This is a genomic window from Hymenobacter arcticus, from assembly GCF_054779975.1.
This window is the reverse complement of the sequence record NZ_BAAGXF010000010.1, coordinates 1-115,343: the sequence shown is the minus strand read 5'-3', so window position 1 is coordinate 115,343 and position 115,343 is coordinate 1. Positions and strand designations below refer to the sequence as shown.

The window sequence follows — 115,343 nt, the reverse complement described above, 5'->3', positions numbered from 1 at the left end:
TAGTGAGGCGGGCGGGGTCACGCCCAAGTATACCGCCCTGCGCGAGCTGCTAAAACGCTACGTGAAGTACCCCGTGCCGGCGGTGCCCGCCCCACTGCCGGTGCGCACGCTGCCGCCCATCGCGCTTGGCAAATCGGTGGACTTGTTTGACCTGAAGAAGGACCTCAAGCCCGTGACCAACGACACGCCGCTCTCGTTTGAGGAGCTGGGCCAGGGCCACGGCTACGTGCTGTACAGCAAGCGCTTCACCCAGCCGACCCAAGGCAAGCTGCAGGTAAAAGGCCTGCGCGACTACGCCACGGTGTATGTGAACGGCAAGCTGGTGGGCGAGCTAAACCGGCAGCAAAACAAGTACGAGTTGGATATCCAGATTCCCTTCAACGCCACCCTGGAGCTGCTGGTGGAAAACATGGGCCGCATCAACTACGGCGCTGATATTGTGCACAATACCAAAGGTATTATTTCGCCGGTCGTCATCAACGGCTTCGAAATAACGGGCGACTGGAACATGCACAAGCTGCCCTTCGAGCAAGCGCCCGACCTGACTAAGTACCCCGCCAAGAACAAGGAGGGCAAGCCCACGCTATACACCGCCACCTTCGAGGTGCCGCAGCCCGGCGACGTGTTTCTGGACATGCGTGGCTGGGGCAAGGGCATTGTCTTTGTGAACGGCCACCACCTGGGGCGTTACTGGAAAGTGGGCCCGCAACAAACGCTGTACTTGCCCGGCTGCTGGCTGAATAAAGGCAAGAATAATGTAGTCATCTTGGAGCAGCAGAACGACGTGCTGCACACCGAGTTGAAAACGACCGATAAGCCAATTTTGGAAGACGTACGGTAGGAGGCTCGTTCTGGCGGGGCGCCTCACCCCCCGACCCCCTCTCCGAGAAGGAGAGGGGGAGCCTAATCACTGCGAGCGTCCGCGCAAAACCGTTCTCCCCTCTCGGGGGGGCAGGGGATGAGGCGCACGTTTGAACGATTGGCAAATATTTGATAATTAATCTGATACATTTTCCCATGACGAAGTATCTCGCGCTTAGCCTAGCCCTGCTTAGTGCCACCGCCGCCAGTGCCCAGGTCACCAAGCCGCTCTATCAGAATAGCCAGGCTCCCACCGAAGCGCGGGTGCAGGACCTGCTGGGCCGCATGACCACGGCCGAGAAGGTGGGCCAGCTCTCGACGCTGCTCGGCTGGGAGATGTATGAGAAAGACGGCCAGCGGGTTACGGCCAGCGCGGCGTACCGCAAGGCCGTGGATGAGCGCCACATCGGCGCGCTGTGGGCCACGCTGCGTGCCGACCCCTGGACCAAGAAAACGCTGCTCACGGGCCTCAACCCGCAGCTGGCCGCCGAGGCGACCAATGCCTTGCAGAAGTACGCCGTAGAGCACACGCGGCTGCACATCCCCATGCTGCTGGCCGAAGAGTGCCCGCACGGCCACATGGCCATCGGCACCACGGTGTTTCCTACGTCCATCGGCCAGAGCAGCACCTGGGACCCGGCCTTGATTCGGCGCATGGCTACCGCCATTGCCACCGAGGCGCGGGTGCAGGGCGCGCACATCGGCTACGGCCCGGTGCTGGACTTGGCCCGTGAGCCGCGCTGGTCGCGGGTGGAGGAAACCTATGGCGAAGACCCCGTGCTCAACAGCCAGATGGGCGTAGCTATGGTGCAGGGCTTCCAGGGAAATAGCCTCAAGAGTGGCACTAACATAATCTCTACGCTCAAGCACTTTACGGCCTACGGCGTGCCCGAAGGCGGGCACAACGGCGGCAGCATTAGCACGGGTTACCGCGAGCTGTTTCAGAGCTTTTTGCCGCCGTTTCGGGCAGCCGTGAAGGCCGGAGCGCAGTCGGTGATGACGGCCTACAACTCCATCGATGGGGTACCGTGCTCGGCCAACCCGTTTTTGCTCACCGACGTACTGCGGCAGCAGTGGGGCTTCCAGGGCTTCACGGTGTCGGATTTGGGCAGTATTTCGGGCTTAGTCAATAACCACCACGTGGCCGCCACGCCGCCCGAAGCCGCGGCGTTGGCTCTTAACGCCGGCCTCGATGATGACCTGAGCGGTTACGGCTTCGACAAGGAGCTGCTGCAAGCCGTTGAGCAAAAGCTGGTTGCGCCGGCCACGCTGGACCGCGCCGTGGGCCGGGTGCTGCGCGTGAAGTTTGAGATGGGCCTATTTGAAAACCCCTACGTGGACCCGCGCAAGGCCGCCAAGCTGGTGCACAGCCCCGCCAATGTGCAGCTGGCCCGGCAGGTAGCCCAGGAGTCAGTGGTGCTGCTCAAGAACGACAAAGACCTGCTGCCGCTGGCCAAAACGGTGCAGCGCATCGCCGTCATCGGCCCCAATGCCGACAACAGCTACAACCAGCTGGGCGACTACACCGCCCCCCAGCCCGAAAGCAACGTGGTAACGGTGCTCGAAGGCATCCGGGCCAAGGTGCTAGCCACCACGCAGGTCACCTACGTGAAGGGCTGCGCCATCCGCGACACCGCCAGCACCAACATCGCCGCGGCCGTGGCCGCGGCGCGCAACGCGCAGGTAGCCATTGTGGTACTGGGCGGCTCCAGCGCCCGCGATTTCAAAACCGAGTACCAGAGCACGGGTGCGGCTACCGTCACGGCGGGCGGCCAGCAGGTGAGCGACATGGAAGCCGGCGAGGGCTACGACCGCGCCAGCCTCGACCTGCTCGGCAAGCAGCAGGCGCTGCTGCAAGCCGTGGTAGCTACCGGCACGCCGGTGGTGGTGGTCCTCATCAAGGGCCGCCCGCTGAACCTGAACTGGATGGCCGCCCACGTGCCCGCCCTGCTCGATGCCTGGTACCCCGGCCAGGAAGGTGGCCACGCCGTGGCCGACGTGCTGTTTGGCGACTACAACCCCGCTGGCCGCCTGCCCATATCGGTGCCCAAAAGCGTGGGCCAATTGCCGGTATACTACAACGCCAAGCGCCCCACCAAGCACGACTACGTCGAAACCGACTCGAAGCCGCTCTACAGCTTCGGCCACGGCCTGAGCTACAGTAAGTTCGAATACTCCGACTTACAAGTGAGCCCCGTCGAAACCGCCGGCGCGGTGCGCGTAACGGTGCGCTTTAAGGTGAAGAATACCAGCGCCCGGGCCGGCGACGAGGTAGCCCAACTCTACCTCAGCGACGATGTCAGCTCGGTAGTTACGCCCGTGAAGCAGCTCAAGAAATTCCAGCGCCTGACGCTGAAAGCCGGTGAGCAGCAATCCGTTGTCCTAGAACTAACCGCCGAAGACCTGATGCTGCTGAACGGCAGCCTGAAGTGGACCGTGGAGCCAGGCTCGTTCACGGTGCAGGTGGGCGCGTCGTCGGAGGATATTCGGGCGCAAGCGCAGTTCCGGGTGGGGCAGGCCATCGAGAATATTACGTGGTAGGGGAGGTACCCCGTCAGCATCTTTCCACTTGCCCCCGCCATGAAAAAGCGCCTGCTCCTCGCCGCCCTCGCCCTGCCCGCTCCCACGGTAGCCCAGCAAACCTGGTCCGTCGCTAAGCAAGAGCTGCTCTTCACGGCTCCGCCGTTCAAGCAATGCCACGCTTCCACGCTGGTCGAAGTAGCTAAAAACAACTTCCTGGTGGCGTGTTTTGGCGGGTCGAAGGAGAGCAAGCCCGACGTAGCTATCTGGCTCACTACCATTGCTAAAAAGGGTATCTCGGCTCCGCAGCGCGTGGCCGATGGCGTGGTGAGCGACACGCTACGCTACCCGGCCTGGAACCCGGTGCTGTTTCGGAGGCGCGGGGGTGACTTGCTGCTATTTTACAAAGTGGGGCCCAACCCCCGCGAATGGTGGGGCCTGGTCAAAACCTCGGCCGACAACGGCCGCACGTGGTCGGCGGCGCGGCGGCTGCCGCCGGGCGTGCTGGGGCCCATCAAAAACAAGCCGGTGCAGCTGGCCGATGGCACTATTCTGGCGCCGTCGAGCGTGGAGGAGGCCAGCGGGCACTGGACCATTCACCTCGAAAAATCGACTGATAAGGGCCAGACTTGGCAGGTGCAGCCAGTTGATAACGGGTCGGCGCTGGACGTGATTCAGCCCAGCATCCTCACGTATGCGGGCCACCGCTTGCAGCTGCTGTGCCGCAGCAAGCAGGGCCGCCTGGTGCAGGCGTGGTCGCCGGATGGCGGCGTGAGCTGGGGCCCGCTCTCGCAAACGACGCTGCTCAACCCTAACTCCGGCACCGATGCCGTGACGCTCAAAAACGGCACCCAATTGCTCGTGTACAACCCCGCCGTGCCGGGCAAAGACTGGTTCAACGGCCGCGCTCAACTGCGGGTGGCCCAGTCGGCCGATGGCCAGGCCTGGCACGACGTGGCCACGCTGGAAAACGGGACGACCGAAGAATACAGCTACCCAGCCATCATTCAGGCGCAGGATGGCCGGGTGCACATCACCTACACCTACAACCGGCAGAATATCAAGCACGTGGTGCTGCAAGCGCAGTAGCGCGCCAGGGTAAAGCAGCGCCTAGACGAGCAAAATGGCAGAACAGGCATAAGCTTTGTTCTGCCATTCTTTTTGCTTTCAGAAGGCACTTTTATAAAAAAATGATACAAGTCCTTTGACTTGCCGAAAAAAGTAACTTTATTTACAAAAAACTTAACAGCCCCCTCAGCATGAGTTCATTATTAGCGCTTGAGGAAACCTATCTGGCCCGGCTCAACAATGTGGAGCGGCGCAAGCATATTCAGAAGCTTAAGATAGTGAAGCACTTGTATGTGAAGGGGGCGAAAACCAACGCGGATATCTGCTCGCGGTTTGCCATCAGCTCGCCCACATCGATTGCCATTCTCAACGAGCTGGTGGCCGAGGGGCTAGTGGAAAAGCAGGGCCGTGGCAAGTCGCTGGGCGGGCGCAAGCCCGAGCTGTATGGCCTGTGCGACGGGTCGCTGTTTGTGCTAAGCATCCACATCGAGCAGTTTAAGACGCGGATGGCCATATTTGACAATAATAATCACATTGTCAGCGGCTTGCATAGCTTCAATATTGAGCTTACCAAAGACCTGAGCGCGCTGGCGCAGGTGCACGCGCACGCCCAGGCGCTGCTGCTGGCCTCGGGCATTGAGCTGAAAAAGCTGGTAGGCGTGGGTATGAGCATGCCGGGGCTGGTGGCTTCGAAGGAGGGTAACAACCACACGTATCTGCGCACGGCCGGCGAGCCCGAATCGTTGCAGCAGCTACTGGAAGCGCAGTTTGGTAAGCCGGTTTTCATTCAGAACGACGCCAAGAGCGCGGCCCTGGCCGAGTACCGTTTTGGGCTGGCGCACGGCCTGCGCGATGCGCTGGTGCTGTCGCTGGACTGGGGCATTGGCCTGGGCATCATTCTGGATGGCAAGCTGCGGAGCGGCGCGCTGGGTTTTGCCGGCGAGTTTGGCCATATTCCGCTGGTGGAGGGCGGCGCGCTGTGCCACTGCGGCAAGCGCGGCTGCCTCGAAACCGTGGCCTCGGGCAGCGCCATTGTGCGGCTGGCCAAGGCGGGCCTGGCGGCGGGGCAGCGCACGCTGCTCAGCCGGCTGTCGGCCCAGCAGCTAGAGCAGCTGGAGCCCGAGCAGGTGTACGCGGCGGCCCACGAGGGCGACCAGTTTGCCATCAACACGCTGGCCGAGGTGGGCACCAACCTGGGCAAGGGCATCGCCATCCTGATTCAGCTGTTCAACCCCGAGCTCATTGTGTTGGGGGGCAAAATAGCGCAGGCCAAGCAGTTTATTTTTCCGGCTATTCAGCAGGCTATCAACACGTACTGCATGGCGCAGCTGCGCGAAAAAACCACCGTTGTGGTGTCGGAGCTGGGTGATAATGCCGTGATTCTGGGCTCGGTGGCCACGGTGATGGAGAATATTTTTGAGAGTTACCTGGAGCTGGCTTAGCGCCGGCGCAGTCTGCATGATAACTAGCTGATTTACTTGAACTTGACTGTCTTAGCCTTTTCGCAACCCCACCTGGCTTCGCCCTTATGCACAACGTTACGCTACCCATTATGAACAGACTGAACCTCCTGGAGGAAACCCGTTTTGAAAAGCTTCCGGTGACCGTGTACCGCGACAAGGAAACGGCGTCCGTGCAAGTAGCCGCCCGCATTGCGGCCCTCATTCGGAGCAAGCAGGCGCGCGGCGAGCAGGCCGTGCTGGGTTTGGCCACCGGGGCCACGCCGGTGGGCGTGTACGAGGAGCTGGTGCGCCTGCACCGCGAGGAAGGCCTGAGCTTTCGCAACGTGGTGACCTTCAACCTCGACGAGTATTACCCCATGCAGCCCACGTCGGCGCAGAGCTACGTGACGTTCATGAACGAGAACCTGTTTGACCACCTCGACATCGAGCGGGCGAACATTCACATCCCTGACGGCACGCTGGCCCCCGATGAGGTGGCGGCTTTCTGCCTCAACTACGAGCGCCAGATTGAGGCGTGCGGCGGGCTCGACTTACAGCTGCTGGGCATCGGGCGCACCGGGCACGCGGGCTTCAACGAGCCCGGCTCGGCCCCCAACTCGGGCACGCGCCTGGTCACCTTGGACGACCTCACGCGCCGCGACGCCTCGCGCGACTTTGGCGGCAAGGAGTACGTGCCCACCAAGGCCATTACGATGGGCATGGGCACCATTTTCAAGGCCCACGAGATTATCCTGATGGCCTGGAGCGGCAAAAAAGCGCCCATCATCAAGAAGGCCGTGGAGGGCGAGGTATCGAGCGAAGTGCCGGCCACGTATTTGCAACTAGCTGATAACGTTGAGTTTATCGTGGATGAAGACGCCGCTGCCGAGCTCACGCGCTTCGACAAGCCCTGGCTGGTGAAAGACTGCGTGTGGGACGAGCGCCTCATCAAGAAAGCTGTTATCTGGCTCTCGAACACCCTGGATAAGCCAATTCTGAAGCTTACCGACGAGGACTACAACAGCAACGGCATGGCTCAGCTGGCCACCGAGCAGGGGCCAGCTTATAAAATTAACATTCACATTTTCAATAAGTTACAACATACTATTACGGGCTGGCCGGGCGGCAAGCCGGGCGCCGACGATTCGCAGCGCCCCGAGCGGGCCTTGCCGGCCACGAAGCGGGTGCTCATTTTCTCACCTCACCCCGACGACGACGTGATTTCGATGGGCGGCACCTTCATCCGCCTCATTGACCAGGGCCACGACGTGCACGTGGCCTACCAGACCTCGGGCAACACGGCCGTGTGGGACGACGACGTGCTGCGCTACATGGAGTTTGCCATCGACTTCGAGGCCAGCTTGGGCAAGGACGCCAGCGAGCTGCGCACGGTGTACGACGGCATGCGCGCGTTCATTCAGCAAAAGCAGGCCAACCAGGTTGATACCCAGGAGATTCGCAACGTTAAGGGGTTCATTCGTAAAAGCGAGGCCATTGCGGGCGCCCGCTACGCCGGCCTGTCCGACGACCACATTCACTTCCAAGCGCTGCCGTTTTATGAATCGGGCCGCACCGCGAAGTTTTCGGTAACGGACCGTGATATTGAGCTCACGATGAAGCTGTTGCAGCAGGTGCAGCCCAACCAGCTCTTTGTGGCTGGCGACTTTGCCGACCCCAACGGCACGCATATCATCTGCTTCAACATTGTGACGGAGGCGTTGCGCCGCCTGCGCCCCACCGAAACCTGGGTGGAAGAATGCTGGGTGTGGATGTACCGCGGCGCGTGGCACGAGTTTGCACCCTACGAGATTGAAATGGCCGTGCCGCTGTCGCCGCAGGAGGTGGTTCGCAAGCGCAATGCCATTTTCAAGCACCAGAGCCAGAAGGATACGCCGGTGTTTCCGGGCGACGACGCCCGCGAGTTTTGGGTGCGCGCCGAACACCGCAACCGCGAAACCGCCCAGCAATACGACCGCCTCGGCATGGCCAATTATGAGGCCATGGAAGCGTTTGTGCGCTGGCAGTTTTAGGGCGTTCACCCCACCCCCGGCCCCTCCCTTTCGGGAGAGGGGAGCCTGACTACTTTCAACGACTGCTTGCGGTTGGCTCCCCTCTCCCGAAGGGGAGGGGCCGGGGGTGGGGTTTCGCATCAGGGCTGACTACCAAGTAATTGATAACCAAATGACCAGTAGCAAATACATCGGCGTAGATATCGGCGGCACGAAGGTGCACGTCGGCATTGTGCAGCACGGCGAGCTGCTGCAGGAGGTGAAGTTTGAAACTTCGGCCAATGCGCCGAAGGAGCAAATTTTAGCTGAGCTGACGCAGCAGTTGGCGCCGCTGGTGACGGCCGAGGTGGCGGGCATCGGCATTGGGGTGCCGGGGCTGGTAGACGAAGAAAACGGCATTGTGCACAACGTGCAGAATATTCCGGCCTGGCGCGAGGTGCATCTTAAGCAGCACCTGGCCAGCCACTTCGCCCAGCCGGTATATATTACCAACGACGCCAACGCCTTTGCCATTGGCGAGAAAATGTACGGCCAGGGCCAGCCCTACGCCAACTTGGTGGGGTTGGCGCTCGGCACCGGGCTGGGGGCGGGCATCATCATCAACCACCAAGTGTATTCGGGAACGCTTTCGAGCGCCGGCGAATTTGGGATGATTCCTTACCTCGACCATACCATCGAAGACTATTGCAGCGGCAAGTTCTTTACGCAGCGCACCGGGCAGTCGGGGGCGGCGTGGCACGCGCTGGCCCGGCAGGGCGATGCCGAGGCGCTAGCCGTGTTCGCTGAGTTTGGCCGGCACCTGGGCCGCGCTATCCACATCATTCTCTACGCGCTGGCGCCCGAAGCCATTTTTCTAGGCGGTTCGGTAAGCGGCGGCTTCGAGTATTTCCGCGGCGGCCTGGCGGAGAGCCTGGCGGCGTTTCCATTTAAGCAAGTAACTGAGCGATTGGTTGTTGCGCCCTCCGCGCTGGGCAACGCGGCCGTGCTGGGCGCGGCGGCGCTCTGCCACATGAAGCAGGAGGACCCTACTTCCCACCCCCACCACGAGCTAACCCTATGAATAAGAACGTATTAGTAGTACTAGTGGCGGTGCTGAGCCTGGGCGGCCTGGCCCCGGCCCACGGCCAGCAAGCCACTGCAAGCCCGGCCGGCATAGCCGTTATTCCGCAGCCGGTGCGGCTGGTGCCCGGCACGGGCCGCTTCGCCATTACCCCGGAAACCAAGATTTACGTGGGCCCCAAAAATGACGAATTGCGCCGCATTGGCCAAAGCCTGAGCGCGGAAATAGCCCGCGCCACCGGCGTAACGCCGCCCGTGGTGGCGGCTGCGCCCGGCAAGCAGCAGGCGAGCGCCATCTACCTCACGCTCACGCAACCCGTTGATACCCTGGGCACGGAGGGCTACACCCTGAGCGTGCAACCCGCACGGGTGGTACTGGCGGCCCGCCAGCCGCAGGGCCTGTACCTGGGCACCCAAACCATTCGGCAGCTGCTGCCGGCCCAGCGCACGGCGGGCGCGAGCCTGCCCGCCGTGGAGGTGGCCGACAAGCCGCGCTACAGCTGGCGCGGCATGCACCTCGACGTGAGCCGCCACTTCTTCCCGGTCGAGTTTGTAAAGCAGTACATCGACTACCTGGCGCTGCACAAGATGAACACCTTTCACTGGCACCTCACGGATGACCAGGGCTGGCGCATCGAAATCAAGAAATACCCCAAGCTGACCACTGTGGGCGGCTTCCGCGAGGGCACGCTCATCGGCCACTACGGCGCGAAAGTGCCCGAGTACGACAACGTGCGCTACGGCGGCTTCTACACGCAAGAGCAAGTAAAAGAGGTAGTTAAGTACGCGCAGGACCGCTACATCACGGTGGTGCCCGAAATTGAGATGCCCGGCCACGCGCTGGCGGCGCTCACGGCCTACCCCGAGCTCTCGTGCACCGGCGGCCCCTTCAAAGTGGGGCAGACCTGGGGCGTGTACGACGATATTTTTTGCGCCGGCAACGAGCAGACGTTCGCGTTTTTGCAAGACGTGCTGACGGAAGTAATGCCGCTGTTCCCCAGCAAAATTGTGCACATCGGGGGCGACGAAGCGCCCAAAACCCGCTGGAAAGTCTGCCCTAAGTGCCAGGCCCGCATCAAGACCGAGCACCTGAAAGACGAGCACGAATTGCAGAGCTACTTCGTGCAGCGCATGGAGAAATTCGTGAACACCAAGGGCAAAACCATCATCGGCTGGGATGAAATCCTGGAGGGTGGCCTGGCCCCCAATGCCGCCGTAATGTCGTGGCGCGGCATGGAGGGCGGCACAGCCGCCGCCAAGCAAAAGCACCAGGTGGTGATGACGCCTGGCGAGTTTGTGTACTTTGACCATTACCAGGGCGACCCCAGCCAGGAGCCGCTCAGCATTGGCGGTTACCTGCCGCTGGCCAAGGTGTATGCCTTCGAGCCCACGCCCCCCGAGCTGAACGCCGAGGAGCGCAAGTACATCCTGGGCGCGCAGGCCAACCTCTGGACCGAGTACATCCCTACCACGCAGTACGTCGAGTACATGGTGCTGCCGCGCATGTCGGCGCTGGCCGAAGTGCTTTGGACCCCGGCCAGCCAGAAAAACTGGGAGAGCTTCAAGGTGCGGATGCAGCCGCAGTACCAGCGCTTTGCCGCGCTGGGAGCCAACTACGCCAAAAGCGCCTTCAACGTGCGCGAACAATTCGTGACCGATACCACCAAGGGCGGCGACGTGGTAAGCCTACTACTGGACGCCACCGGCCCGCAGATTACCTACACCCTCGACGGCACCGCGCCTACCAGCGCCTCCACGGCCTACAACGGGCCCTTCACGCTCACCAAATCGGCCACGGTGAAGGCCGCTTCCTTTGAGAACGGGCAGCCAGCCGGCAAGCTGACCTCTACTGATGTGATGGCGCACAAAGCCTTCGCTACGCCCGTAAAGCTGGCCACTGCGCCCAATAAAGCCTACCGCGGCAACGGCGCGCTCACCCTGGTCGATGGCCTCAAAGGCTCCCTTAGCCACGGCGACGGCCACTGGCTGGGCTTTGAGAACGACGATATGGTAGCCACGCTCGACCTGCGCAAGGCTATGGAAATCAGCAGCGTGCGCAGCACGTTCCTGCAAAAGCCAGAGGATGAGATTCTGCTGCCGACCGCGCTGGAAGTGGCCATCTCGACGGATGGCCGCACCTACAAAACGGTGTACTCGGCACCCGTGCCGGCGGCCCCGGCCGGCGGCTCCATTGGCGAGGTGAAGGCCGACTGGAAAAAAACCAAGGCCCGCTACGTGCGCGTCACGGCCAAAAACGCGCGGCCCAAAACGGCCGCCGCGGGAGCTAAGGAGGCCACCGCCTGGCTGTTTGCCGACGAGCTGGTGGTGCAATAGGCCGCCCCGGCCGCGTAGCTTACGGGCTCATTTTCTTCAACCGATTTCTTCACCCGCTATCCTATGCCTCAAGTAGCTACCGCGGCCGGCGCGCCGGCCCTGCCGGCCACCAGCCAGTCCAACAAGCCAATCATCATCATTGGGTCGCTGTTCTTCATTTTCGGCTTCGTCACCTGGCTTAATTCGGTGCTGATTCCGTACCTGAAAATATCCTGCGAGCTCACCAACTTTGAGGCCTACCTGGTCGCGTTTGCCTTCTACATCTCGTATTTGGTGATGGCCATCCCGTCGGCCTGGGTGCTGAAGGCCACCGGGTTTAAAAAGGGTATGTCGCTGGGGCTGCTGGTAATGGGAGTGGGGGCGCTGCTGTTTGTGCCGGCCGCCCTCACGCGCACTTACGGGCTGTTTTTGCTGGGCTTGTTTGTGCAGGGCACCGGCCTGGCCGTGCTCCAAACGGCGGCCAACCCCTACATCACCATTCTTGGCCCGCGCGAAAGTGCCGCCAAGCGCATCAGCATCATGGGCATCTGCAACAAGGTGGCCGGCGCGCTGGCCCCCATTGCCCTGGGGGCCGTGGCCCTCAAGGATGCCGATGCGCTGGTACTGCGTCTCAAAACCATGAGCCTGGCCGATAAGGCCGCCGAGCTCGATGCCCTGGCCGCTCGCGTGGTGACGCCCTACCTGCTGATGCTGGCCGTGCTGGTGGTGCTGGCCGTGCTCATCTATTTCTCGTCATTGCCCGAAATCGACACCGACCACGAGGATGACGCCGTGGCTGCCGCTAACACCAACAAGTCGAGCGTTTTCCACTTCCCGCACCTGATACTCGGGGCGCTGGCCATGTTCTTTTACGTGGGCGTGGAGGTAATTGCCGGTGACACCATCATCAGCTATGGCGCATCGCAGGGCATCGCCCTGGCTACGGCTAAGTTCTTCACTACCTGCACGTTGATAGCCATGATTGTAGGCTACGGCATTGGCATTATCGCCATTCCGCGGTTCATTTCGCAGGAGCGGGCCTTGCAGGTTTCGGCGGTTACGGGGGTGCTGTTTGCGCTGGGCGCGCTCTTCACGCACGGCTATACCTCGGTGCTGTTCATCTCGCTGCTGGGTTTGGCCAACTCGTTGATTTTCCCAGCTATCTGGCCGCTGGCCATTGAGGGGCTGGGGCGCTTCACCAAGCTGGGCTCATCGCTGCTCATCATGGCCATTGCTGGGGGCGCGGTGCTGCCGCCCCTCTACGGTCTGCTGGCTGACTATTCGTCGCCTCAACACGCTTACTGGCTGGTGATTCCGTGCTACTTGTTTTTGCTGTTTTACGGCGTGGCCGGGCACAAGGCCCGCCGCTGAGGTAGCGTGGACTCTGCGAGTCCGTGCTTGGGTTGGTTGCGCAACGCGCGGACTCGCAGAGTCCACGCTACATACAGTTGTTTATCCTAGTTACCCGCCTCAGTACCTGACTGCGGCGTTTTTCCGAATGACAAAATTTCGCTTCCTGCTTCTCCTCCTAAGCCTAATCAGCGCCTACCCGCTGGCGGCGCAGCGCTACGAGCTGAATGCCGGCTGGCGGGGCATGCCCATCGGCAAGGTTTCGGCGGCGGGGCCGCAGCTTTCGCAGCCGGGCTACGCACTCACGGGCTGGCTGCCGGCCGTGGTGCCGGGCACGGTGCTTACCACGCAGCTCGAAAACAAGCAGGTGCCCGACCCCTTTTTCGGGATGAACAACGACCGCATCCCGGACATCTACCGCACTGGGCGCGACTACTACACCTACTGGTTTGTCAAGGACTTTCAGGAGGCGCCCGCTACCGGCGATGGCCAGGTGTGGCTGCACTTCCGGGGCGTGAATTACAGCTGTGAGGTGTTTCTTAATGGGCAGAAGCTCAACGAGAAAACCCACCACGGCATGTTTCTGCGCCAAGCCTACAACATCACGCCCTACCTGGCCAAGGACGGCCGCAACCGCCTCGCCGTAGTGGTATATCCGCCCGACCCCGTGGGCAACCCCAACGGTGGCCAGGGCGGCGACGGCACCATTGCCCGCAACGTGGCCATCCAGTACACGGCAGGCTGGGACTGGATTCGGCCCATCCGCGACCGTAACACGGGCATCTGGGACAAGGTGACGATTGAGAAGACGCAGGCCATCAATATCAAAAACCCCCACGTGGTGACCCGCTTGCCCGGCGTGCGCCTGCCCGACGGCCCCCAGGCCCCAGCCAACCTCGACGTGACGGCCGAGTTGGAAAACCCGACCGGTAAAAAAGTCTCGGGTGTGTTGCAATACACCATGGCCGGCCAGCTGGTGAAGCAGGCCGTGAGTGTGCCCGCGCACGCCACCCAAGTGGTGCGCCTGCCCGCCCTAACCCTGCAAAACCCCAAGCTGTGGTGGCCCAACGGCTACGGCGCGCAAAACCTCTACCCGCTGCAAATGCAGTTTTTGGTGGGCGGCAAAACGGTGTCGGACGAGGAAAACCTGCAAGTGGGCGTGCGCGAAATCGGGCATGTGTGGAACGCCAAAACTCAGAGCATGCAGGTGCTGCTCAACGGCCAGAAAATATTCATCAAGGGTGGCAACTGGATTATCTCCGATGCCATGCTGCGCTTCACGGATGCGCGCTACGACGCCGAAATCCGGTTTCACCGCGACATGAACCTTAACCTGATTCGGGTGTGGGGCGGCGCGCTCGTCGAGCGGCCCGAGTTTTACCAGGCCTGCGACAAATATGGGATGCTGGTGATGCAGGACTTCTGGGTATCGGGCGACGCCAACGGCCGCTGGGTGGACCCCATGAAGCTGGAGGACCAGTGGACCCGCCGCCAGTATCCTAATGACCATCAGTTGTTTATCAATTCGGCGGCCGACCAGGTGAAGCTGGTGCGTAACTATGCTTCGCTGGCCATCTGGTGCGGCGGCAACGAAATCACCCCGCCCCGGGATATTCTCACGGCGCTGCAAGATTCCATCCTGCCCAAGCTCGATGGTACGCGGTGGTTTGTGCCGTACTCCAACGCCGACAGCATGTCGTTCAACAACCAGGGCGGCAACGGCGATGGGCCGTATGGCATTCAGCTAATTAGCAAATTTTGGGCGCACCAAACTTATCCGTTTAACTCGGAAGTGGGCTCGGTGGGCGTGGGCGACGTGGAGTCGCTGGAGCGCTTCCTGGCCCCGGCCAACCTGGTGCCGCCGCGCTACCTGGGCGCTACCAGCAAGCCCACCGAGCAGGTCGATTCGGTGTGGACCTACCACACCTACATCAGCTACGAGCAGTCGCTGCTGCCCTACGGCGCGCCCAAAAATATCAAGGATTTTGGCGTGAAAGCGCAGCTTGTGAACTACGACCAGTACCGCGCGCTCATGGAGGGCTTCAACTCGCATATGTGGGACTGGTACACGGGCAGCATTATCTGGAAAACGCAGAACCCCTGGACCTCCCTGCGCGGGCAGATGTACGACTACTACCTCGACCCCAACGCCTGCCTCTACGGCCTGCGCACGGGCAGCGAGCCGCTGCACGTGATGTACAACCCCGTGGATAGTATGGTGATGATTACCAATAACTTATTCCAGGTAAAGCGCGACCTCATGCTGGTGGTCGATGCCTACGACATGGCCGGCAAAAAAACCAGCATCACGCAGGTGGTGCTAGAGGCCGGGCCATCGATGTCGAAGAAAATTCTGCCCGTTAACGCAGTGGTAAAGCAGCTTGGCAAGCAAAAAGGCCTGTTCCTGTCGCTGCAATTGCAGGGCCTCGATAAGCAGGTCATTAGCAATAACTTCTACTGGCTACCCGACGCCAAGGGCGAATATTCGGGCCTGAAAAGCATGGCGAAAGCGGCCGTTAACACTACCGTTAAGCCGATGGCACCGGGCAAAATTGCCGTCACGCTCACCAACCCGGCCGACGCGCCGGTAGCCTTTTTTAACCGCATTTCGCTGCTGAACCCCGGTACGCAAAAGCGCATTTTACCGGTGTTCTACACCGATAACTATGTGTCGGTGCTGCCCGGCGAAAGCCGAACCGTGGAGCTGGAATACACGCCCTCGGCCAGCGTACCCGCGCCCGTGGTGTCGGTCGAAGGCTGGAACGTGGACAAGCAGTTTCTACCCGTGGGGGTTAAGTAGTAAAATTAATGCAAGTACTTAAAATATAAATAGTTGACGGTATTTAATTTCCAGCTTATAAGCATTATGAAGCATCCTCTGCAGCGGTTCGTAGCGCCGGTAATCGTGCTGGCTGGTGGGCTAACGGCCCTGGCCGTGGGCGCCGCGCCGCCCGCGGGCCCCGGCCCCAAGCCGCCGGTGGCCGGCCTCACGCAGTACGTGGACCCCTACATCGGCACCGGGTTTCACGGCCACGTTTTTCTGGGGGCCAACGTACCGTTCGGCGCGGTGCAGCTGGGGCCGGTCAACCTGTCGGAGGGTTGGGACTGGTGCTCGGGCTACCACTATTCCGACTCCACCATCGTGGGCTTTTCGCACACCCACCTCAGCGGCACCGGCATCGGCGACCTGGGCGACGTGGCCATCATGCCCACCACCGGCGCGGTGCGGGTGCGCAAGGGCACGCTCAAAAACCCCGAGCAAGGCTTCGTATCGCTGTTTTCGCACAAAGAGGAGCGCGTGCGCCCCGGCTACTACGCCGTGCGCCTCAAGCGCTACGACATCAAGGCCGAGCTGACAGCCACCGAACGGGTTGGTTTTCAGCAGTATACCTTCCCTAAGTCTGACGCGGCCCACTTGGTTATCGACTTGCAGCAGGGCATTGGCTGGGATTTGGCCACCGATACTCACATCGAGCAGCTCAACGATAGCACGCTGGTAGGCTACCGCTTTTCCAAGGGCTGGGCCGTGAAGCAGCGGCTCTACTTCGCGGCGGTTTTCTCGAAGCCCATCCGGCAGTTTACAAGCCTGCAAGTAACTGATTCGCTGGGTAATACTACCCCGGCGGCCACCGGCAATCGCATCAAGGGCGTGGTAACCTTTACCACCAAAGCTGGCGAAGTGGTAAAGTTGAAAGTGGGCATTTCGCCCGTGAGCACCGCCAACGCGCAGGCTAATATCCGGGCCGAGATTCCGGGCTGGAACTTTGGCAAAGTAGTGGCCGCCGCCGATGCCGCCTGGAACCGGGAGCTGCAAAAAGCGCGCATTCAGGCCAGCGAGGCCCGCAAAAAGACGTTCTACACCGCGCTCTACCACACCATGGTGGCGCCGTCCATCTTCAACGACCACAACGGCGACTACTGGGGCACCGACGAGCAGGTGCACAAAGGGGCCACCTTCACCAACCTCACCACGTTTTCGCTCTGGGACACGTACCGGGCGGCGCACCCGCTGTTTACGCTGTTGCAGCCGCAGCGCGTGAATGACATGGTGAGCTCGATGCTGGCCATTTACCAGCAGCAGGGCAAGCTGCCCGTGTGGCACCTCATGGCCAACGAAACCAACTGCATGGTAGGCTACAGCGCCGTGCCGGTGGTGGCCGATGCCTACCTGAAGGGCTACAAAGGCTTCGACGCCAACCTGGCCTACGAGGCCGTGAAAGCCACCGCCATGCGCGACGACTGGGGCCTGAAAGACGTGAAAGCCCTGGGCTTCATCCCGGCCAACAACGAAGTAGAGAGCGTGTCGAAAGGCATGGAATACGCCATCGACGACTGGTGTATTGCCCAGATGGCCAAGAAGATGGGCAAAGCCGACGACTACGCCTACTTCAGCAAGCGGGCCAAAAACTACCAGAATTACTTCGACAAGCAGGTGGTTTTCATGCGCGGCCGGGTGTCGGCCACCGAGTGGCGCGCACCGTTCAACCCGTTTTCGTCGGTGCACATGAAAAGCGACTTCACCGAGGGCAACGCCTGGCAGTACACCTGGCTGGTGCCGCAGGATGTGGAAGGCCTGGTAACCCTGCTCGGCGGCGAAAAACGCTTCAGCCAGAAGCTGGATTCGCTGTTTACCGTGAAGGGCAACATGGGCGCGGAGGCCTCGCCCGATATTTCGGGGCTCATCGGGATGTATGCCCACGGCAACGAGCCGGGCCACCACATCACCTACCTCTACAGCTACGTGGGCCAGCCCTGGAAAACGGCCGAGAAAGTCCGCTTCATCACCGAGAATTTTTACACCACCAAGCCCAATGGTATCATCGGCAACGAGGACGTGGGGCAGATGTCGGCCTGGCACGTGTTTTCGACGCTAGGCTTCTACCCGCTCAACCCCGCCAACGGGGCCTACGTGTTTGGCAGCCCGTCGGTAAACCAGGCCATTCTCACCTTGGCCGGCGGCAAAACCCTGACGATTGAAGCGAAGAATAATACCCTCACCAACAAGTATATCCAGCGCGTAACGCGTAATGGCCAGCCGTATTCCAAGTCCTACATCACCCACCAGGATTTGCTCCGGGGCGGCCAGCTGGTGTTCGAGATGGGACCCCGGCCCAGCCCCACCTGGGGCGTGGCTCCGGCCGACCGGCCCCGGTCGGTGATGCAGTAGCTGCGCGGGCCCAGCGGCCGGGTGAAGCAGGCGTTGAAAACAAGGTAGCCTGGCGCGCAAAACAGCGGTTTTTCGTTCTCAACCGGCTGTTTTTAAGGTAACCGAAGCAATAATTTAGCTGAGTTAGCCGCTCGATATTTATTGTGGCAAAAGAAATAAGGTGGCGCACCACTAAAAATTACCTAATTATTGCGCTTTAAAGCCCAATTTTTACGCGAATATGATTAACGTTATTTGGTTTGTGATAATCAACCAATTACCTTTAGGTCACATCATTGGAAAGTATCTTTCAGATAAGATAAACAACTTAAACAGGCCGGGGTAGTAGGCCCCACCTAAGTTGAAAAACCAAGTAAATACAAGTAAATAGAGGCGGTAGCTGCCAGCCAATGCAAGGGCTTTGGCAAAGCACAAAGCGGTAAGATTAGGTCGGTAGTGCTTACTTTTGTCCCTTATTTCCCCAGAATAATTTAAGAGAATTGCCAAGGAGTTCATTGGTAAAAACAGGCTTTCTGCGGCCTGCTCTTCAAAAATAATTTTCTGTTTCACATTACTGTTCCGGTTGTCTGCTCTAAAAAGTAAGAATAATATTTCTGCAGTATTGTTAAAACCTTTTAGCACCAGTTTGCCAAGTAGTTGCTGTCCCCGTCAGGCTGCTTTTCCGAGGTCCTGTTGGCATTAGTAAAGGATTGATTGTAAAAGCTTTGCATTTAGTAGTCAGTACTCGATTTTCATTTTTTAGCCCACCCAATCTCTTTCGTCACCTCACTCACTTCCCCATGAGAAGAAACCTACAATTACTTGTCTTACTCCTGCTGCTGGGCCACGGTTACAGCTATGCCCAGGCGAGTAAAATATCTGGTAAAATCACCAGTACCACCAACGAAACCCTCATTGGGGTGAGCGTGGTAGTGAGCGGCACCACCCAGGGCACCACCTCCGACGTGGATGGCAACTATACCCTCACGGCGGCCGACGATGCCACGCTAGTGTTCTCCTACGTGGGCTACGTGAGCCAGACGGTAGCCGTGAAGGGTCGCTCGTCCCTCAACGTCATTATGGCCGTTGATAGCAAGGAGCTGGGCGAGGTAGTCGTGACGGCCCTCGGCATCAAAAAGGACGAGCGCAAAGTGGGCTACGCCGTAACCAAAGTGGACGGCGGCGTGCTCAACGTGGCGCGTGAAACCAACGTGGCCAACTCGCTGCAAGGCCGCGTGGCCGGCCTGAACGTGGCGGGCGCCAGCGGCGGCCCCGGCTCGTCGGTACGCCTGAACATTCGGGGCGTAACGTCGTTTTCGGGCACCTCTTCGCCGCTTATTGTTATCAACGGCGTGCCCATGGACAACACTGTGCGCGGCAGCGCCGGTGAGTGGGGCGGTGCCGACTTGGGCGACGGTATCAGCAACATCAACCCCGATGATATTGAGAACGTGACGGTGCTGAAAGGCTCAACTGCTTCGGCCCTCTATGGCGCCCGGGCGGCCAACGGCGTGGTGCAAATCACGACCAAGAGCGGCTCGCGCACCAAGACTACGATTGAGTACAACACCAACTTCCAGGTGGACCGGGCCGTTGACAACACCAACTTCCAGGACCAGTACGGGCAGGGTAGCCAGGGCTTGCGCCCCACCGACAAGGCCTCGGCCATTGTGTCGGGCAACACGGCCTGGGGCCAGCGCCTCGATGGCACGCCCACCATTGGCATTGATGGCCAGGAGCACGCCTACTCTAAGGTGAAGGGCAACATCAATAACTTCTACCGCGCGGCACCTTCCTGGACCAACACGGTAGCCATTTCGGGTGGCGGCGACAAAGGCACCTACCGCCTGTCGCTTTCGAACCTGGATGGCCAGTCCATCCTGCGCAACAGTGGCCTCACGCGCCGCACAGTCAACTTCAACACGGCCTACGACCTGACCAAGAAGCTGAGCTTCAACCTAACGGCCAGCTACATTGACCAGAACGACAAGAACCGCGCCCAGCTCAGCGACTCGCCCCTGAACGCCAACAACATCCTGTTCCTGGCCCCCAACATCGACCAGGCTACCCTAGCCCCCGGCTTCGACCCCAACAACAACGGCCTCGAAACCGCTTGGAACGTGGATAGCTACGCCACCAACCCCTGGTTTGTGGTGAATCAGTTTGTGAACAACGTGTCGCGCAAGCGCCTCATCAGCTCGCTCTCGGGCCGCTACCAGTTCACCGACTATCTCTCGCTGCTGGCCCGCGTGGGCTACGACTACTCTAGCGACCGCCGCTTTGGCGTGACGCCCTACGGCACGCTGTACTCGAGCGCCGGCGAAGGTGGCTTGGATAACCTGACCCTGGGCAGCCGCCTGGAAATGAACAGCGACGCCTTGCTGTCGTTCAACAAGAGCCTCAACCAGGATATCTCCATCAGCGCCAGCCTGGGGGCTAACTACCGCCGCAACCGGTTTGAGAGCAGCCGCCTGTACGGTGGGCAGTTCATTGTGCCTTACCTGTACACGCCTACCAACCTGCGCAACCGCAACCTCGAATATCAGTTCACGGAACTGGTGACGCCTTCGGTGTACTACACCGCCGACTTCACGTACAAGTTCCTGACCTTGAGCACCACCGGCCGCTACGACCGCTTCTCGTCGCTGCCCAACGGCAACCGCAGCATCTTCACGCCGTCGGTAGCCGGTAGCTTCATCTTCTCCGACCTGCTCGACTCGCCGGTGCTGAGCTACGGTAAGCTGCGTGCTTCTTATGCCAAGACCAGCGGCGAGGCCGCCAACCCCTACCTGACGCAACAATACTACAGCATCGGCAACCCTATCAACGGCGTGCCGCGCGCTAACTACAGCTCGACCTTGCCCAATGCCAACCTGCGCCCCTACAACCTGCGGGAGTTTGAAGTGGGCACGGAGCTGAAGTTCCTCAGCAACCGCATTAGCATTGACCTGGCGTACTTCAACCGCAAAACCACCGGCGAGATTGTAAACGCGGCCCTCTCGGTTGCTACTGGCTACGAGGGTACCACGGTAAACCTGGGCTCGACCCTGAACCGCGGCATCGAGCTGGGCCTGACGGTGGTGCCCGTGAAGCGCGGTGCCTTCACCTGGACCTCGTCGTTCAACTTCACCAAGCTGCACAACGAAGTGCTGGACATTGACGGCGGCGCCAACAACCCGCTGCAAACCGGTACCTACCGCCCCATGAACGGCAACATCGGCATCGTGAAGGGCCTGCCCATTGCGCAGGTACGTGCCTACGACTACAAGCGCGATGCCAGCGGCAACGTAATTATCGGCGCGGATGGCGTGCCCGTGCGCGGCGACCTGACGCCGATGGGCTCGGGCATTGCCAACCTGTACGGCGGCTGGAACAACGACTTCAACTTCGGCAACTTCAACCTGTCGGCCCTCATTGACTACAAATTCAACAACAAGATTTTGTCGGCCACCGAGTACTACTCCTACGGCCGGGGCCTCAACCAGGCTACCCTGGCTGGCCGCGACGGTGGCGTAGTGGCGCAGGGCGTTACGGAAGGCGGCGCCGTGAACACCACGGTGGTGCCAGCCTACGAGTACTACCCGAAGCTGGCTACCAACATTTCGGCCCTGTCGGTGCTGGATGGCAGCTTCATCAAGTTCCGCCAGCTCACGTTTGGCTACACCCTCAACCAGACGCTGCTGGCGCGCACGCCATTCCAGGCCATTACCTTGTCGCTGGTGGGGCGCAACCTGTTCACCATCATGAAGCACACCGACAACATCGACCCGGAGAACACCATTTCGCCCCTGGTTGCCTACGCTGGGGTAGAAGGCGGCTCGCTGCCCTTCGCCCGCACCTATGGCGTTACCCTCAATGTTAAATTCAAATAAGCTAGGGCTATGAAAAAGGCACTTATCTACGCGGCTTTATCGGCCACCCTGTTCAGCACTTCCTGCTCGGAGAAGTACCTGGACGAAATCAATACCAACCCAACCGCGGCCGGGGCTAATAACCTCAACCCCAACTACTTGCTGACCGATGGCCAGCTGACGTTTGCCAACGCTGGCTACGCGCAGCTGTTGTACCCGGCCCCCTCTATTCAGGCGCTGGCCAGCACGTTCAACTACTACGGCAACGGTGACAAGTACACCAACTCCGGCGGCTTCACGGGCTACCAGGCGCTCATCTTCGGCCAGGGCTACACGGCGCTGAGCCGCTTGCAGCAGGCCATTGACGTGGCCAATAGCCAGGGCCAGGGCACCTCGCGCTACACCAACGTGATTGCCATTAGCAATATCATGAAAATCATGATATTCCAGCGCATCACCGATACCTACGGCGACGTGCCGTACTCGCAGGCTTTGCAGGCGACGCAGGGCATCAACACGCCCCAGTACGATAAGCAGGAGAACATTTACCCCGCCATGCTGACGGACCTCGACAAGGCCATTGCCAGCCTCGACGCGGCCGGTGCCAAGGCCTCGGGCGACCTGCTCTACGGCGGCGACGTAACGCAGTGGAAGAAGCTGGGCTACTCGCTGATGGTGCGCGTGGCCATGCGCATGACCAAGGTGAACCCCACCCTGGCCAAAACCTACACCGAAAAAGCTGCTGCCGCCGGCACCATGGCGAGCTACACCGACAACGCCCTGGTGCGCGGTGACATCGCCTTCGGCGACACGCAGAACGCTTCGGCCAACGCCTTGCTCACCACCGATGACTTCCGGGAAGTGAAGTGGAGCAAAACCCTGATTGACTACCTGCGCACCACCAACGACCCCCGCCTGGGGGCCATCGCCGAGATTGCGCAGGCCGGTGCTACCGCCAACGCCGACCAGACGCTGGCCGGCAACAGCGACCCGGCCGTGCAGCGCGGCCTGCCCAATGGCTACGACCTCACGGGCGGCACCTTCGACATTCGCAAGCGCACCGACTACCCCGGCGGCACCGGCACGGCGGCCGACCTGGCGCCCCTCGGCAACTACTCGCGGCCCCGCTTGGCCGTGTACATTCAGCGCAACGCCCCCAACTTTTTGCTGACCTACGCCGAAACCGAGTTGCTGCTGGCCGAAGCTGCTAACCGCGGCTGGAGCGTGGGCGCCAACGCCGCCACCCACTACGCCAACGGCGTGCGCGGGGCCATGCTGTCGCTATCGCAGTTGAGCACTGCCGCTACCATCAGCTCCACGGCCATCGAGGCCTACGTAGCCGCCAACCCCCTAGCCGCTACCAATCAGCTCAAGCAAATTAATGAGCAGTACTGGGTGGAAGCGTCCACCACGTTCGACTTTATTGAGGGCTGGAACAACTGGCGCCGCTCGGGCTTCCCGCAGCTGACGCCCGTGAACTACCCCGGCAACGTGACTGGCGGCACCATTCCGCGCCGTCTGATTTACCCGGTAACGGAGGTTTCTAACAACCCCGCCGGCTACCAGATGGGCGTGGCCAGCCTGAGCGGCGGCGACCTGCTGACCTCGCGGGTGTGGTGGGATAAATAACCCCCTACGCGCTTCGTAGTAGGTGAGGCTTTACTCCGGGCAAGGCTGGGGTAAAGCCTCACTTTTTTTATAAGGAATTGCCAGTCAGCTCACTTGCTCACATGAACATACCGGTTGCTTTTTTTCCACAACTATTACCTAAGCTTTGGTCAGCCCGCTGGCTGAGTGTGGCCCTTGGCCTGGGACTCACCCTGCCCACGCACGCCCAAACGCCTTTTAAGGGCCTCGAACACCTCTTTACGCCGCCCAAGGGCTACGTGGTGCAGCACACCAGCCAGCCCCTGACCCTGGATGGCAACCTGCGGGAAAGCGACTGGCAAAAAGCCCCCTGGACCACCGACTTCGTGGACATTGAGGGGGCGGCCAAGCCCCTGCCCACGTTCCAAACGCGCGTGAAAATGCTCTGGAACGACTCCACGCTCTTCATTGCCGCCACGTTGCAGGAGCCGCAAATCTGGGCTACTCAAACCCACCACGACGATATTATTTACAAAGACAATGATTTTGAGGTCTTTATCGACCCCGATAACAACGCCCACCAGTACTTTGAGGTCGAGGTAAATGCCATCAACCAGATTTTCGACCTCTACCTACCCAAGCCCTACCGCGACAAAGGCGACGCCCTCATTAGCTGGGACGTGGCCGGGCTGCGCTCGGGTGTGGCCATCAACGGTACCCTCAACCAGCCCCAGGACCAGGATAAAAGCTGGACCGTGGAAATGGCCATTCCACTAAAGGCCGTGCGCATGGGCTTTCCGTGGCAGCCGCCCACCGAGGGCACGCAGTGGCGCATCAACTTCTCGCACGTGGAGTGGGATACCAAGGTGGCGGGCCTCAAAAATCCCAAGCTCCAAAACGCCGCCGGCAAAGACTTGCCCGAGCGCAACTGGGTGTGGTCGCCGCAGGGCGTAATCAACATGCACTACCCCGAGCGCTGGGGCTACTTGCAGTTTACGCGCCAGGCCGGTACGGCCTGGCAGCTGCCCGCGGCCGAGCTGCGCAAGCAGTATTTATGGTTGGTATATTACCGCCAGCAGCAGTTTCGGGAGAAAACTGGCCACTACGCCGCCACCTTAGCCGAGCTGAAGATTACGCCTCAGGCGCAGGTTGATAAGCAGGCGAATCAGCTGGCGCTAGCGGCCACGCCCTACCAGTTTACCGCCACTATTACGGCGGCCGGCAGTGCCGCCATCCGCATCAACGACGAAGGACTAGTTGAAACCCTGAAACCCTAGCCATGACCAACCGCCGCAAATTTGTTCAGAATAGCCTCTTGATGGGCTTGGCCGCGCCGCTTTTGCCGGCCACCGTGGCCCAGGCTGCCCTGCCCACCGCGCCCCCCAAAGCCGGCTGGAAGCACTGGGTGTGGACCAATCCCAACCAAAAAGACACCGACGCCCAGCTCACCGAGCGCTACCGCAAGTACTACGAAGCGGGCGTGCGCGGCATCTTCTTTGAGGCCGACAGCGAGCGGCATTTCCGCGCCGCCAAAACCCAGAAGCTAGAGGCCCACCGCTGGATTTGGACCATGAACCGCGGCGAAAAAACGCTGCTGGCCGCCCATCCCGAGTGGTATGCCGTGAGCCGCAAGGGCGAGTCGTGCGCCACCCACCCGCCCTACGTGGACTATTACCGCTGGCTGTGCCCCTCGCGCGAGGAGGTGAAGCAGTACCTGGAGCAGGACTACGCCGCCGCCCTCAAAAAGGACTACATCGACGGCATTCACCTTGATTACGTGCGGTTTTGCGACGTGATTCTACCCGTCAACCTCTGGGATAACTACAAGATTGTGCAAACCAGCGAACTGCCCGAATACGACTTCTGCTACTGCGCGGTGTGCAAGGCCGCCTATAAAGCTGCATATGGCGTGGACATCGACAAAGTGCAGTATCCGGAGGCCAGCCCCTCGTGGCGGGCGTTTCGCTACGAGCGCGTGAACGAGGTGGTGCGCCGCCTTACCGCCGTGGCCAAGCAGTACCGCAAGCCTATCACCGCCGCCGTGTTCCCCACCCCCGACATTGCCCACCGCAACGTGAAGCAGGACTGGGTAAACTGGAACATCAGCGCGGTGTGCCCCATGATTTACCACGGCTTCTACAAGGAGCCCGTAGCCTGGATTGGCCAAGCCGTGAAGGAAGGCGTAACGGCCCTGAATGGCAAGTTTCCGCTCTACGCCGGCCTGTACTTGCCCGATTTCAACAACAACAACGCCGACCTGCAACAGGGTATTGAAAACGCCCTGCGCAATGGCGCGGCCGGCGTGTCGCTCTTCGGCGACGTGACGGATGCGGCGCTGGCGGCGTTGCAGGCGGCTTCAATGAAGGCGCGGGGGTAGCCCGCTAGAATGCTCCGTATCTTTAAAAAGCCCCAGCTGTAATTTATACCCGTATGCGTTGCCTAAGAGTTCGTTGTCAACTTATCCTCACGCTGCTCCTGCTAGCTGCCGCCAGCCGCGCCCAGGCGCCGCAGCCGCTGTTTAGCCTGCTCAGCGCCCAGGAAACGGGCATCAGCTTCAACAACGCTGTGAGCGAAAACGAGGCGCTCAACATCCTATCGTACGAATATTTCTACAATGGGGGCGGCGTAGCCGTGGGCGACATTAACAACGATGGCCTGCCCGACTTGATGTTCACCGGCAACATGCGGCCCAATAAGCTGTACCTCAACCAGGGCGGCTTCAAGTTCAAGGACATTACCGACCAGGCTTCGCCAGCGTTGAGCGGGCGCAAAGACGGTTGGAAAACCGGCGTGACGATGGCCGACGTTAACGGCGACGGTCGGCTGGATATCTACGTCTGCTACTCGGGCAAAAAGGCCGATGATGTGCGCCGCAATCAACTATTTATCAATCAAGGAGATAACAAATTTCAGGAACAAGCCAGCCAATACGGTTTGGATGACCCCGGGTACAGCACGCAGGCCGCTTTTTTCGACTATGATAATGACGGCGACCTCGACATGTTCCTGCTCAATCACAACATCAAGAAGATTGACAACATGGAGTTTGCTCGCTACAAGGGCGAGGTAGATGCGCTGGCGGGCAACAAGCTTTTCAAAAACGACGGCGGCCATTTCACCGACATTTCCCAAACCGCCGGCATCGTGCAGAGCCCGCTCACGTTCGGCCTGGGCATTGCGGTGGCCGATATCAACAAGGACGGTTGGCAGGATATCTACGTCACCAACGACTACAACGAGCCCGACTACCTGTATATCAACAACCACAACGGCACCTTTACCAACCGTTCGCAGGAGATGCTGCGGCACCACTCGCAGTTTTCGATGGGCGTGGATATCGCTGATTTCAACAACGATACGCAGCCCGATATCTTCACCCTCGACATGCTGCCGGCCGACAACCACCGCCAGAAGTCGCTGCAATTGCAGGAGAACTACGAGGTGTTTGAGTTGCAGCAGCAGCAAGGATTATATCCGCAGTACATGCGCAACATGCTGCACCTTAACAACGGTGATGGCACGTTCAGCGAGATTGGGCAGTTGGCCGGCGTATCGAAAACCGACTGGAGCTGGTGCCCGCTGATTGCCGATTTCGACAACGACGGCTACAAGGACATCTACATCAGCAACGGCTACCTGCGCGACTACACCAATAAGGATTTTCTGCGCTACTGGGGCGATTACAAAATCAAAAAGGCAATGGCCAAGGAGCCGTTCCTACTGATGGATTTGGTGACGGCCATGCCCGCCACGGCGGTGCCCGACTACATTTTCCGCAACGAACACAACCTGGCATTCTCCAACAAGCAGCAGGAGTGGGGGCTGAACCAAACCAACATGTCGAACGGTGCCATTTACGCCGACCTCGACAACGACGGCGATTTGGATTTAGTCGTGAACACCCTTAACCAGGCCGCCAGCATTTACCGCAACCACAGCACCGATGCAAACCACACGGCCTACCTGGCTTTGAAGCTAAAAGGCCCCGGCCAAAACACCCAGGCCGTGGGGGCCAAAGTGTACGTGTACACGCCCGGCCAGGCGCAGTACCAGGAAGTAAACCCCAACCGCGGCTACCTCTCGTGCGTGTCCACGACCCTGAATTTCGGGCTGGGCACCAACCAGCGCGCCGACTCGGTGCGCATCGTTTGGCCCAACCAAACTACGCAGCTGCTCACCAACGTGAAGGCCAACCAGCTGCTTCAGCTCAGCGGGCAGCCCAAGGACAAGCCGGTGGCCCAGGCCGTTGTTGCCACCAAGCCGGTGTTCAAGCCGGTGCCGGCGCTGTTCGATTTCAAGCCTGAAGAAATGACGCTGAACGACTTTAAGCGCCAGGTGCTCATGCTGTTCATGTATTCCAAAACTGCGCCAGTGCTGGTGAAGGCCGACGTAAACAAGGACGGCCGGGAAGACCTGTTTGTGAGCGGGGCCAAAGACGAAGTAGGCAAGCTGTACCTGCAACAGCCAGGCGGTAAATTCATGGAAGCACCCTTGGCGCGCAGTACCAACCGCCCGGCCGGCACGGTGGCAGCGGCCACGTTTTTCGACGCCAACGGCGATGGCTACCCCGACCTCTACGTGGCCAAAGGCGGCTACGCGCTGTATGAGGCCGGGCAGGACGACTTGCAGGATGAGTTGTACCTCAACGATGGCAAAGGGCACCTGACCCTAGCCACCAGTGGGCTGCCTACCCTCAACGCGGGCAGCAAAAGCTGCGTTCGCCCCGCCGACGTGGACAACGACGGCGATTTGGATATTTTCGTGGGGGGCCGCGTGATACCGGGTCGCTACCCGCAGGCTCCGCCCAGCTACCTACTGCTCAACGATGGCCGGGGCACCTTTACGGCCGCCGAGATGCCGTTTGCCCACACCGGCATGGTGACTGATGCGCAGTGGGTGGACCTGAACAAGGACGGCCGCAAAGACCTGGTACTGTGCGGCGAAATGATGCCGATAACCGTGTGGGTCAACACCCCGCAAGGCTTCAAAAACCAGACTGCCGACTATTTCGCCACGCCCCAGCCGGGCCTGTGGTTTAGCCTGCACATGGCCGACGTGAACGCCGACGGGCAGCCCGACCTGGTGGCCGGCAACCTCGGCCTCAACAGCCCGCTGCGGGCCACCGCCCAGGAGCCGGCCGCGCTGTACTACGCTGATTTTGACGGCAATGGCTCTATCGACCCGTTCTTCAATTTCTACGTGGATGGCAAAAGCTACCCCTTCGTGAGCCGCGACGAGCTCAACGACCTGATATACCCTATGCGCCGCCGCTTCACCTCCTACAAAGCCTACGCCGACGCCACGATGACGGAGATTTTCCCCGGCGAGGAACTGGGCAAGGCCAGTAAGCTGGAAGCCACCGAGCTGCGCACCATGCTGTATATCAACAACAAAGGCAAATTCGCGCCCGCTGAGCTGCCGATAGAAGCGCAGTTTTCGGTGGTGAGTCAAATTACCAGCGGCGACTACAACCACGACGGCCACCCCGACTTGCTGCTGCTCGGCAACCATACCGATAACCGTCTGAAAATGGGCAGTATAGATGCCAGCTACGGCTGCCTGCTGCAAGGCGACGGCCGTGGTCACTTTAGCTACGTGAAGCAGCCGGCGGCGGGCATTTGCGTGGTGGGCGACGTGAAGTCGGTAAGCGAAATCATGGTCAACAAGCAGCCCTACCTGGTGGTGGGGGTGAGCAACGGGCCCGTGCAGTTTTACAAGGAATAATGAGTGTAGGAAAACCCATGCAGTACCAGATTACGTTGGCCGGGCTGGCGCTTACCGTGCTGACGCACACCAGCGTAGCGGTTCATACCCCACCGGCTGCCGAGCAGCTTAACCCCAGTAAGGCGCTCGATAGCATTAACATGGTGATGGTGCACGACGTTATCAGCCCGCCGGCCGCGTCGCGCTTCTATGCCTACAGCATGCTGGGGTCATACAGCATTGTGGCGGCGCGCAACAAGAGCTTGCCCACGGCGCAGCACTTGGTAAAAGGCTTCACAACTGACCTGCGGCTGGACACGGTAAAGGCTGCTTACGACTACCAGATAGCTGCTTATTACAGCATGCTGGAAACGGCCCGCCGACTGCTGCCTTCTGGCGAAAACCTGGCCGAGGAAGAAGCCAGCTTCCTGCAAGGCCTGGAGAAGCAAGGGGTGAAGCCCGCCGTGCTGAGCCAGTCGGTTAAAGTAGCTAAGCTGGCCGCCGATGCGGTGGTGAAATTCTCAAAATCAGACCACTACGCGCAGCTGAGCACCCTCAAGCGCTACACGCCCGTGCGCGCCGAAGGCAACTGGTATCCCACGCCGCCCGCTTACCTGGAGGCCGTGGAGCCCAACTGGAAGACCATCCGGCCGCTGGTTATCGACTCGGCCAGCGGCTTTCGGGCCGTGCTGCCGTGCGCCTTTAGCAAGGACACTACGTCGGCTTTTTACCACCAGGCGCAGGCTGTGTACAAGGCCGGTAAGAAGCTGACGGAGGACCAGATACAGATAGCCCAGTTTTGGGATTGCAACCCGTTTGCCGTCAACACATCGGGCCACATGTCCATCGGCTTCAAAAAAATCAGCCCCGGCGGGCACTGGATGAATATTGCGGCCCTGGTGGCCAAGCAGCAGAAAATAGGGTTCGACAAAACGGCATATATACTTTGTGTAGAAGGTATTACCCTGATGGATTCGTTTATCAGTACCTGGGACATGAAGTACCTGACCAACCGCATTCGCCCCGAAACCTACATCAACAAGTACATGGATGTGAAGTGGCAGCCCTTCCTGCAAACGCCGCCCTTCCCGGAGTACACCAGCGGCCACGCCGTGGTGTCCAACGCCTCGGCTGAGGTACTTACCTACCTGCTGGGCGACAAAATTGCCTACGTCGATGACACGGAAATCCCGTTTGGCAGCGGCAGGCGGGCGTTCACCTCGTTTCGGCAAGCGGCAGCTGAAGCCTCCATCTCCCGCTTCTACGGCGGCATTCACTACCTGGACAGCGCCACGAACGGCAACATCCAGGGGCAAAAAATCGGGCGCTACATTGTGGCTAAAGTACTGATGCCCAACAGTAAGCCGAAGGCTGGCAAAAGCCAGGCTATGCTTAGTAAATAACTCAGTAGGACCACCAGGACGCGGCTATTGTAGCTGAGCCACCAGCTCCGCCACGATAGCCGCATCCGTTTCCCAGCGTGGCGCGTCAAACTCCGTGGTGGGGGTAGGGGCCTCCACTAGCCGCTTGGCGCTGGCATGAAACTCCGGCGCGCCCGTGGCCCGCACCAGCGCCGGCAGGGTGGCGGGCGTGATGCCTGCCCCCGGCATAATGCGGATGCGCCCCGCTGCCTGCCGCACCAGCGCCGCCAGCTGCGCCTGGCCGGCCGGCGCGCTCGCCTGGCCGCCGGAGGTGAGCACGCGGTGGCAGCCCAGGCCGATAATCTCTTCCAGGGCCTGCGCCTGATTTTGGCCCATGTCAAAAGCCCGGTGAAAGGTAATTTGCAGTGCACCAGCGGCTTCTATGAGGGTGCGGCAGCTGGCTAGGTCCACGCGGCCGGCCTCGTCCAGGGCACCGATAACCACGCCAGCGCAGCCCAGTGCCCGGCACTGGGCCACGTCGGCAACCATGATGGCTAGCTCGTCGGCATTGTAACAGAAGTTGCCCGGCCGCGGCCGAATCAGCACGAAAACCGGGATGGTGAGTTGGCTGAGTACCTGCTTAATTAGACCGAAGGAAGGCGTAGTGCCGCCTTGCGCCAGGTTTTGGCATAGTTCGATGCGGTGCGCCCCCCCGGCCTGCGCCGCCAGGGCTGATTGCATGGAACCAGCGCAGATTTCGAGCAGGTGGCCGGGGGTGGAGTTTGTCGATTCTTGCATAGCATGGGAAGTAGCGTAAGCTTTAGCTTGCGAGCGAGCGCAGCGAGCATCTAGCGGCCGGGTCGTCCAGTCCCGCCTGCTCGCTACGCTCGCTCGCAAGCTAAAGCTTACGTTACTAGCTTAATAGCGCTGGCTTTTCCTGATACACTTTCCAAAGGAATTCGCCGAAGATTGTGTTGGCCCAGGCAAACCAGGCGCGGGTGAATTTCTTGGGGTCGTCTTTGTTAAACGACTCGTGCATGTAGCCGGTGCCGGCGTGGGTGGTTTTGAGGGCCTGGATGCAGGCCCGGATTTCGGTGTCGTCCTGACTGGTGAGGCCGCGGGTGGTGATGGCGATGGGCCAAATCATGTCCATGCCCACGTGCGGGCCGCCGATGCCCTCGGCCGCCGTGCCTTTGAAGAAAAATGGGTTGGCTTCGGACAGCAAAAACTTGCGCGTGTTTTGGTAGATGGGGTCGGTGAGGGGCACCGCGCCCAGGTAGGGCAGCGTGACGAGGCTGGGCACGTTGGCATCGTCCATGAGAATTTGGCTGCCGAAACCGTCGATTTCGTAGGCGTAGATTTTGCCGTGCTGCGGGTGGTTTACCACGGCGTGTTGGCGCAGGGCGACTTCTACCTCATCGGCCAGGGCGCGGCAGTCGGCGGCGGTGGCGGCTTCGGCGGGGGCCAGGGCCGTGAGCATTTCGGTGGCTTGGCGCAGGCTTATCACGGCGAAGAAATTGCTGGGCACCAGGAAGGGGTAGAGTGTGGCGTCGTCGCTGGGCCGGAAGGCCGAAGCGATGAGGCCCACCGGCCGCACCGGGTAGCCGTAGCCGCCCATGGGCTGGGTATCGGTGGCCTTCTCGGTCACGCGCTGAAACTTGTAGGGCCCTGGCCCGTCCTTGCGCTGCTGCGCCCGGAAGGTGCGCAGCGTGGCGCGGATGGCCTGCTGCCACTGCGCGTCAAAGGGCTGGTTATCACCGGTTTTCTTCCAGTAGTGGTAAGCCAGCCGGATGGGGTAACAGAGCGAGTCGATTTCCCACTTGCGCTCGTGCACGCCGGGCTGCATGGCGGTGTGGTCGGTGGCCCACTCGCCCACCTTGGTATCGTCGCCGTAAAACGCGTTGGCGTAGGGGTCTTTGTTGACGTAGCGCGTCTGGCGGTTTATCACGCCGGCTATCAACTGTTTAAGCTGGGGGTCGCGGTCAATGAGCTGCAAATAGGGCCACACCTGGGCCGAACTGTCGCGCAGCCACATGGCGTCGATGTCGCCGGTGATAACGTAGGTATCGGGCCGGCCCTGGCGCTCGGCGTAGGTTACGGTGGTGTCGAGGGTGCTCGGAAAGCAGTTCTCAAACAGCCAGCCTAGCTCGGGGTCCTTCACCTTTTTCTTAAACTCGGTGATGGCGGCCTCCACGGCCTTGCTGCGAAACCGGCGCTTACCGGCCGCCGGCCGCAACACCGGAAAAGCGGGGGCCGCCGCGGCCAAAAGGGTGGAAGGCAGGGCGAGGCTGGCGGTAAGCAGGGAGGCGTTGCCGACGAATGTTCTACGGTTCATGGGTGGGTGGGGGATGTAGCGTGGGCTTTTAGCCTGCGAACGAGCGCAGCGAGTAGTCACGTGAGGCAGCAAGCGGCGCGAGCGCACCTACTCGCTGCGCTCGTTCGCAGGCTAAAGCCTACGCTACTTGGATTTAGAAAAAGAATATGGGGCGGCGGCTGGCGCGGTGCCGCGCGTTTTATTTGGGGTGGCGCTCATCTCAAAATCGAGGGTAGCGCCTTGCTTGAGCGTTTCGAAGTCGAGGTAGTTTTTATCGTAGGGCTTGCCGTTGAGTGTCAATTGGTTGACGTACCGATTGGCGGCCGAGTTTTGGGGCGCGTTCAGCACCACGTCTTTGCCGCCGGGCAGGTGCAGGGTGGCTTTGGGGAAGAGGGGCGCGCCGAGTACGTACTGGTTCACGGCGGGGCACACGGGGTAGAAGCCCAGGGCCGAAAACACGTACCAGGCTGAGGTCTGGCCGTTGTCCTCGTCGCCGCAGTAGCCGTCGGCGGTGGGCAGGTAGAGGCGATTCAGCACCTCGCGTACCCAGTACTGCGCTTTCCAGGGCTGGCCGGCGTAGTTATAGAGGTAAATCATGTGCTGGATGGGCTGGTTGCCATGGGCGTAGTTGCCCATGCCCGCAATCTGCATCTCCCTGATTTCGTGGATGGTACTGCCGTAGTACGAGTCGTCGAACACGGGCGGCAAGGTAAATACGGTGTCGAGCGTGGCCACGAACTTTTGCCGGCCGCCCATCAAGTCCATGAGCCCCTGCACGTCATGAAACACCGACCAGGTGTAGTGCAGGCTGTTGCCCTCCGTGAAGGCATCGCCCCACTTAAAAGGGCTGAACGGCTTCTGAAACGTGCCGTTCTGGTTGCGGCCGCGCATCAGCCCGCTTTCCTTGTCGAACAGCTTGCGGTAGTTCTGGCTGCGCTGGGCGTAGAGGTTGATTTCCTTCTTGGGCTTGCCTAATGCCTTGGCTAGCTGGTAGATAGCAAAGTCGTCGTAGGAATACTCCAGGGTGCGGGCCGCGTTCTCGTTGATTTTGACATCGTAGGGCACGTAGCCGAGCTTGTTGTAGTACTGCACGCCGGCGCGGCCCACGGCCTCCAGCGGGCCGGCGTTGTTGGCGCCGTGCGTGAGGGCTTCGTAGAGCACGTTCATGTCCTGCCCGCGCACGCCCTTGAGGTAAGCATCGGCCACCACGGAGGCTGAGTTGTTGCCCACCATCACGTTGCGCAGGCCGGGGCTGCCCCACTCGGGCAGCCAGCCGCTCTCTTTGTAATCGTTGGCCAGGCCCTGCTGAATCTCGGTGTTAATCTCGGGGTACACCAGGTTCAGGAAGGGAAACAGGGCCCGGAACGTATCCCAAAAACCGGTGTCGGTGTACATGTAGCCCGGCAGCACCTGCCCGTTGAAGGGGCTGTAGTGCATCACTTTGCCGCTGGCATCGAGCTCATACAGCTTGCGCGGAAACAGCAGCGCCCGGTACAGGCACGAGTAGAAGGTGCGCTGCTGGTCGGGCGTGCCGCCCGCCACGTCGATGCGGCCCAGCACCTGGTTCCAGGCGGCGCGGCCCTGCTGGCGCACGGTTTCCAGGTCCTTATTGCCGATTTCCTGCAAGTTGAGCAGGGCCTGCTCGGGGCTGATAAACGACGAGGCCACCCGGGCATTTACGCGCTCGCCCTTGCGGGTGTGGAAGCCCACGATGGCCCCGGCGTGGTTGGCCGTTACGTCGAGCACGCCGGCCGCGGCGGGCTTTTGGTCCTGGTAAAGGGTGGTGCTGGTGAAGTCGTGGTCGAACTCCAGCACGAAGTAATTCTTGAAATTTTGGGGCACGCCGCCGCTGTTGCGCGTGGTGTAGCCCACCACACGGCGCTGCTGGGGCAGCACCTGCACGTGCGAGCCTTTGTCGAGCGCGTCAATCACCACGTAGGCGCTGTCGGTTTGCGGGAAGGTGAAGCGGAAGCTGGCGGCGCGCTCGGTGGGCGCCAGCTCGGCGGTTACGTCGTGGTCGGCCAGGTACACGCGGTAGTAGTTGGGCTCGGCCACCTCGGCCTTGTGCGAGTACCAGCTGGCCCGCGCATCCTGGTCAAATACCGGCTTGCCGGTAATCGGCATTATCGCAAACTGCCCGTAGTCGTTCATCCAGGGTGAGGGCTGGTGCGTTTGCTTGAAGCCCCGGATTTTATCGGCCCCGTATTGGTAGGCCCAGCCATCACCCATTTTGCCGGTCTGCGGCATCCAAAAATTCATGCCCCACGGCCGCGCAATGGCCGGGTAGGTATTGCCGTTGGACAGGCTGGGCTTCGAATCGGTGCCGATGAGCGGGTTCACCCACTGGGCGGGGTCGGCGGTGGGGGCGGCCGGCGTTTGGGCCAGGGCCGGCGAGCCGGCCAGCAGGGCGAGCGCCGCCAGACCAGGGAAGAATTTGAGCATCGGGAGAGAAGAACAGGAAGCCAAGCAGCTTAAACGACGCTGAAAAGGTAATACTTTTCGCGTAGTTGCAGCGCAAAAAGTGCCTAATTTGCTCAAACGTTTTAGCAACGTTTTTTTTAGCCCATATTTGTTGTCTGCTTCTGCGCCGGTTGCCGCGGCTGTTGTGCGCCTTATCGCCTGGTTGAGGCCGCCGCGCCCGGCCGTAGCCTTCGCCCCTTCACTTTATTCCCGCCCCGCCCATGCCCAACGTCTTTCTGCGCCGCCCGCGCCCCGCAACTACCTGGCTGGCAACCTGCCTGGCGGCCGCTGGCTTGCTCCTCAGCGCCGCCCCGGCGCAGGCGCAGCAGTTGACTTCGTACGTGGACCCGCGCATTGGTACGGGCGGGCACGGCCACGTATTTATCGGGGCCAACGTGCCGTTTGGGGCGGTGCAGCTGGGGCCGCAGAACATTTTTAAGGGCTGGGACTGGTGCTCGGGCTACCACTATTCCGATAGCCTGCTCACGGGCTTCTCGCACACGCACCTCAGCGGTACGGGCGGCTCCGACCTCGGCGACGTACTCATCATGCCCTACACCGGCGCCCTCCAAACGGACAAGGGCCAGCAAAAAGCGCCCCACCAGGGCTACCTGTCGCGCTACTCGCACCAGCGCGAGGTGGCCGAGCCGGGCTACTACGCCGTCACGCTCGACACCTACGGCGTGCGGGCCGAGCTGACCAGCACCGAGCGGGTGGGCATGCACCGCTACACGTTTCCCAAGGATGGCAAGCCCGCCCGCGTCATCATCGACCTCAAGGAAGGAATTGACGACAAGGCCACTGATACGTACCTAGAACAGGTTGACCCCCAGACGTTTATTGGCTACCGGTTTTCGAGTGGCTGGGCCAAAAACCAGAAGCTATACTTCGCTATCAAAACCTCGGCTCCCGTACCAGCCTTTGCCTTGTATAATGAGGCCCAGGCCCTTACGGGCAAAAGCGGCAAGGGCGTGGCCGTGAAAGGCGTGCTCACGTTTGCCAAGTCGTCGGGCACGTTGCAGCTGAAAGTCGGCATTTCGCCGGTCAGCTCGCAAAACGCGCTGGCTAACATCGCGGCCGAGCTGCCGGGCTGGGATTTTGCCAAAGCCAAGCAAGCCGCTCAGGGGAAATGGGAGCAGCAACTAGGCAAAGTCACCATCGAAACCAAAGACCCGGTGGTGCGGCGCATCTTCTACACCGCGCTCTACCACGCCTGGTTTGCTCCCGCGCTATTCAACGACACCAACGGCGACTACCGCGGCACCGACGACAAAGTGTACCCCAAGGCCGCGTTTGCCAACTACACCATTTTCTCGCTCTGGGATACGTATCGTACTGAGCAATCGCTCTTTACGCTGGCCCAGCCCGAGCGCGTGAACGATATGATGCAGACGATGCTGGCCATTGGCCGGCAGCAGGGCAAGCTGCCCATCTGGCACCTCATGGGCAACGAAACCAACACCATGGTGGGCTACAGCGCCGTGCCGGCCCTGGCCGAAGCCTACCTCAAAGGCACGCCCGGCCTCGACGGCCGCCAGGTGCTGGCCGCCCTCAAAGCCGCCAGCACCCGCGACGACCAGGGCGTGAACTACGTGAAAAGCATCGGCTTCATTCCGGCTGACAAGGAAAGCGAATCGGTGGCCAAGGCCATGGAATACGCCATTGACGACTGGAGCATTGCGCAGGTAGCCAAGCAGTTGGGCGAGCAGGCCGATTACCAGGAGTACAGCAAGCGCGCCAAGTACTACCAAAAGTATTTTGACCCGCACACCCGCTTTATGCGCGGCCTCACCACCGACGGCAAGTTCCAGCTGCCGTTCGACCCTATCCAGTCCATTCACCGCCAAAACAACTACACCGAGGGCAACGCCTGGCAGTACACCTGGCTGGTGCCGCACGACGTGCCGGGCCTTATCAAGCTATTCGGCAGTGATGCCGCGTTTACGCAAAAGCTTGATAGCCTGTTTGTTATAAAAGGTGACCTGGGGGCCAGCGCCTCGCCCGACATTTCGGGCCTCATCGGCATGTATGCCCACGGCAACGAGCCCAGCCACGCCACCACCTACCTCTACAGCTACGCCGGCCAGCAGTGGAAAACCGCCGAAAAGGTGCGCCAGGTGCTGCACGAAATGTACCTCGATAAGCCCGACGGCATCAGCGGCAACGAAGACTGCGGCCAGATGAGCGCCTGGTACATCCTCTCGGCGCTGGGTTTTTACCCCGTTAGCCCCAGCAGCGGGGCCTACGTGCTGGGCAGCCCGGTGGTCGACAAAGCCACCATTCGCCTGCCCAAGGGTAAGTCGTTCACGGTGAACGTGCAGGGCAATAGCCCGCAAAACATTTACATTCAGTCGGCTACGCTCAACGGCCAGCCCTACGCCAATAGCTACCTGCTGCACCGCGACATTGTGGCCGGCGGCACCTTGCAACTGGTAATGGGCCCGCAGCCTAACCGCGCCTTCGGTACTGCCCCGGCTAACCGGCCCAAGGAGGTATACTAGGCTGTGTGGATGCTTTTGGTAAGGTAAAAGAACGTCATGCTGAGCTTGTCGAAGCCTCTCTACCACGCCATTTGCATCATTCAACGAGGCGGTAGAGATGCTTCGGCAAGCTCAGCATGACGTTCTGCTTATTTAATTATCAATCAATTGCTTATATCATAAAAAACAGTGGCAACTATCGAAGAGAAGTTTAACGCACAGCAAAACCTCTGGGGCATCGACCTGGGGGGCACCAAGATGGAGGGCGTGATTTTGCGCTCGGCTCAGGAGCCGGAGGTGTTGTTTCGGCACCGCGTGCCCACCGGGGCTGACCAGGGCTACGCGCACATACTAGGGCAGCTGGCGCTGCTGGTGCAGCACATGGCCACGGCCGCCGGCTACCGCGCCGCCCGGGTGGGCATCGGCACGCCCGGCACCACCATCCCGAAGACCGGGCTGATGAAGAACTGTAACGCTACCGTGCTCAACGGCAAGCCTTTGCGCGCCGACCTGACGCAGCTACTGGGTATGGAAGTGACCCTGGCCAACGATGCCAACTGCTTTGCCCTGGCCGAAACCCGGCTGGGCGTGGTGCGGCAGCAGTTTCCGGACGCCAAGGTGGTGTTCGGCGTTATTTTGGGCACGGGGGTAGGCGGGGGGCTGGTGGTGAATGGCCACGTTATCGAGGGCTTTCACGGCATTGCTGGCGAGTGGGGCCACAACTACCTGAGCGAGGCCGAGGGCTACCGCTGCTTCTGTGGCAAAAAGGGCTGCAACGAAAGCATTTTGGCCGGCCCGGCCCTGGAGCGCTACTACGCCGAGCACAGCGGCCAGAAGCTTGATTTGCAAGAGATTGTAGCCCGCGCCCAGGCCGGCACCGATGCTGTAGCCACTCAAACCATGCGCCGGCTCACCGGTTTTTTTGGCCGGGCGCTGAGCGCCGTGGTCAACGTGCTCGACCCTGACGTGATTGTTATTGGCGGCGGCGTGGGTAATATTGACGGTATCTACCAGGAAGGGGTGGCCAGCATTGGCAAATACGTGTTCGACCACCAGTTTGAGGCGCCGGTTGTGAAGCCCCTGCTCGGCGATAGTGCCGGGGTATTCGGCGCGGCCTACTTGGTGGCGTAGCCGTTTCCCAACCCAGTTAATTTGAAAAAGCGTACCCTCATCTACGACATTGCCAAGCACTTAGAGGTTTCTATTGCCACGGTTTCTTTGGTGCTCAACGGCAAGGCCAAGGAGCACCGCATCAGCGATGCCTTGGCCAAGCGCGTGCTCGCCTACGTGGAGGAAGTGGGCTACAAGCCCAACCAGCTGGCCAAAAGCCTGCGCACCGGCAAAACCCACGTTATCGGGCTGATAATCGAGGATATATCCAACCCGTTTTTTGCCACCGTGGCTTGGCTTATCGAGCGGCACGCCTTTGCGCGCGGCTACCGCATTGTGTATTGCAGCACCGACAACGACACGGCCAAGGCCCGCGACCTGCTGGCCATGTTTCAGGACCAACACATTGACGGCTACATCATTGCCCCGCCCGCCGGCGTAGAAAAAGAGATTGAGGCGCTGCTGCTCAACAACCTGCCCGTGGTGCTTTTTGACCGCTACCTGCCGGGCCTCGCCACCGACTACATCGTGGTCGATGGCGAGGCCGGCGTGTACCAGGCCACCCGGCACCTGCTCGACCAGGGCCTGACCCGGGTGGCGTTTCTCACCACCGAGTCGGAGCAGACCCAGATGACCGCCCGCCTCCAGGGCTACCACCGCGCCCTGCACGAGCAAGGGCTGCCGCCCAGCGTGCAGCGCATTTCGCTGGCCTTTGCGGGCGATAAGGAGCAGAGCATCAAGGCCATCTACCAGTTTTTGCAGGCGCATGCCGATTGCGAGGCCATCATTTTTGCCAATAACCCGCTCACCATTTTCGGGCTCGAAGCCATTGCCCGGCTCGGGCGGCGCATCCCGAAGGAGCTAGCCGTTATCTCCTTCGACGACAACGACTTATTCCGGCTGCACACGCCCACCATCACGGCCATTGCCCAGCCCGTAGAAGCGCTGGCCGAAGCCCTGATAAACGTGCTGCTCGAAAAGCTAACTGCCGACCGTTCCGAATCCCCCGCCATGCAGCAGCTCATGCTGCCCTTATCGCTGGTAGTGCGGCAGTCGTCGGTACGGGCCGGCGGTAGCGCTAGCTAGGCAAACTTGACCGCCTTGCGGGGCGCCTCACCCCCTGACCCCCTCTCCGAAAAGGAGAGGGGGCACCGGCTTTGCTGGGACGTTTGCGGTCGGCCGGCTGCCCCTCTCCTTTTCGGAGAAGGGGCTTGGGGGGAGGCGCCCCGCGTGCGCCACATTGGGTTAATTACATCTGATAATCAGTATTTTGCGAATGGTGCGCAAAGGCAAAAGTGCTCAGCCAGAGCAGAGGAGGGGTCGAACGACACGAGCGGGCGTGGCAATGCCAACAATGAGCTGATAATGCGATAAGCAGGAAACTTTTTCTAAAAAAATTAGCTTATGAAAAGCTTGCCAATCTCATTGGCCAGCGCTACTTTTACCCCCGCTAACACCCTTCGCATAGATGAACGAGCGCATTCAGGAAAAGCTAAGCATCTTAGCCGACGCCGCCAAGTACGACGTGTCGTGCAGCAGCAGCGGCGGCAAGCGCAAAAATGAGCAGAAGGGCCTCGGCAACGCCGAGGGCATGGGCATCTGCCACAGCTTTACCGAAGACGGCCGCTGCGTGAGCTTGCTGAAAATACTGCTCACCAACCACTGCATTTTCGACTGCGCCTACTGCGTGTCGCGCCGCTCGAACGACGTGAAGCGCGCCGCCTTCACGGTGGAGGAAGTGGTGGACCTTACCATCAATTTCTACCGCCGCAACTACATCGAAGGGCTGTTTTTGAGCAGCGGCATTTTTAGCAGCCCCGACTACACCATGGAGCGGCTGGTGCGCATTGCGAAAACGCTGCGCACCGAGCACAATTTTAACGGTTACATCCACGTCAAAACCATCCCCGGCGCGTCGCCCGAGCTGATACACGAGGCCGGCCTATACGCCGACCGCCTGAGCGTGAACATCGAGCTGCCTTCCGAGCTGGCCTTGCAAAACCTAGCCCCGGAGAAAAACTACGCCGAAATTCTGACCCCGATGGGCCAGATTCGGGACGGCATCATCCAGAACAAGGAGGAGAAGGCGCTCTTCAAGAAGGTGCCGCAGTTTGCCACCGCCGGCCAAAGCACCCAGCTCATCGTGGGTGCTTCGGATGAGAATGATTTACAGATAATTAAGCTTTCGGACAGTCTTTACCAAGGCTATGGCCTGAAGCGGGTGTACTACTCGGGCTACGTGCCCATTACCGACGATGCGCGCCTGCCCCAGGTGACCCAGCCGCCCATGGTGCGCGAGCACCGGCTGTACCAGACCGACTGGCTGATGCGCTTCTACGGCTTCGAAGCCGACGAAATTCTCGACCCCGCGCACCCCTACCTCGACCTCGAAATCGACCCCAAGCTGGCGTGGGCGCTGCGCAACCGCCACCTCTTTCCGGTGGATGTGAACGTGGCCGACCGGGCCATGATTCTGCGCATCCCGGGTGTGGGCGCGCGCTCGGCCGAGCGCATTGTGCAGGCCCGGCGCTTCACCTCGCTCACGGCTGAGCACCTCACCCAGTTTGGGGTGGTGATGAAGCGGGCGCGGCACTTTCTGACGGCGCGGGGCATGGCCCCGGCGGTCCTCGGCGAGCTTGATGCCCAGCAGGTGCGCCGCCAGATTTTGTTCGGGGGCAAGTCGGTGCGCTCGGCGCTGGTGACCCAGCAATTGGATTTATTTGCCCAGGTGAGTTAGGGCGCGGGTGGGCGGCGGGTGGCCCGGCAACAAGTAAATTTGGCCCAGCCAATCATTTACCAGCTACCGGAGCCAACCCTTTTGCCCCGCCCCGCCTCTTGCCTTTATGAAGTATTACTTGTTTGCCGCCCTTGCCTTTAGCTCCTTCAGCCTCACCAGCTGCGTCGAATCACAAACCGATACCTGCGAGTTTATCCTGACTACGCCCATTGTGAAAGCCGTGGGCCCCAAAACCGTTGCCGTGAATCAGCCCGCTACCTACCTGCTCGACTACCTGCCCGGTACTGGCTGTGGCGTGTTCGACGCGCTTTCGGAGCAGGGCCAGAGCCCCACCAATACCAACACCCGCACCATCAACGTGACCGTGCGCTACAGCACCTGCACCTGCAACCAGCCCGCCGCGCCGATGCAAACCACCTACAATTTCGTGCCCACCCAAGCGGGGACTTACTACCTAAAGTTTGTGGCCAACAACGGCTACCTCGTTGATACGCTGGTGGCTAAGTAGCCGCCCGCGCTTACCCCGGCTGCCCCGGCGGCCAGGTTCACCCGGTCCATTTTCACCCATGAAAATTACCCATCGCGCACCCGCCGACGCGTCGGCCCCCGTTCCGTTCGTAGCCGACCCCGCCCGTAGCCTGGCCGCCCTCGTCGGCAGCCCTTTAGGCAAGGCCCCGCGCCTGTCGTGCTGCTGCCGCATTTCTGAATTGATGCCGCTGGTGCGCCAGCTGCACGATGCCGCCCGCGCCGCCCAGCAGCCGGGGCAGCAGCCTGGCGTGGCCGCGTAACCCTGGGGTGGGCTAGCGGGGTACAAGGGGCATGGAGTATGCCCTCGAACCCCACGATGTGCCCACCAATGGCCTGCGGCTGCACGTGGTGCAGTGCGGCCCGCCCGCCGGCCCGCTGGTAGTGCTGCTGCACGGCTTTCCGGAGTGCTGGTTTAGCTGGCGGGCCCAGCTTACGGCGCTGGCTGCGGCCGGCTACCGCGTGTGGGCCCCCGACCAGCGCGGCTACAACCTGAGTGATAAACCGCTCGGAATCAGCGATTATGCCTTGCCCGTGCTCGCGGCTGATATCGTGGGTCTGCTCGATGCCGCGGGATGCCGCCAGGCACATATTGTGGGGCACGACTGGGGCGGCATCGTAGCCTGGTATCTGGCCGCCCACTACCCCCAACGTGTGGCGAGTACCACCATTATCAACGTGCCGCATCCGGCGGTGCTGGTGCCCAACCTCTGGCGCGTGCCCGACCAGCTGGCGCGCAGCTGGTACATCTTGTTCTTTCAATTACCGGGCTTGCCCGAGCGCCTCATCCGGCGGCGCAACTGGCACGCTGGGGCGCAGTCGTTGCTGGGCAGCAGTCGGCCCGGCACCTTCAGCGCGGCCGAGCTGGCGCGCTACAAGGTGGCCTGGGCGCAGCCGGGCGCGCTCACAGCCATGCTCAATTGGTACCGGGCGCTCCGGCTGCTCGCAGGCTCGGCTTGGCCGCGCATCGAAGGCGCAGTGCAAGTTATTTGGGGCCAGCAGGATGCGTTTTTGAATGCGAAGCTGGCCGAGCTTAGCCTGTCGCAGTGTGCGCGGGGCGAAGTGCACTACTTTCCGCAGGCCACGCACTGGGTGCAGCTGGAAGAAGCGGAGGCTGTTAATGCCTTGTTGTTGAAGTTTATAGCTGCTAATTCGTTGTCTTCTAACTTGACTTTGCCCGCGTGAGTGAGCTTACTCCCCTTCGCCCCACCGCCAGTACGGCCGTAGGCCCGGTGGCCGCCCGCCGGCCCGCCCCCGAGCTGCGCAACCCGCCTGCCGACTACACCTACGATGGCTCGTTTGATGGCCTGCTCACGGTGCTGTTTCGGGTATACGACCGCAAGTCGGCCCCCAGCAGTATCCAGCCCGAGGCGGCCGCGCAGGGCGGGCTGTTTGCCCAAGCCGTGCCCGTAGCTACTGACGAAACCCTGGCTACTCGCACCTGGGACGGCCTGTTGCGCTTCATGCCCGAGCCAGCGCGGGCGCGGCTCTACCACGTTTTTTTGAGCGAAGACCCCGAGCGCGAGCTGCTCATTTTTCGCTATGCCGACACAGCCCTGCGCGCGGGCCGCGACATTTCCGACAACTACGCCGACGCTACCGTGCGCCGCTGCCAGCGCCTGGCCCAGCAGCTGTTTCGCGAGAAGCACCGTATGGAGGCGTTCGTGCGCTTCGAGAAGGCGCAGGACGGCCTGTTTCACGCCGTTATCGAGCCTGACTTCGACGTGTTACCGCTCATTATCACCCACTTCACCAAGCGCTACGCCGACCAGCGCTGGCTGATATTTGACAAGAAGCGCCGCTACGGCCTGCACTACGACCTGGTGCAAACGACAATCGTGGAGTTTGAAACCGGCGGCGGAGTCCCGCGCCGGGGCGAGCTGTCGGCCACCGTGCTGGATGAGCGCGAGCCGTTGTTCAAAATTCTGTGGCAGGCGTATTTCGACCACGTTAACATTCCGGAGCGCAAAAACCTGAAGCTGCAACACCGCCAGCTGCCCAAGCGCTACTGGAAGTACCTGAGTGAGAAGCAGCCCCGCGAGCGCCGCTTCGAGCCCATTAAAAACAAGCGCGGGCCGGTAACGGAGCAGTAAGGGAGGGGCGTTAGGCTGCCTGGGTTTTCGCCGATTAGTATCAGAATATAACGGCTTTATTGCTTTGTATGAAGCAACCTCGTTCCGCCCGCGCTGCCTTTGGGGAAGAATAAACTTCTATGCGCCCCCAATTTATTGCTGCTAGCCTATTGCTAATCACTACATTAAGCAGTAGTATGCCTGGCTACGCCCAGGCCCCCGCCCGCGCGGCGGGCCGCCTCACCGGCACCGTCACGGACGGGGCTACGGCCCAACCCATTGGCTATGCTTCGGTGGCCGTGCTGGCCGACGATGGCGCGCCCGTAGCGGGTGGTGGGTGCGGCGGCGATGGGCAGTTTGTGCTGCCCGGCATTCCGGCCGGCACGTACACGCTGCTCGTGCGCTTTTTGGGGTACCAAGACGAGCGGCGGTTGGGGGTAATAGTACCAGCCAATGCCACGGTGGCCCTGGGCAATGTGCCCCTAACCGCAGCCACCCAAAAGCTGGGCGAAGTAGTGATAACGGCCGCCAAGCCGCTCATCGAGGAGCAAGCCGACCGCACTATCTACAATGCCGACCAGGACAAAACCACGGCCGGCGGCGACGCCGTGGACGTGCTCCGGCGCGCGCCGCTGCTGAGCGTAGACCTGGATGGCAACGTGAGCTTGCGCGGCAACCAGAATATTAAGGTACTGATTAACAACAAGCCCTCAACCCTCACGGCCAACGGTGTGGCCGACGGCCTGCGCCAGCTGCCGGCCGACCAGATTCTACGGGTAGAGGTAATCACGTCGCCCTCAGCGAAGTATGATGCGGAGGGTTCGGGTGGTATCATCAACATCGTGACTAAAACCAATGACCTGCGCGGCGGCCAGTTGAGCCTCGATGGCAGCGGCGGCACCCGCTCGGGTACCCTCAACCTGAACGGCGGCTACCGCACCGGCCGCATGGGGTTTGCGCTCGGCGGCTTTGGGCGGGCGGGCTACAACACGCCGGGCAGCTTCACCAACGACCAGCTGACCACCAACCCCGCCACCAACCTGCCAACCCGCACCACCCAAACCGCCGACACGCGCCAGAATCAGCTGTTTGGCCGCTACACCTTCGGCTGGGACTACGATATCAATAAGCGCAACGCCCTGGCCGCCGCCCTCACCTACGGCACCCGCAACGCCACCACCTACCAGAACGCGTTGGCTACCAGCACGATACGCCCCGGCGGCGCGGTCGATAGCTCGCTGCGCAACGTGAAAACCACCGATGACTCGGGTACCATCGACGCCAGCCTCACCTACACCCACCTCTACGACGCGCCGCAGCGCGAGCTGAGCGTGCTAGCGCTGCTGAGCCACAACAGCCGCACCTACGCCTTCGGCAACGACACCTACGCCGCCACCGACGCGGCCAGCCGGGGGCCCGCCGGCAACGACAACCCCAGCACCAACCAGGAGCTAACCGCCCAGCTCGACTACCAGACGCCCACTGCCAAAAACCACCTGCTGGAAATGGGCGTGAAGGACATCCGGCGCACCGTGCGCAGCGACTATACCTACTACGGCCAGCTGGCCAACGCGCAGGCCAGCAACTCGTTCACGTATCAGCAAAACGTGGTGGCCGGCTACCTGGCCTACACGCTGCCCTTGCCCCAGGGCTTCGTTTTGAAGCCCGGCGTGCGCTACGAGTACACAGCTATCGAGGCTGGGTTTGGCCGCGGCGCAGTGAGCGCTATTGCCGTGCCGAGCTACGGCGTACTGGTGCCCAGCGTGAGTGTGCTGCGCAAGCTAGCCAATGGCAACGTGCTGAAGCTGGCCTACAACCGCCGCTTGCAACGCCCGGCCCTCCAGTTTCTCAACCCCAACCTGCAAGCCGCCAACCCGCTCATTCAAACCCAGGGCAACCCGCTGCTCAGCCCCGAATACACCAGTAACTATGAGCTGGGCTACAGCACGTTGCTACGGCAGGCCAACCTCAGCTTCTCGGCGTTTGCACGCAATACCAGTGGTTCCATCCAGTCGGTGCGCACGCCGTTGGGCGATGCGCAGTACCCCGGCGCGGTGCGCATTGATTTTCTGAACATCGGCCGCGAAAACGCCTACGGCGGCAGTGCCTTCGGTAGCCTCAACGTCGGCAGCACATTCAGCGTCAGCGGCGGGCTCGACACCTACTACGCCGTGCTCAACAACCGTGTGGCCGACCCCCTGTACGCCGCCCGCAACGCCGGCCTGGTGCTGAGCGGCCGCCTCTACGGCAGCTACGCCCTGCCCAAGAACTGGGGTTTGCAGCTGTTTGGCTTCTACCGTGGGCAACAAGTGCAGCTGCAAGGCACGCAGAGCAGCTTTGTGGTGTACAGCATGAGTTTGAAGCACGAGTTTGCCGACAAAAAGGGCAGCCTGGGCTTTGGGGCCGAAAACTTCTTCTCGCCCCGCAACACCGTGCGCAATGACATCGCCAGCCCGCTGCTCACCCAAACCACCCGCACCACGCAGCACCTCACCAGCTTCAAGGTGTACTTCAGCTACCGCATTGGCAAACTCACCGCCGACTTACCCACCCGCAAAACCGTACGCAACGACGACCTCAAACTGGACGAAAACGGCGGCGGCAGCCAGGGCAGCGGCGGCCCACCCGCGGCTAGTCGCCCGGTGCCGGTTCCTGCCGCGCCTGCGCTTGCCAGCCCCAAGTAGGCGCGGAGGGCGACCCAAACAATCACCCGCATCCCGCGGTCTTGGAGAACGCAGCGGCGCGCAGCCGCTGCCCACCACTCGTTAACCTCACAATAAATATGAACATCGGAATTATTGGCGCCGGCCACATCGGCAGCGCGCTGGCCGTGCGGCTCGTCAGCCTCGGCCATTCGGTACTGATTGCCAACTCGCGCGGCCCCGAAACGCTGGGCGACGTAGCCCAAAAAACCGGCGCTACCCCCGCCACGGCCCGTGAAGCCGCCCAGCATGGCGAAATCATCGTGGTTACCATTCCGCTGATAAACATCCCCGACCTACCCAAAGACCTGTTTGAGGGCGTGCCCGCCGACGTGCCGGTTATTGACACCAGCAACTACTACCCCCTGCTGCGCGATGGTCAAATTCGGGAGCTGGAAACCGGCTCCCTCACCGAGAGCGAGTGGGTGCAGCAGCACCTGGGCCGCCCGGTGGTGAAGGTGTTCAACAACATCTACGCCGAGCACCTCGAAAAAAAGGGTACGCCCGTGGGCACGCCCGACCGCATTGCCCTGCCCGTAGCCGGTGACGACGAGGCCGCCAAGCGCAAAGTGATGGCCCTGGTGGAGGAGCTGGGCTTCGACGCCGTAGAAGATGGTACCCTGCACGAGTCGTGGCGCCAGCAGCCCGGCACCCCGTCGTACGGCGCCGACTGGCCCGAGCACAAGCTGCGCGAGCACCTGCGCAGCCTGGGCCACGAGCGCACCGAGGAGCAGCACGCGCAGTACTTGGCCAACCACGCCGAGCAGGAAAAGCAAATGGCCGCGCAAGGCATTAAGCTGAAGTAGCCCAGTGCCAGAGTTGGGGGCTAAACCGCCAGCCTACCTGAATCCAAAGACAAAAGAGCCGCGGCAGCTGCCGCGGCTCTTTTGTTTAGGGTAACTCTCCTGTGCTAACTGCTACAGTCCTTGCGCAGAAAACGGTTGTCATTGCCGCGCTCCACTGCGTTGCGCTCGCAATGACAACCGTTTTTCGTAAGTCCTAATTTGAAATTCCGGAACAAGTATATTTCGACTATAGTACTACTCCTGAATGCATGCTGCATCGGTTAAAGGCGACACCCCAGGTTAGAAACCGCGTTAAATTGCTATGCACGACCCCCATCTATATCGGTCCTACTTAGCTGAGGCCAATACTGACGCTTCGGTGGCCGTGCGGCGGGTATTCGGCGTTTATGCCACCGCGCCGGGGCCAGAATGGTACCGGCTGGTACTCCAGTTCAACCACACGTATTGCCTGGCAAAAGCGCTGGATAAAGGGGCCCGCTGGCACCCCTTGCTGCTGGGTTACTACCAGTTGCTGGGCCCGCAAGTCGAGCTGCTGTTGCCCGCCACCCAGCGTGGCCGTGCGTACGCTTGGTGCGCCAGCTTGCTGCTGCGCCACGGCCCTGGTGGGGCAAGCCAGCTGCTACCTGCGCCCGCAGTAGGAGCGCACCAATCGGCTGATTATGTATTTCATAAACAGCACTTTCCGAAGCTGCTGCGGTGCATTAGCCAGCAATTCAGTAGCCATGCGTTTGCGGGTAGCCTCACGGTTGGGAACATTTACGTTGCCCTTGGGCCCGCCTCCAAAGCAGATTTCGTGGAAGTCATCAATGATAACCGGCGAGTGCGCAGCTACCCCTTTGCTAATTTTCGGGCCGAAGAATAAGCAGCCTGTTCGGGGCTGGAACTAGGGCCATGCGCATGGTCGGCAGTACCTTCGGCGGGGCTAAGCGGTGGCTAAGTGGCCGCCGCTACCCGTTTGAAATAAGCCGCATAAAAGGTAAAATGAATACGACACTGGTTTTTGGGGCCTCGGGCCAATTGGGGCAGTGCCTGGCGCACGTAGCACAGCAGCAAGGCATGACTGGCCTGGTTTTTCCGCCCGAAGACCAGGCTAATATTCTAAATATAAGCGGTTTGCAAGAGTTGTTCGCGCAGCACCGCCCGGCCTACGCCATCAACTGCGCCGCCTACACCGCCGTGGATAAAGCCGAGGACGAGCTGGACCTGGCCCGCCGAGTGAACCGCGACGGCGTGGAGAACCTGGCCCGCCTCTGCGGCGAGTTCGGCACCACGCTCATCCAGATTTCGACCGATTTCGTGTTTGCCGGCAGTGGCAACCAGCCGCTGCTCGAAACCGACGAAACCGCGCCCATCAGCGTCTACGGCCTCACCAAGCTAGAGGGCGAGCAGGTTATTCCGGCGCTCACCAGCCAGTATTTCATTTTGCGCACCAGTTGGCTCTACTCCGAGTTTGCGGGCAACTTCGTGAAAACCATGCTCAAGCTGGGCCGCGAGCGCGACGAGCTGCGCGTTATCTGGGACCAGGCCGGTACGCCCACCTACGCCATCGACCTGGCCGGTTGCATCCTGCATATTATTGCCAGCCAGAGCACTGCCTACGGCCTCTACCACTACAGCAACGAGGGCGTGACTTCGTGGTACGACTTCGCCACCGCCATCTTCGAGCTCAGCAACACCACGGTGCGCACCGTGCCCATCCGCACCGCCGAGTACCCCACCAAGGCCACCCGCCCGCCTTATTCAGTAATGGATAAGAGTAAGGTAAAGAAGGAGTTAGGCGTGGCTATTCCGCACTGGCGCACGAGCTTGCGGGCGTGCTTGGGGCGGCTGGAAAAGCAATAGTAGCTGGCTCTTTTTTATGGCAACCGAAGGCCAGCTAAACTGTGCGCAACACACGCTGCCGCTCACCGCGTGGGTGGAGGAAGTCATTGAAAATCAGCTTTGGGAAAAGTCTGTTGACTTGCACATTGATATGCTCGATGCGCAGTTTAAGCGGCCGGGACGCTGGGTGGCAGTAAGCCTTCTTTTACTGTCCTGTCTTCAGGATATAGTCGATAGGAACAGGTACGAAATCTTACTGTCTATTCCCTTAGAATTATCAGAGAGTCCAACCGATATCAGGATACTGCATCCTGATTTGTTGGAGGAAATCGTTGATACTACACCGCCCTCTTTTTACTTGTTTCCGGTTTATTTCCCAGCTCTCGTCCAAACTATTGACTCCTCCCTGCACCTCTCGTCGCTTAGCAGCATCATGGACCGCGAGGTTTATTTTAAGGAGTGGGAAGACGCCGATGGATACAATAGAACGTTGTTCGTGAAGTAAATAAACGCTGGTAGATGTTCATCCTACCGCCCATAACTCCGGTGCAGCGCCAACGCCAGCGCCACAAACGCGCCGCCCACGGCGCACACGCCCAGCCAGCCGAAGTGCATCCAGGCCACGCCGCCGACCACCGAGCCGATGGAGCCGCCCGTGAAATAACCCGTCATGTACACGGTGTTGAGGCGACTGCGGGCCTCGGGGCGCAGCGAAAACACGAGCGTTTGGTTGGAAATGTGGGCCGATTGCACGCCCACATCGAGCAGAATCACGCCCAGCACCAGCCCAATGAGGTAGCCGCCGCCCAGGCCCAGCACCAGGTACGCGGCCAGCGCCAGCACCAGGCCCGCCGTGATGGCGTAGCGCGGCCCGCGCGTATCGGCCAGGCGGCCGGCCAGGGGTGCGGCCAGTGCCCCCAGCGCCCCAATGAGTCCGAAAAAGCCCGCCACGGCGCTGCCGTAGTGGTAAGTGGGGCTGGCCAAGTAAAAAACCAGCGTGGTCCAGAACACGCTGAAGGCGGCAAACACGCTGGCGCCCACCAGCGCCGAGCGCCGTAGTGCCGGTAATTCGCGGGTGAGGGTGAGCAGCGACTGCATCAGCGAAGCGTAGGTGCCCTGGAAGTTGGGCTGGTCGCGGGGCAGGCGCCAAGCTAGCAGCGCCGCCAGTGCCACCATCAGGCCGGCCGCGCCTTCAAACACCATGCGCCAACCTAGGTGCGCGCCCACAAAGCCGCTCACCGTGCGCGAGAGCAAAATGCCAATGAGTAGCCCGCTCATTACGCGGCCCACAATGCGGCCGCGGTCGGCCTCGGGGGCCAGGTGGGCCGCCATGGGCAGCAGCAGCTGCGGCACCGCCGAGCAAATGCCGATGAGCACGCTTGCCGCCGCGAGCAGTAAAAATGTGGGGGCCAGGGCCGCCGCCGCCAGGCAAATAGCCGCGCCGCCCAGCATCCAGAGCATCAGGCGCTTGCGCTCCAGCATGTCGCCCAGCGGCACTACCAGCACCATGCCCAGCGTGTAGCCCACCTGGGTGGCCGTGGCCAGCAGGCTGGCCCGGCTGTCCGAAATGCCGAAGGTGTGGCCGATGGCCGCCAGCAGCGGCTGGTTGTAGTAAATATTGGCCACCACCAGGCCGCAGGTGAGGGCCATGAGCCAGACCAGGGCATTGTCGAGGCGACGGGGGGTAACTAGGGTAGCAGTAGGCGTAGCAAGTAACTCAGGCATGGAATAGCGCGAACGAATCGGGATAGCAGTAGCGGCGAAATAGCGTGGGTTAACTCCCAAATGGCCGCCAGGGTTATGCTTGAGCTTCGCAACCCCCCCCGCCGGGTCTGCGTTTGCCCGGTATGAGTCGAGGATTTGTAAAGGAAGATGATGCCCAAACGCCGCCCATTGTGCCGCCCCGCGCCGCCCTGCCGCCCGGCTCACCCAACTACGTAACCAACAATGGATTAAACCAGCTCCGCCACGAGCTAGCCGAGCTGGAAGCCGAGCGCGCCCGCGCCGAAGCCGACCACACCAACGACACCGACCGCACGCACCGCCTGTCGCTGCTGCACGGCCGCCTCGCGCTGCTCACCGAGCGCCTAGCCAGCGCCCGCCTCGTGGACCCCGCCACCCAGCCCGCGCAGGAAGTGCGCTTCGGCGCCAGCGTGGTGCTGCGCACCCTGCGCGGCGGCAAGGCGGGCCTGGAGCGCCGCTTCACCATCGTGGGTGTGGATGAGGCCGATGTGGCAGCGGGCAAGGTGAGCTTCGTAGCCCCGTTGGCGCGGGCCGTGGCGGGCGCGCAGCTAGGCAGCGAAGTAGCACTGCACCTGGGGCCAAGCGAAGAAGTAGTGCAGGTAACTGCTATTACCTACGCCTGATAGATGAAGGAAAACGTTTGTCATTACGAGCGCCACGCAGTGGAGCGCGGCAATCGCACCGGCACGATACCCACGCCAGTCGTTCGGCAATCGTGCCGGTGCGATTGCCACGCTCCACTGCATGGCGCTCGTAATGACAAACGTTAACTAACTAATTTATAAAGCGTTATAAGTTAGTTGGTTAACTGCTTCTTATACGCGCCCGGCGTGATGCCCTCGTGCTTTTTGAAGAGCGCCTGGAAGTACGACAAATTATTGAAGCCTGCCCGCAGGCATACCTCGGCCACGCTGGCCAGCGGCTGGCGCAGCAGGCGCTTGGCCTCGGCCAGCCGCTCGCGCACGATGTACTCGACCGGCGTGAGGCCAAACTCGCGCTTAAACACTCGAAAGAAGGTGGCCTTGCTCATGCACGCCAGTGCGCTGAGCTTCTCAACCGACAGGTTATCAGCCAGATGCTCCTTAATGTGGTGCACTACCGCCGCGAAGCGGTGCGTGGTGAGGTGCCGGGCATAGTCGTTGAAAATCAGCTCCCTGGCCTGGGTTTGCATCAGGCGCACCAGCAGCTCTTGCAGGGTGAAGCTGGCCAGCACGTCCTTGGCCGCGTCGGTGGTGCGCGACACGGCCACCAGGCGCTCCAGGGTGCCAGTGAGCTCGGGCGTGTTGGTGAGGTGCGCGTACTCGGGGCCGGCCAGCGCCCAGGGTGCGTGGGCTTCGGCGCGCGGGTAGCGTTCGTTCAGTAAATCAATGGTTTGCCGAATGCTGTCGGGCGCAATGGCCACGGCCAAGCACTGCGTGGGCTGGCAGAGGCAAGCTTCGGGGAAGTCGATTTCCATGAGCTCGTCTTCGCCCACCACCACCGTTTCGCCGGGCAGGTAGTCGAAGGCCGGGCGGTCGGGCAGGTGCATTACTTTCTTGCCCCGCAACATAGTGGTGAGGGCCAGCCCATCGAGCCGCAGCGGCACGCGATGGGCCGCTTGGTGCGTCTCAAAAATGTTCAGCTCAAAGGCATCCAGCGCGAAAACCGTGCGGTTTTCGACCAGGGTATTCAACTGCCCCAGCGCAAGCGGCGGCACGGCGGCGGGCAAATGAACGCGGGTGGGCATGGGAAAGAATTAGGAATTAACTGAACGTCGTGCTGACGACAGGAAGCATCTCGCGTGGGATAGCAAAATCAATCGTTCAACAATGCGAGCGAAATGCTTCCTGTCGTCAGCATGACGATTAGACTGGTGAGTGATGACTTACTAAGGTTGCGGCAATTTCGACATTTATTGCGACAATACCACAACCTCAGCAGTAAGATAATAAGTCACCTTTGCCTTGTTCCTCACTTCTTTCTAATTCCCACGCAATCATGGTCGAAACCCTCGAACAAGCCACTACCGTGGTGGCCCGCCCGCAGTTCAAGTCGCACTACGACAACTTTATCGGCGGCAAATGGGTGGCCCCGGTGAAGGGTCAGTACTTCGATAACCCGTCGCCCATCGACGGCAAGGTCTTCTGTAAAGTAGCCCGTAGCACCAAGGAAGACATCGAGCTAGCCCTCGACGCCGCCCACGAAGCCTTCAAAAGCTGGAGCAAAGCCTCAGCCGCCGTTCGTAGCAATGTGCTGCTCAAAATCGCCGATATTATGGAGGCCAACCTGCCCTACCTGGCCGCCGCCGAAACGGTGGAAAACGGCAAGGCCATCCGCGAAACAATGGCGGCCGACCTGCCGCTCTGCATCGACCACTTCCGCTATTTTGCGGGCGTTATTAGGGCTGAAGAAGGCTCCGCTACTGAACTGAACGAGAATACGTTGTCGCTGGTCATTCAGGAGCCGCTGGGCGTTATCGGCCAGATTATCCCCTGGAATTTCCCGCTGCTGATGGCCACCTGGAAGCTGGCCCCCGCCATTGCGGCCGGCTGCTGCGTGGTAATGAAACCCGCCGAGCAAACGCCCGCCAGCATCATGATGCTCATGGAGCTGATTCAGGACGTGGTACCCGCCGGCGTTATCAACGTGGTCAACGGCTTCGGCCTGGAAGCTGGCAAGCCGCTGGCCAGCAACAAGCGCGTGCAAAAGGTGTCGTTTACGGGCGAAACCACCACGGGCCGCCTCATTCTGCAATACGCCGCCGAAAACATCATTCCCGTGACGATGGAGCTGGGCGGCAAGTCGCCCAACATCTTCTGCAAGAGCGTGATGGACCACGACGACGATTTCCTCGATAAGTGCATTGAGGGCGCCGTGATGTTTGCCCTCAACCAGGGCGAAATCTGCACCTGCCCCTCGCGCCTGCTGGTGCACGAGGATATTTACGACGAGTTTATTGCCCGCGTAATCGCCCGCGTGAAGGCAATCAAGCTGGGTAACCCCATGGATACCACCACGATGATGGGTGCCCAGGCCAGCAACGACCAGTTTGAGAAAATCCTGAGCTACCTCGAAATCGGCAAAGCCGAAGGGGCCGAAGTGCTGGTAGGCGGCGAAGCTTATACCCAAGAAGATGGCGCGCTCGGGGAGGGCTACTACATCCAGCCCACTATCTTCCGGGGGCACAACAAAATGCGGATTTTCCAGGAGGAAATATTCGGCCCCGTGCTGTCGGTAACGACCTTCAAGGACAACGAGGAAGCCCTGGAAATTGCCAACGACACGCTCTACGGTCTCGGGGCCGGCCTCTGGAGCCGCGATGCGCACGAACTGTACCAGATGCCCCGCGCCATTCAGGCCGGCCGTGTGTGGGTGAACTGCTACCACGATTACCCCGCCGGCGCGCCCTTCGGCGGTTACAAGGCCTCGGGTTTTGGCCGCGAAAATCACAAGATGATGCTCGGCCACTACCGCCAGACCAAGAACATGCTCATCAGCTATAGCCAGCAGAAACTGGGTTTCTTTTAAGAGGCTGCGCACTAAAAGAACGTCATGCTGAGCCTGCGAAGCATCTCGCCAGCGCCGTTGGGATTAGTTATCCAACGAAGCGAGCGAGATGCTTCAGCAAGCTCAGTATGACGTTCTGTTTGTATTTATAAACAATTAAATAATAACGAGTTATGCCCACTCCCCGCGTACTGGCCACCCTGGTGGCCGAAGCCACCATCGACTTGCTGCGTGATGAGCACGGCCCGCTCATGTTTCACCAAAGCGGCGGCTGTTGCGACGGCTCGTCGCCGATGTGCTTTACCAAGGGCGAGTTTCGGATTGGCGGCAACGACGTGTGGCTGGGTCAGATTCACGGCTGCGATTTTTTCATGAGCACCAGCCAGTTTGAGTACTGGCAGCATACCCAGCTGACCATCGACGTGACCAAGGGACGGGGGGCAAGCTTTTCGCTGGAAATCCCGCTCGGCGTGCGTTTTCTCATCCGCTCGCGCCTCTTCACCGAAGAAGAATCAAAGGCCATGGAGCCGGTGCTCAATGGCGAAGAATACTTGGAGCAAGCCTAATGCGCTAGTGCTTCAGCAACTCACCAGAAAGCCCCGGCAATAAAGTTGCCGGGGCTTTCTGGTATCTAATATAACTTATTGATAATAAATAACTTATATCTAACCAACTCGAAAAAGACTGGCGGCGTTGCGAGTATAATCACGATAAAAACCAAAGCTGGACTCGGTAGTCAAACTAGTGCTGGTGGCGCTGCCGGCAAAGCCGTCGCGGCAATCAACGCGGAAGCTGATTTTCAGCAAATCCCCGTTTTTGTCGAACTCCAACGCTTGGTATTCCAGCTCAGTACCGTCTTTCTACAAGTCCTGCCGGATGGCCGCCAGCTGCGCAAAAGACGTGTTTTTGCTAAATAGAACGGCAATCTTGGTGGCCGGGCTGGCCACCACGGTTGGGTGCGCTGTGAGCGGAGTAACTGCTGCTACCGAAGAGGCCAGTAGTAAGCCGCTAAAGAGTAATGACTTCATAGAAAAGCAGGGGTTATAGGCAAGCAGCCAGCATTTTATACTCGGTTGTTGTGGGCAAGGTTTACCCGGGCTAGGCTACAACTCCCTCACCAGCACGCGTACTTCCACGGTGCGGCCGTGGTCGTCGGCGCACGATATTCTGACCTCGCCCGGCGGCGGCCGGAAAAACACGCGCCCGGTGGCCGGCGCGGCTTGCAGAAACCGGTCGTTCACGTACCAATACACCTGGCGCACCTCGCCGGCCGCCGCGCAACTGAGCAGCAGTTGTTGCTTCTCAGCGGCATTGAGCACGTATTCGGCGTGGGCAGCCGGCGACGTAATGGCTAGCAGCGGTGCCGCATCGGGCTCGTACCCGGTAGCGCCGGCCGAGCCCGCCGCGTCGGTGCCGCGTACCAGGCGGCAAGCGGGGTTGTGGGGCGGTAGGCGGCGCGCCGGTAGCCCCTGCACCTCCCGAAAAGCCAGCACCTCGGGCCGCACATTGGGGAATAGCTCGCGCCGGTAGCCGCTGGCCGGGGCGCAGGCGCGGCAGTAGCTATACTGGCCATCGGCCGAGAGCAGCACCTCGCGCAGGTGCTGGCAGCGCGTGCTGCCCGATACGCCGGGCAGGTAATAATCGAGGAGCTGGTTGGGGCAGTTCTCACCGGGTACCAGGCCGGTTTCGGCGCACACCAACCGGAAGTCGAGGCTGGCGGGCGGCGCAAACCACTCGCTCTTCCCATTGTAAGCCAGCGCGTTGAATAAGTTGAAAAGGAGCGGGGAAGCCACGTCGGCCCCCGTGAGGGCGGGGCTGCCCTGGCCGTTAAAATTGCCCACCCACACCCCAATGGTGTACTGCTGGTTGTAGCCTATGCTCCAGGCGTCGCGGCGGCCGTAGCTGGTGCCGGTTTTCCAGGCAATGCGCGGCAGGTGCCGGCTGGCGGCCGCATCGAGCGGGAGGTCGGGCCGGGTGCGCTGCGCCAGGATGTCGGTGAGCAGGTAGGCGGCGGCAGGCGATACGAGTTGCTTGCCTTGAGGCACCTCGCTTTCTTTTTTCAGACTTCGGGCATCAAGCGCACCGGGGCTAGGGGGGGAGGTGAGCGTAAGCGTAGCATATTTCCCCCCGTTGGCCAGCGTCGAGTAAAGGCCGGTCAATTCTTCCAGCGTGGCCCCGCAGCCACCCAAGATGGTGCTGAGGCCCAGCCGCGGCGCATCGCGCGCCACCTGCCGGAAATCGGCCTGCCGCAGCGTGTTTGTGAGTTTATCGACGCCCACCTCCGATAAAACCCGCACGGCCGGAATGTTGAGCGAGTAGGTCAGCGCCCGCTCCATGGTCACCTCGCCTTGGCAGTGCTTATCAAAATTCTCGGGCCGAAAACCCTGGAAGTTGGTAGGCACGTCGGGCAGCACGGTTTTAGGCGTAATCAAGCCGCGGTCGAAGGCCAGGCCATAAAGCAGTGGCTTGAGCGTGCTGCCTGGCGAGCGCACGGCCCGCACCCCATCAACCTGGCCCAGCGCGCCGGCATCCTGAAAGTCGATGGAGCCCACGTAGGCTTCTACGGTGTGGGTGCGGTTATTCACTACTAGCACCGCGGCCTGCGAAATGCCCAGCGTAGCCAGCCGGCGCACGTAGTTGCGGGCCAGGTCCTCGGCCTTAGCCTGGGTGGCGAGCCGCAAGCTACTGTGAATGAGTGCGGTGCCGGGCTGCGCCAGCACCAGCCGGCGCGCCAGGTGCGGGGCTAGGGTAGGGGCGGGGTGGCGCTGGGCAGTGAGGGGCTCCAGTAGCGCATCGGCAATATCCTGGGCCGGAAAGAGCTTTTCGCGCCCGAAGTACCGCAGCCAGCGATTGCGCTCGCGCGTAATCTCCGCGTTGTGGCGGCCCAGCACCAGCCCGCCCGGCCGGTTGGGGATGATGGCCAGCGTAACCGTTTGGGCCAGGGATAGATAATCGGGCGGCTGCTGGAAATACAGCAGCGCCGCCGACTTCACGCCCTCAATGTTGCCGCCGTAGGGCACCAGGTTGAGGTAGAGTTGCAAAATCTCGGCCTTGCTATAATGCGCCTCCAGCTGCAAGGCGCGCAGCATTTCGCGCAGCTTGTTACTGAAGGTGCGCTCCTTGGGCTCCAGCAGCCGGGCCACCTGCATGGTGATGGTGCTGGCCCCCGTGGTGCGGCCGTGCCCAAACAGGTTGCGCCCCGCCGCCTGCACCATCGCCAAGGGGTTGATACCCAGGTGGTAGCGAAAATAGCGGTCCTCCTTCTCAATGATGGCCGTTTGCAAAGCCGGCGTTATCTCGGGCAACTCTGTTTTCATCCGCCACTTTTGGGTGGGGTTGAGGTAAGCGTGCAGCACAGTGCCATCGGCGGCCAGTACCAGCGGCGAATACTGCGGCGCAGGCGGCAGCGGAAACAGGCGGTCGGCCCCAAGGGCCAGCACCAGCAGCGCGATCAGCGCCAGAGCGGTACGAAAAAGCGGGCGGCGCATATGGCGAATGTAGCGCGAAGCTTCCGCTTCGTGCGCGAGCGCAGCGAGCATCGTCATCCAAGCGGTGCGAACGACGATGCTCGCTGCGCTCGCGCACGAATGCGGAAGCTTCGCGCTACTTACACATACTTAATCTCTTGCAAGGCAAAGCGTTGCACTGCGCCGGCTATTTCCACGGCCAGGCGGCCGTCGGGCTCTACGCCTACTATTTGGCCCCGCACGCGGCGGCCGGCTACCTCGTAGTCGTGCCACTCCTGGTAGCGGTAGAGGGCGGCCAGGTAGGCGCGGCGCAGCTCCCCCACCTGGCCGGCGCGCAGCTGCAGGTAGCGCCGCTCCAGGCATTCGAGCAGGCGGGCAGCCAGCACCTCACGCTGGAAATAGTGGCCCGTGAGCGCCCCCAGCGAGGTGGCCGTGGGCATGGCAAAGTGCCGTTGGTTCACGTTGAGCCCAATGCCTACCACGCTCGACTGAATTCTGGTACCGCTCAGGCTGTTCTCAATGAGAATTCCCCCAAATTTTTGGGTGCCAAAATACAGGTCGTTGGGCCACTTCAGCCGCAGCTGCGGCGAAGGTTGCAGCAGCGTTTCGGCCCAGTCGTACACGCCTAGCGCCACGGCCTGGCTCAGCAAAAATTGTTGGCCAGCATCCAAGAACGTGGGTAGCCAGATGATGGAGAGCGTCAGGTTTTCGCCCGGCGCAGCCTGCCACTGGTTGCCACGTTGGCCGCGGCCGGCCGTTTGGTCGTCCGTTATGACGGTACAGCCTTCGCTGGCCCGGTTTTCGCGCAACAGTTGTTGCGCTTCCGAGTTAGTGGAGGGGCAGGCGGGCAGCCAAAGTAGCTGCTGGCCAGTAAATAAGGTAGTGGGGCTGATGACCACGGGGGTTAGCAGTCGTACATTAGCTAGATAAACAACGCAAACTTACTCTATGAAGAGCACCTTGGTTCGACAGGATTCGGACACATTGGCAGAAGTAGCCGTACGCGGCCTCCAAGACCGCAAAGGAATGGACATTGTGGTTCTCAACTTAAAAGAGTTGAAGAACGCCGTGGCCGATTATTTCATCATCTGCTCGGCTTCCTCCGACACCCAGCTCGACGCGCTGGCCCGCTCGGTAGAAGAAGAAGTGGAAAAAGTAACTGGCCAGGCCCCCTGGCAGAGCGAAGGCCGCACCAATCGGGAGTGGGTTTTGTTGGACTATGTAGACGTGGTAGTACACGTTTTCCTGCGTGACCGCCGCAAGTTCTACGCCCTTGAAGAGCTGTGGGGCGATGCCGAAATTACGCACATCGAAGACACTGCCGACGTGGTTCAGCGCTAAAGTATTGGGCCGTCGGCTGCGTCTACCGGGTTACGTTACCAACATCGCCCGCCCGGCGCGGTTGCTCTAGAGTTCATTAAAAATAAGCAATTTTTATGTCTGATACGACGCCCACTAAACGCCGCAAGCCGACGCTGCCCAATCCCACGCCCCGGCCGGGTGTGCAGCTTTGGGTGATGGCGGGGCTCTTGGTCCTATTCATTGGCATGTTCTGGTTCAACAACCAGAATGCCGCTATCAAAATCAACCAGCAAAAGTTCGAGCAGATGCTAGCTGCTGGCGACGTGCATGACGTGTCGCTGGTTAATAAACAAACCGTGGAAGTGGGCCTCACGCCCGCGGCCCTGCAAAAAGCTGAGTACCAGAAGGACCTGACGGCCCACCGCGGTCCGTTTACCGAGCGTGGTGCGCAGTACTACTTTCCCATTGTAGACGCCAAGTATTTCCAGGAGCAGCTCGAGAAACTGCAAGCCAACCAGCCTCGCGAGCAGCGTTTGCAGCTCGACCCGGTAGACCGCGTGGGTTTGTTTGACATTATCAGCAGCTACGGCCTCATCATTCTCAGCATTGTGCTGTTCGTGTTCCTCATGCGTCGCATGAGCAGCGCGGGCGGCCCCGGCGGGCAGATTTTCAACATCGGCAAGAGCCGCGCTGCCCTTTTTGAAGGTGGTGACAAAGTGAAAATCACCTTCAAAGACGTAGCCGGTCTCGAAGAAGCCAAAGAGGAAGTGCAGGAGATTGTGGAGTTCCTCAAAAACCCCAGCAAATTCACCATCTTGGGCGGCAAAATCCCCAAGGGTGCCCTGCTGGTAGGTCCTCCCGGCACCGGCAAAACTTTGCTAGCCAAGGCAGTAGCTGGTGAAGCCGACGTGCCCTTCTTCTCACTTTCGGGCTCCGACTTTGTCGAGATGTTCGTGGGCGTGGGTGCTGCTCGGGTACGGGACTTGTTCAAGCAAGCCAAAGCCAAAGCGCCCTGCATCATCTTCATTGACGAGATTGATGCCGTGGGCCGTTCGCGCAGCAAGGGCTCCATGCCCGGCGGCAACGACGAGCGCGAAAACACGCTCAACTCGCTGCTGGTGGAGATGGACGGCTTTGGTACCGACTCGGGGGTTATCATCCTAGCCGCTACCAACCGGCCCGATACCCTGGACTCGGCCCTGCTGCGTCCCGGTCGTTTCGACCGTCAGATTAGCATCGACAAGCCCGATATAAACGGCCGCACCGAGATTTTCGCGGTGCACCTAAAGCCGCTGACCCTCGGTCCCGACGTGGACGCCCGCAAGCTGTCGGCCCAAACGCCCGGTTTTGCCGGTGCCGAAATCGCCAACGTCTGCAATGAGGCGGCCCTTATTGCCGCCCGCCGCGATAAGAAGTTCATCACCAACCAGGACTTCACCGACGCTATCGACCGCGTAATCGGTGGCTTAGAGAAGAAGAACAAAATCATCAGCCCCGGCGAAAAGCGCATTGTGGCCTACCACGAAGCTGGTCACGCCATCACCGGCTGGTTCTTGGAGCATTGCGACCCATTGGTGAAGGTGTCTATCGTGCCGCGCGGTGTAGCTGCGCTCGGTTACGCCCAGTACTTGCCCAAGGAGCAATTCTTGTACAACACTGAACAGTTGATAGATGAGATGTGCATGGCCCTCGGTGGCCGCGCCGCCGAAGAGTTGGTGTTCGGTAAAATATCGACCGGCGCGCTGAGCGACTTGGAGCGCATCACCAAGATGGCTTACTCCATCGTGACGATGTACGGCATGAATAGCAAGCTCGGCAACGTATCGTTCTACGATTCTAAGGGTCAGAACGAATACGGTTTCTCGAAGCCTTATTCGGAAGCCACTGCGCAGATGATTGACGAGGAAGTTCGCACCATCATCGAGCAAGCCTACATCCGCACCAAGGAGCTGCTGACCGAGCGCCGCCACGAGTTGGAGGTAATTGCTAAGGAGTTGCTGGAGAAGGAAGTACTGCTGCAAGACGACTTGGAGCGCCTCGTTGGCAAGCGCCCCTTCGGCGGCCAGACCAACTACCAAGCCCACATGGCCGGTACCGACCGCTCCGAAACTGCCAGCGAGGTGAAAACCGAGCACCCCGGAATTCCGCTGGGTGGCGACCTGCCCGAGTTGCACCTGCCCGGCCAGCCCGAGACGGTATAAAAAGCTATCAATAGCTCTTTTATAGGGCCGTAATAACGCGAAAAGGCCAGCCATAAGGCTGGCCTTTTTTATGTCCATTACCTTTGCCGCATGTCTTCCTCCCGCGATACTATGCTGGCGCGCATCCGCACGGCGCTGGCTACTGGCCCGGCCCCGCTGCCGCCGGTGCCCGACTGGACCGCGCCGGTGCACCCGGCCCTGCCAGTTGCCGACTTGGCCGTGACGTTTGCCGAAAGCTTCCGGCGCGTGGGAGGGGAATTTTTTTACGCCGAAAACCCGGCACAGCTGGGTACCGAGCTGCGCGCCTGGCTGGCCGAGCGCCTGCCCGCCGGCCAGCAGTTCTACGTGTGGGAGCCGGCTATACAGGCGTTGCTAACGGCCGCAGAAGTGCCATTCCAGCCTATGGAGGCTGCCTTCCGCACGCAGGCTGCCGCTGGCCTCACCAGTTGCGAAGCGCTGGTGGCCCGCACCGGTAGCATTGTAGTTGCGCCGGCCACGCCCAGCGGGCGGCGGCTTAGCATCTACCCCGACCAGCACTTGGTGCTGGCTCGGCCCAGCCAAGTGGTAGCCGAAATTGGCGATGCGTTGCGCGTAGTGCAGGCCCGTTACGGCGCGCAGCTGCCCTCCATGCTGTCGCTCACCACTGGGCCGAGCCGTACCGCCGATATCGAAAAGACCCTCGTGCTGGGTGCCCACGGCCCGCGCCGGCTCAGCTTATTTTTATTGGAAGATGACGCCGAAGACTTTGCCTGAGTTGCCCCCGCAGGCGTTGGCCCCCGGCCAGCGCGTGTATTTTGCCTCTGATTTTCACCTGGGCGCGCCCGACGCTGCCACCTCCCGCGAGCGCGAGCGCCGCATTGTGCGCTGGCTCGACGAGGTGGCTAAGGATGCGGCCGCCATTTATTTGCTAGGCGACGTGTTCGACTTTTGGTTTGAATACAAGCACGCTATCCCACGGGGTTTCAGTCGGTTGCAGGGAAAATTGGCGGAGCTAACCGACGCCGGCTTGCCTATTACGCTCTTCACTGGCAACCACGACATGTGGATGTTTGGCTACTTCACCCAGGAAATGGGAATTCCGGTGCTGCGCGACCCTATTTCACAACGTATTGGTAATCAATATTTTAATATTGGACACGGCGATGGGCTAGGGCCGGGCGACTTTGCCTACAAGCACGTGCTGCGGCCCGTGTTTAACTCACCCGTGACGCAGTGGCTGTTTGCGCGGCTGCACCCCAACCTGGGCATCGGCCTGGCCAGTCGTTGGAGCCGCCACTCGCGCCTCCAGAACGGCGCGGCCGATGCCACGTACTTTGGCGAAGATGAGTGGCTGCTGCAATACTGCCGCGAGCTGGAAAAGCGCCAACACCATGACTACTACGTATTTGGCCACCGCCACCTGCCGCTCGACGTGGCCGTGGCCCCCGGCAGCCGCTACATCAACCTGGGCGAGTGGGTCAATTATTGCACCTACGGCGTGTATGACGGTAACGAGCTGGTTCTGCGGGAGTTTAAGGGGTGAATTGGGAATGAGGAAGGAGGAATTAAGAATTGTTGCCAAGCAAGGTCAACTCAAAAATTGGCAGTGGTTGGTACTGATTTATTCCTCATTCTTCCTTCTAAATTCTCCATCCGCGCAAGCGCAAGCCGTGCCCAGCGCCGCTTCGGTGGCGCCCGCTGCCCGCGTGGCTCCGGTGGAGGCCGCCCCCACGGGCAAGGTCGATAACCCCAATGCGCCCGCGCCGGCCGCGGGTACGTGGGTACTTGTTAAAACCCTGACGCTGCCCAGCATCGGCGCGGCCTCGCTCGACCGGCGCGGCATGCTTTACCTGGCCGACCAGGATAATAACCTGCGCCAGCTGACCCGCGATGGCCAGCCGCTCAATACGTACTCGCCCACTCAGCCCGGCCACGTGGCCGTAGTCGAAGCCTGGAACCAGAACAGCCTGCTCGTTTTTTACGACGACCGGCAGCAGGTACTGCTGCTTGACCGCTTTTTGGCCCCGCTGAGCGAAATCAGGCTGGCCGACTACGTCGATGGCACGGTGCGCACCGCAACCCTGGCTCCCGACGGCCTGCTGTGGCTGCTTGATGAGAGCGCCCTCACCCTGCGTGAGTTTGACCCCCAAGCCCTGCGCATGGTGCAAAACACGCCCCTCGACCTCATTATCGGGCGCAGCCGGCCCGACTTCCGCTTTCTGCGCCAGTACCAGAACAACCTCTACCTAGTAGACCATACCAGCGGCATTTTCGTGTTTGACAACCTGGGCAATTATCGTAAAAAAATACCCTTTACCGGTCTGGATTTCATCACGTTCCGGGGCGATGAGTTGGCGTATATCAGCGGCGGGCAGCTGCATTTTTTTCATCTCTACAACCTCACCGAGCGTACGCGGCCCCTGCCGCCCGGCCTCGATGCAACCACCGTGCGCCAAGTGCTGCTCGACGACCAGCGGGCTTATTTCATCACGACAAAGGGCGTAAGCATCTACCAGCTTTAATCCAGGCATGATTGCCTGAAAATGAAGGTTTGGCTTTTAGGTATAGTGCAGCCTAAGTAGGTAGTATGGCGTGTAACTTACTAACTGTAACTACGTTGCGCAAATGGGAAAAGAGTGCTTGAGCGGCAACCAGCTGCCGGGCGGGCCGTTAGAAAAGGCCTGTTCTCCCAACCCTTTTCCCTTATTCCATGAAAGCATTGATGTTTCACGGCCCGCGCAATGTAAGCGTCGATACCGTTGACGACCCCATCCTGAAGGACTCGCGCGACGCCATCATCCGCGTGACGAGCACGGCCATTTGCGGCTCCGACCTGCACATTTACAACGGCTCGCTGCCCACCAAGCCCATGGTGCTCGGGCACGAGTTTATGGGCATTGTGGAGGAAGTTGGCCGCGGCGTGGGCAACCTCAAGCGCGGCGACCGCGTGGTGGTGCCCTTCCCGGTAGCCTGCGGCACGTGCTTCTTCTGCAACCACGAGCTGCCCGGCCACTGCGAAAATTCCAACCCCGACCACTATGGCCCCGAGGGTGGCCTGCTAACTGAAAAAGGCGGCGCGCTTTTCGGCTATACCGACCTCTACGGCGGCTACGACGGCGGTCAGGCCGAGTTTGTGCGTGTGCCCTACGCTGATTTTGGCCCGCGCAAAGTGCCTGATTTCCTGAGTGATGAGCAGGTCCTATTCCTGACCGACATCTTCCCCACTGGTTACTCGGGCATTGATTGGGCCGAGGTAAAGGGCGGCGAGTTTATCGCCATTTTTGGGGCCGGCCCGGTGGGTATTATGGCCGCCAAAAGCGCTTGGCTCCGCGGCGCGGCCCGCGTGGTTATCATCGACACCCAGAAATACCGCCTCAATAAGGCCAAAGAAACGACCCGCTGCGAAACCATCCTGTGGGAAAGCCACGACCAAGTGGTAGCGCAAATTCGCGACATGAGCGAGGGCCGCGGGGCCGACGTGTGCGTCGATTGCGTAGGCTTTGAGCCCGACCGCAACCTGCTTGACCGCGCCAAGGCCGTAATCAACCTCGAAAAAGGCTCGCCCAAAGTAATCGAAACCTGTATGAGCGCCGTGCGCCGCGGTGGCGTGGTATCGGTGCTGGGCGTGTATGCGACCACCAACGATAACTTCCCGGTGGGCCAGTTTTTCGACAAAGGCATCAAGCTTGTGGGTGGCCAGGCCCCGGCTCATAAGCACATCGACAAGCTGTTGCAGCACATCATTAAGGGCGAAGTGGTACTGGATGACATCATCTCGCACCGCTTGCCGCTGAGCCAGGCGGCCCACGGCTACGATATTTTCCGCCATAAAAAGGATAATTGCTTGAAAGTGGTGCTGCGCCCTGGCGAATAAATAGCCTCTCTACCTGCCCGAAAGCCCGGCTGCCGGCCCTGAAAAGGGGCGTGCAGCCGGGCTTTTTTAGCGGCTACCTATCTTGCTTACTTTAGTTGTGCGTACACAGGGTCAAGTAAAAATTATAGAAGTCGATGCTAAAAAATTACTGCTGGAATGTGCAAGCTAAAATGCTGCTGGTGATTGGGTTGACGCTAGTTGGCGGTGGGCCAGTACGGGCGCAAACGGGTGCCTCGAAATGGGCTCCTGGGGTAGGGCAGGAGCTGCGGCGCGGCACCGGCCGCCAGGCAGTGCGGCTGCGAGTGCGCGATGCGGTGGCGTTGCGGCAGTGGGCCAGCCAGCAAGTGCCAGTACTACAAGTAGTTACTTCGGCGGCTAGTGCAAATATAGTCCTGGTTAAAGGTCTGTCAAGCAAGCAGTTGAGTGCATTAGCTGCTTTGCCTTTCGTGGAGTTTGTGGATGTGCCCAACCGCCCCGCTCATGACGAGCGCCTGCTCAGCGGGGCCGACCTCACGGCCAATGGCCTGCGCGCGGTGCAGCGCCGCTACCCCGCCCTCATGGGCCAAGGCCTGGCCGTGAACATCAAGGAAAACCCACTCGACGCGGCCGACCTCGACTTGCGGGGGCGGCTGCTGAACACACCGGCCGGTACGGTTATCGAGTCGGTACACGCCAGCATTATGGCCACGCTCATTGCGGGTGGCGGCAACTCGGGGCCGGCGGCCGAAGGCGCGGCGCGGCAGGCGGGCATCGCCTCTTCATCTTATGCCAACCTGCTGCCCGATGCCAACGCTGACCTCACCCGGCTGGGTGTGAGCGTACAAAACCATTCCTACGGTACTGGTATTGAGAATTATTACGGCCTCGAAGCCCAAGGCTACGACCAGCAAGCGCGGCAGCTGCCGTATTTGCTGCACGTGTTTTCGTCGGGCAATGCGGGCACTTCGCCCAGCACCAGCGGCCCTTACCAAGGGCTGGCTAACGTGGCCAACCTCACCGGCCAGTTCAAAATGTCGAAAAACTCGCTGGCCGTGGGCGCCACCGATGTGCTCGGCCAGGTGGCGGCGCTCAGCTCGCGCGGCCCCGCCTACGATGGCCGGGTGAAGCCCGAGCTGGTAGCCTACGGCGACGCCGGCTCGTCCGATGCCTCGGCGCTGGGCTCGGGCGCGGCGCTACTGGTGCAGCAGGCCTACCGCGACAGCCAGGGCGGCGCATTGCCGCCCGCCTCGCTGGTGAAAGCCGCCCTTATTAATAGTGCCGACGACGTAGGCCGTCCCGAGGTCGATTTTGTAAGCGGCTTCGGCCAGCTCAATACCCTGGGCGCGGTGCGCACCGTGCTGGAGGGCCGCTTCCGCACCGGCTCCGTGGCGCAGGCACAGGAGCAAATTGTGAGCCTGCCCGTGCCCACCGGCACCCGGCAGCTAAAAATAACCCTAACTTGGACCGACCCCGAAGCCGCCGCCAATGCCGCGCAGGCGCTCGTCAACGACCTCGACTTGGAAATACTGGGGCCCGGTAGCACCCGCTGGTTGCCCTGGGTATTGAGTGCTGCCCCCAACCTCGATTCGCTGGCGCAACCGGCCCGCCGCCGCGCCGACCACCTCAATAATGTGGAGCAGGTGACCATCGGCCTGCCCGCCGCCGGCACCTACCAGCTGCGGATACGGGGCACAGCGGTGCCCAGTGGCCCGCAGGCGTTCAGCCTGGCCTATGAGGTAGTGGTCCCTGGCTTTGAGTGGCTGTCGCCCAATGCGTTGCGCAATGTACGGCCGGGCCAGGCCACGCTATTACGCTGGCGCTACGCCGGGGCAGCTACTACCGCCCGCCTTGAGTACCGGCCCATCGGCCGCACCACCTGGCGCACTATTACGGCTGCTACCAACCCGGCGCAACGCACCTATAGCTGGGCCGCCCCCGACACGACTACATTGGCGCAGGTGCGCCTGGTGGTTGATAATCAAGTCTTTGTATCCGATACATTTGCCTTAGCCCGGCCACTGCCACTGCGCGTGGGCTACGTCTGTACCGATGAAACCCTGCTGACCTGGCCCGCTACCCCTGGCGCTACGCAGTACCAGCTCTATCGCCTGGGTGCCAACTACCTGGAGCCTTTTCAGCTGGTAGCCGATACGCTGCTGCGCGTGCTGCCCGCCCAAAATGCGGGCCAGTACTTCGCCGTAGCCCCCGTGCTGGGCGGCAAGCTGGCCGAGCGCGGCGCTACCATCAACCTGGCCGAGGCGGGGGTGGGCTGCTACGTGCGGTCGCTACTAGCCCAGCAGCCCATTGCTGATACTGTGCGCCTGATTTTGTCGCTTGGCACCCTCTACCGCTTGCAGGCCGTGCAGCTGCAACGCCTCGGGCCGGCTGGCTTTCAAACCATTCAAACCCTGAATCCCGTTACCCAGCTGACTACTTTATTCACCGACCTCACGGCCACCACCGGCCTCAACCAGTACCGGATTATGGGGCAGGACGCGGCTGGCCGCACCTTTTACAGTGAGGTGGTGGCCGTGCAGCTGGTGCGCCGGGGCGAGCTACTGGTATTTCCGGTGCCCGTGGTAGTGGGCCAGGACTTGCAGGTGGCCGGCGAGCCGGGGGCCATCCTGCAAATAGACCTCTACGACGCCCTGGGCCGCCACGCGCGCACGGCGCAGGTCGAGGGGGCACTCAACCTAGTGAGCACCAGTGGCCTGCGGCCGGGTGTATACCTGCTGCGCGCCACCCCCACCACCGGGGGCGGCCCCGCCCGCACCCGCCGCGTAGTGCTGGTAGAGTAGCTTACTAGTCAGCAAAAAGCCCCCGGCCTGCTTAGCAGACCGGGGGCTTTTTGCTTGACTCTCCGTGCGTTAGTACACGTAGTTGAGGGCCGTTACGTCGTTGGTGTTGAACGGGCGGTTTACGCCGTTGCCCACGCAAGCCAGCATCCACGAGTTGGGGTCGCCGCCCGAAGGCGTGCCGGGAATGAGGATGGCCCCTACGTTGCTGGCCCCTTCGTTGCTGGCGCTACCGCCGCAGCTATACGCCCGGTTGAAGTAGTCGGTGTGGCGGAAGCCGATGCAGTGACCCATCTCGTGGGCCATGATGGTGGCGATGTAGTTGGAATTCGTGCTGTTGATTACGCTGGGTACCAGCGTGAAGCCCGGCGCGGGGTTGCCATTGCTGGGGAAACCGCCTGACTGGCCGAGCACGCCAGCACCGAGGCTAGCCGAGTACTTCACGGGCAGGTCGGCGGTGCCTGACGAGATGCGCGTGAACTTCAGTTGGATGTTGGCGGCGTTGTAGCGGCGGATGGCCTCGTCGATTGCCGTCACGTAAGCGGCCGGAAACTGGCTCGACAGGCTTACGGTGAGCGTGCGGGGCAGGCGGGTTACCAGGTTGGTGGTGCGGTACTGCTCATCGCTGCCCACACGCAGCATGGAGGGGCTGGTAGCGTTGGCCAATGCCTCCGGCGAGAGAAAAATGTCGCCTTCTACTACGTAGCCACCGTCCACGGCTTTGAGGTCGCTGGTGCCAAAGCCCATGGCCTTCACCTGCGCAGTTACGTCTTGCGAAATGGCGGCCGGCTGCGTAGCCGAATCCTGCGATTTCTGGCAGCCAGCCAGCGAGATAGTGGCGAGGGCCCCGAGGGTCAAAAGGGAAGAAAACTTGAACATTGGTTTGGTTTGGAAAAGGGTGAAGAGTGTGTGAAACTTGTTCCCAAATGTGTGGCGGATTTTCTGACTGGCAATTCGAAGTAAGCTAAATGCCTAAATGTTACACGTTTGTGTAACTATGTTGCCTTGATATTATCGCAATATTAAATGTGGTTATTTTGAGTCTTATCTAGTCCTGTGACCGTCTCTTTCCACACAGCTGGTAGCGATAGACAAGTTGGTTACCCTACTTCCAGAAGTGGCTGCACTTGTGCAGCATGTACTTTTACCAAAAGCCCCGACTTATGGAAAACGCCATCAAAACGCTGCGCATTCAGAACTTCAAGTCCATCAAAGACGTGACGATGACCCCGCGCCGGGTCAACATCATTATCGGTGAGCCCAACGTGGGCAAGTCGAATATTCTGGAGGCGATGAGCTTGCTTGGGGGGATGTTTTTTGATGGGGGAAAATTCATGGATGGCCAGATAAGGTATGAGGCCATTCGTAATTTATTCTATGATAATGACTGGACGAAGGAGGTTATCGTAACTGGAAAGGGTATTGGGGCCACACGATTGCGCAAACATTCGGATGCGATAGAGGTGGCGTTTGGGGATGGGCAGATAAGGCAACAGTCAGGAGGAGGACCCTTAATAGGGCAGCCTATGATTGAACAACGGAGAGCGGAACTGAATAAGCAGCAAAAAGATAAACATAAGCTAGTAAATTTTGAAGATAGAAATAATTTTTATGAATTAATGCAGAAAAATGGTGAACTTTTAAATATTGAGTTAAGTAGCCCACAACCTGCCCTGCAAGTGAAAAAATACACTTTCCACAAGCAGACGCCGCATGGTAAGTCCTATAATAATTTTTTTCTCCGACCGCCCTTTGGGGATAACCTGATGGAGGTCATTCAGACGGGTACCTCGGCTTTTCGCAAGGAAGTAGGAGCCTTTTTTACTCAGAATGGCTATAATCTGACGTTGCGCACCGAGGAGCAGAGACTGGAAATCACTAAAACTTTGGATGGCCTTACTACTGCTATTCCCTACTCGCTGATAGCCGATACCCTCCAACGTCTCATTTTCTACCTGGCCGCCATCGAGAGCAACGACGACGCGGTGCTGCTATTTGAAGAGCCCGAGGCTCACTCGTACCCCGTGTATGTCTCACAGCTGGCGCGGCGCATCGTAGCGAGCCGCAACAACCAGTTTTTTGTGGTCACGCACAGCCCGTACCTCATCACAGAGGTGCTGGAGGAAATGGTAACCAATGACGAGTTGGCGCTTGAGCTGGCGCTATTCGTGGCGTATTACGAAGACTACCAGACCAAAGTGCGGCAGTTGAGCGATGAGGAAGTACGCAACATTCGGCGCGATGGCCTAGATGTATTTTACAATATGGCGCGCTTCGTGCCCCAACGCTAAACGGTCGGTTGTATGCCCCAGCCGCCGCTGTTCGTGCCTGAGTGCCACATTGATACGGCCCTCACCCGCGCCCTCGTAGTTTATCGTCGCGACTTCGACGACTTCATTAACCACAAACATGGGGCTTCACACGTGGCCAATGAGATGGAGCGCCAATGGCGGCTATTTGGACCTGAGCGCCAGGTAGTAGGCATTGTGGACCGGGACAAGCGCTTGGAGGAAATACCGTACCTAGCCGAGTTTACCCATCTGGTGTACGGTAGCCTGGCGACTGATGCCCCGCATAGTATTCGCCGCCATCGGGTGCGGGCCACGCAGCACCTCATTGTGCTCAACCCAGCCTGTGATACCTGGGTGTGGCAAGCCGCTGCTGCAGCAAACGTGCTCTTACCAACCCACGGCTTGCCTGATGACCGATGGGATTTTATTGCCTATTGCAAGGCTGGCAATTCCGAAAATCAGCCCGAGTTAAAAGCCTTGCTACAAGCTGTGAGTCGGGCGCGCCCAGCCATGTATGCTGAGCTAGCCGACTTTGTGGCGCAGGTGATGGATGTAGTGCGCACGCTATACTAATGCTTGCCCGAGCGGGTATTTAGCCCTCTACCTTTTGCCTTGCCTAATCGGTTATCTTTGCTAGGTTCCCCTTTCGTGCGGCCCTTTTGTGCGGCTGCCTCATTTATATAGCTTTCAGCCTCATGGCTTGTACTTCTTGTTCGTCCGGCGGCGGCTGCTCTACCAGTAAGGTAGGCGGCTGCGGCTCCAAGGGTGGCTGCTCCTCGGGCGGCTGCACCCGACTTAATGTGTTCGACTGGCTGGCCGACGTCGACATGCCCAGCGACTTTCGCGGGTTCGACTGCGTAGAAATTCGCTTCAAAGGCGGCCGCAAAGAGTTTTTTCGCAACGAGCAGCGCCTGCCGCTCGTCACCGGCGATGCCGTAGTAGTGGAGGCCGCCGGCTCGGGCTGGCACCTGGGCCACGTTTCGCTCAAGGGTGAGCTGGTGCGCCTGCAAATGCGCAAAAAGAAAGTCCCTACCGACTCGCGCGAAATTCGTCCCATTCTACGCGTGGCCACCCCCGACGATGAGGAGCGCTGGCAGGCCGTGCGCGACCTCGAAAACGGCACTATGTTCCGGGCCCGCGCCGTGGTCGATGAGCTGCGCCTCAAAATGAAGCTCTCCGACGTGGAGTACCAGGCCGACCGCACGCGGGCGCTCTTCTACTACTCGGCTGAGGACCGGGTTGATTTTCGGGAGCTCATCCGGCGGCTGGCCGACGAGTTTCGGGTGCGCGTGGAGATGCGCCAGATTTCGCTGCGCCAGGAAGCCGGCCGCATCGGCGGCATCGGCGTGTGCGGCCGCGAGCTGTGCTGCTCCACCTGGCTCACCGACTTTAAGGCCGTGAGCACCACCGCCGCTCGCTACCAAAACCTGAGCCTCAACCCCCAAAAGCTGGCTGGCCAGTGCGGACGCCTCAAGTGCTGCCTCAACTACGAGCTCGATGCCTACCTCGACGCCCTCAAGGATATTCCGCAGGTGCAACGCCCCTTGCAAGTAGCTGGTGGGGAGGCATTTCTGCAAAAAACGGACATCTTCCGCAAGCGCATGTGGTTTGCCTTCAAAGGCGACAACAACTGGGTGATGCTGAGCGCCGAGCGCGTGCGCGAAGTGCTGGAAATGAACAAGAAAGGCGAAAAGCCCGACGCCCTGCTGGCCCCCCGCCAGGAAGAGGAAATTGTGCCCGCCGTTTCGACCCTCATGGAAGGCGACCTCGACCGCCTCGACGACCAGATAAAGGGCGGCAGCAAGCGCAGCAAGCGCAAGCGCAAAGACCGCCCCGAGGGCAGCCCAGTCGGCTCGGCCAGCCCCAGCCCCGAAGTGCGCGAGCCCCGTGAACCCCGGGAGCCCCGCCGCCGCGAGCGCATTGAGCGCCCCGCCAGCCAGGTCCCCGAGGGTGGCCGCCCCCCTCGCCCCACCGGCCAAGGCCCCGACGCCGGCACGCGCCCGCCCCGATTTACTGGGCAAGGTGCTGATAATCAGTCTAATGATTCCCGTCCTGACACGGATGCCCCCAATGCCGCCACGCCGCCCACCGAAGGCCAGCCCGAGCAGCGCGGCCGGCGCGGGGCGGCCGCCCGGCCCCTCAACCGCCGCAACGGCCGCGGCCGCGACGCTGGCGACGGCAGCGCCCCTCGCGCCACCGGCGACGGCCCCGCCCAGGAGCCCCGGCCGCGCCGCAACGAGCCAGCGGCCGGCAATTCCGCGCCTAACCCGCCCCGTGAAGGCGGCGACCAACCCCGGCCCGATGGTACCACCGGCCGCAACCGGGGCCGGCGCGGCGGCAGTGGCCGCCGGGGTGGCGAAGGCAATTCGGCGCCCACTACGCCGCCCAGCGCTTCTTAGTATATGCCTGATTTTCTAGCTTTTGCCCGGCCGCTGGCACGCCGCGGCTGGCGGGCGCTGCTGCCGCTGGCCGGGGCCGCCAGCCTCAGTGCCTGCGACCCCAGCCGCGTGTATGAGGACAACGTGGACCTGAAGTCGCCCTCCGGCGATGCCTACGTGTGGGACGTGCAGCAGCGCCCCAGCTTCACCTTCGCCATTGCCGACACGGCGGCGCGCTACGATGTGTACTTCAACGTGCGCAACGCCTCGGGCTACGGGTTTTATAACCTTTTTCTCAAGCACACGCTCACCGGTCCCGATAGCCGGCCTGCCGGCCCCGCCCTGCTACACCAGATGGTGCTGATGGACCCCAAAACCGGCGAGCCCCGCGGCGCGGGCGCGGGCGACATCTTCGACCACCAGTTTCTGGCCCTGCCCCGCCAGCACTTCGCCAAGGCCGGCACCTACAAGCTGACCCTGGAGCAGTACATGCGCCAAAACCAGCTCCCCGGCATCATGGCCGTGGGCGTGCGCGTGGCGAAGGTGGGTGGTAAGTAGTTATGGATTAGGTTGTTGACAAAAAGAACGTCATGCTGAGCTTGTCGAAGCATCTCTACCACGCCGTTAGGATTATTAATCCAATGGCGTGATAGAGATGCTTCGACAAGCTCAGCATGACGTTCTTTTTTATTACCCTCTTATTAACTGCTACTTATCCAGCTCTTTCCAGACCACGTTCAACCCCTCAGCCCACACAGGGTGGGCAATTACCATATCCTGAAGCTGCTGGTAGCATAGGCGGCCCGCCATGGCTACTTGCAGAATGGTCATGATATCACCCGCTTCGGGCCCAAGAATGGCCGCCCCGAGAATGCGGTCGTCGGCACCCACGAGCACCTTCCAGAAGCCGGTTTCCTGGCTCGTGTGCTGGGCGCGACTCAGGTTGCGTACCGGTATTTTCGACATGCGGTAGGCCACGCCTTCCTGCTTGGCCTGGGTTTCGCTGAGGCCGATGCGGCCCAGTTGGGGGGCGGTGAACACGCAGTAGGGCAGGGGGCGCTGCTTGGCTGAGCGGCGGCCGCGGTGCAGCAGGTTGTCGCGCACCACCCGGAAGTCGTCGTAGCTGATGTGCGTAAACTGCGGCCCGCCGTGCACATCGCCCAGGGCAAAAATGTGCTTTGCATTGGTCTGCAACTTGCTGTTTACCTGAATAAAACCTTTCTCATCCACCTTCACGCCGGCGGCTTCCAGGTTCAGCTTGTCGGAGTTGGGCTGGCGGCCGGTAGCTACCAGCAGGTGGCTGCCGTGCAGGCGGCGCTCGCCCGTGGGCGTGTCGAGCGTGATGGTGAATTGGCCCGCGTCGTTGCGCGATACGCGCCGGGCTTGGGCATTGAGCACCAGCTCAATACCTTCGTCGGTGAGGGCGTCTTGCAGGCACTCGCACACGTCGTCGTCCTCACGCTCCAACAGTTGCGAGCCGGTTTCGATGATACTCACGCGGCTGCCAAAGCGCCGGAACATTTGCCCGAATTCCAGCCCGATATAACCGCCGCCCAGAATGAGGAGGTGTTCGGGTAGTTCTTGAATGTCAAGCAGTTGGTCGGTAGTTAAAAACCCAGTGTCAGCTAGGCCTGGCACGTCGGGCACCGTGGGGCGGGTGCCGGTATTGATGAATACCTGCTTGGCCTTGATGGTACTGGCGCGCTCCTGCGTTTCCTGCACCTGCAGCGTGTGCGGACCCGTGAAGGCGGCGTGGCCGCGCAGCACGGTAATATTATCGTGGTCTTCGTCAAACGACTTAGCCAGGTTGCGGCGCGATTTAGCCAGCAGGGCATCCTTGCGGGCCATCACGGCGGGCATATCCACCCGGGCCTCACCGCCCAGCCTAATACCAAACGCCTCGGCCGTCCGAATCTGGTGCATACGCTCGGCCGACGCCAAAATGGTTTTGGTGGGCACGCAGCCGTAGTTGACGCAAGAGCCGCCAAGCTGGGCTTCTTCGACCAGGATAACGGTGCGGCCCGCGTCGGCCAGGGCTTTGGCCAGTGGGTTGCCGGCCTGGCCGGAACCAATAATGAGGGCATCGCAGGAATAATCGGGCATAAACTAGGGGAAGGCCGCGGCTAAGGGGCAGCTACCAGTAATACGAGAAAGCTGGACCGGTGACCGGCCTTTTCAACGGCTAAATCGGCTAAGCAGAACGCTAGCGCCGGGTAGCTAAAGTCCCGGCGCACTTGCTGAATAATTAGCTATAAAATTGATTTTCAAGATGTAGGGAGTGAATACCAGATGAAAAAATAACTCGCTAGCGTCAGAAGAAATCACTTATCGATTTGTGCATTGGCCTGCGGGAGTAGCAAGTTTGGGTAAGCAAACTGATTCTGCGGCTTGAGGGGCGCAACTACTGGTTGCCCTTGGTGCTCTTGCTTTTAACCCACTCGTTTATTCGTATGAAAACACTGTTTTACGCCAGCTATTTCCTGGCCGCCAGCCTTGCGCTGCTCGGCGGCTGCGCCGTGTACGTGCCCACCATTCCGAGCACGCCGCTGGTAGAGGCGGGGCAGGTGGAAATAACGGCCGGCCTGCGCGGCCTCAACTCGCTGGAGGCCGGCGCGGCCTGGTCGCCGGTGCCGCACCTGCTGCTCAGCACTGAAGCTGCCTGGCAGCCCAATTCGCGGTCGACCACCGTTAATAACGTGACTACCACCTACAACGACTCGCACCGGCAGGTGGGGTTTGGGGTGGGGGCCTACCGCGCCCCCACCGCGCGGCTGCCCCTGTACCTAGCCGCCGTGGGCGGCCTGGGTTTCGCCAGCATGGACTTGCACAGCGTAGACGTAGGCGTGTTGTACATTTTGCCCGTGCCGGTGCAGGGTGCCTACTACCAGGCCAGCTACCGGCGCTACTACGGCCAGCTCTACGCGGCCTACAAAACGGAGGGTATCAGCGGGGGCGTGTCGGTGCGCGGCACCTGGGTCGACTACACTCGCCTGCTAGCCGATGGCCTGCCCATTGCGCCCGCAGCCCGCTTTTTCCTGGAGCCCACGCTTTTCCTGCGCACCCAGCCGAATGTAGTGCAAGTGCAAGGCACGCTGGGTATTTCGGCTCCCACCGGCCGCCAGTCCACCGAGTTGCAAGCCCCGCGCACGGCCCCGGTATCGCTGCTGATTGGGGTGGGCATCGTGTTTCGGCCCGATATGCTGGGGCACCGGGAGTAACCATGTGCGCACAGGCGGTACTACCTAAGCGGCCGCAGGCAAAGTAGAATAAGTTCGTTCTACTGCCAAAAAGCGCGGGGTAGCCTAGCTTAGAAAGGGTTCTATATATTTGGGTGTTGCTTTACTTGGCAGTTGGCGCAATGGGTACCGATTTGATTCCTATTCTCAACCACAGCCTGCCCTTTGAAGGCCGAAGCTCGGCGGAAATTGTGGCTGATATCCAGCCCAGGCTAGATGCGCTGGAGTTGAATAAGCCGGGCGGCATACTCGCGCTCTTAGCGAACAGCCTACTAGTGGGCCGCTGCCGCTAGCGCTACCGAGTGGCGATATCCGCTGGCACCCCGTTGCTGACTATCTATCCGCACCTGACTTTGATACGGATGATAACCCGCAAAAATGGATTAAATTCGATGGCCCCGGCGGCCTGAGTCTACTGTTTGATAAATACCGCATAGAATCGCTATACCCGCCCTACCGCTACCAGAGGTGGTTCGGCGCGCGCTACCTAGATGGCACGGATGCTAAGGCGCTGCGCAACCATTGGCGCCGCTACCTGCGGCAAGTAGCCCAGGCATTTGGGGACAACCGTGTGCTCTACCTGGCCGACAATGCCCACCCCCTCACGCCGTACTGGCTCAATGAAAAATCGGTGGCGGCAACTGAGCAGCAAATGCGGCTGGAACTAGGGGAGCCTCGGCGCACCTTCGAGGAAGTGTACGAAGCCGAAGAAAACGAAGTAGTAACCAGCTACTTTGTGGATTACTTTCTTGACCTTGATTAAAGAATTGTAAATTAATAAGAAAGTCCTCCCCGCCAACTTGGCTAGGAGGACTTTCTTATTGGCTGCGGAGCCAGTTGATTTCTACTTGCTGCCCAGCACGCGCAGCATGGTATCGCCAATCTCGGCGGGCGAATCCACTACGTGGATGCCGCACTCGCGCATGATGGCCATTTTGGCGGCGGCCGTGTCGTCGGCCCCGCCTACAATGGCACCGGCGTGGCCCATGCGGCGGCCGGGAGGCGCGGTTTGGCCAGCAATGAAGCCGACTACGGGCTTCTTATTGCCGGTTTCCTTAATCCAGCGGGCGGCTTCGGCCTCCATGCCGCCGCCGATTTCGCCAATCATTACGATGCCTTCCGTCTCGGGGTCGTTCATCAAGAGCTCTACCGCCTGCTTGGTGGTGGTGCCGATGATGGGGTCGCCGCCGATGCCGATGGCCGTGGTTTGGCCCAGGCCGGCTTTGGTGAGCTGGTCAACGGCCTCGTAGGTCAGGGTGCCCGACTTCGACACGATGCCCACGCGGCCTTTGGTGAAGATAAAGCCGGGCATGATGCCCACTTTGCACTCGCCGGCCGTCATCACGCCGGGGCAGTTCGGCCCAATCATCGTGACGTCGGGGCGGTCCTTGAGGTAGTGCTTCACGGCAATCATGTCCTTGGTAGGAATGCCTTCCGTGATGGTCACGATAACCTTAATGCCGGCCTGGGCAGCCTCCAAAATGGCGTCGGCAGCGAAAGCTGGGGGCACGAAAATGATGCTGGTATCGGCCTGAGTAGCGGCTACGGCATCGGCCACAGTGTTGAACACGGGCCGGCCGAGGTGCTCGGTGCCGCCCTTGCCGGGCGTGACGCCGCCCACTACTTGGGTGCCGTAATCCATCATTTGCTGCGCGTGGAACGAGCCTTCGGAGCCGGTGAAGCCCTGCACGATGACCTTGGAATCTTTGTTGACGAGAACGCTCATGGGCGGCTAACTTGTTGGGGAGAGTGAATTGGGGCAAAAGTAGGGCCGCCGGGCGCAATGCGCACGCGCCGGCCCCCGCCCGGCGGCCTCCGTACCTTTGTTGTCCCATTTGCCCTTCATCCCCTCCCACTGGCACGCATGTATTTCAACCATATTATTGACACGCTCGGCAACACGCCGCTCGTGAAGCTCAACAAAGTTACCGACGGCATTAAAGGCACTATTCTCGCTAAGGTTGAGTACTTTAACCCCGGCAACTCGGTGAAAGACCGCATGGCCCTGCGCATGCTGGAAGACGCCGAAAAGGCCGGCCTCATCCAGCCCGGCGGCACCATTATCGAAGGCACCAGCGGCAACACCGGCATGGGCCTGGCCCTGGCCGCCATTGCCAAAGGCTACCAAACCATCTTCGTGATGAGCGATAAGCAGAGCAAGGAAAAGCAGGATATCTTGCGGGCCGTGGGTGCGCAGGTGGTCGTGTGCCCCGTTGATGTGGCCCCCGACGACCCGCGTTCGTACTACTCGGTGGCCCGCCGCCTCAGTCAGGAAACGCCCAACTCGTTCTACCCCAACCAGTACGACAATATGTCGAACACGGCGGCGCACTACGAATCCACGGGCCCCGAAATCTGGGCGGGCACCGACGGCAAAATCACGCACCTGGCGGCCGGCGTGGGCACGGGCGGCACCATTTGCGGCAGCAGCAAGTACCTGAAAGAGCAGAACCCCAACGTGTTTGCGCTGGGCCTGGATACCTACGGCTCGGTGTTTAAGAAATACAAGGAAACGGGTATTTTTGACGAAAACGAAATTTACCCCTATAAAACGGAGGGCATCGGTGAGGATATTCTGCCCAAAAACGTCGATTTCAGCGTTATCGACCAGTTTATTAAGGTGACCGATAAAGATGCTGCCCTTATGACGCGCCGCCTGGCCCGGGAGGAAGGCTTGTTTGTGGGCTGGAGCTGCGGCTCGGCCGTGTTTGGTGCGTTGGAATACGCGCGGGAACACCTCAAAGAAGATGATACCATGGTTATCGTGCTGCCCGACCACGGCACCCGCTACCTCGGCAAAATCTACAACGACGACTGGATGCGCGAGCAGGGCTGGTTGTAAGCGAACTGCCGGGCTTGCCAGAATAACGCGGCTTCGCTATCTTCGTTGGCTCAATACGATTACTGCATTATGACGGATATGACGGACGCGCTCAACCATATCGTGTTGATAGAGGATAACGAAACGACCAGCTTCCTGAACAACCGGCTGCTAAGCCGTTTAGGCGTGGCCAAGCAGGTCAGCTCGTTCTCGAAAGCTGAGGAGGCCATGAAATTCTTGTGGAGTGGCGAGTCCGCCGCCGCCGAGGCGGCCCCCGCCCCCGACCTGATATTCGTGGACCTGAAAATGCCCGGCATGAGCGGCTTCGATTTTTTGGAGCGCTACAGCCAGCTGCCCACCGTGGCCCAGCAGCGCACCGTGGTGGCCGTGCTCACCACCTCCATGCACGGCGCCGATACGGCCCGCGTGGCCCAATACCCCAACGTAGAATACCTCACCAAGCCTCTTACCGAAGAAAAAATGCAGCGCCTACTTACTAAACGTTTCGCGTTCAGTAAATGAGGTGATGGGGTAAGGAGGTAAAAAGTGAGGGGGCAAGGAGGATACAATTGCCTCCTTGCCCCCTTACTTTTTACTTCAAATTTTAATATTGCTAAAATTAACTCAAAATATGTCGTAGAATTAGCAGCAGAAAATAATTTCACTGTCTTAATGCTTATGACTGTTTCATCTACTATTATAAGAAGCTTACTATACGCGCTTTTTCTAATGGGCATTTAAGCCTGTAACCGCGACACACCAGAACCAAATAGTCCTTCCCTAGTAACAGGGATACGAAATGAAGCGACGCTCATAACCACTCAGAAGTGGTTTGAGCAAGTTTATCAATCAAATCCCGTTGCTATCAACTGGCAACAAGCTCGCCTTGCGAACAATTGGGTAATCGCCCCTTTTACGAATACTAATAATCCTTTCGCAAAAAGTCAAAAATACGGCTCCCGCTTCTTGGTAGCGCAAGTATTAACCGGTGGGGTATGCACAGGTCGTCTGGTCGAACTGGTAGTAGATGCCCACTCATTGACAACCGAGCAATTGGCCCAAATGGTGCTAGCTGCTGTGCAGCCAATCATGGAGGCGAAAGCGCCTGTTCCACTAGCAGGTCTGACTGGTTGGGTAATAGTATATTCCCCAACATATCATTTTCAAGCTGGTTTGGTATACAAAAACGGTGCAGTAGAGCCGCAACAGGTGAGTTTAAAGACTGTTAAGGTCCCTAAAAAGACACTTGATACCAAAGTAGACGATACCAATACGACAAATCTTACTGCTCAGCCAACATGCATCAGTGTAACTACTTGCGGTTATGTAGGGCCTTATCTGTCAAATTGTATCACAGACGTTTACTGTGTAGAGGGCGGCGGAGGTGATGGCGGCGGCGGTGGCGGTGATGGCGGCGGCTGGGGAGGCGGAGGGGGCCAATCATCTATACCTAACATGCCATTGACAATGCCCAAACAAACTGGTGCAGGCGGATGTGTACCAGCTTCTTTAGCACAAAAAAAACTGGCATTGTGCAGTAATGGCAAGAATGCATCTCAAATAGAAGGGGACATGTTCTTATATGGAGTACAATAATATGGCCCAAACTTTTTCAATGATGGGGTGCCGTTAACCGGTATGTCTGACTTTATAAATCATTTTTTCGACACAACCATACTCTACCCAGTTGGCAATTTTCAAGGAGCTATAAATGCTGGATATCCTATAATGATTGATATGTTTTCTTATATGGATGGACCTAATACAGCAGTCTATCATAGTGTCGTCATAACAGGGTATGATCCAACTAATCCAAAAATAGTATATTATCTAGACCCTGGTTCAGGTATGACGCAAGCAGCTAACGCTACTAATCTATTTTCTGGCTCGCATTATGCAATACCAATAATAGGTTGTAAATAATTCTTCATAATTTTACTACGATTCATCATACGCGCCCCCCTACTCCACCTTTTGTTTGTGGTTACTCTAAATGCTTATTTCATCATAAGCTATGGACAAAGCCCAGGTTACAAGACGATGAGCAATGCATCAGAACCTTTATATATAATAAATGGTAATATAATTGGAAATTCTATTATATCATCCCTTAATTCTGCTAATTTTAAGGGAGTTATCGTCTACAAAAACCAAGATGGTCCAGGCATACTAAAAAATTTAAGTTCGACAGGGATTATTGCTATAACTTATGATGGACAAATCAGCAGCAAATCATTTGCTGAAATAGGGAATCAGCTTGGCTTACATGGCTCTCTCTCTTTTATAGTCAATGGACATAAACTGGACGCTACACAACTAACTGGCTTGCGTATTGTACCTGAAGCAATAGGGACGCCACATATTACGAAAGCAACGCTCGAAGTCCCAGAAACAACAGTGAATATTCAGACTGTTGAATCTAAATCATCTGCCCAAAGAAGTGCTCCTGGCACTATAATGATTAGGTAGTTGGGTGTTCCCTATTTGTTTAACAACACCCTTCCTCCTCTTGTGCCCCCCACTACTTCGTTTCTGTAGGGGGCGCTGGCACGTAAGCTGGGAAGGAAAATTGGTTCGTCTTCCGCGCTTCTTTATCGGTACTCATGTCCTTCCAGAACCGCTGAATCTGTCCTTGGTAGTAGTCGCGCTCCCGACCCACCTCCTGCGCGACGCCTAGCAGATGGTCATACTTCGTCTGAGGCACCTGCGAGAACAAGCTCATGAAGGCCTGCGTCAGCAGCACGAGCACCAAGGGCACCACGGCCACTAGGCCGGCGGCTTTCCAATTGGTAAAGCCCACTACCTCACCCCATTACACAAACTCAAACCGCTCGCCGTCGAACAAGCCTTTATCGCTGAGCTTGAGGCTGGGGATAACGAGCAAGGCCATAAACGAGAGCGTCATAAAGGGCGCTTGCAGGCCCGAGCCCAGCTGGGCTTTGGCAAAGTGGTCGAGGGCCGAGTAGGCGGCCGCCACGGCCGGGCCGGGCTGGTTGGACATGAGGCCCGCCACGGGCAGCGGCAGCACGTGGGTGGCCTGGGCCGCATCTACGGCGGCCAGGCCGCCCTGGGCGGCCACCACCAGGTTGATGGCGCGGGCCAGGCTGGCATCGTCGCAGCCCACGGCCGTGATGTTGTGCGAGTCATGGCCCACGCTGCTGGCCAGCGCGCCTTGCTTCAAGCCAAAGCCCTTGATAAAGGCCACGGCCGGGGCCGCGCCGGGCGCGTAGCGGTTGAGCACCACCAGCTTGAGAATATCCTGTGCCGGGTCGGGTAGCAGGTAGCCGCCAACTACCGGCAGAAACAAGTTGCGACGAGCCGTGATGAGCTGACCATCAAAGCATTCGATAACGGGGAAAGGAAAAGCCGGGTGCATAGCACCGGCTTTGGCAGGAGCAGGCAGCGCCAGCGCACCGGGAATGATTGGCTGGGCGTGAAAATTGTTGAGCACCGCCACGGCCGTAGTGGGCAGCAGGCACTCGCCGGCCTGGGCCACCAGCTCGCCGTCGAGGTAGGTGCTTTGTACTTGAAAATCAGTGAGGTTATCGACCAGAATAAAATCGGCGGGGTCGCCCACGCACAGCTGGCCCACGGGTAGGTTGTAGTGCGCCACGGGGTTGAGGCAGGCCATTTGCAGCACGTCGAACACCGAGTAGCCCAGGGCCACGGCGCGCTGCACGAGCTGGTTGATGTGGCCCAGCAGCAGCGTATTGGGGTGCTTGTCGTCGGAGCAGAACATGAGTTGCTCGTAGTGCTGCGGCACCAACTCGATGAGGGCATCGAAGTTGCGCGCCGCCGAGCCCTCCCGAATCAGGATTTTCATGCCGACCGCCAGCTTGTCGCGGGCTTCGGCGGCCGTGAAGCACTCGTGGTCGGTGCTGATGCCGGCGCTGGCATACTGCTCAGCATCAGTTCCTTGCAGGCCGGGGGCGTGGCCGTCCACGGGGCGGCCGTAGCGGTGAGCCAGCGCAATTTTTTCGAGCACGTCGGGGTCGCGGTTCAGCACGCCGGGCCAGTTCATCATCTCGGCCAGGTAGCCGATTTTAGGGTTTTGGAACAGCTGCTCGATGTCGGCCGCCGTAATGGTGGCACCCGCCGTTTCAAAGGGCGTGGCCGGCACGCAGCTCGGCGCGCCAAAGCAAAACTTGAACGGCCCGGCCGCCGCATTATCCAGCATGTACTGCACGCCGGCTACGCCCAGCACGTTGCCGATTTCGTGGGGGTCGCTCACGGTAGCCACCGTGCCGTGGCTGAGCGCCAGCCGCGCAAACTCGCTGGGTACCAGCAGTGAACTCTCTACGTGCACGTGTGCATCGACGAAGCCGGGCAGCGCGTAGGGCAGCGCCAGGTCGGGGCCGCTGGCCCCCGCCACGGGCGCGATGGCCGCCACGCGGCCGCCTACAATACGCAGTTCGGCCGGGCACACCGTGCGGGCCATAATATCAACCAGATTAACCGAAAGCACGAAATCAGCAGCCATGTCGTTCACAGAAAAAGTTGCACCCCCTTGCGAAACAGGTTGGGGCTGCAACGGGTAAATTTGCAATAAAAAAACGCGCCGTGAAGCTACCGCTAACTATTCATTCGCTGGCCTGGCCAGCGCTGCTGCTGGCCCTGGGGGCGCTGCTGGCCACTAGCGGCTGCGCCGGGCACGGCTCGCTTCAGCAAAAAACTCGTTGGTATAAGCACCATAGCGGCGGTAAATCAGTGCCTTGCCCCTGCGGCCACTAGCTTGGTTTTGTGAATTTAGGCAGTATGTTAGCCGCTGATTTACCTTATGCGGCCAATTGACCTATGTCATTTAGTTACCAGCTTGGATTGCTTACGCTGCTCGCCGCCCCCGTGGCTGCGCAAGAAACCGCGCCACCCCCGGCCCCGCGGCCGCCGGCCGTGCGCCTGCCGCCCACTAGCTTCAAATCGGGTAGCTACCAGCTCAAAAGCAGCCGCGCCTGGCAGCGCGCCAAGCTGCTCTACGACGCGCACAGCCTGAGCGTGAGCAACGCCGACCACACCACGCAGTACCCCCTGGTATACCCCACCGACAGCGTGCGGGCGTTTGTCATCAGCCGCGACACGTTTTCGGTGGTGCGGGAGGTCGATATTCCGCGGCCTACCCAGCACTATCCCAGCCTGATTGTGCGGCACCTCTATTGGCAGGCAGGCTTTCAAGTAGCTGAATACGTAGCTGTTATGCCAGCGTCCGAGCCGCCCGTGGTGTATACCTTGCTCACGCAGGCCGGTAAGCTAAAGGCCGTGCTGCCGCCCAATAAGCTCCAGTTTCGGCTGGCCTTGTCCAAGGCCCTGAGCGACTACCCCACGCTATCGCATCAGCTGGAGCTGGACCCCAATATCCTGCCCGAGCAGTTACCGCAACTGCTAACCGCTTACGGAAGCTGGAAAAATGCTGGTGGCAAGAAATAATATAAAATATTGTTAATCAATAAGTTAATCTCAAAAGTTATTTTATGCCCGAAAACTCACCCGAAACCGCCGCGCTACTGGCCGCCGCCGAGCAGGTGCGCCAGCAGCTGGGCCTGGCCGCCTACGATGCAGCCGCCGTGCTGGAGCTCGACCACTTCATTGAAGTGCAGCGCACCGAGCTGGCCCCCGGCTCGCCCGACCGGGCGGGAGTGGTAACGGCGCTGGGCTGCTTTTTGGGGCAGTGCCTGGTGAGCGCCTACCGGGCCGAGTGGGCCGCCGGTACCGACGGCAGCACGGGCGTGGGCCTGGCCAACCAACTTTTTTTTAACCCGTTTTATTTGGTCAATCAGCAGCTAAATAACGGGGAGGCAGCCTCGGTAGCGGTTTTTTTCCGGTCGGTGCCGCAGCGGCTGGTGGCGGCCAGCGGGGCGCGAAAGCGCTGGATTTCGTAATCTTGCGGGGCCTATGGCCGTTTCCGCGCGTTTATGAAAAACCTCGTTATCGCCATTGATGGCTACTCATCATGTGGCAAAAGCACTACTGCTAAGGCGGTTGCCGCCACGCTACACTACGCCTACCTCGACACTGGGGCCATGTACCGGGGCGTAACCTTGTTTTTGCTCGAAAACGACATTGCCTTCGACGATATGGCGCGGGTAGAGCAGGCGCTGCGCGATGATATCCACATCAGCTTCAAGCGCAACCGCCGTACGGGCCGCAATGAGCTGTGCCTGAACGATAAAATCAGGGAAGACGACATTCGCCAGATGCGGATTTCCAATTCCGTGAGCGAGGTGTCGGTGATAGCGCAGGTGCGCCACGCCATGGTGGCCCAGCAGCAGCGCATGGGCCGCAAGCGCGGCGTGGTGATGGATGGCCGCGACATCGGCACTACCGTGTTTCCCGATGCCGAGGTCAAGATTTTTATGACCGCCGACGTTACCATCCGGGCCCAGCGCCGACAGGAGGAGCTGGCCGCCAAGGGCGAGCACGTGTCGCTGGACGAGATTATCGAGAACCTGCGCAAGCGCGACCACATCGACTCGACCCGCGCCGAAAGCCCGCTGCGCCGCGCCACCGACGCCGTGCTGCTCGATACCACGCACATTACCATTACCGAACAGGTTGATTTTGTGCTCGATAGCGTGTCTTCTGCGCTGTTCACGGCCTACGCCCACAAAGTCAACCAAGCCTAGTTTAAGTCTGACTTAGGGCTGCGCCGGCAGCCGGGCAATATCATCGGCCAGGCGCTGGCTTAGTTGCTCGGCCGCCCCGCGGGTGAGGTGGTTGCCGTCGTTGGTGGGGTAGGGCAGGGCGAGGTAGTTGAGGTAGGGTACGCTTAAATCGTGCGCTAAACGACTCATAGCCTGGTCGAAATCAGGCTGATACTGCGCTTCGATAGCCGCCATTTCGGAGCCGGTGGGTAGCCGCACTAGCACCACGCGGCCGTGCGGCTGGAGGTACTCAATCGTTTTGCGTAGGTAATACAAGCGGCTGGCGGCCAGCCGGCTGCCGACGGCCAGGGCGCGGTAGGTGGCCAGCTTTTCGGCGGTGCGGCGGCGTAGCAGCGGCAGGTTGGCGGTGGGAGGCGGCAGGGCTATTTCCAGCCAGCCATCGGGGTGCAGGCGCTCTATTACGCGGGCGGTGTCGGTATTGAGCAGCAGCTGGTAGAAGGGCTGGTGTAGGTAGTGCGCTAGGTAGTCGAGGTTGGGGCTTTGGCTGACGCTGGCTACCTGGCTGACCATTGACTTTTCTTCAGGAAAAACGGCTACTTTGAAACGGAGGCGTTTGACTTCCGCGTCGCGGTACTGCACGTTGTTGGGCAGCGACAGCGACCACGGGTCCACGGCCAGCACAAATAACCCGTGCCGCGTGCCCGGTGCCAACTTGCGCTGAATACTACTCAGGTAGCCCGGCCCATACGGCGACTCGGCCAGGGTGAAGGCGTAATTGAGCCACGGCCCTTCGTAGCGTGTACCTAGCCGCGCCGCCAGCGCGCTGGGCTTAATGGCCTGCGCCGCCCGCGAGGTGCCCAGCACCAGCGAGCCCGCTGGCAGCGCGGCAAACCGGGCGTAAAACGCATCGATGTAGCTGCGCCGCAGCCCGGCCACCAGGCCCAGCCCGCCCAGCAGCCCCACGGCTCCCAGCAGCAATCCCAGGCGAAGCAATAGCTTGAGCATAGCGACCCCTTGTTAAAATTGAAAGTAAATAAACTGGCTGCTGCCGAAGATGCCGAAGTACAGCGTGGCCAGCAGCAGGCCCGCGTAGCCCACCCAGCGCCCCGCCGCGGGCCAACTCGCCAGCCACGCGGCCACTGAGCCTTGCTCGGCGCAGTAGTCGCTGATTATCAGAGCTAAAACTGCCCCGGCCGCTACCAGTAGCTCGGCCACAAAGTGCCGGCCCAGCCCCGCCAATGCGCTTGGCAGCTGGGCCGTAGGCAGTTGGCCCCAGCCCTGGAACAGGTGCGTAGCGATGTAAAAGGCGTCGGGTAGCGAGTTGGCCCGGAAGAAAATCCAGGCGAAGGCTACCAGCGCCAGCGTGCAGCCGGTGCCCAGCGCCCGCTGGAGGCGGGGGCGGGCCGGCAGGCCCAGTTGCTGGCCCAGGGCCGTGCGGGCGGGGGCCGTGAGGCTTTCCAGCACCAGGTAAAGGCCGTGCAAAGCTCCCCAGAGCACGAACGTCCAGCTGGCCCCGTGCCAGAGGCCACTTAATAGAAAGACAAGGAATACGTTGAACTGCGTGCGCGTGCGCCCGGCCCGGCTGCCGCCCAGCGGAATGTAGACGTAATCGCGAAACCAGCCCGACAGCGACATGTGCCAGCGCCGCCAAAAATCACCTATCGAAGTAGCCAGGTAGGGCTGCCGAAAGTTGAGCACCAGGTGGTAGCCCAGCACCCGCGCCGCGCCGCGGGCCAGGTCGGTGTAGCCCGAAAAGTCGGCGTAAATCTGCCCGGTGAAGGCGGCCACGGCCAGCAGCAGCGGCAGCCCCGCGAAGCGGTGCGGGTGGTCGAACACGGGGTTGGCGAGCAGGGCCAGGCGGTCGGCAATCACTACTTTCTTGAACATGCCCCACGCCATGAGGCGCAGGCCGCTGGCCACCCGGCCGTAGTCGAAGTCGTGGCGCGCGCGCAGCTGCGGCAGCATTTGGGCGCCCCGCTCAATGGGGCCCGCCACCAACTGCGGCCAGAAGGCCACAAACAGCGCAAACCGCCCCAGATTCTGCTCGGCGGGCAGCTTGCCCTGGTACACATCCACGATGTAGGCCACCGACTGAAACGTATAGAACGACACGCCCACCGGCAGCGCCAGCGCCAGCGTGGGGGCCGCAAAGGGCGCGTGCAGCAGCGTAGCCAGCTCATGGCCTGCCGATACGAAGAAGTTGAAGTACTTGAAAATGAACAGCGTACCCAGGTTGCTGGCCAGGCTCAGGTACAGCCAGGGCCTGCGCTGCGCCGGGGTAGCCAGCCGGCTCATGCGCACCCCGCTGAAGTAGTCGAGCAGCGTGGTGCCCGCCAGCAGCAGCCCGTAGGCGGGCTTCCAGCTGAGGTAGAAGTAGTAGCTCGTGGCCAGCAGCAGCGGCGCGCGCCAGCGCGCCGGCAGGCCAAAATACAGCCCGATAACTACCGGGAAAAAAACGAGAAAGTGCAGCGAGTTAAACAGCATGGGTTGGGAGTGGGGCGGTAAAGTTCGGCCCAAAGCCCCATGCGGGCGCTCACTATTTAGCTAAAGCGCCGCCCTACGGCTTCGCAATGCCCGCTCGCTACCACTTATGGGTTGCGTACCTTTGCGGGCGGCGAACCCCCGGGCCTACTAGGGGGTTTGGTAGCTACTATGCAGGTAACCATCGACAAAAACTCCGGCTATTGTTTCGGGGTGGAATTTGCCATTCAAATGGCAGAGGATGAGCTGAATCACGGCGAAAATTCCATGCTGTATTGCCTTGGCGATATCGTGCACAACCGCATGGAGGTGGAACGCCTGCACCAGCGCGGTCTGCGCGTGATTGACCGCGAGCAGCTCGGCACCCTGCACGATTGCAAGGTGCTCATCCGGGCCCACGGCGAGCCGCCCGAAACCTACCAGCTGGCCCTGCAAAACAACCTGGAGCTCATCGACGCCAGCTGCCCGGTGGTGCTCAAGCTCCAAAACCGGGTGAAGCACGCCTTCGACGCCACCACCCGCGAAAACGGCCAGGTGGTGATATACGGCCAGCCCGGCCACGCCGAGGTTATCGGCCTCACCGGCCAAACCCGCAACCAGGCCCTTATTGTGATGCACGAGGCTGACCTGGACCAGATTGACTTTACGCGGCCCGTTACGCTGTTCAGCCAAACCACCAAGAGCACGGCCGGCTTCTACAAAATGAAGGCGCTCATCGAGGCCCGCATTGCGGCGGCCGGCGGCGTGCTGGAAAGCTTCGATGCCAACGACAGTATTTGCCGGCAGGTGAGCAACCGCGAGCCCCAGCTGGCCAATTTTGCCCGCGAGCACGACGTTATTCTGTTCGTGAGCGGCCGCAAAAGCTCCAACGGCAAGGCGCTGTTTTCGGTGGTGAATGCGGTGAACGCGCGCAGCTACTTCATTGAGAATGAGCAGGAAATAGACGAATCTTGGTTTGAGGGCGCTACTTTGGTAGGTATCTGCGGGGCTACCAGCACGCCGCTCTGGCTGATGCGCCAGGTGGCCGACCGCGCCGAGGGCATTGGGATGGCAGCAGCGTAGCTAATTGGTTATCCGCTGATTATTAGCAGATTAAGTAGCCGACATCGTGGCTATTTCCTGCTCGTACAGCCGCTTGCTTTCGGCATCAAACGCTACCAGAATTACTTCGCGGGGCCACTCGTGGGCCGCCAGCCACTGCCGCACCTCGCGCACGGCCAGGGCGGCGGCTTCCGGCTTAGGGTAGCCGTAGATGCCGGTGCTGATGCCCGGGAAGGCAATGGATTCGAACTGGCGTGCCGTTGCAATAGTCAAGCAGCTCTGATAGCAAGCTATCAAGTCTTCCGCTTCGTGCAAACTGCCGCCATGCCAAACTGGACCGGCTGTATGGATAACATATTTCGCGGGTAGATTTCCACCAGTAGTAGCTACTGCCTGACCCGCTCTAAGCCCGGATGGGAAGCGCCGTTCACGTAGCCATTTGCATTCCTCCAAAATTTTAGGTCCTCCAGCCCGGTGAATGGCCCCATCGACGCCCCCGCCGCCGAGCAGCGACGAGTTGGCAGCATTGACGATGGCTGTGACGGCGAGCTTGGTAATGTCGCCCTGCACAACGCGCAGGCGGGTAGCAACAGGAAGGGGTGCCATAAAGAAAAAGTAGGGAATCTGCGGCGTACTGGGCAACGCCCGGGGCCCTGTTTTTACCGTTTGAAGTCGGAAAAATACCGCTTGGGGAAGAGCAACTTGCCGAAAGGAAGGGCAAAATCTACATTTGACCATCACTTCCAATCATCCCTAACCCCCGCCTGCCATGCAGCCCCTTAGCCCCGCCTCCGCCCCCGCTACCATCCGCGAACAGCGCCTGTGGCAGATTGCCCGCGCCCGCACCAAGTTTCAGGGCCACCTGGTAACGTACCTGCTCGTTAATGCCGGGCTGTGGCTGCTGTGGGCTTTCACCACCCAAGGCTTCGGGCCCCGGCACCACGATTTCCTGCCCTGGCCCATCTGGTCTACGGTGTTTTGGGGCGTGGGCGTAGTGGGGCAAGGTTTGGCTGCCTACGGCAGCCTCAACGCCGGCGAGCGCACCCAGCGCGAGTACGAGCGCCTGCTGGCTGGGGATAACTAGAAAATCATAGGCAATTGTCCTTGCGAGCGCAACGAAGTGGAGCGCGGCAATCCTTCCTTTGCTGTTAGGTTACTAACCCTGACGTGAAGGAAAGATTGCCGCGCTCCACTTCGTTGCGCTCGCAAGGACAAACGATTTTCTGTTATTCAAGCCACATGAAAAAGCGCCCCGCCAAACGCCTACTCGGCCGCCGCGAGCTGATTGCCCTGCCCGACCTGGGTTTGCTCGGCGTGGTGGCCAAGGTGGATACCGGGGCCTACACCAGCGCCATTCACTGTACCGATGTGCACCTGGCCACCGACCCCGCCACCGGCCAGCCCGTGCTGCATGTGCGCCTACTCGACCCCGAGCACCCCGCCACCGACGGCCGGGCGCTGGTATTCCACGAGTTTGGGCGGCGCGATATTCGCTCCTCCAACGGCGAGGTGCAGGCGCGCTACGTCATTCGCACGGTGGTGCGGCTCTACGGCAAGCTCTACGAAACGGAGTTTTCGCTGGCCGACCGCTCCGACCTGCGCCACCCCGTGCTGCTGGGCCGGGCGCTGCTGCGGCAGGGCCGCTTCGTGGTCGATGTGGCGCGCCGCGAACTCTCGTATAAGGCTGAGTGCCGGGCCGCTGAGAAATTGCGGCTAACCCAGGCCGCGCCCGGTGGGCCGGTTCAGGCGTAGTTTGGTAGCGAAATTCAGTTCGGACAACCCCTGAAAATAGGGACCACTGCTCTGTACGGTCGAGCTTGATTTCAGCGAATTATTCGTGCTATCTTGCTTTCTACGCCGCCTTCCCAGCCTATCCTTACGTTATGAAATTGGCCATTCTCTCGCGCGAACCCCAGTCGTACTCCACCAAGCGACTGGTGGCGGCGGCCATTGAGCGCGGCCACGAAGCCCAGGTAGTGGACCACCTGCGCTGCAACCTGGTGCTCGAAAAAGGCCAGCCCAGCATCCTGTACCGCGGCCAGCCCCTGGCCCGGCCCGACGCCATTATTCCCCGCATCGGGGCCTCCGTCACGTTCTACGGCACGGCCGTGGTGCGGCAGTTTGAGATGATGAAAGTGCGCACCGCCGTGGACAGCCAGGCCATTGTGCGCTCGCGCGACAAGCTGCGCTCGATGCAAATCCTCAGCCGCGCCGGCGTGGGTATGCCCAAAACGGCCTTCACCAACGACACCGACGAGCTGCCCGCGCTCATCGAGCACGTGGGCGGTGCCCCCGTGATTATCAAGCTCTTAGAAGGCACCCAGGGCCTGGGCGTGGTACTGGCCGAAAGTGCCAAGGCTGCCCAGTCCGTGATTGAGGCCTTCCACAACCTCAAGGCCCGCATTCTGGTGCAGGAGTTTATTGGCGAGGCCAAGGGGGCCGACGTGCGCGCCTTCGTGGTCGATGGCGAGGTGGTGGGGGCCATGCGCCGTCAGGGCAAGGAGGGCGAGTTTCGCTCCAACCTGCACCGCGGCGGCACCGGCACGCTCGTGAAGCTGAGTCGGGCCGAAAAAGCCGCGGCCCTGCTGGCTACCAAGGCGTTGGGCCTGGGCGTGGCCGGCGTAGACATGCTGCAAAGCAAGCGCGGCCCGCTGGTGCTGGAAGTAAACTCCTCGCCCGGCCTCGAAGGCATTGAAAAAGCCACCGGCCTCGACATTGCCGGCCGCATCATCGACTACACCGAGGCGCTTACCCTGCGCAAGCGCGGTGGCAAGGCCAAGCCGAAACCCAAGCGCGAAAAGGCAACCCCCGACCCGGCCGCCGACGAATAAAGCTCCGCAATACTCCCGGCCAACTGGCTTGGCCGGATTCTTGACCTGCGCTCCGCTTTCTTTCTCGTACTTATGGCTGGCTGCGGGCGGTGCGCGGCTGACTTTTGCAATGGCAATTGATAATTGTTTGACCCTGAATGGGTTGCATATTAAGCCCGGCGAACGGGTACTCACGCGGCTGGTTATTTCGCGGCTGCCCTCGGGCACTATCATTGATGTGCCGGTGCACGTTATCCGCTCCACCGAGCCCGGCCCGGTGCTGCTGCTGATGGCCGGCATGCACGGCGACGAGGTAAACGGCGTCGAAACCATCCGGCGGCTCATCCGGCGCAATTTGCTGAATCCCACGCGCGGCACGGTCATCGCCATCCCGATTCTCAACATCTACGGCTTTCTCAACTTTAGCCGGGAAGTGCCTGATGGCAAAGATGTTAACCGCCTGTTTCCGGGGCACCCGCGCGGCTCGCTGGCCAGCCGGGTGGCCCACCGCTTCATGCGCGAAATTATGCCGCTCGTGGACTACGGCATTGATTTTCACACCGGCGGCAAGGCCCGCGCCAACCACCCGCAGCTGCGCTGCCTGCTGGGCGAGGAGCCAGTAATTGACGAGCTGGCGGCGGCCTTTGCCGCGCCGTTTACGCTGCATTCGCGCCTGCGCACCGGCTCGCTGCGCGCCACCGCCCACGCCCTGGGCAAGCCCATTATCGTGTACGAAACCGGCGAGAGCCTGCGCTTCGACGAGCCGGGCATTGAGGAGGCCATTGCGGGCACGCTGCGGGTGCTGCACCACCTGGGCATGGGGGCCGAGGGCCCGCTGCCCGCCCGGCCCAACGTGGTGTGCCGCCGCCATCGCTGGCTGCGGGCGCGCTACGCGGGCCTGTTTCGGGCGCATGTGGCGCTGGGCGACTACGTGGAGGAGGGCCAGATTTACGGCTCCATCGCCGACCCCTACGGCGAGCAGGCCGTGCGCCTGGAGTCCACGCTCAGCGGCTACGTTATCGGCCTCAACCACATGCCCGTCGTCAACCAGGGTGATGCGCTGCTGCATTTGGCCGTGCCGGTGTAGTGAATTTGGAATTTAGAATGAGGAGTGAAGAATTTAGCATACTGAGCTGCCAATTCTTCACTCCTCATTCTAAATTCCAAATTCATTAAGCCGCTACCTTTGCGAATATGAAAAATACTGCCCAACTAGCTTTTAATGCCGTGCTGCTCGTAGCGGTGGCCGTGCTGTACTTTCTGCATTTCAACCAGCGCCCCGCCGCCGCGGTAGCCGCGGCCCCGGTAGCCACTACCGAAGAGGCTGCCCCAGCCGCCGATACTACGGCCGCTACCACGCCGGCCGCCGCGCCCGAAGCCATGGCTACGCCGGCTGCCTTAGCGGCTGCACCCGCCGGCCCGGCCCCCGCCGCCGGCGCCATTGTGTACGTCGAGTCGGCCAAATTGCTTGATGGCTATCAGGGCATGAAGGATGCGCGCCGCGCGTTTGAAGTGAAGGCCAAGGGCTGGGAGCGCCAGAACCAGGCCCTCGTGAGCAGCTTCCGCACGGCCGTGGAGTCGTACCAGAAGTCGGCCCCCACGCTCACCCCCGACCAGCGCGCCGCCGCCGAGCAGCAGCTTCAGCAAAAGCAGCAGCAGGGTGCCGTGGAGCAGCAAAAGATTCAGGCCCAGGCCCAGGAGGCCGAAGGCAAGCTGACCCAAACCGTGCTCGAAAGCGTGAACAAAAAAGTGGAAGCCTACGGTAAGCTACACGGCTACAAGATGATACTCATCGCCTCGCCCAGCGGCACCATCGCCTACGGCGAAAAAGGCCTGGACATCACCACCCCCGTATTGGCGTACCTGAACGGCGAGTACCGCAAGAAGTAATTAGCTGATTATTAACCAAAAGGGGCTTTGCTGATAATCAGCAAAGCCCCTTTTGGTTTGGTGTAGCGCGAATCCGGGAGTAGCGCGAAGCTTCCGCTTCGTGCGCGAGCGCAGCGAGCATCATCGTTCGCGCCGCCCGGCCCCGCCTGCTCGCTGCGCTCGCGCACGAAGCGGAAGCGTTAGCAAGTCAGCACCACTTTGCCGAGCTGCTGGCCGGCCTCCAGGTAGCGCAGAGCCGCTTCACCCTCAGTCAGCGCAAACACTCTATCGACCACGGGCACCAGCTGCTTTTCATTAACGAAGGCCAGCATGTCGTCAAAATCCTGCTCCGAGCCCATGGAAGAGCCCAAAATACTGAGCTGCTTCCAGAAAACCTTGGCCAGCGGCAGGTCAGGCATGTTGCCCAGCGTGGCCCCGAAAAACACGATGCGCCCGCCCGGCGCGGCCACGTCGAGCAAGGTGCCGAAGGCCGCGCCGCCCGCGCTATCGATGATAACGTCGAAGCTCCCGCCGGCCTGCTTGGTGAGCGTGCGGCCCCAGCCCTCGGTGTGGTAGTTGATGCCGCCGCGCAGGCCCATTGGCAGGGCCAGGGCGCGGGCCAGCTTCTCATCGTCGCCCGACGTTACCCAGACCTCCGCCCCCGCGGCCGCGCAGAATTGCGCCGCCACCTGGGCCACGCCGCCGCCCACGCCCGTTACCAGCACGCGCTCGCCGGGCTGCACCTGCGCCCGCTTGAAGGCGGCGCGGTAGGCGGTGAGACCCGCCAGCGGCAGCGCGGCGGCCTGCTCCCAGCTCAGGTGGGCCGGGCAGGGCCGCAGGTAGGCGGCGGGCGTCACTGTGTATTCGGCAAAGGTGCCGGGGTCGGGCATGCCCAGCACCCGAAAGTCGCGGCCCTGGGCGCGCTGGGCGTCGCCCCACTCCACGCCGGGGTACACAATAACGGGCGCGCCCACAGCCCAGTCCGTCACGCCCTCGCCGAGCGCCGCAATTTCGCCGCTGCCATCGGCCCCCAGCGTGCACGGCAACTTGATGCCGGCGTACTGGCCTTTTTGAATCCAGACATCGCGGTGGTTGAGGGCGGCGGCGCGCAGCTTAACTAGCACTTCGCCAGCGGCGGGCTGCGGCGTAGGAGTTTCCCGCGCAATGGCGGGCTGGTGCGGGGCATCTAGTTGGAGGGCAAGCATTTATGTTGGAAGAGAATGGTGGTGGGTCAGCAAAGTAAATAAAATAGGGCTTATGTAGGACGGCTGTCATTGCGAGCGCAACGCAGTGGAGCGCGGCAATCGCCCCCGAACGACACCCACGCCAGTCGTTCGTCAATCGTGCTGGGGCGATTGCCGCGCTCCACTGCGTTGCGCTCGCAATGACAGATTTTTTATTTTATCAGTTAATCAATCAGTTACATGCTCAGCATCCTTCAGCGAGGCCGCTACTAGCGGGCCCGCCACCAGCAGGCCCATGAGCAGGCCGCCGAGGTGGGCAATATTGTCGATATTACCCGTAAGGCCGGAAATCAAGTTGCTGAACACCAGGTACAACACTAGTCCCAGCATGCCCCGGCGGTCCCATTTGTTGAGCACGATTTTCTTCCTGACCAGGAGTACCAGCAGCAAGCCATACAGCCCAAAAATGGCCCCACTGGCCCCTGTTGAGTTGATGCCGCCGCTGTGGTACCAGAGGGTTGCCGCCGAGGCCGCCACGCCGCTGGCCAGGTAGGCGGCCAGCAGGCGCGCGCCGCCGGTGCGGGCCTCCAGCAGCACGCCCAGCAGCCACAGGCTGGCCATGTTGAGCAGCAAATGCGTGATGCCGCCGTGCACAAACAAACTGGTGACCAGCCGCCAGGGCTGGCCAGGCCAGGTGAGCGTCGATACGTTGGAGCCCCAGCGCACCAGCGCGTGGCCCGTGGGCGCAGTGGCCGACACACCGCTCAGCGTCATGGCCAGCCACACCAACAGGTTGATATTGAGTAACAACGGTACGGCCCAGCTTTGGCGGGTGGGCCAAAACAGGCTGCGTAGCATGGGCAGCAGCAGTTGAGCCCAGGTTTCTTCGGGCGCGGGCGCGGGGGCCGCGGCGGGGGGCAGGGGAGGAGCGACTGCTACCTCCGGCACCAGGCCGCGGCGTTGCAGCTCGGCCACAGCGGCAGCCCCCACGGCGGGCGGGTAGCGGCTGGCGTGGCGGGCCAGGTAAAGCAGCTCGGCTTCGGGGCGCTGGGCAAAGTGCGCGGCGGCCGCCGCGGGGGTGGAAACGTCCATTGCATGCTTAACCGCCGAGTAGGCTGGTTGGATTTTGGCCCGGTGTGTGGGGCCGCTCCGCGCTAGCAGCTACAGCTTGATTTCCAGTACAGTAGCCTTATATGCCCTGCCCGTGACGGGCGACACCTGCCGGATGCCCGCTAGCCAGTCCTGCACGTCGGCCCCGCGGGCCACCAGCTCCTTGTCGGTGGTGAATGCCCGGTTGGGCAGCAAGGCCGGCAGGTTGGCTAACACATGCTGCTGGCTGCTAGCTACTTGGCCCATCAGGTCGAACTGGCCCTGCATTTTGGGGCCGAAGCGGAAGCCGTACACGGCGGCCTTATTCCAGGCGCGCCAGGTTTCGCGCACCAGCACCGCCTGGTCGGCAAAGAGGGGGCTGGCTTTGCCTTTATCGGCTTGGTTGGTCAGGTATTCGGTTTGGGTTTCGGCTGTCCAGAAGCGCCGGCCCAGCTCCCGAAACTGCCGCAGCGCCTGCGCATCCTGCTTTTCGGCGGCTGGAATGCGGGCCAGCTGGTCGGCTACCAGCGCGTCGGTGTCGAAGGTGGGCAGCTGCTGGGTTTCCACCGCTTCCAGCTTCAGGGCCGCTGCCGATAAGTTGTTGACTTTGGGCGGGGCGGGGGCCGGGGGGCGGGCATTCCACCAGAAGCCCGCGCCCACCAAGCCCAGGCCTAGCACCATGGCCGCCAGCACCAGCGGGCGTTTACTGGTAGAGTCTTCATCCGATACACTGCCTGGGCCAATGAGGGGTACCTCCCGGCGGTGTAGCTCCCGCCGGGCCGCTGCTATTAGGTCAGGATGGTGGTGGCTGGGGTTGTCAACAAATAATTGCAGCTCCGCGTCGGTTTTAGTGCGTACCACATCGGTAGTAAAGGTCATAAAAAGGGGCGAAAAAGGGCCACGCCGCATTTGGCGCCGTTAAGATGCGGGTAAATCTTCAGATACCGCGGCCAAACCAGCCGCGCCCGGCTGCGTACAGTTAGGTACATCCTTTTTCCAAACGCCTGCTCGGCCAACAGCCCCGGCCGCTAGCGCCATTACAGGGGCACCAGCGTGAGCGGGGGTAGCATCGGCGAGGTAAATCTTTAATTCCCAACTAGCAACATCATGGTAACCCCCAACATTTCGCCCGATTCCAGCCGCCCCTCCGAGATTGAGGAAGGCGCGCAGCCCAGCACCGCCGGCCCCATCACCAACCCCGATGCCGACGGTGACCAGTACGCCAGCGGCAACCCCGAAACCGTGACCCAGGAAGACCTGTCGCGCAGCGACGGCGCGGGCATCCGCGGCGACTACGGCGACGCTGAGCAGACCAACGGCCTCGAAGGTGGTGCTGACTCGGCTACCGATGCTGGCCCCGACCGCGCCGACCACAACCCCACCAACGCCCCGCAGGAGGCCGTGTAAAAGCGAAGAGTTAAAGGTGAAAAGTGACGAGTTAAAAAGCGCCCTCACGTGGGAACAGGCTTTTTAACCCGTCACTTTTCACTTTTAACTCTTTTCCCTACCCGTTCTTTGCGCTTGTGTTGAGTACTTGGTTTTCCTGCCCCCGCCGCTTCTTCTGTTATCTCCTGTGCCTGCTGCCGCTGGCCTTGCACGCCCAGGCCCCACCCAGCCTCGGGGCCATTGCCGGTGAGGAGGACCTGCGCCCCGCCCCGCCTAAGCGCGAATTGCGCGGCTTTTGGGTGGCCACGGTGGCCAACATCGACTGGCCCAATCAGCGCGGCGAGGCCCCCGAGCACTACCGCCGTGAGTACCGCCGCCTGCTCGACGCCGGCCAGCGCGCCGGCCTCAACGCCGTGTTTGTGCAAATCAGGCCGGCCTCCGATGCCTTCTATAAGTCTGATTTAGAGCCCTGGAGCAAGTACCTCACCGGCCGCCAGGGCAAGGCCCCCGGCGAAGGCGACGACCCGCTCCTCTTCCTCATTGCCGAGGCGCACCGCCACAATATGGAGTTCCACGCCTGGTTCAACCCCTACCGGGCTACCATGGACACGGTAACGCGCTCGCTGGCGCCGCTGCACCCGTATAAGCGTCATCCTGAGTGGTTTATCAAGTATAGTACCCAGTATCTATACAACCCCGGCCTGCCGGCCGTGCGCAACCACATCACGCGCGTTATCATGGACGTGGTGCGGCGTTATGATATTGATGGCGTGCACTTTGACGACTACTTCTATCCGTACCCGGAGGTGGGCGTGGTGTTTCACGACGAGCAGGCGTTCCAGAGCCAAAACCCCGACAACCTGGGCCTGGCCGACTGGCGGCGGCAGAACGTGAACATCCTCGTGCGCGACCTGCACGACAGCATTCAGTCGGCCAAGCGGTGGGTGAAATTCGGCATTTCGCCCTTCGGCGTGTGGATGAACAAGAGCGCCGACCCCAACGGCTCCGACACCCGTGCCGGCCAGCCCAGCTATTCCAACCTGTATGCCGACTCGCGCCTGTGGCTCCAAAAAGGCTGGGTCGATTACATCCTGCCGCAGCTGTACTGGAGCACCAAATTTCGGCTCGTGCCCTACGCCACGCTGCTGGAGTGGTGGACGCGCAACCACTTCGACCGCCACCTCTACATCGGCCACGGCACCTACCGGATGCTCGAAAGCACCCGCTCCGACACCGCCTGGCGCAACCCGCGCGAGCTGCTGCGCCAGGTGCGCCTCAACCGCGACTACCCCGGCGACGTGCAGGGTAGTGTGTTCTTCTCCGCTAAGTCAGTGGCTACCAATCCGTTGCATACTAGTGACTCGCTACGCCAGGATGCCTACCGCGCCCCGGCCCTGGTACCCGTGATGCCCTGGCTCGATAGCCTGGCCCCGCGCCCGGTGCGCGAGCTGGTGCTCAACCGCCTGGGCCATACCGCCACCCTCACCTGGCAGCCCGACCTCGTGCCCGCCGCCGACGGCGACCTCGCGGCGTACTACGTGCTCTACCGCTTCGAGCGCGGCCAGGTGATGGGGCCCAACGACCCGCGCCGCATCCTCACCATCATCCGGCCCGGCGCGCTGGCCCAGCCCGCCGCCTTTGCCGACACCACCGCCCAGCCCGGCGTGGCCTACGCCTACTACCTCACCGCCGTGGACCGTCTGCACAACGAGAGCCCGCCCGTCCGCATCTTCACCGAAGGCAAAGTGCCCGTCGAAACGCTGGCCGCCGCGCCGACCACCCCGGCTCCGCCGGTAGCTGCCACGCGCCCCACCCCCCGTCCGAAGCCGCCCGTGGCCGCCGCGCCGCGCCCGCAGGCCCGCCCCACCGTGCCAGGTGCGCCGGAGGTGACCAAGGTTAAAGTCAAAGAAAAAGAGAAGCCCAAGCGCCGCGGCTTCTTTGCGCGGCTATTTGGGGGCAGGTAGCGGAGCCAACTGACTTAGACTGAGCTTACGTGAATACTTTCAACAAATATCAAATATTTGCAGATAGCATATTGGTTTGTTAAGGGATTTGAGTAAGTTTGGTTTACGTACCACTTTATTCACCTTTTCCCACGAACTGCATGTTCAAAATCAACTCATTACCCCTTGTATTAGCAATATTCGGGGGGGGCGTTGCACTCTGCGGCTGCGAGAAACTGCCGTCGGCCAGCATCGCACCCAAGGTTGCGCTCGCGCCCACCAGCGAAGCGTTGCCCGCAACCTACACCGCCGCGCAGCAAGCCTGGCTGAACTTCGTGGATAAGGTGCGGCGCGGCGAGCAGCTGGACCCCACCGGCCAGTACGTGAAAGACGGTACTATGCTGCCCACCGCCAGCACCCGCTTGAAGCGGCTCAGGCTAGACGCGGCCCGGGACAAATACCCATTTCAGCTGGCCCCCGACGGGACGGTAGTACTACTACCCAAAAGCCAGACTGTCCAAAGCCCGGGCAACACTACCAATCTGACGGACCCCATTGACAACCCGCCGCAGGAATGCCCGCCCGGCGGCTGCGTAGGCGTACCGGTGATTACGAGCACGTTCGTTACCAGCGCGGGGCAGGGTGGGGGTAGTGGGCCAATTGTAGACTTAAGAGTTGCGCTGGATAAGCCGATTTTTAACGGTTATACTGTCTTGAATTCTGATTTGAATAAAGGAGCTGGCGGCCGGGAAATATATTTCCAGTTCACTCGCGATGGTGCGAGCGTGTTGAAAGGGCTGGAGTAAAGTAGTTCGAATTATACCTTCTCTCCTTCGGACCCTATTATGTCTTTTTATTCTGGCACGGGTACTTGGCATAGTCAGCCTAGAACACCAGTATATTATTCAGTGGTTTGGAATGCTAATAATAATCCAAATGTTTATTGGAATACACAAGACTTAAATGCCGGGGCTGGTGGGGCATATGTTTATTCGTTTCAGTCAAAAGATTCACGGTCAGTCAACGCCGTGACCTTCCAAGAAGTAGGGATATTATCTGGTAATAGTGAGTCTATTCTACCACCATACGGATGGGTGAAGTGGCCTTATGACTTGAATGAAGACGCTGGCGGTGACTTCATTTACTTCTGCTACCTTCCTTAAGCCTCCGCCACCATGAAAGTGCTTCTTGGTATCTCACTGGTAGGCTGTTTTAGTGCACAGCTAGTTCACGCTCAGCAAGCTGCCTCCACTACAGCGCCCGACCAGCGGCGGTTCTATGTAGGACTGCAATTAGCGCAGGGAGAGTATGAACTGCATTATAAGAATGTGCTCACGCCCACTGTGGCACAGGTGGCCTCGAATTTTGGAGTTGGTTTCTATCTCAGCAATCGACTAGCTATTCAGGCGGGATATGGCCGGAATTCAAGTTATGTCGACGGTGTGGGGGGCGTTCAGCGATTATCCTCTGGGCAATTGAAAACTGGTTTTTTTCGAAATGCCACGGCCGACTACGTAGTGCCGATTACACTCCGGTATACGTTAACCAAGCGGCGCTCCCATCTGCGAGCCGACTTTTTGCTTGGGTTAGCCTATGTGCATTCGTCATTTGACAACGATGCGCATACTGAAATCGATGGGGTAACAGTGGAAGGCAGCCACACTAGTGTTAATGGGCAAGGCGAGCAGTTGTGTGCTACGGTGGGCTTGAGCGGCCGGTGGGTGTTCAACCGTCATTTTGAAGCGCTAGCTGATTACACAGTTAACCGTAATCTAGAAGGTGTGTCGGGTGACATACATCAGCAGGCTACGGGAAATAAGCTGGGCCTCACGCGTAGCATCAGCCTGGGCGCACGCTACCGCTTCAATTTGCGCAAGCCCGCACCGGTAACTGCGGCTATTTAGCGAAGGTCGTTTTTCTTGAGACTAAAACAACGCTGCCCGGCTGCTTTTCATAAGAGCAGCCGGGCAGCGTTGTTTAGAGCAGCCTCTTATAGATGCAGCAAATCAATTACGCCAGCTTCCACCCCGCCCGGTAGTCGCGTTTCACAAAGCGGTTGACTTCGTCCAGGTTGGTGATGCGCATTTGCTGATTATCCCAGAGCAGCTTGAGGCCGCGGCCGGGGTAGTCGAAGCCCTGGCCCGCGGCCTTGGGGCGCTGCAAGTCGTAGCCGCGCACGGCCAAGTTGGCCATCAGCAGGGCTTCGGTGAGGGGGCCGGCTGTTTCGAAGGGCGAGCTGACCTGCTTCTTGCCGTAGCCGGCCAGGCAGGCTTCTACCCACTGGCCATAGTGGCCGTTGGCCTGGCCGGGCACGCGGGCCAGGGTTTGGGGCACGTGCACTTCCTGGTTGCGTGAGAGGGGCAGCAGGCGCGGGTCGGCGCCGTAGGTGCTGGCCATCATCTTGCCCTTCGTGCCGATGAAGAGCGTGCCGTTGCCACCGTCGCCAAACAGCTCGTTGGCCCCCAGCTCGTCGGGTCGCTCGGGCTGAATGCCGCCGTCCATCCAGTGCACAGTTACGTCCTGCTTGGTTTTGTTGGTTTTCGGAAACGTGAGCGTGACGTGGCTGCTCGGCGGGCAGCTTTCGGGGAAGTAGCCGCGCTTAAACTCGTCCACGTACACGCTGCCCACGCTGGCCTGCACCGCGTTGGCATACTGTAAGTTGAGGACTTTAAAGGGCGCTTCCATGAGGTGGCAGCCCATGTCGCCGAGCGCGCCGGTACCGTATTCCCACCAGCCGCGCCAGTTGAAGGGGATGAGGTGGTCCACGTAGTCGCGCTGGGGCGCGGTGCCTAGCCACAGGTCCCAATCCAGCTCACTGGGCGGCGTCATTTTGGTGGTGGGCCAGGCAATGCCCTGGGGCCACACCGGGCGGTCGGTCCAGCAATACACGGTGTGCACGTCGCCGATGGTGCCGGCGTCGTACCACTCTTGCAGCTGCCGCACGCCATCGTTCGAGCCGCCCTGGTTGCCCATCTGGGTCACCACTTTGTAGCGCTTGGCCGCCTCGGTAAGCGTGCGCGCCTCATAAATATCGTGGGTCAGCGGCTTCTGCACGTACACGTGCTTGCCCAGCTGCATGGCGGCCAGCGTAGTAATGGCGTGGTTGTGGTCGGGCGTCGATACCGATACCGCATCGAAGTGCTTGTGTTCCTTGTCAAACAGCTTGCGCCAGTCCTTGTGGTAGCTCGCCTGCGGAAACGCCTGGCGCGATTTAGCCGCCCGGCGGTCGTCCACGTCGCAGAGGTAGGCAATGCGGGCCTTGCCGGTTTTGGCAAACGCAGCGATGTCGCTTTCGCCCTTGCCGCCCACGCCCACGCAGGCAACCACCAGCTGGTCGCTGGGGGCGGTGTAGCCCTTGCCCCCCAGCACGAAGCGTGGCAAAATGAGAATGCCGGCCGTGGCCGCCGTGCCTTGCTTGATAAAATGACGGCGGGAGGTATCCGTGTTTTCGGGAAGTTTGCTCATGAGCGGGTGGCTAGGTGGGAAAGGAAGCCAAAAGATAGGAAAAAATTAGAAGGTAGCTCGCTCACTACCAGCGCTGCCGCTGCGCACTCAGTTACTTTGCCTTTCTACTCTTCTCCCTTGCCTATGCACCCCGCCACCTCTACCCTGCCTACCCGCCTGGTTTCGCTCGATGTATTTCGGGGCCTCACCGTGATGCTGATGGTGGTCGTAAACAACCCCGGCGACTGGGGCCACATCTACCCGCCCCTGGAGCACGCCGAGTGGAACGGCTGCACGCCCACCGACCTCGTGTTCCCCTTTTTCCTCTTCATTGTGGGCGTGAGCCTGGCCTACGCCCTGGCCGGGGCCCGGCGCAGCGGCGCGCCCGCGGGGCCAGTGCTGGCGCGGGTGGCGCGCCGGGCGGCCGTGCTGTTTGGGCTGGGCGTGCTCACCTCGCTCTACCCGCACTTCGATTTTGCCACCGTGCGCATCATGGGCGTGTTGCAGCGCATCGCGCTGGTGTACTTCGGCACCAGCTGCATCTACCTGCTCACGGGCTGGCGCACGCAGGTTATCTTGTTGATAACCGTGTTGATAACTTATGCCGTGCTGATGCAGCTAATCCCCGTACCCGGTTTCGGCCCCGCCAATTTGGCGCCCACCACCAACATCGGGGCCTGGCTCGACCGTACCGTGCTCACCGAAGCCCACCTCTGGAAAACCTCCCGCACCTGGGACCCCGAAGGCCTGCTCGGCACCCTGCCCGCCCTGGGTACCGGCTTGCTGGGTTTGCTAGCCGGCCAGTGGCTGCGCTGGTCCGGCCCCGCGCCCGTGGCCAAGCCGCTGGGCCTTGCGCTGGCCGGCGGCCTCGCCGTGGTGGCGGGCCTGGTCTGGGGCCAGTGGTTCCCCATCAACAAAGCGTTGTGGACAAGCTCCTACGTGCTCTTCGCGGGTGGGCTGGCGCTGGGGCTGCTGGCGCTGCTCTACTGGCTCTGCGACGTGCGCGGCTACCGGCGCGGGCTGGAGCCAGTGCTGGCGTTTGGGGTCAACGCGATAGCGGTATTTTTCTTCTCGGCCATCCTCTCGCGCACCTTCGGTTTGATGCGGCTACCGGGCCCGGCTGGCCAGCCGTTGGGCTTCAAGGAATGGCTCTACGAAGGCGGTATTGCCCCGTTTTTCAGCGACCCGCGCAATGCATCGCTGGCTGGCGCGGTAGTATGTTTGCTTATCTGGCTGGCTGTACTCAGCTGGCTGCGCCGCCAAAACTGGGTCTGGAAAGTATAAAACGTTCCATTTGCAGCGTAGTTGCATCGTGCGTTTAGCTGAATTTGCAACAAAGATGCATAATTTATAATTATCTGTTAATCAATACTTAAATGGCGTAAGCGGCAAGCTCCTAGTAAGCGCTTCGCCGCTACGCCAGCTTACTTAGGGTATGAAAATTCTCATCATCGGCGGCGGCAACATGGGCCTGACTTATGCCCGCAGCTTCGTGCGCGCCCACATCACCTCACGGCTCGACCTGCGCCTGCTGGCCCGCTCGCCCGAGCGCGTGTCCGCGCTGGCCGCGCACGAAATCGGTACCGTGTGGGGCCAGCCGCAAGACTGCGTGCCGGGGGCCGATATCATCATTCTGGCCGTGAAGCCGCAGGATTCGGGGGCGCTGTTTGAGACGCTGCGCGGCCTGGTGCAGCCCCAGCAAGTGGTGCTCAGCATTATGGCGGGTGTGCGCATTGCCACCCTGCGCGAGGCGCTGGGTACACCCAAAATTATTCGGGCCATGCCCAACCTGCCCGCCCAAATCGGCATGGGCATGACGGCCTTTACCAGTACCGATGAGGTGACGCGCGCCGAGTTGGTGCAGGTGCAAAACCTGCTCAGCACCACCGGCAAAACGGTGTACGTGGAGGAAGAAAGCGCCATCGACGCCAGCACCGCCATCTCGGGCAGCGGCCCCGCCTACGTGTACTACTGCATGGAAGCCCTGATGGCCGCCGCCGCCCAAATGGGCTTCGCCCCCGCCGAAGCCGAGCTGCTGGTCAGCCAAACCTTCCGGGGCGCGGTGGAGCTCTACAGTCAGGCCGGCCTCAGCTGCCAGGACTGGATTGCCCGCGTATCCTCCAAAGGTGGCACCACCGAGGCCGCTATGAAAGCCTTTGGCAGCGGCGCTGTGCGCGAGGGCCTTATGGCCGGAGCCGAGGCCGCCCGCGCCCGCGCCGAAGCGCTAGGCAAGTGAAGCATTGGTTCGTAGTTCCTGGTTCCACGGGCCCGAATGCAGCTTTGTAATGGCCTCCTGCTTCTGCGTCTTCTGCGCAAGCCTCTGCGCCCTTTGCGGGCTAAAACACACCTGCGCCAATAGCCGAATAAAACCCTTATAAGCCAGAATCTACAGACCAGAAACCAAGTGCCATGAAAAAAACTGCGCTCCTCGCCGGCGCTACCGGCCTCATTGGTAGCGCCTTACTGCCGCTGCTGCTGGCTTCCGACCGCTACGCCAAGGTGATTGTGGTGGGCCGCCGCCCGGTAGCCACCCAACACCCCAAGCTCACGCAAGTGGTGGTAGAGCTGGGCGCGCTGGAAGCCGAGCGCCTGCGCCTCATCGCCGACGATGTGTTCTGCTGCCTGGGCACTACCATTAAGCAAGCCGGCTCGCGCGAGGCTTTTTATAAAGTTGATTTTTTGTACGTTGTGCAGCTAGCGGCACTCACGGCGGCTAATTTTGCGGCGCAGTTCCTGGTGGTATCCTCACTCGGGGCCGATGCCAGCTCGCGCGTTTATTACAGCCGCGTGAAGGGCGAAATGGAGGAGGCCGTGCGGCAAACTCCCTTCCGGGCCATCCATATTTTCCGGCCCTCCTTGCTGCTGGGCGACCGGGCCCAGCCCCGCCTCGGTGAGCGCCTGGGGGCGGCCGTGCTGGCGCTGGTGCGCCCGCTGCTGCGCGGCGGCTGGCGCAAGTACCGTCCCGTGGCTGCCGCCACCGTGGCCCAGGCCATGTTGCGCGCCGCCCAGGATGACGGCGGTGGCGTGCGAATTCACAACTCTGACGCGTTGTAAGCTGGCTTGTGTAGTAGCCCGGTGTGGTATGCTAGAAGTATGGGTAACCATTTGCCCATCAGTAGTTAATCACTAAAAAGCCCCTGATAAACAGTGCTATCAGGGGCTTTTTAGTGAAATATTCTTAGCTACTAAAGCTTACCAGCGGCGGCCATATCCGCGGCCACGGCCGTAGCCACCCCGGCCATAGTAGGGGCGGGGGGCGTAGTACACGGGGCGCGGGGCGTAATAAACCGGGCGCGGGGCATAGTACACAGGGGCCGGTGCATAATACACGGGGGGCGGCGGCGCTATCACTACGGGCGCCACGGGTGGGTAGTAGCCGCGCCCGTAATAGGGCTGACCAATTCGGGCGTTGATAACAACCTGGGCCGAAGCGGCACCTACGCTGAGCAAGCTCAGTAGTAAGGCAAATAACAAGGGGCGGAAACGCATGGCTTGTTCGTGCCGAAGCACGCGGTTAAAAGGGTGAGAAAAGGAAGGAGGTTGTGTTAGGTAAGCTTAGTGGATAACTTGACGGAGGCCTAACGACCGCGACGGCCGCCGTAGTGCCCACCGCCGTAGCCGCCCCGGCCGCCACCACCGCGGTAGCCCCGGTCGCCGCCCCCGCGGTAGCCACCACCGTAATACGGCCGCGCTGGGGTAATAATGACCGGCCGGGGTGCGTAGTAGCGCGGCCCGTAGTAGCTAGGACCATAGTACGGATAGGGAGCGCCCACGCTGGCACCAGCGTATACGCCGGGGGCACAGCTGCTCAGGCCTAAGCCCAGGCCTAAAATCAGAAACAAGGAAAAAAACAAATTGCGACGCATAGCAGGGCAGGAGCCGAAGCCCCCGGTTAGAGTTGTTGAAAACAACGTTTGGTTGGACAACACGCACCGCGGGAGGTTTAATTTCCGCAGTACTTATCGGCTGAACTAACTCAGGCATCAACCAACGCTACTGGATGATATATTGCCAAAACCTTGCCAAAAAAACGGCTTCTTTTTGCTGATTTTAATGTTCCTTAACGTATTATGGTTTAATGGGTTACAAAAGATGATAAATGAATCAAAACCAACTCGGTAGCGTTACTTAAGCAGACGATAACCTGCCCTACCGCACTTATGAAAAATCCTGCTGATTACCTGTCCAGCCGCGTGTTTGAAGCCCGCCGCCCCCGCCGCGAATTGCAGCCCGTAGTAGCGTACACCGACGCGGTGCAGGCCATTGAGCAAGCCCTGGCTGATGCCGAGAAGTATAAATATTTGCTGATGCGCGCCCTGCGCCGCCATCACGACGAGCTAGCCGACGCTGCGCCCCTAGCCGTCATTTCAACCAACTCCGATGCGACGCGCGTGCTGCCGCTTTACCCCGCTGGCTTGCCCCTGGCTGCCTAGGGCCGTCAGTCAATTTTAAGTGCGAATGAGCCGCCCTGGGTTAGCCCGGGGCGGCTCTTTACTTGTCAGAATACCAAGGCTATGTGGCCTGGTAGCGCTGAATTAGCACGGCCGCCAGCGTTGCCGCCTGTTGGCGCAGTTCCGGCACGGCCGTCGATTCAAAAGACTCCGGCCGTCGGCTGGCCCCGAGCGTGAACAGCCCCCCGGCGCTGGGCTGCCCATCGGGGCCGAGCAGCGCGCCCGTGGCATCAGTGACTATGCCTAGCCGCAAGGGGTCGGGGGTGAGGCAGCCGGCCGCACGCAACTGCTGCACCAGCGGCACTTGCAGCCGGCTGTAGTCGGCTAGCGGCCCGGTGCAGCAGATAACGTGGTTGGCTGTTAGGTAAGTAGTTACTGCACCAGTTTGCGCCACGCCCACGCGCAGGCTAGCCTCAGCGGGTACTATTTCCACCGCGCGGCCCGCAAGCGTTTGTAGCTGGCCACTGGCGGTCAGCTCGGCCAGCAGCGCCGCGCCGCTGGGCGCAATGCGGTGCCGCGCCTGCGACCACCGCCCCGCCAGATGCCGCAGAAACCGCGCCTGCTCGGCTAGCGGCCACGCGGCCCAAATGCGGCCCAGGTCGGGCCGCAAAGCATCAATAACTGCCCGCCAATTAATGCCTTGCGCCGCGGCTTGTGCTAGGTGGCGGCGCACACAACGCAGCCCGCCCACCACGTTAGTTTCGGGCGCCAGCTCCGCATAAAAACTGGGGTAAGCCGGCGCGCCCGCCGGGCCGTGGGCGGCGGGCCAGCGCCCGCGCCGCGCCACCACCTGCACCAAGCCACGGTGGCCCTGCGCGCGTAAAGCCAGCAGCATATCCACGGCGGTGAGGCCCGCGCCAATGAGCACCACCACCTCCTCGGGCCCGATGCGGGCGAGCGCGCCCGCCGCCCAGGGGTCGGCGTGGTAGCCGGGGTGGTGCAGGTAACGGTAATCGGGCCCGGTGGGCGGGGGCGGCGGAAAGTTGCCCAGCGCCAGCACCACCACTTGGCTCAGCAGCGTGCGGCCATCAGCCAGCTGCACGGCGCGGCGGCCGTCGGGCAGCAGCGGCGCGGCCAGCGCTTCGGTAGAGTAGTGCTTGATTGTTAGTTTACTACCTCCTAATGTAGCCGCCGCGGCCAGCTCCTGTGCCAGGTAACGGCCATACGTGGCGCGGGGTGCAAACTCGGGCCCGCCGGCGGTGGCCTCGGGCTGCCGGGCTAGCCAGGCGGCAAAGTGGCCCGGGTCGTCGGCCCAGGCGCTGAGGTTGCCGGGCCGCACATTCAGCAGCAGCTCGGGCCAGGGGGCCGAGTAGGCGAGGCCGGGGCCAAGCGCGGCGCGCGGCTCTACCAGCGCTATTTCTATGGGCAACTGCCCGGCTTGCCGCGCCAAGTGCCGCGCCAGCGCCGTTCCCGCAAAGCCGCCGCCCACGATGGTAATAACGTAGGGAACAGGCGCAAACGTGGACATGAATGGAAAGTAAAATGGCTTCGGACTTACGGCCGCGCCGCGGGTAGGTTTGCAAATAACTCCCAACCAGCCGGAACTTGCCCCTTACTTATGTCCAAGCTCCTGCTTTCGCTCGAAACCTCGTCGCCCATTTGCGCCGTGGCTTTGCACCACCTGGCCGACGGCCACCTGCTCGGCCAGGCTGAATTGCGCCTCGAAAAGTCGCACTCTACCCACCTCACCGTGCTCATCGAGCAGCTGGTGGCCAACACCGGCCACACGCTGGCCGACCTCGCCGCCGTGGCCCTCAGCGATGGCCCCGGCTCCTACACCGGCCTGCGCATTGGGGCGGCCGCCGCCAAGGGCCTGTGCTTTGCCCTCGATGTGCCACTGCTGGCCGTGGGCACGCTGCCCGCGCTGGCCCACCAGGTAGCCGCCCGCACGCCCCGCGCCGCCGAGTATCTGTATTGCCCCATGCTCGACGCCCGCCGCCAGGAAGTGTACGCCGCCCTCTACCGCGCCGATGAAACCGAAGTGCTGGCTCCCAACAACTTAGTGCTCGACGCCGCTACGCTGGCCGAACATTTAGCCCACCACTCCGTGTTATTCTTTGGTTCAGGCGCAGCAAAGTTTCAGGCTTTAGTCAACGATAACCCAAACGCCGTTTTCCTGGCCGACGTGCAGCCCTCCGCCATCAGCCTCGGCGAGTTGGCGCTGGCCGCCTACCACCGCCAGCAGTTTCAGGATGTAGCGTACTACGAGCCATTTTACTTAAAAGAAGTTTACACTACTACGGCTAAAAAACAGCCGTTGTGAGCAATTCGGATTAGTGCCGGTAGCCCTGCCAAGTGCCGCCGTAGCGGTAGCCCGGCTGGGGTTTCGCTTTGATACAGCAACTCTCGCAGACAAAAATCCAGCTCTTGCCCCCAGCCATTGTTTGAATGCGGTAGAGCGTGGTAGCCTCCTGCTGACAGTGGGCGCAAAGCTTGGTTTTCATGGTTGCTGGCCTATTTTACTGCTGCTGTAACTGTTGCCTGCGCAGTACTGTTCTAACTCATTCTGCTACTAATTTTTATGGACATGGAGCCCCTCTTCGTCAATCGCGTCGCCGCTTCCGGCCTCGTCACGCTTAATCTGGAAGAATACCTTCACCCCGGCGACCGCGTGGTGTACGACATCAAAGACAATCTCTTCCACGGCTTGATGCTGCGCGAAAAGGACTTCCGCGAGTTCGTCAAAACCCACGACTGGGCCCAGTACGACGGCCAAAACGTGGCCATCATCTGCTCGGCCGATGCCATTGTGCCCACCTGGGCTTATATGCTGCTGGCCAGTAAGTTGCAGGGGCACGCCCACCGCTACGTGTTCGGCAACGAGGAAGCCCTGGAGCAGTCGCTCTTCGAAGAAGCCATCGCCGGCATCGACCCCGCCGACTACCAGGACGCCAAGCTGGTTATCAAAGGCTGCGGCGATAAGCCGGTGCCTACCTTCGCCTACGTGGCCATTATGCAGCGCCTGCTGCCCGTGGCCGCCAGCGTCATGTATGGCGAGCCGTGCAGCACCGTGCCCCTCTACAAAAAGCCCAAAGCCGCCGTAGCCGCCGAATAAGCTCGCCGCTACGTTGCATCAGCGCCCGGCTCACTACCCACTTGGGTGGTGGGCCGGGCGTTTTTTGGGAGTACGCTGCGAATAAGCCCGCCAGTCCGACCTTTGCCGGCGTGCCAACTCAACCTTACCAGATAAATTTTCGCACCGGCGCGGCCATCGTTATTGCTAACATGGTCGGTACCGGCGTTTTTACCAGCCTCGGTTTCCAAATCCTGGGTATCCAAAGCGGCTTTGCGTTGCTGATGCTCTGGGTAGTGGGCGGCCTCATTGCCCTGTGCGGGGCCGTGAGCTACGGCGAGCTGGCTGCCGCCATGCCGCGCTCGGGCGGCGAGTACCACTACCTCAGTCAGATATATCACCCGGCGTTGGGCTTTCTTTCGGGTTGGGTGTCGGCTACGGTAGGCTTTGCCGCGCCCACCGCTTTGGCTGCGCTGGCCCTGGCCCAGTACGCCCAAAGCGTGTGGCCCGCCCTCACCACCCCGCTGCTGGCGGGCACGGCCTTCACGGGCGGCACCGTGCTGGCGGTGGGCGTGGTGCTGGCGCTAGCTTTGGTGCACGGCCGCAGCACCCGCGCCGGCAGCCGCTTGCAGGTAGTTATCACGGCTATCAAAGTGCTTGTGCTAGTGGCGTTTATCGCAGTGGGCTTATTCATGGGCCAGCCGCAGCCACTACACTTCGCCCCCGCGGCCGCCGACTGGCGCGCCTTGCTCAGCCCCGTGTTTGCCGTGTCGCTGGTGTATGTCAGCTACGCCTACTCGGGCTGGAACGCCGCCGTGTACCTCACCGGCGAAATCGAAAACCCGCAGCGTAACCTCTCGCGCATCCTGCTCACCGGCACGGCCGTGGTACTCCTGTTATATGTGGGGCTGAACTACGTGTTTTTGCGCGCCACGCCGCTGGGCGTGCTCAAGGGCCAGGTGGAGGTGGGCTACCTGGCGGCCAGCTGGCTGTTTGGCCCCGTGGCGGGCCGCCTCACCGGGGCCGTTATCGCGGCACTGCTCGTGTCCACCATCAGCGCCATGGTTTTTGCCGGCCCCCGCATTGTGCAAGTGATGGGCGAGGACCTGCCCGCCCTGCGCTGGCTGGCCGTGCGCAGCACCGCCGGTATTCCGGTGCGGGCTCTGATTTTGCAAGTAGCTATTACCCTGCTGTTTATCCTGAAGCCCGATTTTAAGGCCGTGCTGGTTTACGCGGGCTTTGTGCTCAATCTCTTCACGTTTCTCACGGTGTTGGGCGTGTTCGTGCTGCGCTGGCGGCAGCCCGAGCTCCCGCGCCCGTACCGCGCCTGGGGTTACCCAGTCACGCCGCTGCTGTTCCTGGCCCTCAGCGCCTGGACGCTCGTTTTCATCATCAAGGACAAGCCTGCCGAGTCGCTCTACGGCCTAGCCACGGTGGCAAGTGGGTTGCTGGTTTACTTTGTTGCCCAAAAGGTTAGCCCCACTCCCCGGCGCGCCTAAGTATCCTTCTTTACCACTCACCTACTCTGCTAACTGCGCCTAGCCGCGCGCCGCTACTCTTTCTTAATGCGCCTTTCCCTGCTTTCTCTAGTGCCAGCCCTCGGGCTGCTGGCCGCTTGCTCCGACACTACCACCGAGCAGAAAACCACTACTAAAACCGAAACCATGGCCGACACGGCCAGCAAAGTTTCGCCCGCCGCCGCCCGTCCCGATAGCGCTGCCAAACAGCCTACTGCGCAGGTTGCCAAGGTACTAGCTCCCGATACCACCGGCGTCCAAAACGTAGCCAACTACCTTGCGGGCCTGCCGCCCCAGGCCGGTACCCCGCTTGCCACCCTGGCCGCGCAGCCGGCCTGGCAAGCCTTCACCAAGGACCAAGATAAAAGCTGGGCTAAGTATCGCACCACCCACACCGACCCCATGCAGCGTTGGGCCGCCACCGAGCTCGATTCGGTGCGCCAAGCCAGCCCCACGCTTTTCTACCCTTTCAGCGGTCCCGATTTTCTCAACGCTTTCACGCTGTTTCCCGCCAGCCGCACCTACGTTATGATTGGCCTGGAGCCAGTGGGCAGCATTCCCACACCCGCCAACCTAGCCAATCCCATCTTGCTCAAGGCCGTTAAGAAGTCGCTCTGGTCGGTGCTGAATTTCAGCTTCTTCCGCACCAACGACATGGCCATCGACCTCAAATCCGTGAATCTCGACGGGGCCGTGCCGCTCATCATGCTCTTCGCCGCCCGCACCGGCAATCACCTCCAGTCGGTGCGCCCCGTGCAGCTCGACGCTCAAGGCCAGTTCCAAGAGGTAACCGACACCACCCGCGCCAGCAAAGGGGCGGCGCTAGCCAAAACCATTCCCGGTGCCGAACTAAAGCTGCAAGCCGCCGACGGTACTGAGAAAATCATCTACTACTTCTCTGCCGACCTCAGCGACTGGAAGCTCACTACTAAAAGCGCCCCGCTAGCCTATGTGCGTAGCCTCGGTCCTCTCACAACTTACGTGAAATCGGCCACTTACCTCATGCATAAAAGTTACTTCTCCAAAATCCGCAACCTGGTTTTGGAGCGTAGCAACTACCTGCTGCAAGACGATAGCGGCATCGCCATGAAGTATTTCCCCAAAAGCGCGTGGCAATTCACCTACTATGGCACCTACCACCGCCCCATCAACCTCTTCGCCAAGCAATACCAGCCCGAACTCACCACTGCCTACCACGATACCCTGCGCCGCGCCCGCCCGCTCCCATTCGGAACCGGCTACAACTGGCGTCAAACCGATAGCAACTTGTTACTAGCAAAACGCCGCCCGCCTATCAGCAAATAGCTTGGCCTTTGTAGTCCGAGTGCGAGCGCAGCGAGCATCTTGCGTTATCACCCATCAGCTATTATTTGTAAACCCGCCCAACAAGATAGCAGGGTAGGAGCGAAGCAACAATTATCCAACCCCAAATGCCCTCTACCGTCCGGCTCCCCTCTTTTTGGAGAGGGTGCCAGGGAATGAGGTTCCCCGTAAAGGCCGTGATAAAAACTATCACGGCCTTCCTTATTATACAGAGTATGAAAATGTCCCCATTCAGGAAGCCTATTCCATGCCTCCTAGCCCTATTCCTGATAGTAACAACAGCCCAAGCCCAAACCACCCCCGATTCTTCTCTCCTCGATAGCCTTCTCCACACCAGTCCCGCCCTGACCCAGGTCCTCAGCCACCCTGCCACCTACCAGCTCCAGATTATCTATACCCAAATAAACCGCGACGTCCACAACGTCCCGCACTTCACCCAGCACACCTACCACCTCAACCCCCGCCAATACTTCAACCCCGCCAGCCTCGTCAAGCTCCCCGTCGCCCTGCTAGCGCTCGAAAAGCTCCATAACCTGCCTGCTTCTATTAATAGGAGTACCATCATGTCCACCGGCACCGACTGGCGTTGCCAAACCCCCATCCCCTTCGCCGCCCCCGCCGATTCCGACCGCACCGCTACCGTCGGCAACTACATCAAGCGGATGCTCCTAGTTAGCGACAACCTCGCCTACAACCGCCTCTACGAATTCCTCGGCCAAAACCAGCTAAATACCCGCCTTCAGCAGCTCGGCTACCCCGGTAGCCGCATCGTACGCCGCTTCGCCCCCTGCGACACCGCCGCCAACCGCCACACCAACCCCATCGCCTTCCACACCCCCGCCGGCGATACGTTATATAAGCAGCCCGCCCAAACTAACCCCCGCACCCCCGCGCCGCCCCTCGGCCCCGTGTTCGCCGGCCGCGCCTACCAGGCCGGTAGCCGCATCATCCACCAGCCCTACGAGTTCACCACCGCCAACAACCTGCCCCTGCCCGATATCACAGCTCTTCTCCAAACTGCCCTTTTCCCCGAGTCTATCCCCGCCGCCCAGCGCCCCCACCTTACCCCCGCCGACCACGCCTTCCTCCGCCAGTACCTCCGCTCTACACCCCACGCTAGCCATTTCACCCCCTACGCCGCCCCTAAGTACTTCGACGCCTACAAAAAGTACCTCTACTACGGCCGCCGCCCCGAAGCCCAGCCCCAGCCCGGCCTGCGCATTTTCAACATTGTGGGCATGTCGCACGGCTATCTCGCCGATGTCGCCTACTTCGCCGACTCCCTCCACCAGTCCGAGTTCCTGCTCAGCGCCGTCCTCTACGTCAACCAAGACGGCATCATCAACGACGCCGCCTACGAGTACGACACCATCGGCCTGCCCTTCCTGGCCCAGCTAGGCCAGCTTTTCTACCGCTACGAAGCCCAGCGCCCCCGCCCATTCGCCCCCAACCTCACCCTTTTCTTCCAGCCCGACCCCCAACCCTAAAATATCTTCCCCCGTATAAGGCCGGCTAACTGCCTGACCTGCACCACCCGCCCGCCGCCGCCTACCCCCCCACACCCCAGCCCAGCCCAGAAAATCCGGCAGCATCCGTTCCAAACCACCGCTTCCCAGCGTACTTTTGCACTCCCAAATCGAACGGACAAGGGCAACGACCAAAAGGCTTTGAAAATAAAACCTCAAACTCTTTTGCCAATTCAAAAATTCCGGTTGTACCTTTGCACCCCGTTTAAACCACGGCCCATCGGACACGCCGAGAGAGAAGCTAGAAAGCTAAAATTTTTTCGCTTCAAATTTGGAAAGTCAGAAAAAACCACTACCTTTGCACTCCTAAACAGGATAAGAGACAGTGAAACACCAAAAGTAGCCGCTTAACTTTTAGCTACTTACCTCTAAAAACCCGCTCAATAGGAGGGGGTAGAACTTGAAAAGCCCACTGAAAATCTTCAAAAATTTTCACATTAAGTTTTGAAAGTTAAAAATTCTTCTTACTTTTGCAGCACGCTTCAACCAGAAGCGAAAGCTAAAAAACTAAAACGAAAAAATAAAAATTTTCGCTTTTAAGTTTGGAAAGAAGGAAAATCTTCTTACCTTTGCACTCCCAATTACAAAAGGGTGTTGTAACCGACAAGAAAACGAGCCGCTAAACAAGCTCACTAAGTTGCCTCAATTGGAAGCAACAAACGTTCTTTGAATGACTGGAAAAGACAAATGGTAAGTATGCTTACGTAAGTAAGCAGAAATGTAAAGTTAAACTGAACTCGTTAATACGAGCAAGGAGCGCATCTCGACATCAGCCATGGTTCGCCATGGTGCAGGAATATTTTACAATGGAGAGTTTGATC

General features: G+C 60.7%; 97 protein-coding genes and 1 pseudogene (1 of these 98 running past the window's edge). 73 read left to right on the top strand and 25 right to left on the bottom strand.

Annotated elements, in window-relative coordinates:
- The 10 genes from ACYVGC_RS16750 to ACYVGC_RS16705 form a co-directional block, all read left to right on the top strand.
- A protein-coding gene (locus ACYVGC_RS16750) for a glycoside hydrolase family 35 protein (RefSeq protein ID WP_460584997.1) crosses the window boundary here: on the top strand, positions 1–841 show its 3' portion. The gene continues 1,028 nt to the left of window position 1, outside the view; 841 of the gene's 1,869 nt are visible here — the last part of the coding sequence; the start codon falls outside the window, past its left edge; it ends in the stop codon at positions 839–841.
- Between the two features lie 176 nt (positions 842–1,017).
- The gene (locus ACYVGC_RS16745) at positions 1,018–3,402 is read left to right on the top strand and encodes a glycoside hydrolase family 3 protein (protein WP_460584996.1); all 2,385 of its coding nucleotides are present in this window, start codon (positions 1,018–1,020) and stop codon (positions 3,400–3,402) included.
- 39 nt (positions 3,403–3,441) lie between these two features.
- A complete protein-coding gene (locus tag ACYVGC_RS16740; RefSeq protein WP_460584995.1) occupies positions 3,442–4,470 on the top strand; it encodes a sialidase family protein in 1,029 nt (342 codons plus the stop codon).
- A 170-nt stretch (positions 4,471–4,640) separates the two neighbouring features.
- Positions 4,641–5,891, top strand: coding sequence for an ROK family protein (locus ACYVGC_RS16735; RefSeq protein ID WP_460584994.1), 1,251 nt, complete (start codon positions 4,641–4,643; stop codon positions 5,889–5,891).
- A 110-nt stretch (positions 5,892–6,001) separates the two neighbouring features.
- Complete coding sequence (locus ACYVGC_RS16730; protein ID WP_460584993.1) at positions 6,002–7,921, top strand: glucosamine-6-phosphate deaminase; 1,920 nt, start codon at positions 6,002–6,004, stop codon at positions 7,919–7,921.
- Positions 7,922–8,072: 151 nt separating this feature from the next.
- Positions 8,073–8,960 (top strand): ROK family protein, encoded by an 888-nt coding sequence (locus ACYVGC_RS16725; protein ID WP_460584992.1) that lies wholly within the window; start codon positions 8,073–8,075, stop codon positions 8,958–8,960.
- Positions 8,957–11,293 carry a glycoside hydrolase family 20 protein gene (locus ACYVGC_RS16720; RefSeq protein WP_460584991.1) on the top strand — a complete coding sequence of 779 codons (2,337 nt, stop codon included), beginning with the start codon at positions 8,957–8,959 and terminating at the stop codon, positions 11,291–11,293. The genes ACYVGC_RS16725 and ACYVGC_RS16720 overlap by 4 nt, the downstream gene beginning before the upstream one ends.
- Before the next feature lie 63 nt (positions 11,294–11,356).
- A complete protein-coding gene (locus ACYVGC_RS16715) occupies positions 11,357–12,643 on the top strand; it encodes a sugar MFS transporter (RefSeq protein WP_460584990.1) in 1,287 nt (428 codons plus the stop codon).
- Positions 12,644–12,770: 127 nt separating this feature from the next.
- Positions 12,771–15,422, top strand: a complete 2,652-nt coding sequence (locus tag ACYVGC_RS16710; protein WP_460584989.1) for a glycoside hydrolase family 2 protein — start codon at positions 12,771–12,773, stop codon at positions 15,420–15,422.
- Between the two features lie 66 nt (positions 15,423–15,488).
- Positions 15,489–17,789, top strand: a complete 2,301-nt coding sequence (locus ACYVGC_RS16705) for a GH92 family glycosyl hydrolase (protein ID WP_460584988.1) — start codon at positions 15,489–15,491, stop codon at positions 17,787–17,789.
- Between the two features lie 267 nt (positions 17,790–18,056).
- On the opposite strand, the gene ACYVGC_RS16700 is transcribed toward ACYVGC_RS16705, so the two are convergent.
- Positions 18,057–18,410 carry a hypothetical protein gene (locus ACYVGC_RS16700; protein ID WP_460584987.1) on the bottom strand — a complete coding sequence of 118 codons (354 nt, stop codon included), beginning with the start codon at positions 18,408–18,410 and terminating at the stop codon, positions 18,057–18,059.
- Between the two features lie 158 nt (positions 18,411–18,568).
- Here ACYVGC_RS16700 and ACYVGC_RS16695 point away from each other — a divergent pair, with 158 nt between their 5' ends.
- The 6 genes from ACYVGC_RS16695 (at position 18,569) to ACYVGC_RS16670 (ending at position 30,312) form a co-directional block, all read left to right on the top strand.
- Positions 18,569–21,640 carry a SusC/RagA family TonB-linked outer membrane protein gene (locus ACYVGC_RS16695; protein WP_460584986.1) on the top strand — a complete coding sequence of 1,024 codons (3,072 nt, stop codon included), beginning with the start codon at positions 18,569–18,571 and terminating at the stop codon, positions 21,638–21,640.
- A 9-nt stretch (positions 21,641–21,649) separates the two neighbouring features.
- Positions 21,650–23,248, top strand: coding sequence for a RagB/SusD family nutrient uptake outer membrane protein (locus tag ACYVGC_RS16690; RefSeq protein ID WP_460584985.1), 1,599 nt, complete (start codon positions 21,650–21,652; stop codon positions 23,246–23,248).
- Between the two features lie 101 nt (positions 23,249–23,349).
- Complete coding sequence (locus ACYVGC_RS16685; protein ID WP_460584984.1) at positions 23,350–24,483, top strand: carbohydrate-binding family 9-like protein; 1,134 nt, start codon at positions 23,350–23,352, stop codon at positions 24,481–24,483.
- A 2-nt stretch (positions 24,484–24,485) separates the two neighbouring features.
- Entirely contained in the window at positions 24,486–25,583 is a 1,098-nt protein-coding gene (locus ACYVGC_RS16680; protein ID WP_460584983.1) for a glycoside hydrolase family 10 protein, read from the top strand.
- A 53-nt stretch (positions 25,584–25,636) separates the two neighbouring features.
- Positions 25,637–28,930 carry a VCBS repeat-containing protein gene (locus ACYVGC_RS16675; RefSeq protein ID WP_460584982.1) on the top strand — a complete coding sequence of 1,098 codons (3,294 nt, stop codon included), beginning with the start codon at positions 25,637–25,639 and terminating at the stop codon, positions 28,928–28,930.
- Positions 28,930–30,312 (top strand): vanadium-dependent haloperoxidase, encoded by a 1,383-nt coding sequence (locus tag ACYVGC_RS16670; RefSeq protein WP_460584981.1) that lies wholly within the window; start codon positions 28,930–28,932, stop codon positions 30,310–30,312. The genes ACYVGC_RS16675 and ACYVGC_RS16670 overlap by 1 nt, the downstream gene beginning before the upstream one ends.
- 24 nt (positions 30,313–30,336) lie before the next feature.
- Here the strand turns inward: ACYVGC_RS16670 and ACYVGC_RS16665 are convergent, their stop codons facing one another.
- The 3 genes from ACYVGC_RS16665 to ACYVGC_RS16655 all read right to left on the bottom strand — a co-directional run bounded on the left by ACYVGC_RS16665 (position 30,337) and on the right by ACYVGC_RS16655 (position 35,026).
- Positions 30,337–31,068 carry a copper homeostasis protein CutC gene (locus ACYVGC_RS16665; protein WP_460584980.1) on the bottom strand — a complete coding sequence of 244 codons (732 nt, stop codon included), beginning with the start codon at positions 31,066–31,068 and terminating at the stop codon, positions 30,337–30,339.
- 115 nt (positions 31,069–31,183) lie between these two features.
- Entirely contained in the window at positions 31,184–32,605 is a 1,422-nt protein-coding gene (locus tag ACYVGC_RS16660) for a glycoside hydrolase family 125 protein (RefSeq protein WP_460584979.1), read from the bottom strand.
- A 123-nt stretch (positions 32,606–32,728) separates the two neighbouring features.
- Entirely contained in the window at positions 32,729–35,026 is a 2,298-nt protein-coding gene (locus ACYVGC_RS16655; RefSeq protein ID WP_460584978.1) for a GH92 family glycosyl hydrolase, read from the bottom strand.
- 239 nt (positions 35,027–35,265) lie between these two features.
- On the opposite strand from ACYVGC_RS16655, the gene ACYVGC_RS16650 reads away from it, so the two are divergent.
- The 13 genes from ACYVGC_RS16650 to ACYVGC_RS16590 all read left to right on the top strand — a co-directional run bounded on the left by ACYVGC_RS16650 (position 35,266) and on the right by ACYVGC_RS16590 (position 49,802).
- Positions 35,266–37,545: a GH92 family glycosyl hydrolase gene (locus tag ACYVGC_RS16650; protein ID WP_460584977.1), complete on the top strand. Its 2,280-nt coding sequence runs from the start codon at positions 35,266–35,268 to the stop codon at positions 37,543–37,545.
- 168 nt (positions 37,546–37,713) lie between these two features.
- A complete protein-coding gene (locus ACYVGC_RS16645; RefSeq protein WP_460584976.1) occupies positions 37,714–38,655 on the top strand; it encodes an ROK family protein in 942 nt (313 codons plus the stop codon).
- Between the two features lie 21 nt (positions 38,656–38,676).
- Entirely contained in the window at positions 38,677–39,720 is a 1,044-nt protein-coding gene (locus ACYVGC_RS16640; protein ID WP_460584975.1) for a LacI family DNA-binding transcriptional regulator, read from the top strand.
- 382 nt (positions 39,721–40,102) lie between these two features.
- Positions 40,103–41,371: a putative DNA modification/repair radical SAM protein gene (locus ACYVGC_RS16635; protein WP_460584974.1), complete on the top strand. Its 1,269-nt coding sequence runs from the start codon at positions 40,103–40,105 to the stop codon at positions 41,369–41,371.
- Between the two features lie 106 nt (positions 41,372–41,477).
- The gene (locus ACYVGC_RS16630; RefSeq protein WP_460584973.1) at positions 41,478–41,879 is read left to right on the top strand and encodes a hypothetical protein; all 402 of its coding nucleotides are present in this window, start codon (positions 41,478–41,480) and stop codon (positions 41,877–41,879) included.
- Positions 41,880–41,937: 58 nt separating this feature from the next.
- Positions 41,938–42,159: a hypothetical protein gene (locus ACYVGC_RS16625; protein WP_460584972.1), complete on the top strand. Its 222-nt coding sequence runs from the start codon at positions 41,938–41,940 to the stop codon at positions 42,157–42,159.
- Positions 42,160–42,190: 31 nt separating this feature from the next.
- Positions 42,191–43,081 carry an alpha/beta fold hydrolase gene (locus ACYVGC_RS16620; protein ID WP_460584971.1) on the top strand — a complete coding sequence of 297 codons (891 nt, stop codon included), beginning with the start codon at positions 42,191–42,193 and terminating at the stop codon, positions 43,079–43,081.
- Entirely contained in the window at positions 43,078–43,989 is a 912-nt protein-coding gene (locus ACYVGC_RS16615; RefSeq protein ID WP_460584970.1) for a TIGR03915 family putative DNA repair protein, read from the top strand. Before ACYVGC_RS16620 ends, ACYVGC_RS16615 begins: the two co-directional genes overlap by 4 nt.
- A 176-nt stretch (positions 43,990–44,165) precedes the next feature.
- Positions 44,166–46,652 carry a TonB-dependent receptor domain-containing protein gene (locus tag ACYVGC_RS16610; RefSeq protein WP_460584969.1) on the top strand — a complete coding sequence of 829 codons (2,487 nt, stop codon included), beginning with the start codon at positions 44,166–44,168 and terminating at the stop codon, positions 46,650–46,652.
- Between the two features lie 98 nt (positions 46,653–46,750).
- A complete protein-coding gene (locus tag ACYVGC_RS16605; protein WP_460584968.1) occupies positions 46,751–47,476 on the top strand; it encodes an NADPH-dependent F420 reductase in 726 nt (241 codons plus the stop codon).
- Between the two features lie 301 nt (positions 47,477–47,777).
- Positions 47,778–48,338: a hypothetical protein gene (locus ACYVGC_RS16600; protein WP_460584967.1), complete on the top strand. Its 561-nt coding sequence runs from the start codon at positions 47,778–47,780 to the stop codon at positions 48,336–48,338.
- 119 nt (positions 48,339–48,457) lie between these two features.
- The gene (gene rfbD, locus ACYVGC_RS16595; RefSeq protein WP_460584966.1) at positions 48,458–49,318 is read left to right on the top strand and encodes a dTDP-4-dehydrorhamnose reductase; all 861 of its coding nucleotides are present in this window, start codon (positions 48,458–48,460) and stop codon (positions 49,316–49,318) included.
- Between the two features lie 16 nt (positions 49,319–49,334).
- Positions 49,335–49,802 carry a hypothetical protein gene (locus ACYVGC_RS16590; RefSeq protein ID WP_460584965.1) on the top strand — a complete coding sequence of 156 codons (468 nt, stop codon included), beginning with the start codon at positions 49,335–49,337 and terminating at the stop codon, positions 49,800–49,802.
- A gap of 23 nt (positions 49,803–49,825) precedes the next feature.
- Here ACYVGC_RS16590 and ACYVGC_RS16585 read toward each other — a convergent pair whose 3' ends face one another.
- Positions 49,826–51,022: an MFS transporter gene (locus ACYVGC_RS16585; protein ID WP_460584964.1), complete on the bottom strand. Its 1,197-nt coding sequence runs from the start codon at positions 51,020–51,022 to the stop codon at positions 49,826–49,828.
- A 122-nt stretch (positions 51,023–51,144) separates the two neighbouring features.
- Here ACYVGC_RS16585 and ACYVGC_RS16580 point away from each other — a divergent pair, with 122 nt between their 5' ends.
- Positions 51,145–51,663: a GreA/GreB family elongation factor gene (locus tag ACYVGC_RS16580; RefSeq protein WP_460584963.1), complete on the top strand. Its 519-nt coding sequence runs from the start codon at positions 51,145–51,147 to the stop codon at positions 51,661–51,663.
- 173 nt (positions 51,664–51,836) lie between these two features.
- Here the strand turns inward: ACYVGC_RS16580 and ACYVGC_RS16575 are convergent, their stop codons facing one another.
- Complete coding sequence (locus ACYVGC_RS16575) at positions 51,837–52,766, bottom strand: AraC family transcriptional regulator (protein WP_460584962.1); 930 nt, start codon at positions 52,764–52,766, stop codon at positions 51,837–51,839.
- A 251-nt stretch (positions 52,767–53,017) separates the two neighbouring features.
- Here ACYVGC_RS16575 and ACYVGC_RS16570 point away from each other — a divergent pair, with 251 nt between their 5' ends.
- On the top strand, positions 53,018–54,547 hold the full coding sequence (locus tag ACYVGC_RS16570; RefSeq protein ID WP_460584961.1) for an aldehyde dehydrogenase family protein: 1,530 nt from the start codon (positions 53,018–53,020) through the stop codon (positions 54,545–54,547).
- Between the two features lie 152 nt (positions 54,548–54,699).
- Positions 54,700–55,092 carry a DUF779 domain-containing protein gene (locus ACYVGC_RS16565; RefSeq protein WP_460584960.1) on the top strand — a complete coding sequence of 131 codons (393 nt, stop codon included), beginning with the start codon at positions 54,700–54,702 and terminating at the stop codon, positions 55,090–55,092.
- Positions 55,093–55,386: 294 nt separating this feature from the next.
- On the opposite strand, the gene ACYVGC_RS16560 is transcribed toward ACYVGC_RS16565, so the two are convergent.
- From ACYVGC_RS16560 to ACYVGC_RS16550, 3 genes are all read right to left on the bottom strand, one after another.
- Positions 55,387–55,554, bottom strand: coding sequence for a hypothetical protein (locus tag ACYVGC_RS16560; RefSeq protein ID WP_460584959.1), 168 nt, complete (start codon positions 55,552–55,554; stop codon positions 55,387–55,389).
- A 75-nt stretch (positions 55,555–55,629) separates the two neighbouring features.
- Positions 55,630–58,065 carry a penicillin-binding protein 1C gene (gene pbpC / locus ACYVGC_RS16555; RefSeq protein WP_460584958.1) on the bottom strand — a complete coding sequence of 812 codons (2,436 nt, stop codon included), beginning with the start codon at positions 58,063–58,065 and terminating at the stop codon, positions 55,630–55,632.
- Positions 58,066–58,133: 68 nt separating this feature from the next.
- Positions 58,134–58,892 carry a biotin--[acetyl-CoA-carboxylase] ligase gene (locus ACYVGC_RS16550; RefSeq protein ID WP_460584957.1) on the bottom strand — a complete coding sequence of 253 codons (759 nt, stop codon included), beginning with the start codon at positions 58,890–58,892 and terminating at the stop codon, positions 58,134–58,136.
- A gap of 49 nt (positions 58,893–58,941) precedes the next feature.
- Between ACYVGC_RS16550 and rsfS the strand changes: the two genes are divergently transcribed.
- From rsfS to ACYVGC_RS16515, 7 genes are all read left to right on the top strand, one after another.
- A complete protein-coding gene (gene rsfS, locus ACYVGC_RS16545; RefSeq protein WP_283565820.1) occupies positions 58,942–59,334 on the top strand; it encodes a ribosome silencing factor in 393 nt (130 codons plus the stop codon).
- Between the two features lie 95 nt (positions 59,335–59,429).
- Positions 59,430–61,496 (top strand): ATP-dependent metallopeptidase FtsH/Yme1/Tma family protein, encoded by a 2,067-nt coding sequence (gene ftsH / locus ACYVGC_RS16540; protein ID WP_460584956.1) that lies wholly within the window; start codon positions 59,430–59,432, stop codon positions 61,494–61,496.
- Between the two features lie 90 nt (positions 61,497–61,586).
- On the top strand, positions 61,587–62,249 hold the full coding sequence (locus tag ACYVGC_RS16535) for a LutC/YkgG family protein (protein ID WP_460584955.1): 663 nt from the start codon (positions 61,587–61,589) through the stop codon (positions 62,247–62,249).
- Complete coding sequence (locus ACYVGC_RS16530; protein WP_460584954.1) at positions 62,227–63,018, top strand: UDP-2,3-diacylglucosamine diphosphatase; 792 nt, start codon at positions 62,227–62,229, stop codon at positions 63,016–63,018. The genes ACYVGC_RS16535 and ACYVGC_RS16530 overlap by 23 nt, the downstream gene beginning before the upstream one ends.
- Before the next feature lie 127 nt (positions 63,019–63,145).
- Positions 63,146–63,997 (top strand): hypothetical protein, encoded by an 852-nt coding sequence (locus ACYVGC_RS16525; protein WP_460584953.1) that lies wholly within the window; start codon positions 63,146–63,148, stop codon positions 63,995–63,997.
- A gap of 188 nt (positions 63,998–64,185) precedes the next feature.
- Positions 64,186–65,349 (top strand): zinc-dependent alcohol dehydrogenase, encoded by a 1,164-nt coding sequence (locus ACYVGC_RS16520; protein ID WP_460584952.1) that lies wholly within the window; start codon positions 64,186–64,188, stop codon positions 65,347–65,349.
- Positions 65,350–65,483: 134 nt separating this feature from the next.
- Positions 65,484–68,126, top strand: coding sequence for a S8 family peptidase (locus ACYVGC_RS16515; RefSeq protein ID WP_460584951.1), 2,643 nt, complete (start codon positions 65,484–65,486; stop codon positions 68,124–68,126).
- A 69-nt stretch (positions 68,127–68,195) separates the two neighbouring features.
- On the opposite strand, the gene ACYVGC_RS16510 is transcribed toward ACYVGC_RS16515, so the two are convergent.
- On the bottom strand, positions 68,196–69,002 hold the full coding sequence (locus ACYVGC_RS16510) for a zinc metalloprotease (protein WP_460584950.1): 807 nt from the start codon (positions 69,000–69,002) through the stop codon (positions 68,196–68,198).
- A 284-nt stretch (positions 69,003–69,286) separates the two neighbouring features.
- Between ACYVGC_RS16510 and ACYVGC_RS16505 the strand changes: the two genes are divergently transcribed.
- The 4 genes from ACYVGC_RS16505 to ACYVGC_RS16490 all read left to right on the top strand — a co-directional run bounded on the left by ACYVGC_RS16505 (position 69,287) and on the right by ACYVGC_RS16490 (position 73,350).
- Positions 69,287–70,414: an AAA family ATPase gene (locus tag ACYVGC_RS16505; protein ID WP_460584949.1), complete on the top strand. Its 1,128-nt coding sequence runs from the start codon at positions 69,287–69,289 to the stop codon at positions 70,412–70,414.
- Positions 70,415–70,426: 12 nt separating this feature from the next.
- Positions 70,427–70,987, top strand: a complete 561-nt coding sequence (locus tag ACYVGC_RS16500; protein ID WP_460584948.1) for a hypothetical protein — start codon at positions 70,427–70,429, stop codon at positions 70,985–70,987.
- A gap of 122 nt (positions 70,988–71,109) precedes the next feature.
- The gene (locus ACYVGC_RS16495) at positions 71,110–72,813 is read left to right on the top strand and encodes a PSP1 domain-containing protein (protein ID WP_460584947.1); all 1,704 of its coding nucleotides are present in this window, start codon (positions 71,110–71,112) and stop codon (positions 72,811–72,813) included.
- A 3-nt stretch (positions 72,814–72,816) separates the two neighbouring features.
- Positions 72,817–73,350: a gliding motility lipoprotein GldH gene (locus ACYVGC_RS16490; protein WP_460584946.1), complete on the top strand. Its 534-nt coding sequence runs from the start codon at positions 72,817–72,819 to the stop codon at positions 73,348–73,350.
- A 150-nt stretch (positions 73,351–73,500) separates the two neighbouring features.
- On the opposite strand, the gene ACYVGC_RS16485 is transcribed toward ACYVGC_RS16490, so the two are convergent.
- Positions 73,501–74,895: a mercuric reductase gene (locus ACYVGC_RS16485; RefSeq protein WP_460584945.1), complete on the bottom strand. Its 1,395-nt coding sequence runs from the start codon at positions 74,893–74,895 to the stop codon at positions 73,501–73,503.
- 347 nt (positions 74,896–75,242) lie between these two features.
- Between ACYVGC_RS16485 and ACYVGC_RS16480 the strand changes: the two genes are divergently transcribed.
- Positions 75,243–76,010 (top strand): hypothetical protein, encoded by a 768-nt coding sequence (locus ACYVGC_RS16480; RefSeq protein WP_460584944.1) that lies wholly within the window; start codon positions 75,243–75,245, stop codon positions 76,008–76,010.
- Positions 76,011–76,599: 589 nt separating this feature from the next.
- Complete coding sequence (locus tag ACYVGC_RS16475; RefSeq protein WP_460584943.1) at positions 76,600–76,791, top strand: hypothetical protein; 192 nt, start codon at positions 76,600–76,602, stop codon at positions 76,789–76,791.
- A gap of 81 nt (positions 76,792–76,872) precedes the next feature.
- Here ACYVGC_RS16475 and sucD read toward each other — a convergent pair whose 3' ends face one another.
- Entirely contained in the window at positions 76,873–77,754 is an 882-nt protein-coding gene (gene sucD / locus ACYVGC_RS16470) for a succinate--CoA ligase subunit alpha (protein WP_460584942.1), read from the bottom strand.
- A 138-nt stretch (positions 77,755–77,892) separates the two neighbouring features.
- On the opposite strand from sucD, the pseudogene ACYVGC_RS16465 reads away from it, so the two are divergent.
- The 5 genes and pseudogenes from ACYVGC_RS16465 to ACYVGC_RS16445 all read left to right on the top strand — a co-directional run.
- Positions 77,893–78,867, top strand: a pseudogene (locus tag ACYVGC_RS16465) (PLP-dependent cysteine synthase family protein); the annotation flags it as partial.
- A 72-nt stretch (positions 78,868–78,939) separates the two neighbouring features.
- Entirely contained in the window at positions 78,940–79,371 is a 432-nt protein-coding gene (locus ACYVGC_RS16460; protein WP_460584941.1) for a response regulator, read from the top strand.
- Between the two features lie 516 nt (positions 79,372–79,887).
- Positions 79,888–80,445, top strand: coding sequence for a hypothetical protein (locus ACYVGC_RS16455; RefSeq protein WP_460584940.1), 558 nt, complete (start codon positions 79,888–79,890; stop codon positions 80,443–80,445).
- A 42-nt stretch (positions 80,446–80,487) separates the two neighbouring features.
- Positions 80,488–80,772 (top strand): cysteine peptidase family C39 domain-containing protein, encoded by a 285-nt coding sequence (locus ACYVGC_RS16450; protein ID WP_460584939.1) that lies wholly within the window; start codon positions 80,488–80,490, stop codon positions 80,770–80,772.
- Positions 80,773–80,829: 57 nt separating this feature from the next.
- Positions 80,830–81,318 carry a hypothetical protein gene (locus ACYVGC_RS16445; protein ID WP_460584938.1) on the top strand — a complete coding sequence of 163 codons (489 nt, stop codon included), beginning with the start codon at positions 80,830–80,832 and terminating at the stop codon, positions 81,316–81,318.
- Positions 81,319–81,370: 52 nt separating this feature from the next.
- Here ACYVGC_RS16445 and ACYVGC_RS16440 read toward each other — a convergent pair whose 3' ends face one another.
- Both ACYVGC_RS16440 and ade read right to left on the bottom strand, forming a co-directional pair.
- Positions 81,371–81,649, bottom strand: a complete 279-nt coding sequence (locus tag ACYVGC_RS16440; RefSeq protein ID WP_460584937.1) for a hypothetical protein — start codon at positions 81,647–81,649, stop codon at positions 81,371–81,373.
- Positions 81,650–81,661: 12 nt separating this feature from the next.
- A complete protein-coding gene (ade, locus tag ACYVGC_RS16435; RefSeq protein ID WP_460584936.1) occupies positions 81,662–83,329 on the bottom strand; it encodes an adenine deaminase in 1,668 nt (555 codons plus the stop codon).
- 314 nt (positions 83,330–83,643) lie between these two features.
- On the opposite strand from ade, the gene ACYVGC_RS16430 reads away from it, so the two are divergent.
- From ACYVGC_RS16430 to cmk, 3 genes are read left to right on the top strand one after another with little or no spacing between them, the layout of a single operon-like run.
- A complete protein-coding gene (locus tag ACYVGC_RS16430; protein ID WP_460584935.1) occupies positions 83,644–84,270 on the top strand; it encodes a hypothetical protein in 627 nt (208 codons plus the stop codon).
- Between the two features lie 44 nt (positions 84,271–84,314).
- Positions 84,315–84,722, top strand: coding sequence for a hypothetical protein (locus ACYVGC_RS16425; protein WP_460584934.1), 408 nt, complete (start codon positions 84,315–84,317; stop codon positions 84,720–84,722).
- Between the two features lie 33 nt (positions 84,723–84,755).
- Positions 84,756–85,466, top strand: coding sequence for a (d)CMP kinase (gene cmk / locus ACYVGC_RS16420; protein ID WP_460584933.1), 711 nt, complete (start codon positions 84,756–84,758; stop codon positions 85,464–85,466).
- Between the two features lie 12 nt (positions 85,467–85,478).
- Here the strand turns inward: cmk and ACYVGC_RS16415 are convergent, their stop codons facing one another.
- Both ACYVGC_RS16415 and ACYVGC_RS16410 read right to left on the bottom strand, forming a co-directional pair.
- Positions 85,479–86,450: a hypothetical protein gene (locus ACYVGC_RS16415; protein ID WP_460584932.1), complete on the bottom strand. Its 972-nt coding sequence runs from the start codon at positions 86,448–86,450 to the stop codon at positions 85,479–85,481.
- A gap of 12 nt (positions 86,451–86,462) precedes the next feature.
- The gene (locus ACYVGC_RS16410; protein WP_460584931.1) at positions 86,463–87,929 is read right to left on the bottom strand and encodes an MBOAT family O-acyltransferase; all 1,467 of its coding nucleotides are present in this window, start codon (positions 87,927–87,929) and stop codon (positions 86,463–86,465) included.
- 168 nt (positions 87,930–88,097) lie between these two features.
- On the opposite strand from ACYVGC_RS16410, the gene ACYVGC_RS16405 reads away from it, so the two are divergent.
- The gene (locus ACYVGC_RS16405; RefSeq protein WP_460585047.1) at positions 88,098–88,988 is read left to right on the top strand and encodes a 4-hydroxy-3-methylbut-2-enyl diphosphate reductase; all 891 of its coding nucleotides are present in this window, start codon (positions 88,098–88,100) and stop codon (positions 88,986–88,988) included.
- A gap of 30 nt (positions 88,989–89,018) precedes the next feature.
- On the opposite strand, the gene ACYVGC_RS16400 is transcribed toward ACYVGC_RS16405, so the two are convergent.
- Entirely contained in the window at positions 89,019–89,573 is a 555-nt protein-coding gene (locus ACYVGC_RS16400; RefSeq protein WP_460584930.1) for an O-acetyl-ADP-ribose deacetylase, read from the bottom strand.
- Between the two features lie 163 nt (positions 89,574–89,736).
- Here ACYVGC_RS16400 and ACYVGC_RS16395 point away from each other — a divergent pair, with 163 nt between their 5' ends.
- The 5 genes from ACYVGC_RS16395 (at position 89,737) to ACYVGC_RS16375 (ending at position 93,667) form a co-directional block, all read left to right on the top strand.
- Positions 89,737–90,051 (top strand): 2TM domain-containing protein, encoded by a 315-nt coding sequence (locus ACYVGC_RS16395; protein WP_460584929.1) that lies wholly within the window; start codon positions 89,737–89,739, stop codon positions 90,049–90,051.
- A 155-nt stretch (positions 90,052–90,206) separates the two neighbouring features.
- Positions 90,207–90,719 carry an ATP-dependent zinc protease family protein gene (locus ACYVGC_RS16390; RefSeq protein ID WP_460584928.1) on the top strand — a complete coding sequence of 171 codons (513 nt, stop codon included), beginning with the start codon at positions 90,207–90,209 and terminating at the stop codon, positions 90,717–90,719.
- A gap of 131 nt (positions 90,720–90,850) precedes the next feature.
- Positions 90,851–91,798 (top strand): 30S ribosomal protein S6--L-glutamate ligase, encoded by a 948-nt coding sequence (gene rimK, locus ACYVGC_RS16385; protein WP_460584927.1) that lies wholly within the window; start codon positions 90,851–90,853, stop codon positions 91,796–91,798.
- 109 nt (positions 91,799–91,907) lie between these two features.
- Entirely contained in the window at positions 91,908–92,864 is a 957-nt protein-coding gene (locus tag ACYVGC_RS16380) for a succinylglutamate desuccinylase/aspartoacylase family protein (RefSeq protein WP_460584926.1), read from the top strand.
- Between the two features lie 107 nt (positions 92,865–92,971).
- A complete protein-coding gene (locus ACYVGC_RS16375) occupies positions 92,972–93,667 on the top strand; it encodes an OmpH/Skp family outer membrane protein (protein WP_460584925.1) in 696 nt (231 codons plus the stop codon).
- A gap of 179 nt (positions 93,668–93,846) precedes the next feature.
- On the opposite strand, the gene ACYVGC_RS16370 is transcribed toward ACYVGC_RS16375, so the two are convergent.
- From ACYVGC_RS16370 to ACYVGC_RS16360, 3 genes are all read right to left on the bottom strand, one after another.
- A complete protein-coding gene (locus tag ACYVGC_RS16370) occupies positions 93,847–94,851 on the bottom strand; it encodes an MDR/zinc-dependent alcohol dehydrogenase-like family protein (RefSeq protein WP_460584924.1) in 1,005 nt (334 codons plus the stop codon).
- A gap of 207 nt (positions 94,852–95,058) precedes the next feature.
- A complete protein-coding gene (locus tag ACYVGC_RS16365; protein ID WP_460584923.1) occupies positions 95,059–95,922 on the bottom strand; it encodes a rhomboid family intramembrane serine protease in 864 nt (287 codons plus the stop codon).
- Positions 95,923–95,991: 69 nt separating this feature from the next.
- Positions 95,992–96,798: a hypothetical protein gene (locus ACYVGC_RS16360; RefSeq protein ID WP_460584922.1), complete on the bottom strand. Its 807-nt coding sequence runs from the start codon at positions 96,796–96,798 to the stop codon at positions 95,992–95,994.
- A gap of 228 nt (positions 96,799–97,026) precedes the next feature.
- Here ACYVGC_RS16360 and ACYVGC_RS16355 point away from each other — a divergent pair, with 228 nt between their 5' ends.
- The 5 genes from ACYVGC_RS16355 (at position 97,027) to ACYVGC_RS16335 (ending at position 101,152) form a co-directional block, all read left to right on the top strand.
- Positions 97,027–97,326, top strand: a complete 300-nt coding sequence (locus tag ACYVGC_RS16355) for a hypothetical protein (protein ID WP_460584921.1) — start codon at positions 97,027–97,029, stop codon at positions 97,324–97,326.
- A gap of 119 nt (positions 97,327–97,445) precedes the next feature.
- Positions 97,446–99,269 (top strand): glycoside hydrolase family 10 protein, encoded by a 1,824-nt coding sequence (locus tag ACYVGC_RS16350; protein WP_460584920.1) that lies wholly within the window; start codon positions 97,446–97,448, stop codon positions 99,267–99,269.
- 140 nt (positions 99,270–99,409) lie between these two features.
- Positions 99,410–100,054, top strand: a complete 645-nt coding sequence (locus ACYVGC_RS16345; RefSeq protein WP_460584919.1) for a hypothetical protein — start codon at positions 99,410–99,412, stop codon at positions 100,052–100,054.
- 39 nt (positions 100,055–100,093) lie between these two features.
- Positions 100,094–100,411, top strand: coding sequence for a hypothetical protein (locus tag ACYVGC_RS16340; protein WP_460584918.1), 318 nt, complete (start codon positions 100,094–100,096; stop codon positions 100,409–100,411).
- A 12-nt stretch (positions 100,412–100,423) separates the two neighbouring features.
- On the top strand, positions 100,424–101,152 hold the full coding sequence (locus ACYVGC_RS16335) for an outer membrane beta-barrel protein (protein WP_460584917.1): 729 nt from the start codon (positions 100,424–100,426) through the stop codon (positions 101,150–101,152).
- A gap of 106 nt (positions 101,153–101,258) precedes the next feature.
- Here ACYVGC_RS16335 and ACYVGC_RS16330 read toward each other — a convergent pair whose 3' ends face one another.
- Positions 101,259–102,713, bottom strand: coding sequence for a Gfo/Idh/MocA family protein (locus ACYVGC_RS16330; protein ID WP_460584916.1), 1,455 nt, complete (start codon positions 102,711–102,713; stop codon positions 101,259–101,261).
- 123 nt (positions 102,714–102,836) lie between these two features.
- On the opposite strand from ACYVGC_RS16330, the gene ACYVGC_RS16325 reads away from it, so the two are divergent.
- The 3 genes from ACYVGC_RS16325 (at position 102,837) to ACYVGC_RS16315 (ending at position 105,746) form a co-directional block, all read left to right on the top strand.
- Complete coding sequence (locus tag ACYVGC_RS16325) at positions 102,837–103,976, top strand: acyltransferase family protein (protein ID WP_460584915.1); 1,140 nt, start codon at positions 102,837–102,839, stop codon at positions 103,974–103,976.
- A 151-nt stretch (positions 103,977–104,127) separates the two neighbouring features.
- Positions 104,128–104,928, top strand: a complete 801-nt coding sequence (proC, locus tag ACYVGC_RS16320; RefSeq protein ID WP_460584914.1) for a pyrroline-5-carboxylate reductase family protein — start codon at positions 104,128–104,130, stop codon at positions 104,926–104,928.
- Between the two features lie 173 nt (positions 104,929–105,101).
- On the top strand, positions 105,102–105,746 hold the full coding sequence (locus tag ACYVGC_RS16315) for a Rossmann-fold NAD(P)-binding domain-containing protein (RefSeq protein WP_460584913.1): 645 nt from the start codon (positions 105,102–105,104) through the stop codon (positions 105,744–105,746).
- A 138-nt stretch (positions 105,747–105,884) separates the two neighbouring features.
- Here ACYVGC_RS16315 and ACYVGC_RS16310 read toward each other — a convergent pair whose 3' ends face one another.
- Together ACYVGC_RS16310 and ACYVGC_RS16305 are read right to left on the bottom strand one after the other, a co-directional pair.
- Complete coding sequence (locus ACYVGC_RS16310) at positions 105,885–106,181, bottom strand: hypothetical protein (protein WP_460584912.1); 297 nt, start codon at positions 106,179–106,181, stop codon at positions 105,885–105,887.
- An 89-nt stretch (positions 106,182–106,270) separates the two neighbouring features.
- Entirely contained in the window at positions 106,271–106,534 is a 264-nt protein-coding gene (locus tag ACYVGC_RS16305) for a hypothetical protein (RefSeq protein WP_460584911.1), read from the bottom strand.
- A 318-nt stretch (positions 106,535–106,852) separates the two neighbouring features.
- Here ACYVGC_RS16305 and ACYVGC_RS16300 point away from each other — a divergent pair, with 318 nt between their 5' ends.
- On the top strand, positions 106,853–107,125 hold the full coding sequence (locus tag ACYVGC_RS16300) for a hypothetical protein (protein WP_460584910.1): 273 nt from the start codon (positions 106,853–106,855) through the stop codon (positions 107,123–107,125).
- Positions 107,126–107,204: 79 nt separating this feature from the next.
- Here the strand turns inward: ACYVGC_RS16300 and ACYVGC_RS16295 are convergent, their stop codons facing one another.
- Positions 107,205–108,611 (bottom strand): FAD/NAD(P)-binding protein, encoded by a 1,407-nt coding sequence (locus ACYVGC_RS16295; protein WP_460584909.1) that lies wholly within the window; start codon positions 108,609–108,611, stop codon positions 107,205–107,207.
- Between the two features lie 90 nt (positions 108,612–108,701).
- Here ACYVGC_RS16295 and tsaB point away from each other — a divergent pair, with 90 nt between their 5' ends.
- Positions 108,702–109,406 (top strand): tRNA threonylcarbamoyladenosine biosynthesis protein TsaB, encoded by a 705-nt coding sequence (gene tsaB / locus ACYVGC_RS16290; RefSeq protein ID WP_460584908.1) that lies wholly within the window; start codon positions 108,702–108,704, stop codon positions 109,404–109,406.
- Between the two features lie 10 nt (positions 109,407–109,416).
- Here the strand turns inward: tsaB and ACYVGC_RS16285 are convergent, their stop codons facing one another.
- On the bottom strand, positions 109,417–109,587 hold the full coding sequence (locus tag ACYVGC_RS16285) for a hypothetical protein (RefSeq protein ID WP_460584907.1): 171 nt from the start codon (positions 109,585–109,587) through the stop codon (positions 109,417–109,419).
- A gap of 83 nt (positions 109,588–109,670) precedes the next feature.
- Between ACYVGC_RS16285 and ACYVGC_RS16280 the strand changes: the two genes are divergently transcribed.
- The 4 genes from ACYVGC_RS16280 (at position 109,671) to ACYVGC_RS16265 (ending at position 114,483) form a co-directional block, all read left to right on the top strand.
- Positions 109,671–110,198, top strand: a complete 528-nt coding sequence (locus tag ACYVGC_RS16280) for a DUF2480 family protein (RefSeq protein ID WP_460584906.1) — start codon at positions 109,671–109,673, stop codon at positions 110,196–110,198.
- A gap of 110 nt (positions 110,199–110,308) precedes the next feature.
- The gene (locus tag ACYVGC_RS16275; RefSeq protein ID WP_460584905.1) at positions 110,309–111,655 is read left to right on the top strand and encodes an APC family permease; all 1,347 of its coding nucleotides are present in this window, start codon (positions 110,309–110,311) and stop codon (positions 111,653–111,655) included.
- A gap of 66 nt (positions 111,656–111,721) precedes the next feature.
- On the top strand, positions 111,722–112,978 hold the full coding sequence (locus tag ACYVGC_RS16270; RefSeq protein ID WP_460584904.1) for a hypothetical protein: 1,257 nt from the start codon (positions 111,722–111,724) through the stop codon (positions 112,976–112,978).
- A 239-nt stretch (positions 112,979–113,217) separates the two neighbouring features.
- Positions 113,218–114,483, top strand: a complete 1,266-nt coding sequence (locus tag ACYVGC_RS16265) for a serine hydrolase (protein WP_460584903.1) — start codon at positions 113,218–113,220, stop codon at positions 114,481–114,483.
- Positions 114,484–115,343 lie beyond the last annotated feature (860 nt).

Coding starts and splice junctions, on each gene's coding strand:
- ACYVGC_RS16745 (WP_460584996.1), top strand. CDS start 1,018: ATGACGAAGTATCTCGCGCTTAGCCTAGCCCTGCTTAGTGCCACCGCC.
- ACYVGC_RS16740 (WP_460584995.1), top strand. CDS start 3,442: ATGAAAAAGCGCCTGCTCCTCGCCGCCCTCGCCCTGCCCGCTCCCACG.
- ACYVGC_RS16735 (WP_460584994.1), top strand. CDS start 4,641: ATGAGTTCATTATTAGCGCTTGAGGAAACCTATCTGGCCCGGCTCAAC.
- ACYVGC_RS16730 (WP_460584993.1), top strand. CDS start 6,002: ATGAACAGACTGAACCTCCTGGAGGAAACCCGTTTTGAAAAGCTTCCG.
- ACYVGC_RS16725 (WP_460584992.1), top strand. CDS start 8,073: ATGACCAGTAGCAAATACATCGGCGTAGATATCGGCGGCACGAAGGTG.
- ACYVGC_RS16720 (WP_460584991.1), top strand. CDS start 8,957: ATGAATAAGAACGTATTAGTAGTACTAGTGGCGGTGCTGAGCCTGGGC.
- ACYVGC_RS16715 (WP_460584990.1), top strand. CDS start 11,357: ATGCCTCAAGTAGCTACCGCGGCCGGCGCGCCGGCCCTGCCGGCCACC.
- ACYVGC_RS16710 (WP_460584989.1), top strand. CDS start 12,771: ATGACAAAATTTCGCTTCCTGCTTCTCCTCCTAAGCCTAATCAGCGCC.
- ACYVGC_RS16705 (WP_460584988.1), top strand. CDS start 15,489: ATGAAGCATCCTCTGCAGCGGTTCGTAGCGCCGGTAATCGTGCTGGCT.
- ACYVGC_RS16695 (WP_460584986.1), top strand. CDS start 18,569: ATGAGAAGAAACCTACAATTACTTGTCTTACTCCTGCTGCTGGGCCAC.
- ACYVGC_RS16690 (WP_460584985.1), top strand. CDS start 21,650: ATGAAAAAGGCACTTATCTACGCGGCTTTATCGGCCACCCTGTTCAGC.
- ACYVGC_RS16685 (WP_460584984.1), top strand. CDS start 23,350: ATGAACATACCGGTTGCTTTTTTTCCACAACTATTACCTAAGCTTTGG.
- ACYVGC_RS16680 (WP_460584983.1), top strand. CDS start 24,486: ATGACCAACCGCCGCAAATTTGTTCAGAATAGCCTCTTGATGGGCTTG.
- ACYVGC_RS16675 (WP_460584982.1), top strand. CDS start 25,637: ATGCGTTGCCTAAGAGTTCGTTGTCAACTTATCCTCACGCTGCTCCTG.
- ACYVGC_RS16670 (WP_460584981.1), top strand. CDS start 28,930: ATGAGTGTAGGAAAACCCATGCAGTACCAGATTACGTTGGCCGGGCTG.
- ACYVGC_RS16665 (WP_460584980.1), bottom strand. CDS start 31,068: ATGCAAGAATCGACAAACTCCACCCCCGGCCACCTGCTCGAAATCTGC.
- ACYVGC_RS16660 (WP_460584979.1), bottom strand. CDS start 32,605: ATGAACCGTAGAACATTCGTCGGCAACGCCTCCCTGCTTACCGCCAGC.
- ACYVGC_RS16655 (WP_460584978.1), bottom strand. CDS start 35,026: ATGCTCAAATTCTTCCCTGGTCTGGCGGCGCTCGCCCTGCTGGCCGGC.
- ACYVGC_RS16650 (WP_460584977.1), top strand. CDS start 35,266: ATGCCCAACGTCTTTCTGCGCCGCCCGCGCCCCGCAACTACCTGGCTG.
- ACYVGC_RS16635 (WP_460584974.1), top strand. CDS start 40,103: ATGAACGAGCGCATTCAGGAAAAGCTAAGCATCTTAGCCGACGCCGCC.
- ACYVGC_RS16630 (WP_460584973.1), top strand. CDS start 41,478: ATGAAGTATTACTTGTTTGCCGCCCTTGCCTTTAGCTCCTTCAGCCTC.
- ACYVGC_RS16625 (WP_460584972.1), top strand. CDS start 41,938: ATGAAAATTACCCATCGCGCACCCGCCGACGCGTCGGCCCCCGTTCCG.
- ACYVGC_RS16620 (WP_460584971.1), top strand. CDS start 42,191: ATGGAGTATGCCCTCGAACCCCACGATGTGCCCACCAATGGCCTGCGG.
- ACYVGC_RS16610 (WP_460584969.1), top strand. CDS start 44,166: ATGCCTGGCTACGCCCAGGCCCCCGCCCGCGCGGCGGGCCGCCTCACC.
- ACYVGC_RS16605 (WP_460584968.1), top strand. CDS start 46,751: ATGAACATCGGAATTATTGGCGCCGGCCACATCGGCAGCGCGCTGGCC.
- ACYVGC_RS16600 (WP_460584967.1), top strand. CDS start 47,778: ATGCACGACCCCCATCTATATCGGTCCTACTTAGCTGAGGCCAATACT.
- rfbD (WP_460584966.1), top strand. CDS start 48,458: ATGAATACGACACTGGTTTTTGGGGCCTCGGGCCAATTGGGGCAGTGC.
- ACYVGC_RS16590 (WP_460584965.1), top strand. CDS start 49,335: ATGGCAACCGAAGGCCAGCTAAACTGTGCGCAACACACGCTGCCGCTC.
- ACYVGC_RS16585 (WP_460584964.1), bottom strand. CDS start 51,022: ATGCCTGAGTTACTTGCTACGCCTACTGCTACCCTAGTTACCCCCCGT.
- ACYVGC_RS16580 (WP_460584963.1), top strand. CDS start 51,145: ATGAGTCGAGGATTTGTAAAGGAAGATGATGCCCAAACGCCGCCCATT.
- ACYVGC_RS16575 (WP_460584962.1), bottom strand. CDS start 52,766: ATGCCCACCCGCGTTCATTTGCCCGCCGCCGTGCCGCCGCTTGCGCTG.
- ACYVGC_RS16570 (WP_460584961.1), top strand. CDS start 53,018: ATGGTCGAAACCCTCGAACAAGCCACTACCGTGGTGGCCCGCCCGCAG.
- ACYVGC_RS16565 (WP_460584960.1), top strand. CDS start 54,700: ATGCCCACTCCCCGCGTACTGGCCACCCTGGTGGCCGAAGCCACCATC.
- ACYVGC_RS16560 (WP_460584959.1), bottom strand. CDS start 55,554: ATGAAGTCATTACTCTTTAGCGGCTTACTACTGGCCTCTTCGGTAGCA.
- pbpC (WP_460584958.1), bottom strand. CDS start 58,065: ATGCTCGCTGCGCTCGCGCACGAAGCGGAAGCTTCGCGCTACATTCGC.
- rsfS (WP_283565820.1), top strand. CDS start 58,942: ATGAAGAGCACCTTGGTTCGACAGGATTCGGACACATTGGCAGAAGTA.
- ftsH (WP_460584956.1), top strand. CDS start 59,430: ATGTCTGATACGACGCCCACTAAACGCCGCAAGCCGACGCTGCCCAAT.
- ACYVGC_RS16535 (WP_460584955.1), top strand. CDS start 61,587: ATGTCTTCCTCCCGCGATACTATGCTGGCGCGCATCCGCACGGCGCTG.
- ACYVGC_RS16530 (WP_460584954.1), top strand. CDS start 62,227: ATGACGCCGAAGACTTTGCCTGAGTTGCCCCCGCAGGCGTTGGCCCCC.
- ACYVGC_RS16520 (WP_460584952.1), top strand. CDS start 64,186: ATGAAAGCATTGATGTTTCACGGCCCGCGCAATGTAAGCGTCGATACC.
- ACYVGC_RS16515 (WP_460584951.1), top strand. CDS start 65,484: ATGCTAAAAAATTACTGCTGGAATGTGCAAGCTAAAATGCTGCTGGTG.
- ACYVGC_RS16510 (WP_460584950.1), bottom strand. CDS start 69,002: ATGTTCAAGTTTTCTTCCCTTTTGACCCTCGGGGCCCTCGCCACTATC.
- ACYVGC_RS16505 (WP_460584949.1), top strand. CDS start 69,287: ATGGAAAACGCCATCAAAACGCTGCGCATTCAGAACTTCAAGTCCATC.
- ACYVGC_RS16500 (WP_460584948.1), top strand. CDS start 70,427: ATGCCCCAGCCGCCGCTGTTCGTGCCTGAGTGCCACATTGATACGGCC.
- ACYVGC_RS16495 (WP_460584947.1), top strand. CDS start 71,110: ATGGCTTGTACTTCTTGTTCGTCCGGCGGCGGCTGCTCTACCAGTAAG.
- ACYVGC_RS16490 (WP_460584946.1), top strand. CDS start 72,817: ATGCCTGATTTTCTAGCTTTTGCCCGGCCGCTGGCACGCCGCGGCTGG.
- ACYVGC_RS16485 (WP_460584945.1), bottom strand. CDS start 74,895: ATGCCCGATTATTCCTGCGATGCCCTCATTATTGGTTCCGGCCAGGCC.
- ACYVGC_RS16480 (WP_460584944.1), top strand. CDS start 75,243: ATGAAAACACTGTTTTACGCCAGCTATTTCCTGGCCGCCAGCCTTGCG.
- sucD (WP_460584942.1), bottom strand. CDS start 77,754: ATGAGCGTTCTCGTCAACAAAGATTCCAAGGTCATCGTGCAGGGCTTC.
- ACYVGC_RS16460 (WP_460584941.1), top strand. CDS start 78,940: ATGACGGATATGACGGACGCGCTCAACCATATCGTGTTGATAGAGGAT.
- ACYVGC_RS16450 (WP_460584939.1), top strand. CDS start 80,488: ATGTCTGACTTTATAAATCATTTTTTCGACACAACCATACTCTACCCA.
- ade (WP_460584936.1), bottom strand. CDS start 83,329: ATGGCTGCTGATTTCGTGCTTTCGGTTAATCTGGTTGATATTATGGCC.
- ACYVGC_RS16430 (WP_460584935.1), top strand. CDS start 83,644: ATGTCATTTAGTTACCAGCTTGGATTGCTTACGCTGCTCGCCGCCCCC.
- ACYVGC_RS16425 (WP_460584934.1), top strand. CDS start 84,315: ATGCCCGAAAACTCACCCGAAACCGCCGCGCTACTGGCCGCCGCCGAG.
- cmk (WP_460584933.1), top strand. CDS start 84,756: ATGAAAAACCTCGTTATCGCCATTGATGGCTACTCATCATGTGGCAAA.
- ACYVGC_RS16415 (WP_460584932.1), bottom strand. CDS start 86,450: ATGCTCAAGCTATTGCTTCGCCTGGGATTGCTGCTGGGAGCCGTGGGG.
- ACYVGC_RS16410 (WP_460584931.1), bottom strand. CDS start 87,929: ATGCTGTTTAACTCGCTGCACTTTCTCGTTTTTTTCCCGGTAGTTATC.
- ACYVGC_RS16405 (WP_460585047.1), top strand. CDS start 88,098: ATGCAGGTAACCATCGACAAAAACTCCGGCTATTGTTTCGGGGTGGAA.
- ACYVGC_RS16400 (WP_460584930.1), bottom strand. CDS start 89,573: ATGGCACCCCTTCCTGTTGCTACCCGCCTGCGCGTTGTGCAGGGCGAC.
- ACYVGC_RS16395 (WP_460584929.1), top strand. CDS start 89,737: ATGCAGCCCCTTAGCCCCGCCTCCGCCCCCGCTACCATCCGCGAACAG.
- ACYVGC_RS16390 (WP_460584928.1), top strand. CDS start 90,207: ATGAAAAAGCGCCCCGCCAAACGCCTACTCGGCCGCCGCGAGCTGATT.
- rimK (WP_460584927.1), top strand. CDS start 90,851: ATGAAATTGGCCATTCTCTCGCGCGAACCCCAGTCGTACTCCACCAAG.
- ACYVGC_RS16380 (WP_460584926.1), top strand. CDS start 91,908: ATGGCAATTGATAATTGTTTGACCCTGAATGGGTTGCATATTAAGCCC.
- ACYVGC_RS16375 (WP_460584925.1), top strand. CDS start 92,972: ATGAAAAATACTGCCCAACTAGCTTTTAATGCCGTGCTGCTCGTAGCG.
- ACYVGC_RS16370 (WP_460584924.1), bottom strand. CDS start 94,851: ATGCTTGCCCTCCAACTAGATGCCCCGCACCAGCCCGCCATTGCGCGG.
- ACYVGC_RS16365 (WP_460584923.1), bottom strand. CDS start 95,922: ATGGACGTTTCCACCCCCGCGGCGGCCGCCGCGCACTTTGCCCAGCGC.
- ACYVGC_RS16360 (WP_460584922.1), bottom strand. CDS start 96,798: ATGACCTTTACTACCGATGTGGTACGCACTAAAACCGACGCGGAGCTG.
- ACYVGC_RS16355 (WP_460584921.1), top strand. CDS start 97,027: ATGGTAACCCCCAACATTTCGCCCGATTCCAGCCGCCCCTCCGAGATT.
- ACYVGC_RS16345 (WP_460584919.1), top strand. CDS start 99,410: ATGTTCAAAATCAACTCATTACCCCTTGTATTAGCAATATTCGGGGGG.
- ACYVGC_RS16340 (WP_460584918.1), top strand. CDS start 100,094: ATGTCTTTTTATTCTGGCACGGGTACTTGGCATAGTCAGCCTAGAACA.
- ACYVGC_RS16335 (WP_460584917.1), top strand. CDS start 100,424: ATGAAAGTGCTTCTTGGTATCTCACTGGTAGGCTGTTTTAGTGCACAG.
- ACYVGC_RS16330 (WP_460584916.1), bottom strand. CDS start 102,713: ATGAGCAAACTTCCCGAAAACACGGATACCTCCCGCCGTCATTTTATC.
- ACYVGC_RS16325 (WP_460584915.1), top strand. CDS start 102,837: ATGCACCCCGCCACCTCTACCCTGCCTACCCGCCTGGTTTCGCTCGAT.
- proC (WP_460584914.1), top strand. CDS start 104,128: ATGAAAATTCTCATCATCGGCGGCGGCAACATGGGCCTGACTTATGCC.
- ACYVGC_RS16315 (WP_460584913.1), top strand. CDS start 105,102: ATGAAAAAAACTGCGCTCCTCGCCGGCGCTACCGGCCTCATTGGTAGC.
- ACYVGC_RS16310 (WP_460584912.1), bottom strand. CDS start 106,181: ATGCGTTTCCGCCCCTTGTTATTTGCCTTACTACTGAGCTTGCTCAGC.
- ACYVGC_RS16300 (WP_460584910.1), top strand. CDS start 106,853: ATGAAAAATCCTGCTGATTACCTGTCCAGCCGCGTGTTTGAAGCCCGC.
- ACYVGC_RS16295 (WP_460584909.1), bottom strand. CDS start 108,611: ATGTCCACGTTTGCGCCTGTTCCCTACGTTATTACCATCGTGGGCGGC.
- tsaB (WP_460584908.1), top strand. CDS start 108,702: ATGTCCAAGCTCCTGCTTTCGCTCGAAACCTCGTCGCCCATTTGCGCC.
- ACYVGC_RS16285 (WP_460584907.1), bottom strand. CDS start 109,587: ATGAAAACCAAGCTTTGCGCCCACTGTCAGCAGGAGGCTACCACGCTC.
- ACYVGC_RS16280 (WP_460584906.1), top strand. CDS start 109,671: ATGGAGCCCCTCTTCGTCAATCGCGTCGCCGCTTCCGGCCTCGTCACG.
- ACYVGC_RS16270 (WP_460584904.1), top strand. CDS start 111,722: ATGCGCCTTTCCCTGCTTTCTCTAGTGCCAGCCCTCGGGCTGCTGGCC.
- ACYVGC_RS16265 (WP_460584903.1), top strand. CDS start 113,218: ATGTCCCCATTCAGGAAGCCTATTCCATGCCTCCTAGCCCTATTCCTG.